108 protein-coding genes (1 of these 108 only partly in view) are annotated in these 114,660 nt (G+C 63.0%); 68 read left to right on the top strand and 40 right to left on the bottom strand.

The genetic code is table 11. The features are described from left to right. The 3 genes from DT068_RS18755 to DT068_RS18745 form a co-directional block, all read left to right on the top strand. Positions 1-242, top strand: partial view of a hypothetical protein gene (locus tag DT068_RS18755; RefSeq protein WP_119391412.1) — the 3' portion only. Its footprint begins 43 nt before the window's first position; the window shows 242 of its 285 coding nt (coding positions 44-285); its start codon lies beyond the left edge, outside the window; the stop codon is at positions 240-242. Positions 243-411: 169 nt separating this feature from the next. Next, the gene (gene rnd, locus DT068_RS18750; RefSeq protein ID WP_119391411.1) at positions 412-1,599 is read left to right on the top strand and encodes a ribonuclease D; all 1,188 of its coding nucleotides are present in this window, start codon (positions 412-414) and stop codon (positions 1,597-1,599) included. 70 nt (positions 1,600-1,669) lie between these two features. Further along, on the top strand, positions 1,670-1,963 hold the full coding sequence (locus DT068_RS18745; protein WP_119391410.1) for a GYD domain-containing protein: 294 nt from the start codon (positions 1,670-1,672) through the stop codon (positions 1,961-1,963). 12 nt (positions 1,964-1,975) lie between these two features. Here DT068_RS18745 and ppx read toward each other — a convergent pair whose 3' ends face one another. The 6 genes from ppx to DT068_RS18715 all read right to left on the bottom strand — a co-directional run bounded on the left by ppx (position 1,976) and on the right by DT068_RS18715 (position 9,257). Then, complete coding sequence (gene ppx / locus DT068_RS18740; protein WP_119391409.1) at positions 1,976-3,487, bottom strand: exopolyphosphatase; 1,512 nt, start codon at positions 3,485-3,487, stop codon at positions 1,976-1,978. After that, the gene (locus tag DT068_RS18735; RefSeq protein WP_119391408.1) at positions 3,484-5,667 is read right to left on the bottom strand and encodes an RNA degradosome polyphosphate kinase; all 2,184 of its coding nucleotides are present in this window, start codon (positions 5,665-5,667) and stop codon (positions 3,484-3,486) included. The genes ppx and DT068_RS18735 overlap by 4 nt, the downstream gene beginning before the upstream one ends. Before the next feature lie 73 nt (positions 5,668-5,740). Beyond that, complete coding sequence (locus DT068_RS18730; protein ID WP_368904822.1) at positions 5,741-6,439, bottom strand: P-loop NTPase family protein; 699 nt, start codon at positions 6,437-6,439, stop codon at positions 5,741-5,743. Continuing rightward, positions 6,440-7,549: an AI-2E family transporter gene (locus tag DT068_RS18725; protein WP_119391407.1), complete on the bottom strand. Its 1,110-nt coding sequence runs from the start codon at positions 7,547-7,549 to the stop codon at positions 6,440-6,442. Beyond that, positions 7,546-8,100, bottom strand: coding sequence for a CDP-alcohol phosphatidyltransferase family protein (locus tag DT068_RS18720; RefSeq protein ID WP_119391406.1), 555 nt, complete (start codon positions 8,098-8,100; stop codon positions 7,546-7,548). Before DT068_RS18720 ends, DT068_RS18725 begins: the two co-directional genes overlap by 4 nt. A gap of 32 nt (positions 8,101-8,132) precedes the next feature. Further along, positions 8,133-9,257, bottom strand: a complete 1,125-nt coding sequence (locus DT068_RS18715; protein WP_162914300.1) for a DUF2066 domain-containing protein — start codon at positions 9,255-9,257, stop codon at positions 8,133-8,135. A 124-nt stretch (positions 9,258-9,381) separates the two neighbouring features. Between DT068_RS18715 and purM the strand changes: the two genes are divergently transcribed. Then, positions 9,382-10,467 carry a phosphoribosylformylglycinamidine cyclo-ligase gene (gene purM, locus DT068_RS18710; RefSeq protein WP_119391404.1) on the top strand — a complete coding sequence of 362 codons (1,086 nt, stop codon included), beginning with the start codon at positions 9,382-9,384 and terminating at the stop codon, positions 10,465-10,467. Then, positions 10,464-11,114, top strand: a complete 651-nt coding sequence (gene purN, locus DT068_RS18705; RefSeq protein WP_119391403.1) for a phosphoribosylglycinamide formyltransferase — start codon at positions 10,464-10,466, stop codon at positions 11,112-11,114. The genes purM and purN overlap by 4 nt, the downstream gene beginning before the upstream one ends. 385 nt (positions 11,115-11,499) lie before the next feature. Here the strand turns inward: purN and DT068_RS18700 are convergent, their stop codons facing one another. The 3 genes from DT068_RS18700 to DT068_RS18690 all read right to left on the bottom strand — a co-directional run bounded on the left by DT068_RS18700 (position 11,500) and on the right by DT068_RS18690 (position 14,966). Continuing rightward, positions 11,500-12,213 (bottom strand): helix-turn-helix transcriptional regulator, encoded by a 714-nt coding sequence (locus DT068_RS18700; RefSeq protein ID WP_119391402.1) that lies wholly within the window; start codon positions 12,211-12,213, stop codon positions 11,500-11,502. A 263-nt stretch (positions 12,214-12,476) separates the two neighbouring features. Next, a complete protein-coding gene (locus DT068_RS18695; protein ID WP_162914299.1) occupies positions 12,477-12,695 on the bottom strand; it encodes a hypothetical protein in 219 nt (72 codons plus the stop codon). Positions 12,696-12,875: 180 nt separating this feature from the next. Beyond that, positions 12,876-14,966: a molybdopterin-containing oxidoreductase family protein gene (locus tag DT068_RS18690; RefSeq protein ID WP_119391400.1), complete on the bottom strand. Its 2,091-nt coding sequence runs from the start codon at positions 14,964-14,966 to the stop codon at positions 12,876-12,878. An 82-nt stretch (positions 14,967-15,048) separates the two neighbouring features. Here DT068_RS18690 and DT068_RS18685 point away from each other — a divergent pair, with 82 nt between their 5' ends. Further along, positions 15,049-15,807: a TrmH family RNA methyltransferase gene (locus tag DT068_RS18685; RefSeq protein ID WP_119391399.1), complete on the top strand. Its 759-nt coding sequence runs from the start codon at positions 15,049-15,051 to the stop codon at positions 15,805-15,807. A gap of 3 nt (positions 15,808-15,810) precedes the next feature. Here the strand turns inward: DT068_RS18685 and DT068_RS18680 are convergent, their stop codons facing one another. Further along, a complete protein-coding gene (locus tag DT068_RS18680; protein WP_119391398.1) occupies positions 15,811-16,128 on the bottom strand; it encodes an SH3 domain-containing protein in 318 nt (105 codons plus the stop codon). 210 nt (positions 16,129-16,338) lie between these two features. Here DT068_RS18680 and DT068_RS18675 point away from each other — a divergent pair, with 210 nt between their 5' ends. From DT068_RS18675 to DT068_RS18660, 4 genes are read left to right on the top strand one after another with little or no spacing between them, the layout of a single operon-like run. Then, the gene (locus DT068_RS18675) at positions 16,339-18,762 is read left to right on the top strand and encodes an FAD-dependent oxidoreductase (RefSeq protein ID WP_119391397.1); all 2,424 of its coding nucleotides are present in this window, start codon (positions 16,339-16,341) and stop codon (positions 18,760-18,762) included. Positions 18,763-18,765: 3 nt separating this feature from the next. Further along, positions 18,766-19,260 carry a YegJ family protein gene (locus DT068_RS18670; protein WP_119391396.1) on the top strand — a complete coding sequence of 165 codons (495 nt, stop codon included), beginning with the start codon at positions 18,766-18,768 and terminating at the stop codon, positions 19,258-19,260. 5 nt (positions 19,261-19,265) lie between these two features. Continuing rightward, positions 19,266-20,603 (top strand): caspase family protein, encoded by a 1,338-nt coding sequence (locus DT068_RS18665; protein WP_119391395.1) that lies wholly within the window; start codon positions 19,266-19,268, stop codon positions 20,601-20,603. Next, positions 20,600-21,376, top strand: coding sequence for a M15 family metallopeptidase (locus DT068_RS18660; RefSeq protein WP_119391394.1), 777 nt, complete (start codon positions 20,600-20,602; stop codon positions 21,374-21,376). The genes DT068_RS18665 and DT068_RS18660 overlap by 4 nt, the downstream gene beginning before the upstream one ends. A 28-nt stretch (positions 21,377-21,404) precedes the next feature. On the opposite strand, the gene DT068_RS18655 is transcribed toward DT068_RS18660, so the two are convergent. Further along, positions 21,405-22,091 (bottom strand): DUF1223 domain-containing protein, encoded by a 687-nt coding sequence (locus DT068_RS18655; protein WP_119391393.1) that lies wholly within the window; start codon positions 22,089-22,091, stop codon positions 21,405-21,407. A 588-nt stretch (positions 22,092-22,679) separates the two neighbouring features. On the opposite strand from DT068_RS18655, the gene DT068_RS18650 reads away from it, so the two are divergent. The 4 genes from DT068_RS18650 (at position 22,680) to DT068_RS18635 (ending at position 25,004) form a co-directional block, all read left to right on the top strand. Beyond that, entirely contained in the window at positions 22,680-23,240 is a 561-nt protein-coding gene (locus DT068_RS18650; protein ID WP_162914298.1) for a hypothetical protein, read from the top strand. A gap of 50 nt (positions 23,241-23,290) precedes the next feature. Then, the gene (locus DT068_RS18645; protein WP_119391391.1) at positions 23,291-23,542 is read left to right on the top strand and encodes a type II toxin-antitoxin system Phd/YefM family antitoxin; all 252 of its coding nucleotides are present in this window, start codon (positions 23,291-23,293) and stop codon (positions 23,540-23,542) included. Positions 23,543-23,544: 2 nt separating this feature from the next. Then, entirely contained in the window at positions 23,545-23,985 is a 441-nt protein-coding gene (locus tag DT068_RS18640; protein WP_119391390.1) for a type II toxin-antitoxin system VapC family toxin, read from the top strand. A gap of 143 nt (positions 23,986-24,128) precedes the next feature. Next, on the top strand, positions 24,129-25,004 hold the full coding sequence (locus DT068_RS18635) for a DMT family transporter (protein ID WP_162914297.1): 876 nt from the start codon (positions 24,129-24,131) through the stop codon (positions 25,002-25,004). 15 nt (positions 25,005-25,019) lie between these two features. Here the strand turns inward: DT068_RS18635 and DT068_RS18630 are convergent, their stop codons facing one another. The 3 genes from DT068_RS18630 to DT068_RS18620 all read right to left on the bottom strand — a co-directional run bounded on the left by DT068_RS18630 (position 25,020) and on the right by DT068_RS18620 (position 28,008). Next, positions 25,020-25,505, bottom strand: a complete 486-nt coding sequence (locus DT068_RS18630; RefSeq protein ID WP_119391388.1) for a VUT family protein — start codon at positions 25,503-25,505, stop codon at positions 25,020-25,022. Between the two features lie 5 nt (positions 25,506-25,510). Then, on the bottom strand, positions 25,511-25,933 hold the full coding sequence (gene ndk, locus DT068_RS18625; protein ID WP_119391387.1) for a nucleoside-diphosphate kinase: 423 nt from the start codon (positions 25,931-25,933) through the stop codon (positions 25,511-25,513). A gap of 89 nt (positions 25,934-26,022) precedes the next feature. Next, a complete protein-coding gene (locus DT068_RS18620) occupies positions 26,023-28,008 on the bottom strand; it encodes an OmpA family protein (protein ID WP_119391386.1) in 1,986 nt (661 codons plus the stop codon). 55 nt (positions 28,009-28,063) lie between these two features. Between DT068_RS18620 and DT068_RS18615 the strand changes: the two genes are divergently transcribed. From DT068_RS18615 to DT068_RS18595, 5 genes are all read left to right on the top strand, one after another. Beyond that, entirely contained in the window at positions 28,064-28,501 is a 438-nt protein-coding gene (locus DT068_RS18615) for a carboxymuconolactone decarboxylase family protein (RefSeq protein WP_119391385.1), read from the top strand. A gap of 395 nt (positions 28,502-28,896) precedes the next feature. Next, positions 28,897-30,372 carry an ABC transporter substrate-binding protein gene (locus DT068_RS18610; protein ID WP_119391384.1) on the top strand — a complete coding sequence of 492 codons (1,476 nt, stop codon included), beginning with the start codon at positions 28,897-28,899 and terminating at the stop codon, positions 30,370-30,372. A gap of 154 nt (positions 30,373-30,526) precedes the next feature. Beyond that, a complete protein-coding gene (locus DT068_RS18605; RefSeq protein WP_119391383.1) occupies positions 30,527-31,651 on the top strand; it encodes a carbohydrate ABC transporter permease in 1,125 nt (374 codons plus the stop codon). Continuing rightward, complete coding sequence (locus DT068_RS18600) at positions 31,648-32,832, top strand: carbohydrate ABC transporter permease (RefSeq protein WP_368904821.1); 1,185 nt, start codon at positions 31,648-31,650, stop codon at positions 32,830-32,832. Before DT068_RS18605 ends, DT068_RS18600 begins: the two co-directional genes overlap by 4 nt. Before the next feature lie 7 nt (positions 32,833-32,839). Continuing rightward, the gene (locus tag DT068_RS18595) at positions 32,840-33,907 is read left to right on the top strand and encodes an ABC transporter ATP-binding protein (protein WP_119391382.1); all 1,068 of its coding nucleotides are present in this window, start codon (positions 32,840-32,842) and stop codon (positions 33,905-33,907) included. A gap of 118 nt (positions 33,908-34,025) precedes the next feature. Here DT068_RS18595 and DT068_RS18590 read toward each other — a convergent pair whose 3' ends face one another. The 5 genes from DT068_RS18590 to DT068_RS18570 form a co-directional block, all read right to left on the bottom strand. Beyond that, positions 34,026-34,787, bottom strand: a complete 762-nt coding sequence (locus DT068_RS18590) for a formyl transferase (RefSeq protein ID WP_162914296.1) — start codon at positions 34,785-34,787, stop codon at positions 34,026-34,028. A 7-nt stretch (positions 34,788-34,794) separates the two neighbouring features. Beyond that, the gene (locus tag DT068_RS18585; RefSeq protein ID WP_119391380.1) at positions 34,795-35,538 is read right to left on the bottom strand and encodes an amino acid ABC transporter ATP-binding protein; all 744 of its coding nucleotides are present in this window, start codon (positions 35,536-35,538) and stop codon (positions 34,795-34,797) included. A 1-nt stretch (position 35,539) separates the two neighbouring features. Continuing rightward, a complete protein-coding gene (locus tag DT068_RS18580) occupies positions 35,540-36,679 on the bottom strand; it encodes an amino acid ABC transporter permease (RefSeq protein WP_368904820.1) in 1,140 nt (379 codons plus the stop codon). 51 nt (positions 36,680-36,730) lie between these two features. Further along, on the bottom strand, positions 36,731-37,588 hold the full coding sequence (locus DT068_RS18575) for an ABC transporter substrate-binding protein (protein ID WP_368904819.1): 858 nt from the start codon (positions 37,586-37,588) through the stop codon (positions 36,731-36,733). Between the two features lie 64 nt (positions 37,589-37,652). After that, positions 37,653-40,367, bottom strand: a complete 2,715-nt coding sequence (locus DT068_RS18570; RefSeq protein ID WP_119391379.1) for a phosphoenolpyruvate carboxylase — start codon at positions 40,365-40,367, stop codon at positions 37,653-37,655. A gap of 79 nt (positions 40,368-40,446) precedes the next feature. Here DT068_RS18570 and DT068_RS18565 point away from each other — a divergent pair, with 79 nt between their 5' ends. Next, positions 40,447-42,306 (top strand): ABC-F family ATP-binding cassette domain-containing protein, encoded by a 1,860-nt coding sequence (locus DT068_RS18565; RefSeq protein ID WP_119391378.1) that lies wholly within the window; start codon positions 40,447-40,449, stop codon positions 42,304-42,306. Here the strand turns inward: DT068_RS18565 and DT068_RS18560 are convergent, their stop codons facing one another. Beyond that, complete coding sequence (locus DT068_RS18560; protein WP_438816445.1) at positions 42,307-43,053, bottom strand: cyclase family protein; 747 nt, start codon at positions 43,051-43,053, stop codon at positions 42,307-42,309. A 197-nt stretch (positions 43,054-43,250) separates the two neighbouring features. On the opposite strand from DT068_RS18560, the gene DT068_RS18555 reads away from it, so the two are divergent. Continuing rightward, positions 43,251-43,931 (top strand): zinc metallopeptidase, encoded by a 681-nt coding sequence (locus DT068_RS18555; RefSeq protein WP_119391376.1) that lies wholly within the window; start codon positions 43,251-43,253, stop codon positions 43,929-43,931. Here the strand turns inward: DT068_RS18555 and DT068_RS18550 are convergent. Continuing rightward, positions 43,928-44,383, bottom strand: coding sequence for a DNA polymerase III subunit chi (locus tag DT068_RS18550; protein WP_119391375.1), 456 nt, complete (start codon positions 44,381-44,383; stop codon positions 43,928-43,930). The genes DT068_RS18555 and DT068_RS18550 overlap by 4 nt on opposite strands. Before the next feature lie 88 nt (positions 44,384-44,471). Between DT068_RS18550 and DT068_RS18545 the strand changes: the two genes are divergently transcribed. Genes DT068_RS18545 through DT068_RS18535 form a run of 3 tightly spaced genes read left to right on the top strand, consistent with a single transcriptional unit; the run spans position 44,472 to position 46,425 of the window. Further along, positions 44,472-44,963: a hypothetical protein gene (locus DT068_RS18545; protein ID WP_162914295.1), complete on the top strand. Its 492-nt coding sequence runs from the start codon at positions 44,472-44,474 to the stop codon at positions 44,961-44,963. Between the two features lie 53 nt (positions 44,964-45,016). Further along, a complete protein-coding gene (locus DT068_RS18540; protein ID WP_119391373.1) occupies positions 45,017-46,000 on the top strand; it encodes an ATP-grasp domain-containing protein in 984 nt (327 codons plus the stop codon). Positions 46,001-46,023: 23 nt separating this feature from the next. Next, positions 46,024-46,425: a YybH family protein gene (locus DT068_RS18535; protein ID WP_162914294.1), complete on the top strand. Its 402-nt coding sequence runs from the start codon at positions 46,024-46,026 to the stop codon at positions 46,423-46,425. A 6-nt stretch (positions 46,426-46,431) separates the two neighbouring features. Here DT068_RS18535 and DT068_RS18530 read toward each other — a convergent pair whose 3' ends face one another. The 3 genes from DT068_RS18530 to DT068_RS18520 form a co-directional block, all read right to left on the bottom strand. Then, positions 46,432-47,988 carry an ABC transporter substrate-binding protein gene (locus DT068_RS18530; RefSeq protein ID WP_119391371.1) on the bottom strand — a complete coding sequence of 519 codons (1,557 nt, stop codon included), beginning with the start codon at positions 47,986-47,988 and terminating at the stop codon, positions 46,432-46,434. Positions 47,989-48,002: 14 nt separating this feature from the next. Further along, the gene (locus DT068_RS18525; protein WP_119391370.1) at positions 48,003-48,965 is read right to left on the bottom strand and encodes an alpha/beta hydrolase; all 963 of its coding nucleotides are present in this window, start codon (positions 48,963-48,965) and stop codon (positions 48,003-48,005) included. 110 nt (positions 48,966-49,075) lie between these two features. After that, entirely contained in the window at positions 49,076-50,560 is a 1,485-nt protein-coding gene (locus DT068_RS18520; protein WP_119391369.1) for a leucyl aminopeptidase, read from the bottom strand. Positions 50,561-50,832: 272 nt separating this feature from the next. On the opposite strand from DT068_RS18520, the gene DT068_RS18515 reads away from it, so the two are divergent. Genes DT068_RS18515 through DT068_RS18490 form a run of 6 tightly spaced genes read left to right on the top strand, consistent with a single transcriptional unit; the run spans position 50,833 to position 57,344 of the window. Further along, positions 50,833-53,064, top strand: a complete 2,232-nt coding sequence (locus DT068_RS18515; protein WP_162914293.1) for an LPS-assembly protein LptD — start codon at positions 50,833-50,835, stop codon at positions 53,062-53,064. A 14-nt stretch (positions 53,065-53,078) separates the two neighbouring features. Further along, positions 53,079-54,068: a SurA N-terminal domain-containing protein gene (locus DT068_RS18510; protein ID WP_119391367.1), complete on the top strand. Its 990-nt coding sequence runs from the start codon at positions 53,079-53,081 to the stop codon at positions 54,066-54,068. Continuing rightward, positions 54,065-55,087 carry a 4-hydroxythreonine-4-phosphate dehydrogenase PdxA gene (gene pdxA / locus DT068_RS18505; RefSeq protein WP_119391366.1) on the top strand — a complete coding sequence of 341 codons (1,023 nt, stop codon included), beginning with the start codon at positions 54,065-54,067 and terminating at the stop codon, positions 55,085-55,087. The genes DT068_RS18510 and pdxA overlap by 4 nt, the downstream gene beginning before the upstream one ends. Then, positions 55,084-55,926, top strand: coding sequence for a 16S rRNA (adenine(1518)-N(6)/adenine(1519)-N(6))-dimethyltransferase RsmA (gene rsmA, locus DT068_RS18500; RefSeq protein WP_119391365.1), 843 nt, complete (start codon positions 55,084-55,086; stop codon positions 55,924-55,926). The genes pdxA and rsmA overlap by 4 nt, the downstream gene beginning before the upstream one ends. After that, positions 55,923-56,972 carry an alcohol dehydrogenase gene (locus DT068_RS18495; protein ID WP_119391364.1) on the top strand — a complete coding sequence of 350 codons (1,050 nt, stop codon included), beginning with the start codon at positions 55,923-55,925 and terminating at the stop codon, positions 56,970-56,972. Before rsmA ends, DT068_RS18495 begins: the two co-directional genes overlap by 4 nt. Positions 56,973-56,987: 15 nt before the next feature. Continuing rightward, positions 56,988-57,344, top strand: a complete 357-nt coding sequence (locus DT068_RS18490) for a hypothetical protein (RefSeq protein ID WP_119391363.1) — start codon at positions 56,988-56,990, stop codon at positions 57,342-57,344. 22 nt (positions 57,345-57,366) lie between these two features. Here the strand turns inward: DT068_RS18490 and gmk are convergent, their stop codons facing one another. The 7 genes from gmk to fabD form a co-directional block, all read right to left on the bottom strand. Next, the gene (gene gmk / locus DT068_RS18485) at positions 57,367-57,963 is read right to left on the bottom strand and encodes a guanylate kinase (protein ID WP_368904842.1); all 597 of its coding nucleotides are present in this window, start codon (positions 57,961-57,963) and stop codon (positions 57,367-57,369) included. Positions 57,964-58,003: 40 nt separating this feature from the next. Further along, positions 58,004-58,891 carry a YicC/YloC family endoribonuclease gene (locus tag DT068_RS18480; RefSeq protein WP_119391361.1) on the bottom strand — a complete coding sequence of 296 codons (888 nt, stop codon included), beginning with the start codon at positions 58,889-58,891 and terminating at the stop codon, positions 58,004-58,006. Between the two features lie 102 nt (positions 58,892-58,993). After that, positions 58,994-60,478, bottom strand: coding sequence for an endolytic transglycosylase MltG (mltG, locus tag DT068_RS18475; RefSeq protein WP_162914292.1), 1,485 nt, complete (start codon positions 60,476-60,478; stop codon positions 58,994-58,996). A gap of 49 nt (positions 60,479-60,527) precedes the next feature. Continuing rightward, a complete protein-coding gene (fabF, locus tag DT068_RS18470) occupies positions 60,528-61,787 on the bottom strand; it encodes a beta-ketoacyl-ACP synthase II (protein WP_119391359.1) in 1,260 nt (419 codons plus the stop codon). Positions 61,788-61,890: 103 nt separating this feature from the next. Beyond that, on the bottom strand, positions 61,891-62,127 hold the full coding sequence (locus tag DT068_RS18465; RefSeq protein WP_119269176.1) for an acyl carrier protein: 237 nt from the start codon (positions 62,125-62,127) through the stop codon (positions 61,891-61,893). Between the two features lie 216 nt (positions 62,128-62,343). Beyond that, complete coding sequence (gene fabG, locus DT068_RS18460) at positions 62,344-63,081, bottom strand: 3-oxoacyl-[acyl-carrier-protein] reductase (RefSeq protein WP_119391358.1); 738 nt, start codon at positions 63,079-63,081, stop codon at positions 62,344-62,346. Between the two features lie 5 nt (positions 63,082-63,086). Beyond that, a complete protein-coding gene (gene fabD, locus DT068_RS18455; protein ID WP_119391357.1) occupies positions 63,087-64,037 on the bottom strand; it encodes an ACP S-malonyltransferase in 951 nt (316 codons plus the stop codon). Between the two features lie 149 nt (positions 64,038-64,186). Between fabD and DT068_RS18450 the strand changes: the two genes are divergently transcribed. The 12 genes from DT068_RS18450 (at position 64,187) to DT068_RS18395 (ending at position 74,515) form a co-directional block, all read left to right on the top strand. Then, the gene (locus DT068_RS18450) at positions 64,187-65,152 is read left to right on the top strand and encodes a threonine dehydratase (protein WP_119391356.1); all 966 of its coding nucleotides are present in this window, start codon (positions 64,187-64,189) and stop codon (positions 65,150-65,152) included. Between the two features lie 33 nt (positions 65,153-65,185). Beyond that, positions 65,186-65,392, top strand: coding sequence for a type II toxin-antitoxin system HicA family toxin (locus tag DT068_RS18445; protein ID WP_119391355.1), 207 nt, complete (start codon positions 65,186-65,188; stop codon positions 65,390-65,392). A gap of 2 nt (positions 65,393-65,394) precedes the next feature. Further along, entirely contained in the window at positions 65,395-65,799 is a 405-nt protein-coding gene (locus tag DT068_RS18440; RefSeq protein ID WP_119391354.1) for a type II toxin-antitoxin system HicB family antitoxin, read from the top strand. After that, complete coding sequence (locus DT068_RS18435) at positions 65,780-66,268, top strand: GNAT family N-acetyltransferase (RefSeq protein WP_368904818.1); 489 nt, start codon at positions 65,780-65,782, stop codon at positions 66,266-66,268. Before DT068_RS18440 ends, DT068_RS18435 begins: the two co-directional genes overlap by 20 nt. 176 nt (positions 66,269-66,444) lie before the next feature. Continuing rightward, positions 66,445-67,185: a TylF/MycF/NovP-related O-methyltransferase gene (locus DT068_RS18430; protein WP_368904817.1), complete on the top strand. Its 741-nt coding sequence runs from the start codon at positions 66,445-66,447 to the stop codon at positions 67,183-67,185. A 218-nt stretch (positions 67,186-67,403) separates the two neighbouring features. Beyond that, positions 67,404-67,862, top strand: a complete 459-nt coding sequence (locus DT068_RS18425) for an HIT family protein (protein WP_119391352.1) — start codon at positions 67,404-67,406, stop codon at positions 67,860-67,862. Beyond that, on the top strand, positions 67,859-68,338 hold the full coding sequence (locus DT068_RS18420) for a GNAT family N-acetyltransferase (protein ID WP_119391351.1): 480 nt from the start codon (positions 67,859-67,861) through the stop codon (positions 68,336-68,338). Before DT068_RS18425 ends, DT068_RS18420 begins: the two co-directional genes overlap by 4 nt. 251 nt (positions 68,339-68,589) lie before the next feature. Beyond that, the gene (rpsF, locus tag DT068_RS18415; protein WP_119391350.1) at positions 68,590-69,009 is read left to right on the top strand and encodes a 30S ribosomal protein S6; all 420 of its coding nucleotides are present in this window, start codon (positions 68,590-68,592) and stop codon (positions 69,007-69,009) included. Then, complete coding sequence (gene rpsR, locus DT068_RS18410; protein ID WP_119391349.1) at positions 69,009-69,257, top strand: 30S ribosomal protein S18; 249 nt, start codon at positions 69,009-69,011, stop codon at positions 69,255-69,257. The genes rpsF and rpsR overlap by 1 nt, the downstream gene beginning before the upstream one ends. Positions 69,258-69,368: 111 nt before the next feature. Then, a complete protein-coding gene (rplI, locus tag DT068_RS18405; RefSeq protein ID WP_119391348.1) occupies positions 69,369-69,959 on the top strand; it encodes a 50S ribosomal protein L9 in 591 nt (196 codons plus the stop codon). A 199-nt stretch (positions 69,960-70,158) separates the two neighbouring features. Further along, the gene (locus tag DT068_RS18400; protein WP_119391347.1) at positions 70,159-71,415 is read left to right on the top strand and encodes a cyclopropane fatty acid synthase; all 1,257 of its coding nucleotides are present in this window, start codon (positions 70,159-70,161) and stop codon (positions 71,413-71,415) included. Positions 71,416-71,500: 85 nt separating this feature from the next. After that, complete coding sequence (locus DT068_RS18395) at positions 71,501-74,515, top strand: caspase family protein (protein ID WP_368904816.1); 3,015 nt, start codon at positions 71,501-71,503, stop codon at positions 74,513-74,515. 8 nt (positions 74,516-74,523) lie between these two features. Here the strand turns inward: DT068_RS18395 and DT068_RS18390 are convergent, their stop codons facing one another. The 6 genes from DT068_RS18390 to DT068_RS18365 are packed head-to-tail and all read right to left on the bottom strand — an operon-like array spanning position 74,524 to position 81,177. Further along, entirely contained in the window at positions 74,524-75,927 is a 1,404-nt protein-coding gene (locus DT068_RS18390) for an FAD-binding oxidoreductase (protein WP_119391346.1), read from the bottom strand. A gap of 3 nt (positions 75,928-75,930) precedes the next feature. Continuing rightward, complete coding sequence (locus DT068_RS18385; protein WP_119391345.1) at positions 75,931-76,743, bottom strand: HpcH/HpaI aldolase family protein; 813 nt, start codon at positions 76,741-76,743, stop codon at positions 75,931-75,933. Positions 76,744-76,764: 21 nt separating this feature from the next. Next, the gene (locus DT068_RS18380) at positions 76,765-77,715 is read right to left on the bottom strand and encodes an ABC transporter permease (RefSeq protein ID WP_119391344.1); all 951 of its coding nucleotides are present in this window, start codon (positions 77,713-77,715) and stop codon (positions 76,765-76,767) included. After that, positions 77,712-78,674 carry an ABC transporter permease gene (locus DT068_RS18375; RefSeq protein WP_438816444.1) on the bottom strand — a complete coding sequence of 321 codons (963 nt, stop codon included), beginning with the start codon at positions 78,672-78,674 and terminating at the stop codon, positions 77,712-77,714. The genes DT068_RS18380 and DT068_RS18375 overlap by 4 nt, the downstream gene beginning before the upstream one ends. After that, entirely contained in the window at positions 78,671-80,134 is a 1,464-nt protein-coding gene (locus tag DT068_RS18370; protein ID WP_119391343.1) for a sugar ABC transporter ATP-binding protein, read from the bottom strand. Before DT068_RS18370 ends, DT068_RS18375 begins: the two co-directional genes overlap by 4 nt. A gap of 20 nt (positions 80,135-80,154) precedes the next feature. Then, the gene (locus DT068_RS18365; RefSeq protein ID WP_119391342.1) at positions 80,155-81,177 is read right to left on the bottom strand and encodes an ABC transporter substrate-binding protein; all 1,023 of its coding nucleotides are present in this window, start codon (positions 81,175-81,177) and stop codon (positions 80,155-80,157) included. 178 nt (positions 81,178-81,355) lie between these two features. Here DT068_RS18365 and DT068_RS18360 point away from each other — a divergent pair, with 178 nt between their 5' ends. Next, entirely contained in the window at positions 81,356-82,270 is a 915-nt protein-coding gene (locus DT068_RS18360; RefSeq protein ID WP_119391341.1) for an SMP-30/gluconolactonase/LRE family protein, read from the top strand. Positions 82,271-82,273: 3 nt separating this feature from the next. Here the strand turns inward: DT068_RS18360 and DT068_RS18355 are convergent, their stop codons facing one another. Then, positions 82,274-82,990, bottom strand: a complete 717-nt coding sequence (locus tag DT068_RS18355) for a GntR family transcriptional regulator (protein WP_162914291.1) — start codon at positions 82,988-82,990, stop codon at positions 82,274-82,276. A gap of 149 nt (positions 82,991-83,139) precedes the next feature. On the opposite strand from DT068_RS18355, the gene DT068_RS18350 reads away from it, so the two are divergent. The 6 genes from DT068_RS18350 to DT068_RS18325 all read left to right on the top strand — a co-directional run bounded on the left by DT068_RS18350 (position 83,140) and on the right by DT068_RS18325 (position 94,013). After that, positions 83,140-84,240: a DUF4432 family protein gene (locus tag DT068_RS18350; RefSeq protein ID WP_119391339.1), complete on the top strand. Its 1,101-nt coding sequence runs from the start codon at positions 83,140-83,142 to the stop codon at positions 84,238-84,240. Beyond that, the gene (locus tag DT068_RS18345) at positions 84,237-85,193 is read left to right on the top strand and encodes a Gfo/Idh/MocA family protein (RefSeq protein ID WP_119391338.1); all 957 of its coding nucleotides are present in this window, start codon (positions 84,237-84,239) and stop codon (positions 85,191-85,193) included. Before DT068_RS18350 ends, DT068_RS18345 begins: the two co-directional genes overlap by 4 nt. Before the next feature lie 62 nt (positions 85,194-85,255). Then, positions 85,256-88,111, top strand: coding sequence for a caspase family protein (locus DT068_RS18340; RefSeq protein WP_119391337.1), 2,856 nt, complete (start codon positions 85,256-85,258; stop codon positions 88,109-88,111). Between the two features lie 131 nt (positions 88,112-88,242). Further along, positions 88,243-91,635, top strand: a complete 3,393-nt coding sequence (locus DT068_RS18335; protein ID WP_119391336.1) for a caspase family protein — start codon at positions 88,243-88,245, stop codon at positions 91,633-91,635. A 117-nt stretch (positions 91,636-91,752) separates the two neighbouring features. Continuing rightward, positions 91,753-93,252: a replicative DNA helicase gene (locus DT068_RS18330; RefSeq protein ID WP_119391335.1), complete on the top strand. Its 1,500-nt coding sequence runs from the start codon at positions 91,753-91,755 to the stop codon at positions 93,250-93,252. Between the two features lie 152 nt (positions 93,253-93,404). Beyond that, complete coding sequence (locus DT068_RS18325; protein WP_119391334.1) at positions 93,405-94,013, top strand: hypothetical protein; 609 nt, start codon at positions 93,405-93,407, stop codon at positions 94,011-94,013. Here the strand turns inward: DT068_RS18325 and DT068_RS18320 are convergent. Continuing rightward, positions 93,984-95,105 (bottom strand): DNA-methyltransferase, encoded by a 1,122-nt coding sequence (locus DT068_RS18320; protein ID WP_119391333.1) that lies wholly within the window; start codon positions 95,103-95,105, stop codon positions 93,984-93,986. The two genes, DT068_RS18325 and DT068_RS18320, sit on opposite strands and share 30 nt — an antisense overlap. Positions 95,106-95,518: 413 nt before the next feature. Here DT068_RS18320 and DT068_RS18315 point away from each other — a divergent pair, with 413 nt between their 5' ends. Continuing rightward, complete coding sequence (locus DT068_RS18315) at positions 95,519-96,697, top strand: MFS transporter (protein WP_119391594.1); 1,179 nt, start codon at positions 95,519-95,521, stop codon at positions 96,695-96,697. 69 nt (positions 96,698-96,766) lie between these two features. On the opposite strand, the gene DT068_RS18310 is transcribed toward DT068_RS18315, so the two are convergent. After that, a complete protein-coding gene (locus DT068_RS18310) occupies positions 96,767-97,834 on the bottom strand; it encodes an alpha/beta hydrolase (protein ID WP_368904815.1) in 1,068 nt (355 codons plus the stop codon). A 43-nt stretch (positions 97,835-97,877) separates the two neighbouring features. Here DT068_RS18310 and alr point away from each other — a divergent pair, with 43 nt between their 5' ends. From alr to DT068_RS18220, 18 genes are all read left to right on the top strand, one after another. After that, complete coding sequence (gene alr / locus DT068_RS18305; protein WP_119391593.1) at positions 97,878-99,053, top strand: alanine racemase; 1,176 nt, start codon at positions 97,878-97,880, stop codon at positions 99,051-99,053. Continuing rightward, positions 99,050-99,823: an MlaE family ABC transporter permease gene (locus DT068_RS18300; protein WP_119391331.1), complete on the top strand. Its 774-nt coding sequence runs from the start codon at positions 99,050-99,052 to the stop codon at positions 99,821-99,823. The genes alr and DT068_RS18300 overlap by 4 nt, the downstream gene beginning before the upstream one ends. Before the next feature lie 4 nt (positions 99,824-99,827). Continuing rightward, the gene (locus DT068_RS18295; protein ID WP_119391330.1) at positions 99,828-100,604 is read left to right on the top strand and encodes an ABC transporter ATP-binding protein; all 777 of its coding nucleotides are present in this window, start codon (positions 99,828-99,830) and stop codon (positions 100,602-100,604) included. Then, complete coding sequence (locus DT068_RS18290) at positions 100,601-101,374, top strand: N-acyl homoserine lactonase family protein (RefSeq protein WP_368904814.1); 774 nt, start codon at positions 100,601-100,603, stop codon at positions 101,372-101,374. The genes DT068_RS18295 and DT068_RS18290 overlap by 4 nt, the downstream gene beginning before the upstream one ends. Positions 101,375-101,545: 171 nt before the next feature. Continuing rightward, positions 101,546-101,956: an EF-hand domain-containing protein gene (locus DT068_RS18285; RefSeq protein ID WP_119391329.1), complete on the top strand. Its 411-nt coding sequence runs from the start codon at positions 101,546-101,548 to the stop codon at positions 101,954-101,956. 132 nt (positions 101,957-102,088) lie between these two features. Then, on the top strand, positions 102,089-102,337 hold the full coding sequence (locus tag DT068_RS18280) for an SHOCT domain-containing protein (protein WP_368904813.1): 249 nt from the start codon (positions 102,089-102,091) through the stop codon (positions 102,335-102,337). A gap of 7 nt (positions 102,338-102,344) precedes the next feature. Continuing rightward, the gene (locus DT068_RS18275) at positions 102,345-102,698 is read left to right on the top strand and encodes a DsrE/DsrF/TusD sulfur relay family protein (protein WP_119391327.1); all 354 of its coding nucleotides are present in this window, start codon (positions 102,345-102,347) and stop codon (positions 102,696-102,698) included. Positions 102,699-102,958: 260 nt separating this feature from the next. After that, entirely contained in the window at positions 102,959-104,623 is a 1,665-nt protein-coding gene (locus DT068_RS18270) for an amidohydrolase (protein ID WP_119391326.1), read from the top strand. A gap of 91 nt (positions 104,624-104,714) precedes the next feature. Continuing rightward, on the top strand, positions 104,715-105,419 hold the full coding sequence (msrA, locus tag DT068_RS18265) for a peptide-methionine (S)-S-oxide reductase MsrA (protein WP_119391325.1): 705 nt from the start codon (positions 104,715-104,717) through the stop codon (positions 105,417-105,419). A gap of 222 nt (positions 105,420-105,641) precedes the next feature. Continuing rightward, positions 105,642-107,033 (top strand): DNA repair protein RadA, encoded by a 1,392-nt coding sequence (gene radA / locus DT068_RS18260; RefSeq protein ID WP_119391324.1) that lies wholly within the window; start codon positions 105,642-105,644, stop codon positions 107,031-107,033. Positions 107,034-107,092: 59 nt separating this feature from the next. Beyond that, positions 107,093-107,827, top strand: a complete 735-nt coding sequence (locus DT068_RS18255) for a CvpA family protein (protein WP_119391323.1) — start codon at positions 107,093-107,095, stop codon at positions 107,825-107,827. Positions 107,828-107,838: 11 nt separating this feature from the next. Beyond that, a complete protein-coding gene (gene purF, locus DT068_RS18250; protein WP_119391322.1) occupies positions 107,839-109,314 on the top strand; it encodes an amidophosphoribosyltransferase in 1,476 nt (491 codons plus the stop codon). Between the two features lie 8 nt (positions 109,315-109,322). Next, complete coding sequence (locus tag DT068_RS18245; protein ID WP_368904812.1) at positions 109,323-110,057, top strand: SDR family NAD(P)-dependent oxidoreductase; 735 nt, start codon at positions 109,323-109,325, stop codon at positions 110,055-110,057. 250 nt (positions 110,058-110,307) lie between these two features. Then, complete coding sequence (locus DT068_RS18240; RefSeq protein WP_119391321.1) at positions 110,308-111,258, top strand: sugar-binding protein; 951 nt, start codon at positions 110,308-110,310, stop codon at positions 111,256-111,258. Positions 111,259-111,372: 114 nt separating this feature from the next. Then, positions 111,373-112,878 carry a sugar ABC transporter ATP-binding protein gene (locus tag DT068_RS18235; RefSeq protein ID WP_119391320.1) on the top strand — a complete coding sequence of 502 codons (1,506 nt, stop codon included), beginning with the start codon at positions 111,373-111,375 and terminating at the stop codon, positions 112,876-112,878. Positions 112,879-112,886: 8 nt separating this feature from the next. Continuing rightward, positions 112,887-113,888 (top strand): ABC transporter permease, encoded by a 1,002-nt coding sequence (locus tag DT068_RS18230; RefSeq protein WP_119391319.1) that lies wholly within the window; start codon positions 112,887-112,889, stop codon positions 113,886-113,888. Positions 113,889-113,978: 90 nt separating this feature from the next. Next, complete coding sequence (locus DT068_RS18225; protein WP_119391318.1) at positions 113,979-114,233, top strand: type II toxin-antitoxin system Phd/YefM family antitoxin; 255 nt, start codon at positions 113,979-113,981, stop codon at positions 114,231-114,233. Continuing rightward, the gene (locus DT068_RS18220) at positions 114,233-114,553 is read left to right on the top strand and encodes a PIN domain-containing protein (protein WP_119391317.1); all 321 of its coding nucleotides are present in this window, start codon (positions 114,233-114,235) and stop codon (positions 114,551-114,553) included. The genes DT068_RS18225 and DT068_RS18220 overlap by 1 nt, the downstream gene beginning before the upstream one ends. The last annotated feature ends 107 nt before the right edge of the window (positions 114,554-114,660 follow it).

The following is a 114,660-nucleotide window of genomic DNA, read 5'->3' as shown; positions in this document are numbered from 1 at the left end:
TCGACGACGACCATGTTCCCGAGTGGGGGCGCGGCGGCATCAAGACCTATTTCTACTGGAAAAAGGCCCACAAGGCGGTCTGGAAAGACGTCTCCCGGGACATCATGCTCTTCCGGCAGGAAAAGGCGGATGCGCTGGGGCTGACTTATGAGGAATACACGCTGGAACTGCTCGATCAGGGCCGCCATCTCCAGACGACCGACCGCGAGCGGATAGATGCGATCAAAGCCCAGCGGAAATAGGTGGACGCCGGGCTTGGCAAGGATAACTGTCGTGACGGCAGACCTATAATGACCGCACGGCCGCTGAAAACAGAGGCAAGTATTTGAAAATAAACATGAATATAGATTTTTTAGCGACAAGGGCGCAAATCATTTGACGCCCGCCCCGGACTCGCGCGACTTAGAGCCCATGGAGGTCATCACCACCACTGCCGCCCTCAAGGCGCTCGTCAAGGAACTTGCCCGCGAAGCCTATGTCACGGTCGACACTGAATTCATGCGCGAGCAGACCTTCTGGCCTGATCTATGCCTCATCCAGATCGCCGGCGGAACGCGTCAGGCGATCATCGATCCCAAGGCGCCGGACATCGATCTCAAGCCTTTCCATGCGCTGATGACCAATGAGAACGTGCTCAAGGTCTTCCATGCGGCACGCCAGGATATCGAAATCTTCGTGCATCTGTCGGGCCGGGTGCCGCATCCGGTCTTCGATACGCAGATCGCCGCCATGGTCTGCGGCTTCGGCGATCAGGTTTCCTATGAATCGATCGTGCGCCAGCTGGCGCGTGCCCAGATCGACAAATCCTCGCGCTTCACCGATTGGTCGCGCCGCCCGCTCACCGAGAAGCAGCTCAATTATGCGCTCTCCGATGTCACCCATCTGCGCACCGTCTATGAAAAGCTGAAGGAAGAGCTCGACAAGACCGGGCGGGAGCCGTGGCTGGCGCAGGAGTTGGCGGTGCTCACCTCGCCCAAGACCTACAATCTGGCGCCGGAAGACGCGTGGAAACGGCTCAAGACGCGGTTGCGCTCGAAGAAGCAGCTCGGCGTTCTCATCGCGCTTGCCGCCTGGCGTGAGCGCGAGGCGCAGGAAAAGAACGTGCCGCGCCAGCGCGTCATCAAGGACGATGCCTTGATCGAGGTCGCAACCCAGATGCCGCAGACGCGCGAAGCGCTCAACGCGTCGCGCGCCCTGCCGCGCGGCTTCGGCAATTCGCGCGCCGGCGAAGCCATCCTGGCCGCCGTCAAGGACGGGCTCGAGACCGACGCCAAGCTGCTCCCCGCTTTGCCCGGCGGCCATGAAAAGATGCCGGAAAGCACGCAGGCCGCCGCCGAAATCCTCAAGCTCGCGCTCAAAATCGTCGCCGAACGCGAAGGCCTGGCGCCGCGGCTTCTTGCAAGTGCGGCCGATATCGACGCGGTTGCCCAGGATGACGATGCCGAAGTGCCGTTGATGAAAGGCTGGCGCAGGGACATGTTCGGCAACCTTGCGATCGACCTCAAGCATGGGCGCGCCGTGATCGGCTTCCGCGATGGCCGTGCCGAGATCATGCCGAGTGCCGGAAGCTTCAAGCCGGCGGCCGCCGCGGCCGAATAGCCGCCCCTCCCTGCCGTTCCGCAGCCAAATGTGCTATTCCTGCCCGCCGGGGGCCCGCAGGGAGGAAACCATGCCAGCCTTCATCATCCTCGGCAGCTTCACCGATCAGGGCGTGCGCTCGGTCAAGGACACCACCAAACGCGCCGAGAAATTCAGGGAGATGGCCAAGCAGCACGGCGCATCGGTCAAGGATATCTACTGGACGCTCGGCCAATATGATGTCGTCTCCATCGTCGAGGCGCCCGATGTGACGAGCGTAACCGCGCTGGGCTTGAGCATGGGAATGGCCGGAAATGTCCGTACCCAGACGCTGCCCGCCTTCTCGGTCGACGACATGGCCAAGGTGCTGTCGAAAGTGAAGTAGCTTCGCGCTGAGCTAAACGATCTCGATCTTTGACGTTCTGCCCATCTGGCCGGCGAGCGCCGAGAGCCGCTTCTCGACGCGCTCGCCCATGAGGTCGGCGAATTTCTTCGGCACGCGCAGGGTCAGGCCCTTGGCGCCCTCCGCCTCGATGCCGATCTTGGGCAGCACGCCCGGCATGGCGGCGGTGATGATGTAGGCGAGACGGAATACATCGCTCAGGAGGCGCGCCCGCTCCAGCATCTTGTCGTCGACGAGGCGCGCGAGGTTGTTGGTCATGCTCTCTTCCTCGCCCTCATAGCGGTAATAGATGGTAAGCGCCATGAAGATGCGCCCGGCATGGTCGACATCGACGAAGGCGGCTTGCGAGATCATGCCGAGCGAGCGCTGAGCGCGATAATCGGGATGAGCGCGCCAGCCGATATCGGCGAGCAGGCAGGCGGCATGGCGCAGGCGGCGCTCGTCTCCGGTTTCCTCGAAGCTCTTGTGGGCGAAGAGCTTGTCGGTCCAGTCGCAAAGCTCGAGCTCATGCTCCGGCGAGCGCGCATAGCGGCAGCAGAATTCCCAGCAGGAGGACAGAAGCGCATCGGACTCGCGCTTGCGCTTGGGGAGCTTCGAATAGAGCAGCCCCTCGCGCACGCCATAGACCGACACCACCATCTGCTTCACCTTGGACTTGGCCAGCAGGCGCTCGAGCACGAGCGCGCCATAGGGCAAGGTGTCGATGCGGCTGCGCGACACCGATTTGATGTCCTTGAGCGAGGATGACGAGAGATGCGAGACGAGGTCGGCCACCGAGCGCGCCTGCTCGCGCCCGACCGTGTAGTTGTGGAGCACATGCAGCGGATAATGCGTCTGCGCCATGTGGATGCGGGCGATATTGCGCCAGGTGCCGCCGACCGCATAGAGGTTGCGGCCCTTGAGCCGCGTGAGCAGCGGCGATGAATCGAGATAGCGGTCGATGATGTCGCGCGCCTTGGCGGCGGAGCCGCCCGACATGTCCATGAGGCGCAGCGGGCCCAGGGGAAAAGTGATGCCGTCGCGGATGCGCCCTTCGCTCACATCGACAAGCTCGAGGCTGCCGCCGCCCAGATCGCCGATCAGGCCGTCGGCGCCGGTGACGCCCGCCATCACGCCCATGGCGGCGAGTCTCGCCTCCTCCTTGCCGGAAAGGACGTCGATATGGGCGCCCAAAGCCGCTTCCGCCATGTCGACGAATTGCGCGCCATTCTCGGCTTCGCGCGCCGCCGCGGTCGCCACCGCATAGACCGAGCGGGCGCCGATCTGGCGCGACATGGCCTTGAAGCGGCGCAGCGCCGCGAGCGCACGTTCCACCCCTTGCGGATGCAGCTGGTGCGTGGTGGCGACGCCGCGGCCGAGGCCGCACAGTATCTTCTCGTTGAAGACGGGCGTCGGCGCCCGCCTCAGCCCGTCATAGACGACAAGCCGCACCGAGTTCGATCCGATGTCGACGACCGATACCGGACGGTATTTCGTCGACCCGCTGCCTAACCTCTTACGCTTCACTTCCTGGCTCTGGACTTCCTTCCGACCCGCCCTGTGATCGGGGGCGGCAGACTACCTTTAAGCGATCTGCCGCGTCCAGAGAGAGATGGATTTTTCATGAAATAGGTGTGGGCATTGAAGGGCTCCTCGTCGGGCCCGGGCGCGATGCGGCGCGAGGATCCGTCCGACAGAAGCTCCCAGCTCTGCTCGTTGTCATGCATGTTGGCCATCATGATCTGGCCCATGACCTGCTCATGCACGGTCGGATTCTCGATCGGGATCAGCGTCTCGACGCGCCGATGCAGGTTGCGCGGCATCCAGTCGGCCGAGGCGATATAGACCCGGGCGCTCGGATGCGGCAAGCCGTGGCCTGAGCCGAAGCAGACGATCCGGCTGTGCTCGAGGAAACGGCCGATGATGCTCTTGACGCGGATATTCTCCGACAGACCCGGAACGCCGGGCCTCAGGCAGCAGATGCCGCGCACCACGAGATCGATCTGGACGCCGGCCTGGCTTGCCGCATAGAGCGCATCGATGATGCCGGGATCGACCAGCGAATTGAGCTTGGCCCAGATCTGGCCGGGCCGGCCTTCCTTCACATGCTCGATCTCGTCCTCGATATCCTCGAGGAGCTGCGCTTTCATGTCGATCGGCGACAGCGAGATCTTCTCCAGATCCTCGGGCTCGGCGTAGCCCGAAATATAGTTGAAGAGCCGCGCCGCATCGCGTCCCAGCGCCGGGTCGCAGGTGAAGAAGGAGAGATCGGTATAGATCTTGGCCGTCACCGGGTGATAGTTGCCGGTGCCGAAATGCACATAGGTGCGCATGCTGCCGCTCTCGCGGCGCACCACCATCGACACCTTGGCGTGGGTCTTGAGCTCGATGAAGCCGAAGACCACCTGGGCGCCGGCGCGCTCGAGATTGCGCGCCCACTGGATGTTGGCTTCCTCGTCGAAGCGGGCCTTGAGCTCGACCAGCGCCATCACGGATTTGCCGGCTTCCGCCGCCTTCACCAGAGCGGCGACGATCGGGCTGTCGTTGGAGGTGCGGTAGAGCGTCTGCTTGATGGCGACGACATCGGGATCCTGGGCCGCCTGGAGGACGAACTGCGCGACGACGTCGAAGGATTCATATGGATGGTGGACGATGATGTCCTTCTGGCGGATGGCGGCGAAGCAATCGCCGCCATGATCGCGGATGCGCTCGGGAAAGCGCGCCACGAAGGGCTTGAATTTGAGATCCGGGCGCTCGTCGAGGATGAGCTCGTTGGTGTCGGCATAACCGATGAGGCCGGCACAGGTGACCAGCGCATCGTTGGTCACGTCAAGCTCGTCGGCGATGAAGTCGCGCAGGTCCGACGGGCACGCCGCGTCGACCTCCATGCGGATCACCGAGCCGCGGCGGCGGCGCTTGAGGGCGCTTTCGAACACCCGCACCAGGTCTTCCGCTTCCTCCTCGATTTCGATGTCGCTGTCGCGGATGATGCGGATGAGCCCCTGCCCCAGCACGTCATAGCCCGGGAACAGGCGCGGCACGAACAGCGACAGCATGTTCTCGAGCGAGATGAAACGCGCGGAGCCTGCCGCCGCGCCGGGCAGCCGGATGAAGCGGTCGAGCTGCTGGGGAATGGGGAGCAGCGCGTTCATGCGTCCGCCATCGCGGCGGCGCTTGAGCTGCAGCGCGATGATGAAGCCGCGATTGGGGATGAAGGGGAAAGGATGAGCCGGATCGATGGCGATCGGCGTCACGACAGGCAGGATATGGCTGAGGAAGCGCTCGTCAAGCCAGGCGCGCTCCTCCTCGGTGAGCTCGGCGCCATCGACGATGCGGATACCGTTCTCGCTCAATTCGTCGCGCAGCTGCAGCCAGCGCGTATCCTGCTCGGTCATCAGCTCCTGGGCGAGCTTGCGCACCTGGTCGAGCTGCTCGGCCGGGGTGAGACCGTCCTGGCTCAATTCGACCAGCTTGGCGCGCATCTGGCCGACGAGGCCGGCGACGCGGACCATGAAGAATTCGTCGAGATTGTTGCCCGAGATCGACAGGAAGCGCAGCCGTTCCAGCAAGGGGTGGTTCTTGTTGCGCGCCTCTTCCAGCACCCGCATGTTGAAGACGAGCCAGGAGACTTCGCGGTTGATGAAGCGGCCGGGATCAGTCGATCCGGTGATCGACTTGGGTTCAATCGTGAGAGAGATTTCATTCATCGCGCCAATCCTGCCGGAAGCCCTGTTTTAGGCTCATAATCAGGCCATATGACCGAACGATGAACGAATGTCGTTAACCTTCATCCTCGGCAAATCCAGGGGTCGTTATACCGCCTAGAACCCTGGCGACAAAATTGCGGGTGACCTCGGCCCGCTCCTCCAGCGCCCGGCGGTCGATCTCGGCCACCAGGCTGCGGGCCGCCGCCAGCTCGCGCGGCATGCGGGCCAGGAGGTAACTGACTACCGTCTCGTCTATGGCGATCTGGCGGTCGGCGAAGAGCTTGACCAGGACGCCGCGCAACAGGTCGTCGTCGGGCGCCCCGAGCTGGGCAATGGGCGCCGCCTTGAGCCTGGACAGGAGGTCGGGAACGGCAATCCCCCAGGAAACCGGCGCCTGCCGGGCCGTGATCAGGACAAAGGCCTTCTGCTCGCGGGCCAGGTTGAGCAGGTGGAACAAGGCCGGCTCGTTCAGCCTGGCGCCCGGGGCGTCCTCGACGACAAGAGCCCCTTTCTCCAGAAGACGCGGGACGGCGGGCTCCTGGACCTCCGCAGGGCTCGCGAGGGCGGCGCCGGTCACTTCATGCCAGACGGCCGCGAGATGGGATTTGCCGCTGCCCGGCGGCCCCAGAAGGATCAGGCTGTTGGACGGCCAGTTCGGCCACAGATCGATCAGCGCCACCGCCTTGGCGTTGGACGGCGTGACCAGGAAATCATCGCGCCCGGAAGCGGGGCGGTGCGGCAGGTCGAATGCAAGCTGGCGGCCCTCCCCCATCTAGTGTTTCGCAGCACTTCGCCGCTTGGGCGCGGCCGGCTTTTCCTGAGTCGGAACACCGAGATAGAGCGGGCTTTTCAGATATTGCTGGAGGGCGAAGCGCACCAGCACGCCGACCGCCGCGGCCAGCGGCACGGCGAGCAGCAGGCCGACAAAGCCGAACAGATAGCCGAAGGCGAAGAGCGCGAACATCAGCCAGACCGGGTGCAGGCCGATGCGGTTGCCGACCAGATAGGGCGACAGGAAATTGCCCTCGATGAACTGCCCGGCGGCGAAGATGGCGATGATGACCAGCACCTGCACCCAGTCCGGCCAGAACTGGATCAGCGCCATGCCGATCGCCAGCACGCCGCCGATGATGGTGCCGACATAGGGAATGAAGCTCAGGAGGCCGGCGCCCAGCCCGATCAGCAGCCCGAAATTCAGGCCCGCTATGGAGAGTGCTACGGCATAGAAGATGCCGAGCGACAAGCACACCGTGCCCTGGCCGCGAATGAAGCCCGCCATGGCCTCGTCGATCTGGAGGGCAAGAGCGCGGACCGTATTGTGATGATCGCGCGGCAGCCAGCCATCGACCTTCGCCACCATATGATCCCAGTCGTTGAGCATGTAGAAGGCGACGATCGGGGTGACGACGAGAAGCGAGAGCACATTGACGAGCGCCAGGCTGCCGGACAGGATCGAGGTGAGGATCGCCGCGAGCCAGCCCGCCGCCTTGCCGGCGAGATCGGACAAAGAGGCCGGCAGATTGGTGCCTGAAGAGGCCAGCATGTCCTTCAGCCATTGCGGCGCCAGCTCGTTGAACAGCCCGACCAACGCCTGCATGTAGCCCGGCAGGTTGGTGGCGAAGCGTGCGATCTGGTCGCCCAGGACCGGCAACAGCAGGACGAGCAGCACGACGAAGGCGACGATGCTCGAAATGAGGATCAGGAGAGTCGCGGCAAGGCGCGGCAAGCCCAGTCGCTCGAGCGCATCGGCCACCGGATCGAGGAAATAGGCCAGCACCAGCCCGGCGATGAAGGGCAGCATGATGTCGCCCAGGAGCCACAGCGCCAGAATGACGACGGCGAGCGCCGTGGTCCAAAAGATCACCTGGCGCTGCAATGTCATGGCGTTTCCTTCGTACCGGTTCCATTGGCCATATGGCGGGCCCATTCGCGCATGTAAAGGGCGGCGGAAGAGATGGTGAGAGCCGCCACGACAGCGCTGCCGACATCGAGGAACCAGGTGGCGTCGGACATCCAGGCCAGCACAGCGAGCTGGCCGCCGGCAAAGGCGATCTGGGCGGCCGTATTGACCTTGCTGACCATGAGGGGCTGCATCTTGAGCGGCTTGCCCAGGATCCAGGACAGGATGACGGCGCCGACGATCAGCACGTCGCGCGAAGCGACGAGGATGACGAGCCAGGCCGGCATGTGCTGCAGGAATCCCAGCGAAACATAGATCGACACCAGGAGAAGCTTGTCGGCGAGCGGATCGAGATAGGCGCCGAGTTGCGTCTTCATGGCATAGCGCCGGGCGATATAGCCATCGATGCCGTCACCGATGCCGGCCGAGATGAAGACCAGGAAGGCAAAGCCGAACTCTCCGGCCACGATCAGCCAGATGGCGACAGGGACCAGGAGAATCCGGCCAAGCGTAATGATATTCGGCAGATTCATTCAGCGAGAGGAATTGGTTGCTTTGGGCGATCTTACAATGGTTGCAGCACCCATGTCCCGCGCGATTGAACCAGGCGCAAGCCGCTGCCGGAAAGCGCCGACTGGAGGTCCTGGATCGAATCGGCGAAAGCCAGCTGGATGACGGCGCCGTTCTCGGCAATGGTCGAGACGTCGACGCCGAGCACCCCGGGCGTCGCCAGAAGCCGCGCCCGGATGCCGTTCCACTGATAGATGCCGGAAAAGGGAACGGCGATGGCCATGGAACTGGCGGCCCGGCTCGCCTGCTGCTGGGCCGCCGCCCGGGCGCGCGCATCGGCGGCAACCTTGATCCTGACCGATCGCCACTTTTCCAGCATCACGTCATCGAAGCGCTTGGCTGCCGCCGCGGCCGCCCCTTCGAGCGTGCCGTCCTCGGCCGTATAGACCTTGTCGAAGTTGATGCGCCCCAGGGGCGAATCGCCCTGCATCACAGCGTGGATGCCACCCTGCGGATCGGGCTCGGCGACCGCCACCAAAATGGCCTTGGCCTCGTAGCGGATCATGAGAGATTCGAGCTTGATCGCATCACCCGCTTCAACCTCCATGGCAGAGATGGCGGAGGTATCCGCGAGGTCGCCCAAGGGAACGATGATCGGCACCAGGGATTGCTCGGCCTTGAGATCGAGCCAGGCTTTGCGCCACAGATTGTCCTCCCAGATCACCGGGCCATTGGGACCTTTCCATAGGGGAAGGACGACGATCGGCGGAGCCTGGTCCTCGACGACATCGATCCCGTAGCGGCCGAAGACCTCACGGATCTTGCCCGGCAGGAACCGCACGGTGAGCTTGCCGATATAGCGGCCGGGACCGGAGCGCTCCTCCTCGATCGAAAGCGAGCGCAGCATGCGGCCGATATCGCGGGCATCCATGCCCTGCAGGCGCTGAGTGGCCTCGGGTGAGCCCAGCCGCTCGGCCAGCATATAGAAGGCCTTGACCTGAGCCTCGATGATGGCGCGGGTCCGCGCCGTGGCGGCGTCCGTGTCGGTCACATCCACCTGGACGCCGGTGACCGAGAACAGCCCGGTCTCGACCGGACCGACGGCCGAGGCTTCGACGGGCGCAAGAAAGACCAGCAAGGCGAGGACGGCTGCAAGCAGCCCTCCGGAACGGCACGTCATATACAACTCCACCTGCCTGCCGCGCTCAACTGAACGCTTTATCTGCCGGGCCGTTCGGGCTATTCACCGCGGCACGCAGATCTGAGCCAGCAGAAATCCAAGATCATTGAGGCAAACTAGCGGCATGGGCCAGGGCAAACAAGACGGCCATAACGGCATCTCCTATGCCGATGCGGGGGTGGATATTTCGGCCGGAAACGCCCTTGTCGAGGCCATCAAGCCCCTGGCCAAGGCGACCGCGCGGCCGGGAACCGACTCGGCCCTTGGCGGCTTCGGCGGCCTGTTCGACCTCAAGGCCTGCGGCTACAAGGATCCGGTCCTGGTCGCCGCCAATGACGGGGTCGGCACCAAGCTGCGCATCGCCATCGATTCGGGCCTGCATGCGACGGTCGGCATCGATCTCGTCGCCATGTCGGTCAACGACCTCATCGTCCAGGGCGCGGAGCCCCTGTTCTTCCTCGACTATTTCGCCACCGGCAAGCTTCAGGTGAACGAGGCGCGCGATGTGATCGCCGGCATCGCCGAAGGCTGCCGGCAGGCGGGCTGCGCCCTTATCGGCGGCGAGACCGCCGAGATGCCCGGCATGTATCATGGCGGCGACTATGATCTTGCGGGCTTCGCGGTGGGCGCGGTCGAGCGCGGAAATATCCTGCCCCGGCCCGATGTCGGCCCGGGCGATGTCATATTGGGGCTCGCCTCGTCCGGCCCCCATTCCAACGGCTATTCGCTGATCCGCCGGCTCGTCGAGGTGAGCGGGCTTCGCTTCGGGGACAGGGCTCCCTTTGCGCCGGACGAGTCGCTCGGCGAGGCGCTCCTCACGCCCACCCGCATCTATGTGAAGCCGGTGCTCGCGGCGCTACGCGCCGGTGACGGCATCAAGGCGCTCGCCCATATCACCGGCGGCGGCTTCCTCGAGAACATCCCGCGCGTGCTGCCGCCCCACACGGTCGCCGAGATCGATCTCGCGCAAGTTCCCTGCCCGCCCGTCTTCGGCTGGCTGCACGGCGTGGGCAATGTCCAGGAGCGCGAGATGCTGCGCACCTTCAATTGCGGCATCGGCATGATCTGCGTGACGGAGCGCGACAGCGCAGCCGATGTGGCCCGTATCCTCCGCGAGCATGGCGAAGAGGTGGTGACGCTCGGATCGATCGCGGCCAGACACGGCAGCGAGGAGCAGGTGAAGCCTCGCGGAAGGCTCGCCCTGCGATGAGCCGGCGGCGCAAGGTCGGCATCCTCATTTCCGGGCGCGGCTCGAACATGCAGGCGCTCATCGAAGCCGCCAAGGACCCGAATTATCCGGCCGAGATCGCCGTCGTCATCTCCAACCGCCCGGACGCCAAAGGCATCGACTTCGCCAGGGCGCAGGGCATCGCGACCGAGATCATCGATCACAAATCATTCGAGTCGCGCGGCGCCTTCGACCGGGCGCTCGACGCCGCGCTCGAGCGCCATGATGTCGAGTTCGTCGCCTGCGCCGGCTTCATGCGGGTCATGACGGAAAGCTTCGTCGCCTCGTGGCGCGACCGGATGATCAATATCCACCCCTCGCTGCTGCCCGCCTATAAGGGCCTCCACACGCATGAGCGGGCCCTGAAGGACGGCGTCACACGCCATGGCTGCACGGTGCATGTGGTCAGGAGCGACGTCGATACCGGGCCGATCATCGCGCAAGCGCGCGTGCCGGTGCTGAAGAGCGACACGGCCGAAACACTGGCCGAGCGCGTGCTCGATGCCGAGCACAAGATCTATCCCCGCGCGCTGGCGCTGCTGGTGTCGGGCGCGTTCCGGATCGAGGGCGAGAAGCTCACGGCCACATCGCCCGATATCAAGCTTCCGGTCATCATCCCCGCGCATTGATCCATGCTCGAGAAATTCTTCATCCCGTGGCGTGAGACGCTCGCCTATCGCGGGAACGTGATTGCTGATTGACGCTCCTCAATAACCGTCATCCCGGCGAAAGCCGGGACCCCCTGACTAGAATCATCCGGGCGGCGCTTCCCGCGCTTCGCTGGGCCCGGCTTTCGCCGGGGTGACGGTTGACGGATAAGGTATAGACTCTGCATGCTTCGTGTACTTGGAGAGGGCCGATACAGAACTAGCTGTCAGACTATGAGACATTCCTGCTCCGCAAAGTCAGCATCGCGCGTACGTCAATGATCGCAGGAAGAGGCCGTTCGAACGAGGAGGTCCAGGCGGCTTTTGCAGCTCGGCGAGCCGCAGCAGTGAAACGAGACGATGCCGACTAGAGAAACACGTCGAGATCGGGCTTTTCCTGCTCGGCGCGCAATTCGTCCTGCCATTCCTTGAGCAGCGCCTTGCGGCGCTTGGGATAGCGGTCCTTCAATATGTCGAAATGCGAGATGCGGTCGGTGCGGAAATGGCGGAAGGCGGTGCGCAATTCGCACCAGGCGATGATGTTGCGCGTCGCCTCGTAATAAGCGATGCCGATCGGCCAGATGGTGCGCTCGCTCGGACGCTCGAGCTCGTCGCGGTACCGGATGGCGACCTTGCGGCTCTCGCGGATGGCGCTGCGCAGGGCGGCGACATCGACGGCATCCGCGGCGCGCTCCTCGCGCGGCGGCACCACGAGGCCGGCATCGAACAGGAAGGGTTTCAAGCCCTCGGGCAGGACGGCGCCGATCTTGGCGACGGAATCGCGCGCCGCGCGCGACAGCTGGCCGTCGCCGCGCCTTGTCACCCAGCGCAGGCCCAGCATCACCGCCTCGAGCTCATCGACGGTGAACATCAGAGGCGGCATGTCGAAGCCCTCGCCCAGCACATAGCCGATGCCGGCTTCGCCGCGGATCGGCACGCCCTGGGTGACGAGGGAATTGATGTCGCGATAGACGGTGCGCAGCGAGACTTCCAGCTCCTCGGCCATGGTTTCGCCGGTCACCGGCCGCCGGTGGCGGCGCATGATCTGAAGCACCTGGAGAAGTCTGTCTGCGCGTCTCATGAGCAGACCTTATTATAGGGCTGCTGACAGGTTATGTCAGGAGACTGGCAGGAGCGTGGCGGTAAGCTAGACCGGCACGGCGAGCATGGCCAAAGGCGCTGCGGTCGCGGCCATCAGAATAGCGGCCATGATCAGAAACCAGTGGGCTGGCAGAGTGGCGCGGCGGGTGTGCATGGCGGGAAATGTGTGCTGATTCTCAGTTTGGGAAAATGATTCTTTTCAAGGGTTTAGGCCACAAGCCTAAGTCCTTGATTCAATTGTCCTCAGCCGCCGGGATTTACCGGCTGCGGGTGCGGCAGCGACGGGACCAGGTTCTGATTCGGGTTCGGAGTTACCCGCTTGAGCTTCATCTTGACGATGTTCTCCTGGGTGATCTGCGCCGCGTCGCGGGTTTCCTTGGCAAGCTTCGGCTTGTCCTTGGCCAGAGCCGGCCCGGCCAGCATGGCTGTCAGCAGCAGGCCCCCCAAAATGAGGCGGTTCATGGTGAAATCCTCTCTCAGCCAATAGGCCACCTCTCGCGCGAGAGATGGATAAGTGCCCAACTTGCAGGCGACAGTGCCACAGCCTGGCTGAGCGCCGGCTGACCGCCCCGTTCATCTGGCGTTCATGTCGGGATTACGCGCCCTGCCAAAGTCTTCAACTTCGGCGGGATTTGCTCTGGCTCACGCCCCTTTGAGCCACACCCGATTGTCGTGGAAGGCGCCGCCCGCCGCCGGGGCCGGCTGGTCGCAGCCGGTCAGCGTGTTGATGCCCTTGCCGTCCTCGAAGGCCTCGTTCGGCCAGATCGATTCCGCGATGAGGACGCCGCGGCGCACCCCCTCCATCGCCTGGGCATGCAAGGTGACCACGCCCCGGGCGCTGCCGAGCCGCACCTTGTCGCCATCCTTGAGGCCGAGCCGTGCCAGATCGTCGGGATGGACGAAGACGGTGGGCCTGCCCTCGCGCTTCAGCGACGAGGGCGTCTCATTGAAGGTCGAATTGAGGAAGGTGCGCGCCGGGCTCGTCGCCAGGCGGAAGGGATAGGCCTCGTTAGCCTCCTCGATGACCTCCCAGTGATCGGGCATCGCAGGCATGTCGTCGACCGGGCCGAAGGGCCCTATCCCTGCCTTGAAGCGCGCCGCCTTCCAATCCGGCTTGAAGCGGAACTTCTTGTCCGGATGGCCGAAGCCATTGAGGAAATGAGCGCTCTCGAAATCCTGCTGCACATCGATCCAGGTATCGCGATCGAGCGCGGCGAGATCGGGCCGGTTCGAATTCTTCAGCGTCCAGTCGATGAGCTCGCGCGGGCTCATGGCGAAGCCCGGATGCTCGGCGCCGACGCGGCGGGCGAGATCGGCAATGACGTCGTGATTGTTGCGGCATTCGCCCGGCGGCTCGACCAGCTTGGCGCCCAGCATGATGTGCTGGTGGCCGCCGCCCTGATAGAGGTCGTCATGCTCGAGGAACATCGTCGCCGGCAGCACGATGTCGGCGAGCTGCGCCGTCTCGGTCATGAACTGCTCATGCACGCAGACGAACAGGTCCTCGCGCATCAGCCCCTGCCTGACCTTGGTCTGGTCGGGCGCCACCGAGGCCGGGTTGGTGTTCTGCACGATCATCGCGGTGACCGGCGGACCGCCGGCGAGGTCATAGGGGTTGTTCAGCAGAACCGGGCCGATGCGGCTCTGATCGAGCTGGCGGACGGACGGATCGCGGCGGTCGAGCCCCTCGATCATCGTCTTGTTCCACCTGTACATGCCGCTGTTCGAATGAAGGGCGCCGCCGCCTTCATACTGCCAGGAGCCCGTCACCGCGGCGATCGCCGTCACCGCATGCATGTTGACCGCGCCGTTGCGCGAGCGGGTGAAGCCATAGCCGATGCGCAGATAAGTGCGCTTCGTCTCACCGATGAGCTTCGCGAAAGCCTCGATCTCGGATGAAGGGCAGCCGCAAATGGCGGCCGCCCATGCGGGCGTGCGCGTCTTCAGATGCGCTTCGAATTCATGCGGCACGTCAGTGTATTTTTCGAGATAGGCGCGGTCGGCATAGCCGTCGCGGAAAAGCACATGCATGACGGCGCAGGCGAGTGCCCCATCGGTGCCCGGGCGGATGATCATCTTCACATCCGCCTGCTTCATCGTGCCCGTCTCATAGATATCGACGCAGGCGATCCTGGCGCCCCGCGATTTCCGGGCGATGGCGGCATGGGTCATCACATTGACCTGCGTGTTCACCGGATTGGTGCCCCAGATCACGATCAGGTCGGATTTCTGCATCTCGCGCGGGTCAGAGCCGGTCATGCGGCCGCAGCCGGCGAGGTAGCCGGGCCACGAGAGCGCCACGCAGAAGGTGTCATAGAGGCCGGAATATTTCTTGGCATGGCGCAGGCGATGGATGCCGTCGCGCATCACCAGCCCCATGGTGCCGGCATATTGATAGGGCCAGACCGCTTGCGCGCCGTGGCGCGCCTCGGCGTTCAGAAAGGCTTCCGCCACCTCGCCCATCGCATCGTCCCAGGACAGGCGCTGCCACTGCCCCTCGCCCTTGGCGCCCTTGCGCTTCAGCGGGTGAAGCAGGCGGTCGGGATGGTGGATGCGCTCGGCATAGCGCCCGACCTTCTCGCAAATGACGCCCAGCGTGTAGCTGTTGTCCTTGGCGCCGCGTACGCGCCCGATGGTATTGGCGTCGAGCAGTTCCACATCGAGCGCGCAGGCCGAGGGACAGTCATGCGGGCAGACCGACCGGCCGATCTTGATATTTGTCCTGATGTTCATGGCCCCAGTTTAGGCTAAACGATTCCAAATGTTTAGGGTGACAATCCAATGAGACAATCCCGACGCCCGGCCGGAACCGCCCATGGCGGTTGAGATCATCACCAGCGCCCAGAACCCGACGGTCAAGGCGGTTCGGGCGCTCGCGGAGAAAAAGCACCGCCAGGAAACGGGGCTGTTCGTCGCCGAGGGGGCGCGGGCGCTCGAGCGGGCGCGCCTCGCCGGCATCGCCCCCGATCAGGTTCTTTCGGTCTCGGGACCGCAGGATTGGGGCCAGGCGCGCGATATCCGCGTATCCGATGCCGTGATGGCGCGCCTCAGCCAGCAGAACAATCCCTCCGGCCTCATCGGGGTCTTCAGGCAGTCGGCTCTCCTCACGCCCTTCGCCAGGGACGCGCCGATCGTCCTGGCGCTCGAGGACATCCGCGATCCCGGCAATCTCGGCACCATCATCCGCACGGCCGATGCGGTGGGGGTGCGCCATATCGTGCTTCTCGGCGAAAGCTGCGATCCCTTCTCGCCCGAGGCCGTGCGCGCCACCATGGGCTCGCTTTTCGGCGTTGCCCTCACCCGCCTGCCGACCGCCAAGTTCCTAAGCGCGCTGGATGAATGGCCGGGCGAGATCGTCGCCACCGCCGCCGATGCCAGGGCCGATTTCCGCCGCCTCTATCCAAGGCCGACATTGCTGCTCATGGGCAGCGAAGGAAGCGGGCTGTCGCCGGCCCTTGCCGCGAAAGCGAATGTCTCGGTGCGCATCCCGATGCCGGGAGCGGCCGAATCCCTGAATGTCGCGACCGCCAGCGCGCTGATGCTCTACGAGATCAAACGCCCCGAACTCGCCTAGATCTTACGGACAATCGCTGTCGATGGTGAAGCGTCGCTTGATCCAGCCCTTGGTGACCTTGTCGCCATTGTAATGCGACACCTTGCACCAGCGCGAGGCGGGCTTCACCGATTTGGGCACGCAGGGACCATCGAGATGGATGATACCGTGATTGCCGGGCGGCAGCACATCGACCACCGGATGGGACGTGCCGGGGCCTGCGCGCATATTGAGCACGTCATTGGCGGCAACACCCGTGACGATCAGGCAGCCCGGCCCCGACGTCGCATGGGCCGGGCCCGCGACCAGCATCAATCCCGCCGCAATCAACAATCGTTTCATGCTTTCCTCCCCAGCCTGCGACCCTCAGTCTAGCCTCCTGGAAGGCACGAGGCGAGTTTTCCACGGGTGAGCCCTATTCACCGTATCCTGGCAAAATCGCCCTTGTTTTCAGGCCTGGGTCGGTGAACACCCTTCACCCGGATGAACGACCGGCCTTGCCCCGGCAAGGGCAGCAATATTAGGGTCGGCAGGCTTTCGAGGAGTGATCGGATGAAATCGCATGCGCGGGTGGTGATTGTCGGCGGCGGCATCATGGGGGTGGGCCTCCTCTATCACCTGGCGCTCGAGGGCTGGAGTGACATCGTCCTCATCGAGAAGGGCGAGCTCACCTCGGGCTCGACCTGGCATGCGGCCGGGCAATGCCCGCATTTCAACGGCTCGCTCAACATGACCAAGGTGCATGTCTATGGCACCGAGCTCTATCCCAAGCTCGAGGCGCTGACCGGCCAGGCCGTCTCCTGGCATGGCTGCGGCGGCCTCAGGCTTGCCCAGACCGAGGAGGAGCTGAACTGGCTCAAATATGTCGAGGGCATTTCCAAGCTTGGCGGCTACCAGGGTGAGATCATCGGCCCCGACGAGATCAAGAAATATCATCCCTATCTCGAGACCTTCGGCCTCAAGGCCGCCTTCCGCACCGTGACCGACGGCCATGTGGCGCCGGCGGATGTCACCAATGCCATGGCGGCCGGCGCCCGCAAGCTCGGTGCGGAAATCTACCGGCGCACCCTCGTCACCGACATCAAGCAGCTCCCGACGGGTGAATGGCAGGTCATCACCGACAAGGGCAACATCATTTGTGAGCATGTGGTGAATTCCGCCGGCTCCTATTGCGACGTGGTGGGGTCATGGACCGGGCACAATGTGCCGATCGCCAACATGCTGCACCACTACATGATCACCGAGCCCTTGCAGGAACTCATCGATCTCGAGATGGAGCTGCCGGTGGTGCGCGATCCCTATTCCCATGCCTATCTGCGCGAGGAGACGAACGGCATCCTCATCGGCCCCTATGAGACCGAGACGGCGCATGTGTGCTGGGACGGCAATCCGCCGGCCTGGGACTTCGAGAGCGAGCTCATCGCGCCGGAGCTCGACCGCCTGACGCCCTGGCTCGAGCGTGCCACCGAGCGGCTTCCCCTCTTCGCCAAGGCCGGTCTCAAATCGATCATCTCGGGCGCCATCACCCATACGCCGGACGGCGTCTATCTCTCAGGACCAGCCCCTGGCCCTAGGAACTACTGGATGCATTGCGGCGCCTCGATCGGCATCTGCCAGGGCGGCGGTGCCGGCAAATATCTGGCGCAGTGGATGGTGCATGGCCAGGCCGAGATCAATATGCGCGAATTCGATCCGCGCCGCTTCGGCAACTGGGCGAGCAAGGCCTACACTGAAGAAGTGTCGCTCGCCGACTATCACCACATGTATTACTGCTACAAGCCGGCCGAGCAGCATGAAGTCGGCCGCAACCTGCGCAAGTCCTCCCTGCATGACAAGCTCGCTTCGCAGGGCGCCCAGTTCGCGCAGATCTTCGGCTGGGAGCGGGCGCGCTGGTACGACACGACCGGAAAGGGCGAAGCCTTCTCCTATCGCCGCTCCAACTGGTGGGAAGCGGTCAAGGCGGAATCGCTCGCGGTGCGCGAGAAGGTCGGCCTCATGGATCTGTCGACCTTCGCCAAATTCGAGGTGTCGGGGTCTGACGCCCACAAGTTCCTCGAGCGCATCTGCGCCAACAGGATCCCGGCCAGGACCGGCGGCATCATCCTGGGCCATCTTCTCAACGACAATGGCTTCATCGAGTCCGAGATCACCGTCACGCGCCTCGCCGATGACAGGTTCTATGTGCTCTCGGCCGCCGCGGCCCAGCTCTATGACCTCGACCAGTTGCGCTGGCGGATCGCTCGGCAAGAGAAGGTCGAGGTGAAGGACGTCACCGACGAGTTCGGCGTGCTGGTGCTGGCCGGCCCGAAAGCGCGCGATGTGCTCACGCAATGCACCAGGGCCGATCTCTCCAACGCCGCCTTCCGCTGGCTGACCGCCCAGGAAATCGAGGTCGCCGGCGTCAAGGGGGTCAGGGCGCTGCGGGTCAATTATGTGGGCGAGCTCGGTTGGGAGCTGCACACGCCGATGGCGGAGATGCCCAAGGTCTTCGATGCCCTGATGAAGGCCGGCGCGTCCCATGGCATTCGCCTGTTCGGCACCTATGCGATGAATTCGCTGCGCATGGAGAAGGCCTATCGCGGCTGGGGGTCGGAGCTCACCAGCGAGATCGACATGTTCGAAGGCTCGATGGAGCGCTTCATCCGCCTCGACAAGGAGGATTTCATCGGCCGCGCCGCCAGCCTCAGCCGCAAGCAGCAGGGTGAGCGGATGAAGCTCACCTACATGACCGTCGAGGCGGGCGACAATGACTGCCGCGGCAACGAGCCGGTCTACCGGAATGGCAAGGTCGTCGGCCTCACCACCTCGGGCGCCTATGGTTTCGCGGTGGAGAAATCGCTGGCTTTCGCCTATGTCGATCCCAAGCTCGCCAGGCCCGGCGAGGTTTTCGAGATCCTCTTGCTCGGGGAACGGAAAAAGGCCCAAATTATAAGCGAACCAGCCTGGGACGGGGCGAATGCCCGACTGAAAGGATAAAGCTTGGACGGCATTTTCCGGCGCTACATCTACCTGCTGATCGTGGCGATCACGCTTGGCTGCGGCCTCCAGGGCGTCGCCGCCTTGGCCGAGGACGCGGTCATCAATGTCCCCAATGAGGACGAGGCGATGAATGCGGCCATCGCCAAGGCCAGGGCGGGATTGCCGGCCTTCTGGGCGGCGCTGGCCGACCCGCCGGCCGAGACGGAGGGCTATGCGCTCAAGGTCGCCATCACGGATGGCGACAATGTCGAGCATTTCTGGACGGCCGATGTCCGGCGCGACGGCGAGCACATCACTGCGGTGATCGCCAATGAGCCGCAGACCGTCAGCACGGTCACGCAAGGCCAGCGTGTCGATGTGCCGGATGCCGATATCTCCGACTGGATGTATCTGAGGAAGGGCAAGATCGTCGGCAATGAGACGCTGCGGGTGCTGCTCGGCTACATGCCCGAGGAAGAAGCGGCGCAGTGGAAGGCAATGCTCGAGGAGCCCTGAGCACCATGATCGGCGGACGGCATTTCAGGACGGCGTTCTTCGCATTCACCCTTCTCGCCACCCTGACGCCTTGCGCCGATGCGGCGCAGCGCATCGCCCTCGTCATCGGCAATTCCGCCTACCGGCCCGGATATGAATTGCGCAACCCGGTGGCCGATGCGCGCGCCATCGCCCGCAACCTGTCCGAGCTCGGCTTCACCGTCACCGTCGTCATGGACAGCGATCTGGCGACGGCGCAGAAGGCGCTCGATGAATTCGTGCCGGAAGGCATCGAAGCCGATGCCGCCCTGATCTATTATGCGGGCCACGGCGCCATGATCGACGGCCGCAGCTTCATGCTGCCGACCGACTTCTCGATGAGCAATTTCGACGAGATCGACAAGGAGGCGCTCGCCACCGATCGCATGCTGCAGACCCTGTCGAGCACGCATGCCACCGTGAAGATGCTGCTGTTCGACGCCTGCCGCAACAACCCGCTCGAAAGCCGCGGCGCCACGGTGATCGAAAAGCCCGAAGAGACGGAAGCGCGTACACAGGACATGCTGATCGCCTTCTCCACCGCGCAAGGAATGGTGGCGCTCGACGGCAGCGGCAATCACAGCCCGTTCGCGGAAGGGCTGCTCACCAATATGGGCAAGTCCGATGAGGATATCGCCGATATCATGCGGGCGGTGAGCCTGCATGTGCGCGAGAGGACCGAGGGGCGCCAGACGGTCTGGCTCGAAAACTCGCTGACCCAGAATTTCTATTTCGCGACCAAGGCCGCGGCGGCGGCGCTGGTCTCGCCGGGCAAGGTCATCGACCTCACCCCGCCCGAACCTGATGCCGATGTCGGGATCATCTTCCCGCAATCGAGCGAGGAGCTGCTGAGCCAGGCCGATCTCGACGGCAAGGATGCCGCCACCTTGCGCCTCGCCCGCAATGAGATCTTCGCGCGCAACGGCCGCATCTTCAACGATGCCGCCTTGCGCAGCCATTTCGAGAAATTCGACTGGTACCGGGCCACGACCTATGAGCCGGCGCTCAACGCGATCGAGAAGAAGAATGTGGCACTCATCCGCCGGTTCGAGCTGAGCCAGTCGGCGCCGCAGGCCGGCTTCCTGTTCGCCGATTCGGATCGCCGGCTGCTGACGCCCGAGGAACTCAGGCCCCTGAGCAAGACGGAGCTGCGCAATGCCCGCAACGAAATCTATGCCCGGCGTGGGCGCAAATTCGTGCGCAAGGAAGTCTCCAGCTATTTCAAGCAATTCGACTGGTACCGGCCGCAATTCGGCGAGGTGGAGCTGACCTTCATCGAAGCGAAGAATGTCGAACTGATCCAGAAATTCGAAAAAGCCAAGTGAAGCCGGCTCTCCTCGCCATTGTCCTGTGGATGACGGCCCTGCCTGTTTTGGCCGGCCAATATGGTGCAGCCCCCGCCGATCTCGAGGATCACCTGGCCCGGCTCAAGGCCGCCTATCCCGATGTCATCGCGGATTTCGACCTCAGCCGCCTCGTGCTCAAATCGGGCGAGACGATCGAGGTCTCCGATGGGCGCACCGACAAGAGCTTCGAAGAGCTTCTCGACGATCCCGATATCGACGACATGTTCGCCTATGACTATCCGCAAGGCGCCGAGCCCGAGGCGCCGGACGTCAATGTCGATCCCGGCCGCATCCGGGTGGAGAGCCTGTTCCGGGCGATCTATGGCGATTGCCGGAAGAACGAGGTGGCGCCCCTCATGCGCAAGGTCGCCTGGATCGGCGGCTCGGTCTCGATCACCACCCGCAATGGCGTCGACCGGGCGCTCGAGGCGGTGGCGCGTGATCTGGCAAAGCTGCCGCAATCAATGGTGAAGTATCTGACGCCGTCGGCCGGAACCTATAACTGCCGACCGATCGCGGGGACGGCGCGCATGTCCATGCATGCCTATGGCGCTTCGATCGACCTCAACACCAAATATGCCAATTACTGGCGCTGGCGGAAGCCCGGCAAGGACGGCAAGCTTGTCTGGACCAACCAGATGCCGAAGGCGATCATCGATGTCTTCGAGCGCCATGGCTTCATCTGGGGCGGCCGCTGGTACCACTATGACACGATGCATTTCGAGTACCGGCCCGAGCTTCTGGAGAACTAGACCTTCCGGCGCGGGCTCGATCTCGTGCTCAGTCCGTCCCGACCGACAGGATCGGACCGCCTTGCCGCCTCTGTACAAGGATCGCCGTCCGCAAGCCGGCGGCGGCCGCAGGGACTGCAAATGATGACGCATCACCGTTCCAGCTCCCCAGATGCTCGAGAGCATGCACGACATGCGTATGAGGCAAGGTGGTGCCGCTGTTCTCCCCACGCTCGACCGGCACCTGGATGAGGTTGGGATCATAGCGGACAAGCCAGACATCGGCGCCATCTGATGGTGCCTTGCCGGCGCTGATCCTGGCCTCGCCCCGATCGAGCTCGATCGCGGGTTCATCACCAGGTCGTGCGGCCGCGATCAGCTGCTCCACTTCGGGAAGGCTGAAGCCGACAGCGCTCGCTTTCCCATCGATGACCATCTGCGGCGTGAACGAGCCTCGCTCGCCCAGGGCCGGCTCATAGACAGCCTGGCGTTCGGTGAATTCGGGCTTTCCAAAAATGTCCTTCCAGCCGAGATAATCCCAGTAGGTCACCGAAAAACTCAAGGTGAGGACGTCGGGTCGCTTGCTGAGCTCGATGAGATTGGCGTTCGCCGGCGGGCAAGACGAGCACCCCTGGCTGGTGAACAATTCGACCACGACAGGGCGCGAGCCGGCCTCCGCCGAAGCCACGGAGAAGGCCGACATCAACATGGCGAATGTCACGATTGTCCGTTTCATGCCTGTGACCCCTCTCCGTTCTACGAGGCTGATTGCTATCGTCATTTTCGCAAGCACATGTGCGGCCGTTACGCCGAAGCCCCAACACAGCTTCGTGAAGCATCGCCTTTCGCGAGTCTTGGCGATTCAAGTCATCATTTATCATGCTGTTATTGCTAGGTTTGTCTTGTGGCCTTTGGGACGTGCCGAAAGGCCGGCCGCTCAGCGTCCGCCCGCTCTTGCAATGATGGGCAGAACCGTGGAATTGGGAAATATCAGGATCGCCAGCCACGCGCCGCGGGGGACGATGACATCGGCCCGTCCACCACTCCGAGAAAATTGCCGACGATCCTTAGGACTATAAAGCCGCTTCGAAAGATACCGGGGCAATTCCCTGCTCGGCGAGATTTGATGGCATCAAGCCATTGATTTTGCTGGGCCGGCTCTTCGATTCGAATATTTCCCTGTAATTCCCTGTAATTCCCTGTATCCGGCCCGAATTCGGCGCCGTTTATTGACCCCCGGCACAAGGCAATCATTCCTGCCCCTGTCCTTTATCACCTGATTTTTCACCGGTGAAACACCCGCTTTCTCTGAAGGAAGCTGCGGATGCACGATAGCGCCAGACCAACCGAGATGCGTGACCAGCTTGTCGAGCAGTGGTCGGCGAGGATCGCCAGGTCCTCAGGCACGACCGTCGAGGGCATCCTGATGCAAGGGGAAAATGTCCTCAACGCCTTGCGCGACTTGCGCCCCTATGGACCGCAGGCGCGGCGCATGCTCGAGCTCAGAGCGCGTCTGTCACGACCGACGATGTCCAAGCTCGAGGCCATCGGCCGGCATGCCGGCCTGCTCCGCTTGAGGGCAAACAGGTTGCCGGCCTCCATGAGCTCGCTCTATGTCCTGACACAAAGGCCATGGCGTCACTTCCTGAAGGCCATCGAAACCGATCTGCGCGGCATGAGCCGTGCCGAGATCAGTTGCCTTTTCACCGCCGGCCCGCCCAAAGCGGCGATGTGCCCCCTCATGACCATCGTCATCCCGCGAACGGCCGGCAAGGCAGCCAGACCTGCTCTGATCGCCGACATCAACGCCGCGCTCATGCAGATCGGCGAAAGGCACGCCATCGACCTCCAGGGCCGTGCCGCAAGGGTTTCTTCATTGCCTTGAGATCTTATTGGATATATGACTACCTGTGGTCATATAGAGGTACGGCACGAATGAAGGAAGTTCAGCTCAAGGATGCGAAGGCAACTCTCTCGGCAGCGGTTGACCGGGCTGTGGCAGGCGAGCCGACCGTCATTACCCGGCATGGTCGCAAGGAAGCTGTGCTCGTCTCGTTCGAGGAATGGACGCGCGTCTCCAGGGTGCCGAGTTTTGCCGACCTGCTGCTCGCCTTCCCCGGTGAACCGGACGACATTCCGGAGCGGCGGCGCAAGCCCGCGCGCGCCCTGCGCAAAGTCAGGTCCTGATCTTGTATCTGCTCGATACCAATATCGTGTCGGCGGACGCGCGCGCGAAGGGCAAAGTCGACCCCAAGGCATTGGCATCCTGGCTGCGCGCGCATGGCGACCAGCTCTTCATCTCGAGCGTGACTGTCGCGGAAATCGAGGCTGGCATCGCCCGCTCTGCCAGGATCGGTGCGACGGCCAAGGCGGTCCAGCTGCGCCGGTGGCTGTCCGCTGTCGAGCATTTATACGCGGGACGTATCCTGTCTTTCGGCATCGAAGAGGCCCGGCATGCCGGAGCAATCCTCGACCGAGCGCGTGCTCACGATCCCGGCTTCGAGGACATCGCCATCGCCGCTACGGCCGCCGTCCGCGGCTTCATTGTCCTTACCGCCAATGAGCGCCATTTCGTGCCGCTGGGCGTGCCTGTCATCAATCCTCTGAAGCAATTGCCTTCGGATCGATGATTTCAGCAAAGATGGGGCCTGCCCAATGGCAGGGCAGGATTGCAGCGGCGCGCATTGCCATGGAAAGGACTGCCCTGTAGACGGGCACGACAAGTTCGAGCGCAACCATCCTCATGCCCCCACCCTCCTCCAAGAATGCCCCATTGACCGGCATCGGCCTGATGCTGGCCGCCATGGCCATCCTGCCGTTTCTCGACGTGGCGGCCAAATTTCTCGGCCAGCAGAACATGCCGGTTCTGCAAAGCGTCTGGGCGCGGCTCTTCATCGGCATGTTCCTCATTCTGCCCTTCGTGCTGAAAGGCCGGCCGCTCAGCGTCCTGGTTCCGGATTATCCGCTCCTCCACACCGCGCGCGCCGTCCTCATCATCGGCTCGACCGCCTTCTTCTTCCTGGCGCTCGGCTATCTGCCGATCGCCGACACATTGTCGATCTATTTCGTGCAGCCGCTGATCGTCACCTTGCTGGCGCCGCTGCTCCTCAAGGAGCATGTGGGGCTGCGGCGCTGGATCGCGGTGGTCATCGGCTTCATCGGCACGCTGATCATCATCCGGCCGGGATTCCAGACCCTCAATCCCGGGGTCTTCCTGGCGCTTCTCGCCGGCACCACCGGCGCCCTCTATCTGATCGTCACCCGCAAGGTCTCGCACACCGCCGACCCGATCATCACGACATTCTACACCAACGCCATCGGCGCCCTGATCACGACGGTGGCGGTCGTCTTCGTCTGGGTGACGCCGACGCTCGAGCAATGGGGGCTTTTGCTGGTCCTCGCCGTCGTGGCCCTCATCGGCCACTATCTGGTGATCGCCGCCTATCGCTTCGCCGAAGCCTCGCTGCTGGCGCCTTTAGGCTATGCCGAGATGATCATGGCGGTGGTGTGCGGCTGGTGGTTCTTCGGTGACTTCCCGGACCGCTGGACGTTCCTCGGTGTCGGCATCCTCATCGCCTGCGCCATCTATATCTCCTATCGCGAAAGAGCGCGCGGCGTGCCCGCCGATCAGAGCCCGCCGCAGCCTTAGCTTAGAGGATTGGCGTCAATGCGCCGCCGCCGGCGTATTGTCACTGCGCAGCTTCAGCAGGTACCAGACGATGAACACGCCGAGCGCCTTGCTGAGCACTTCCGTCGTGAAGGCGGCGGGGGTCAGATAATTCGCCAGATACTGGAAGGCCAGCGTGTCGAGCGGCACCGCGACCAGGCTCGAAAGCAGGATGCGCTGCTGGAGCGGGCGCTTGGTGAAGGAATAGATCGCCCAGTCCGTCATCTCGGAGAGGATGAAGGCGGTGATGCTGGCAAGCGCAATCGCCTTGTCGACCATGAAGAAGGTGATGATGCCGGCGACCAGCGTCGCCAGCAGGATCCTGTGGCCGACCTGTCTCTGTCCGTAGTCGCGCAGGACGAAGACGAAGCCGACCACCAGATTGGCAAGATAGAGGTCGCCGAATACCGTCGGCCAGGGTGCCACGACCACGAAGAGCCAGTTCACCAGGACGATCGAAACGATATAAACGACGACCCACATCGGTATCAGCCCACGATCTCGGCGGCCTTGAAGCAGAGCTTGATCTCCTTCTTGGCGTTGTCGGCGCTGTCGGAACCATGGACCGAATTGGCCTCGATCGATTCCGCGAATTCCTTGCGGATAGTGCCGGGCGCGGCATTGGCCGGGTTGGTGGCGCCCATCACGTCGCGATAGCGGGTGACGGCATTGTCGGCCTCGAGCACCTGGATGACGACCGGGCCCGAGGTCATGAACTTGACGAGGTCCTTGTAGAAGGGACGCTCCTTGTGGACCTTGTAGAAGGTCTCGGCGTCCTTCTTCTTCCACTTCACGCGCTTCTGGGCGATGATCCTGAGACCGGCGCCCTCGATCTTGGCGTTGATGGCGCCCGTCAGATTGCGGCGGGTGGCGTCCGGTTTGATGATGGAGAGCGTGCGCTCCTTGGCCATAAAAGTCCCCTTGTTGAGCCATTAATTTAAACGTCGGGCCGCCTTATAGCGGCGGCCCGGACAGGCTTCAAGTAGGGGTAGAACCGGGCCTACTGGCCCAATTCGGCCTCGCCAACCAGCGGCGTCACCCGCTGCAGCGATACGCGGCGGTTCTCCTCTTCGGCCTCGGAAGTGGGTATCTTGAGATAGCGCTCGCCGTAGCCCGCCGTCACCAGGTTCCTGGCCGGAATGACATAATAGGCGGTCAGCGCCTTCTTGACCGCCTGGGCCCGCTCGCGCGACAGCTTCAGGTTATAGGCGTCCGAGCCTACCGCATCGGTGTGGCCGGCGATCATGAAGACCTCGCCTGGATGGGCGGCGAGGATCTTCTCGATCACCTCGGCGATGCGGTCGAGCTTGTCCACCTCTTCCTCGCGCACGAAGCTCTCGTTGAAGCCGAAGTGGATATTGTCGATCTCGATGGCGGGCATCGCGGTACGCAGTTCCGGTTCCTCCTCGATCTCCTCGACCGTGTAGCGGCGGGCAACCTTGCGGCGGGGAGCCGCCACCAGATAGTCTTCGAGCTCCTCATCATCGATCTCGTCCATGAAGGCGGCCTCGGGTGGCTCGCGGTCAGGCCCCAGATTGATGTTGATGTCGATATCGAGATCGTTCCTGTCGCGGCGGTCGCGCCAATAGCGCTCGCGATCACGACGGTCGGTGACCAGGCGCTCGCGCAGATAGAGGCGGTCGCGATCCATCATGCCACGCCAATAGGCCCGCTCCTCGGCGTCGTAGCGGTCGTCATTGATCACCACGCGATAGACATCGATGCGGCGGCGCAATTCGCCCTCTTCGAGCTGATCCGACCGGCGCCGGTCACGCAGCACATCGCGCTCGGCCCACTGGTCCCATTTGCGGTCATTGCGGCCGCGGCGGCGCTCACGGCTGCCCGGAATGGCATCGTCCTTCTGCTCCTCGACGACCACCTTCTTTGAAACCCGGTTGCGCAGGATGTCGCGCTCGGCCCTGAGCTTGCGGCGCAGCGCACGCTCGCTGTCGCGCGAGAGCTGGTTGCCGGCCATCAGCTCGCGCATGCCGTCGAGACGGTCGCGCAACTCATCGTCATTGAGCTGCTCGGCCGAACGCGCATCGTCGAGATAGGCCTTGGCCTTGGCTTCGGCTTCCGGGGCGGCCTTGTTGCCGTCGAGCTTCTGCACTTCCTGCTTGTCGGGATTGACCGGCGGCGGCTCAGCCGCCTGGTCTGTCGGCTGGGCGGGCTGGCCTTCGCCTTGCGCAGGCATCTGATCGCTCTTGCCGGTCGTCGTCTCACCGGCAGGCGGTTGCTCGGGCTTGGGCTGCTCCGTCGTCTGCTGGCCCTGCTTCGGCTGGCCGGTGGCCTTGGCTTGCTCGCGCGCCATCGCCTCGCTGCGCGCCTTCTTGAACTCGTTGGCGAGCTCCTGGCGAATATTGGCGGGGAGCCCCTTCGTCTTCACCAAATTGCGCCCGGCGCGCACGCGCTGGGTAAGCTCCGCGTCCGAGAGTTCCTTCGGCGAGCGCGTATCGGAGAGATATTGCGTCACTTCCGGCGGCACTCCCGCAGCTGTCGGTTGCTCAGGCTGCGGCTGCTGTGTGGTCTGCTCCGACGCCGGCGGCGGCTGGTCCTGCGGCTGCTCGGCCTGCTCCTTCTTTTTCTTCTTCACCGGCTGCTCGGGCCGCTCGGCCTGGGTCTCGACCGGCGGCTGAGTCTGGTCCTCAGGCTGCTCCGCCTGCTTCTTCTTGCGCTTCTTGACCGGCTGCTCGACCTGCTCTTCGACCGGCTGCTGAAGCTGCTCTTCCGGCTGCTCCGCCTGCTTCTTCTTGCGCTTCTTGACCGGCTGCTCGATCTGCTCCTCGGCGGGCTGCTGGGCCTGCTCGCCCTGCTGCTGCTCCTGCTGGCGCTTCTTTTTCTTTTTGATCAGCTGGTCGGGGTCGGACTCGCCTTGCTGGTCCTGTGCGAGAATCAGCCCCGCATTGGGGTTCTCTTCCTGGGCGAGCGCCTTCAAGGGCGCGCCGAGCGCCAGGGCCGCGGCCAGAGTGATGACGGTCTTCTTCATGCGTTGCCCTCCACCTTGACGCAACAGAACCATAGTCCCCAGCAATATGACGAAAATGAGAGATGGACGTGATAGTTTGAGGCGGAAACGGGCAAGGAAGGAACCAAACGTGCAGCCCATCTCTTATGAGACCGCCAGTCCCGAAGTGCGCGCTGTCTTCGACGATATCAAGGCGACGCGCAAGGTCGCCGATGTGAACAATTTCTGGAAATATCTCGCGCATGACCCGCGCATGCTGCGCCATGTCTGGGAGAGCCTGAAGGAGATGATGGGGCCGGGCGCGCTCGATCCCCTCACCAAGGAATTGATCTATGTCGCCGTCTCGGTGACGAATGGCTGTGACTATTGCATGGCGAGCCATACCGCGGGTGCGCGCCAGAAAGGGGCGAGCGAAGAGATGATCCGCGAGGTCTATGCGGTGACCGGTCTCGCCAACATGACCAACCGGCTTGCCAACGCCTATGGCGTGCCGGTCGACGAAGCTTTCAAGTGATCACCACCGGCTTGGGTTCCGGCCGGCAGGCAACTCGAACGCGGCGCAGAAAAGTTCGGAAAAGTTAAGGACGGACCATGAGCCGAGCTTTTCAAATGCTCCGGTTCTTAAAAGTGCTTTAGTCGCAGTGGATTGCAACATGTCAGTACATCAGGTTGCCGCTGCCCGAAGCGAGAGACCACCGTCTTTCCTGCCACAAGTGCCATATCCATGATGTTGTTGGCCATTTGCGCCCTTGCAAAAATGTGCAATGACTTACGTCCATAAAGACCTGCAGGACGCGGCGTTCCTCGCGATCGGCCGTCACTGCAGCACAAGAATTCGCATGCCGGATTTGCCGGGTAGGTCCGGATGGCTGGCAATGCGGATGGGCAAACCAACGGGAGGACTACAAAATGAAGAAGCTGATGATTGGCGCGTTGGCCGCCGGTACCGCCATGTGCGGTCTGGCCGCAACCGCCTCTGCGGGAGAATTTGACGGCGTCACTGTCAATATTCTCACGCGCCCTGGCTACGTGATTGCCGGACGTCTTGCAGAGCGCGGCAAGGAGTTTGAAGCAGCGACAGGCGGCAAGATCGTCGTCATCGAGGTGCCCTTCGCGGAGATATTCCCGAAGATCCAGAACGACTGGTCGACCGGCACGAACTCCATTGACGTCGGCGTGTTCGCCGCCGGTTGGGGCGTGGAACTCGATGCCGCCGGGCTTATCGAGGACATGGACCCCTATGTCGCCAAGGATACGAAGATCGATCTTGCCGACGTCGCACCCTATTTCCGCGAATTCGGCCAGAAAGTCGGTGGCAAGACCAAGCTGCTGATGGTCGATGGCGATTTCCAGATGGTCTATTATCGCACCGACGTGCTGCAAAAGGCCGGTCTCGCACCGCCCAAGACCTGGGATGAGTATATCGACGTTGCGTCCAAGATCCACGGCCAGGACATGAACGGCGATGGCCAGGCGGACTACGGTTCCTGCATCTTCAAGAAGCGCAACGCCCAGTCCTATTTCGCCATCCAGACCGTGGCGGCACCCTATGTGCAGACCATGGGTACTGCCCAGGGCTTCCATTTTGACGGCGCGACGATGAAGCCGGTCATCAACAACGAAGCCTGGAAGAAAGCCTTCGAAGTCTACAAGGAAACCGGCAAATATGGCCCGCCGGAAGAACTGAACATGGACATCGGCGACACCCGTGGCCTGTTCAAGGCCGGCCGCTGCGGCCTGCTCATTGAATGGGGCGATCCCGGCACGCTGCAGCTCGATCCCGATGCGGCCGGCGTCAAGGGCCTGATCTACGCCGTTGGCGCCGTTGGCTCCAAGGAAGTGCTGGACCGTGCCACTGGCAAGCTCGTGCCGGTGACCAAGGAAAATGCTCCGCACTCGGTCGATGGCATCAACTACGCGCCGTTCGCCGCCTTTGGCGGCTGGGCCGGCGCCATCAACGCCAAGGCCGACCAGAAGAAGAAGGACGCCGCCTATGCGTTCCTCTCCTACATGAACCAGGCGGCGCAATCGAATGTCGACGTGACGATCGGCGCCACGGGCTACAATCCCTATCGCAACTCGCAGCTTGCCTCGACCGACCTTTGGGTCAAGGCCGGCATGCCGCAGGAATTGGCCGCCAACTATCTGGGAGCCATCAACGGCGCCTTGAACAACCTCAACATGGCCTCCGACATGAAGATCCCCGGTGCGCAAAAGTATACCGGCGTCGTTCTTGACACCGAACTCGCCCGCTATCTTGCCGGTGAAATCACGGTCGATGAAGCCCTGAAGAACATTGAAACAGGTTGGGAAGAAGTCACGGAAGATTTCGGCCGTGATGCCCAGATCAAGGCGCAGGCCTTGGCTCTGGGGACAGGTAAATAGCCTTTCGGGATGAGCCTGGATTGAGCATGCATGCGCGAGGGCCGGACGTTCCGACGTCCGGCCCCTGCTTTCACAACAAAATTGGAGAGTTCGGTCACCTGCGGCCCACGCAAAAGCTTGCGGGGATCGGCGGGATCGTGAACACTGGGGCGCCATGACAGACCTGACGGTACCGGCTTCTGAATCGTGGGGGGAGTGGTTCGATCGCCATTCTCGTACGTTCTTTATCGCGCCCGCCGTCACGCTCATTCTCGTCTTCGCAATCTTTCCGACTTTCTACTCCATTCTTTTCGCGGTCAGCCGGGTCCGATTCACCCCCGAAGGCCTGAGCTTCCGCTTCGTCGGCCTGCAGAATTTCGCCAGACAGATTTTCGGCTCGGAACAGGATCACTTCCTCGGCAAGATCGGGGAGTTGGGTCTCTTGGAGATCGGCATCCTGACCATTGTCTCCGCATGCCTGTTGTTCTGGCTCTACAGGTCTCTGTCGATTACGTCATGGGTCGGCATGGTCGGACGTTTGATTTCCGCCCTGAGCGCCTGGTTTATCGCCTGGCTGTTGTGCGCGACCTTGCTGATTGGCAATCCGATCGGGACACTCCTGACGACGCTCTTCTACGTGATCATCGGTTGCTCGCTGCAATTCGTCATCGGAACCGGACTTGCCTTCCTCTGTTCGCAGCCCATTGCCGGCAAGAACTTCTTCCGTGTCGTCTTTTTCCTTCCGCTGATGATCACGCCTCTGGGCGTGGGCTACGCCATGAAGATGGTCGCAGATATCACCAAAGGTCCGTTCCAGCCCCTGTTCGGCGCGGCCTCGGTCGATACATGGGTGTGGTCCGCCAGTCCCTGGGCATCCCGCTTTGTCATGATGATCTGCGACAGCTGGCAGTGGATACCGTTCATCTTCATCTGCATGCTGGCGGCCCTGGAAAACGTGCCGAGGGATCATGTCGAGGCCGCGCAGGTCGATGGCGCGTCGAGTGTGCAGATATTCCGCGAAGTCACCTGGCCGCAGATCATTCCCGTCGCCGTGACGGTGCTCCTCATCCGCATGATCGAAGCATTCAAGCTCGTTGACCTTCCCAACATCATGACGGGTGGCGGTCCGGGTTCGTCGACCGAGTCCATGACGCTTCACTCGATGTATATCTGGCGCGCCAACGACATGGGCAACTCCGCGGCAATCGCCTACCTGCTTCTCATCGTGACCGTCATCGTGTGTGCGTCGTTCTTCAACTACGTCGTGATCGGTCAATTGCGGAAAGCCAGAGCGTCATGAGTGAAACCGGCTACAAGCTGGAGCGAACAAGCCGCGGCCTGATGGAGCGCCTCTTCGAACCGCCCGAAATCGGCAAGATGTCGCCGGCTGCCAGGGTCGTCGCCTATGCGTTGCTGGTCATCTGGACGCTCTTTGTCCTTTTTCCCATCTACTGGGTGCTGATCACGTCGTTCAAGGATGCCGGTGCGGTCAACAAGGGACCGTTCTACATTCCCTTTGTCGATTTCCAGCCGACGACGAGCGCCTGGATTGCCCAGTTCACCGAGGATTCCAATTGCGGGCTGGCGGCAATCGCGCGCCAGTTCGGGCTGCTGATCTATAACAGCATTGCGTGGCTTCTCTCGCCCATCGTCACATTGACTCCGATGGAGCCGGAGATCTGCAAGATCTACCGTGCCTTCACGAATTCGCTCGTGATCAGCGTCCTGTCGACGATCCTGTGCGTGGGTGTCGGCAGCATGGCGGCCTATGCGCTTGCCCGCATCCAATACCGCCCCAGATTCGGCAACATCGTCATCTTCGTGCTGCTGGCACTGGCCGTCATCCTGGTATCGCGATACTTTGGCGTCCACTGGTCAATCGCGTCGGCGGTGGGGCTCGCCTTGTTCTTTTTGCTGGCGCGGGCCTTCGGCAAGCACTTCACATCGAGGCTCGGCAACGGCGACATTCTGTTCTGGATCATTTCCCAACGCATTCTGCCCCCCATCGTTGTCATCATCCCGGTCTATATGATGTTCCAGGCAGTGGGCCTGCTCGACACCCATTTGGCGCTCATCATCGTCTATGCCGTTGCCAACCTTCCCATCGTCGTCTGGCTGATGCACGATTTCTTTGCCAGTTTGCCCATCGAACTCGAAGAATCAGCCCAACTCGACGGCGCCACGCGCTTCTATATTTTCCGGGAGGTCGTGCTGCCGCTCACCCGCCCCGGACTTGCTGCAACGACGCTGCTCACGCTCATCCTGAACTGGAACGAATATCTCTTCGCCGTGTTCCTGGCGACGGCGAAATCGCAAACCATGCCGATCACGGTCGCCGCCAAGAATGCAGGCGAGAAAGGCGTGCTGTGGTGGGAAATGTCGGCCATCATCGTGGTCATGATCATTCCCGTCATTCTGATGGCCATCGTGCTTCAGAAATTCATTCAACGCGGTGTCCTGATGGGCGCCGTCAAAGGATAGGACAAGTATGGCAGGCAATCCGCAGGTTCCAGTCAGATTCGACAGGGTGCAGAAGTCCTTCGGCCCCGTTAAGGTGCTGGAGGATTTCAATCTCGACATCAATCCTGGCGAGTTCCTGGTGCTGCTCGGCGCCTCCGGTTCCGGCAAGACCACGGCGCTGCGCATTCTCTCGGGCCTCGAAACGGCGAGCGGCGGGCGTGTGCTGATCGGCGACCGGGATGTGACCAACATCCTGCCAAAGTACCGCGACATTTCCATGGTCTTCCAGTCCTATGCGCTCTACCCGCACAAGACGGTAGCCGAGAACATCGGCTTTCCCCTCAAGGTGCGCAAGGTGAAAGCTGCCGAAATGGATGCGGCGATCCGCGAGGCAGCGGCCCAGGTGCAGCTTGACCAGTTGCTGCAACGCTACCCCCGTGAATTGTCCGGCGGCCAGCGCCAGCGCGTGGCACTGGCCCGCGCCATCATCCGCAGGCCCTCGGTGTTCCTCATGGACGAGCCCTTGTCCAATCTCGATGCCAAGCTGCGCGGCCACATGCGGGCCGAACTGAAGCACATGCAGGAGTCATTCGGCATTACCACGATCTATGTGACCCACGACCAGATCGAAGCCATGACGCTGGCCCACCGCGTCGCCATTCTCGAAAAGGGTGTGTTGCAGCAGCTGGCCACGCCTGCTGAAATCTACAACGATCCGGCCAATCTGTTTGTCGCGCAGTTCATCGGCTCGCCGCCCATGAACATCGTGCATGGTGCCCTGCAGGGTGAAACTTTCGTGGCCGAGGGCCATGAGGTCAAGGTGCCGGTGAAAGGCAGGCTCGACAAGGCCATTCTGGGCGTGCGGCCTGAGGATTGTTCCGTCACCACCCCGGCCAAGGGCGACGTCATGGGCGAGATCTTCACCAACGAGCTGATCGGCGACCATACGCTCATCACCGTGAAGACGGCGAAGGATATGATCACCGTCAAGGCGCCCAAGGATTACCGTGGCAAGACCGGCGACAAGATCGGCGTCGGGCTGGCGAAGAGCGGGCTTTACGTTTTCAATGGCGATGGCGGTGCGCGGATCCGCTGAACGGCTCCCGGCCCTTAGCCAAAGTTGAAGACATTGGCGACTGGGATTTGCTCCAGCATATTGATTTGGCGCGAATCTTTTTCGGCGAAGTGAAGCACTTCGCCGCGATGCGCGCTGATCACCACACGCCCTTCGTCCAGGCCGTCCATAGATAGAACCACAGCGTCGGGTGATAGAACTGCTGCGACGGCAGGTCGACCTTCAGCGGCTTCAACCTGCCGGCCAATGCGTCCTCGACCGCCTTCACCGCGAGCGGCCGGGCCACCGCCGCCTGGATGAAGAAATAAGTGAGGAAGTTGTCGGCCTTTGTCGCCTGGAAGCGCTCCTGATAGAGGACCGCGCCGGTATCGACACCTTCATCGACGAGATGGACGGTGACACCGGCATTGGCCGCATCGCCCATGGCAAGCGCCCAGTAGCCGCCGGCCTGGCCGCGGTATTTCGGATTGATGCCGGAATGGAAATTGACCACCGGGGCGGTGATGCCGTCGAGTGTCTTCCTGCCGATGATGCGCGTCCCGACGACGAGGACGACATCGGGCTTCAGCATGGCAAGGGCCGCACGGCAAGCCATGCTGTTCACCGACGTCACTGGCATGATCTCGCAGGCGAGGTTGGGATTGGGGTCGATGTCATACTGGGCGATGATCTCGTCAATGCGGCGCTGCGCGCGACGCCCGAGGAGCTTCTGGAACAGGACGAAGCCGATCTGTCCCATGACGGCGACCGGGCCTTGCCGGCGCATGCGCTTGCGGATGAGGTCGAGCTTCGCTTCGCGCTCCTCGGCCAGGATGGTGACCGGCCCGAAGCGCTGCACCAGCGCGTTGACGATGATCCAGGACTGCGGCGAGGGAACGGTCAGAACGACTATGCGTGCCATGCCGGTCTCAAAGGCGCCCGGCCTCGATGATGCGCTTGAGGAAGGCGCGGGTACGTTCCTCATCGGGACTGCCGAAGATCTTGTCCGGCGGCCCCTCCTCATGGACGACGCCGTCATAGAGGAAGCACACTTTCGAGGCCACTTCGCGGGCAAAGCCCATCTCATGGGTGGCGAGCAGCATGGTCATGCCCTGGGAAGCGAGATCGCGCACGATGTTGAGGACCTCGGAGACGAGCTCGGGGTCGAGGGCCGAAGTGATCTCATCGAGGAGCATCAGCTTGGGCTCCATGGCGAGCGCCCGCACGATGGCGACACGCTGCTGCTGGCCGCCCGAGAGACGATCGGGATATTCATTGGCCTTGGCCTCGAGCCCGATGCGCGACAGCAGGGCCATGGCCCGGTCGCGCGCTTCTCCCCGGCCGAAGCCCAGGACCTTCATCGGCGAGAGCGTGACATTCTCGATGACGCTCATATGCGGGAAGAGATTGAAGCTCTGGAAGACGATGCCGACTTCGCGGCGCAGGCGATTGACATCGACGCCCGGGCCCGAGACCCGGTCACCCTCGAGCTTGATCTCACCGCCCTGGATCGGCTCCAAGCCGTTGATGCAGCGCAGCAGCGTGGACTTGCCGCAGCCCGAAGGGCCGATCAGGCAGACGACCTGATGCTCATTGACGGACATGTCCACGCCGCGCAGCACGGCAAGCGGCCCGAAACGCTTGTGGACTTCGCGGATCTCGAGAAAGGCCATGTCAGCTCGCCGCCCGCATGCGCGCCTGGTCGCGCTCGACCAGCCGGTCGACGAAGCGGGCCTGCGGAATGGTGATGAGCACGAAGAGGATGGCGACGATCGTCACCGCCGACAGATTGAATGCGTTGGAGGCGATGATGCGTGACTGGTTGAAGCCATCGACGACGCCGATAACCTGCACCAGGGCGGTATCCTTCTGCAGGCCGATGAAGTCATTGAGCAGCGGCGCCATGATGCGGCGCACCGCTTGCGGCACGATCACATAGCGCAGCGTCTGCAGATAGGAGAGACCGAGCGAGCGCGATGCCGCCCACTGACTTGGATGGATGCTCTCGATGCCGGCGCGATAGACCTCGGCAACATAGGCGCCGTAGGTCAGGGTGAGCGCCAGGATGCAATACCAGGTGAGCGGAATGCGGGTATATTGCTTGATCTGGGCAGCCGTCATGCCGTCGAAATTGACGAACAGGCCGACGATCGGCGGAATGATGAGGTCGGGCAAACCCGAGAGCGGCAGGCCGAAGCCAACGAGATAGAGCGTCAGCACCGCCGGCAGGCCGCGAAAAACATCGCAATAGGCGATGGCCAGCAAGCGCACCGGCTGGCCCGCCGGTCCCGGCATGAGACGGGCAATTGCGACCACCAGTCCCCAGATGAGAACCAGGATCTCGGCGATGACGAATATCTTTATGTTGTTCCAGAAGGCCAGGACCACCAGGTCCCATTTTTCGGCGATGAGCGGCAGATAAAAGAAGGTTCTGCCGACGCCGGCATTGTTGGCCATGATGAAGCTGGCGAAGGCCAGCAGCACCAGCGCGGCGGCGCCCCAGCCAAAGGTGATGTAGGACCATTCGCGAGCCGCTGCGGCATCGATGCGCGCTTCGACGATATTGTTCTGGCTGAGCGCCTCGCGCGCCCGCCTGGAGAAGCTCCAGGACCGGAATGCCGGCAGGAACAGCGCCGCGGTCGCGGCGACCACCAGGAAGAAGAACGTGCTCCAGGCGGCATCTCGGGCGATCTGCAAATGATCGAGGGCGCCGGCAATGGTGCGCGTAGCGCCCCAGGCGCAGAGAACGCAGAAGCCGGCAAACAACAAGGCCGCAAGAGACAACCCGTCGGTGCGGCGCGGGAGAGTGGGCAACGTCCCCACTCTCCCCTTCGTTGCGATGTCAGTCACCGGCAGTCAGTCCGATCAGGGATTGAAATACGGAACCTTGGCCGGATCCTTGCCCCAGACGGCCGCCAGATATTTGTCGGCGAGTTTCGACACGGTGCCGTCATCGATCATCGCCTTGATGATCTTGTCGATCGTCGCATTGTTGGCGCCGCCCTTCGGATAGAGGGCGCCGTAGCTCTCACCCGTCTTGTATTGACCGACGACGACATGCTTGCCCGAGGTCTTCAGCTCCTCGGCGAGCACGATCGATGTGTCGGTGATGGCGGCATCGATCTGGCCGGCAGCAAGCGCCGTGAACATATCGCCCTGGTCGGGATAGACTTGCGTCTGGCCGGCGGGAATCTTCAGCCCATCGGCCACGAAGGCGGCACCGGTCGTTGCCTGCTGCACGCCGACGGTCTTCTCCTTGATCGTCTTCTCATCGACCGGCGTATCGGCGCGGGCAAGAACGCCGATATCGGAGCTGAAATAGGGAATGGAGAAATCCACCACCTTCTTGCGTTCGTCGGTGATCGATATCTCGGAAAGGGCGAGATCGAAATCGGCGGTCTGGCCGGTGACCAGCGGATCCCAGCCGACATTCACCACTTCCATCTTGTCGAAGCCCGCGCGCCAGGCGATCTCGGCGGCGAGACAATATTCCATGCCGTCCTTGATCGATTCAGGCGTGTCGCCGTTCCACCAGATGGGTGCCGGCAAGGAAACCTCGACGGTGAGTTGCCCGGCTTTGGCGGGGCTGGCGATCGGGATCGAGCCCTTCTCGCCCATCACTTCGCAGTTGCCGATCATGTTCGCGGCCTCAGCCGGCATCGAGAACTGGGCCAGCGCGGCGAGCGCCGCGGCGGCCAAAATATTCCGTTTGTTGAATTTCATCAGACTTCCTCCAGTGGCTTTATGTTTCTCGCAACTAGATCATGCCCGAAGCGATTGGGCAAGATCACCCGGTCCAGCCGAGACCGGCGGCAATGCAGTTCATGGTCATGAGCAGCGGCGTCAAGGCCTTGTCCTTCTGGCGCCCGGCGCGCGCATCCTTCAGGAAATCGACCTGCCAGCGATTGGCCTGGTCGATCATCGGGCGCACCCGGTCGAAGCGGCGGCGGAAGCCCGGGAACCTGGCGCAGAGGCCGCCGGCGCCCGAAAGCTCCAGCACCCTGTCGCGCGTCAAGGCATGTTCCCGCTGGACCTGGCCCAATATGCGCTTCGCGGCCTTGCGGTCGGGCACCAGCCCGGCATAAAGGGCGGCGATCTCCATATCGGCGAGATAGAGCGACTTCTCGACCTCATCGATGGCGAGCCGGAAGCCGCGCGAGCGCACGAACATGTCCTTGAGCAGCGCCAGGCCCTTGTCGCCCTGCTCGGCCACATACTGGTCGAGCGCCGAGCCCAGCCCGTACCAGCCGGTGAGCACATGGCGATTCTGGCTCCAGGCGAAAACCCAGGGGATGGCGCGCAGGTCTTCGACACCCTTGGCGCCGAAACGCCGCGCCGGGCGCGAGCCCATCTTGAGCAGCGACAATTCCTCGACCGGGCTCGCCGCCTGGAAATAGTCGATGAGACCCGGATCCTCGGCGAGGCCGCGATAGGTCTTGAAGGAGGCGGAGGCGATGGCCTCGACAGCGGCCTGGTGCTCCGGCACCAGCTTGAGCTCCCGCTCCTTCGGTGATTTGAGAGTATGCACCAGCACGCTCGATGCGAGTACCTCGAGCTGATAGAGGGCGGTGCCGCGATTGGCGAATTTGGACGACACCACTTCGCCCTGCTCCGTGACCCGGAGCCGCCCGCCGATCGTTCCTTCCGGCTGTGCCGCGATGGCGCGTCCGGTCGGCGCGCCGCCACGACTCACCGAGCCGCCACGGCCATGGAAGAAGCTGATCTCTATGCCGGCCGTGCGCGCCAGCCGGACGAGCCGGCGTTGCGCTTCATAAAGCTCGAAGCTGGCGCAGAAGAAACCGCCATCCTTGTTGGAGTCGGAATAGCCGAGCATGATTTCCTGGTGGCCGCCCAGTGCCTTCACGGTCCGGCGCACCATCGGGATCTTGAACAGCTCGTCCATGATGCCGGGCGCGCGGCGCAGGTCGTCGATGGTCTCGAACAGCGGCACGACGGCGAGACGGCAACTTTCGCGCGATGCCGCATCGGTGAAGAGCCCGCTATATTTGGCGAGGAGATAGAGCCCCAATATATCGGTGGCGCTGCGCGTCATCGACAGCACGAAGGCGCCGGTCGCCTTGGGATCGGCACCGTCGAGCGATGAGCGGATCAGGCCAAGGAGGTCGAGGGTCTCGCGCGCCTCATCCGACAATCCCTGGAACAGCGGCCGGAAGCCCATGGGCCGCTTGAGCTCGCCTGCGACCCATTTGGCCCATTCAGCCGAATCGGATTTCGGCGGCTCGCGTTTGGCGGTCGGGTTGAATTTCTGCCACAGCTCGGCCAGCACGCGGTTGATGACGGTGGTGTTCTGCCGCATGTCGAGGCTCATGGTGCGGAAACCGAAGATCTCGACCTCCCAGCGCACCGGGCGCACCGTGTGGGCTGCGATCGATGTCGCCTGCATCAACGCCAGAGCGCGCTCGGCATGGTGGATCGCCTCGGCCAGCTCTTCCGGCTCGGCAAAGGCCTTGCAATGGTGAGCGCCTCGCGGGTTGCGGGTCGCCGCGAGCCTCGCGCGCAGCGCCGAGAAATACTGGCGGAAGGGCTCGCCCGGATTGCGGGCGGAGAGGCTCATATCTCCCGCATTGGCGATTTCGCGCGCCACGCGGGTGCGGAATGCTTCCGGCACATCGGTGTCCGGGCCCGAAATGGAGATGGTCTGCGCCAGATATTCGAGCCGCTTGTCGAGGCGCTCGATCGCGGCGCGGGCATTCTCGCTCAAGGCCCAGCGGGTGGTCGCCACCGTCACATAGGGATTGCCGTCACGGTCGCCGCCGATCCAGGAATAGAACCTGACTGGCGGGCGCACCCTGATCGGCTGCTCGGGATAGTGGCGGGCCAACGCCCCTTCCAGCAATTCGCACAGCTGGGGCGTGCGCTCGAACAAGGTCTCGCGGAAGAAATGCAGGCCCCAGGCGACTTCCGCCTCGACCGTCGGCTTTTCGAGCCGGACTTCACCGGTGAGCCACAGGAGGTCGATGTCGTTGCGCAATTGCCGCATCAGGGCCTCGCGCTCGCGCGGTGTCCAGCGCGGGCTTTCGAGATCATAGAGGCGCAAATAGATGCGGCGGTGGATTTCGAGCACGGTCACACGCTTGGCTTCGGTCGGATGCGCCGTGATGGTGGGGCCGGCTTCCGCCGTCTCCAGCACCTTGGCTACCGCCTGGCCCGTGGCGCCGGCCGCGGCGATGGTGGCGAAGGCATTGGAGAACGAGCCCAGGATCTGGTCGTTGCCGCCCATCGTCTCGAGCCGCCGCCGGGATCGCATCGCGGCATTTTCTTCAGCAATATTAAGAAGTTGCAACCAAATCCCGATGACCTGCAAGGCGGGAGCGCGCAGCTCGGGCTTGATCGAGCGGGCATCTTCCGGATTGTCGATGATGGCCAGCACGCGCGGAGCCCGTTCGCGGATGACGCGCCGCAAGAGATCGCGCAGGAGGACGGTGATCTCGTCCACATAGCCGCCATCCACCGGCAAAATATAACGGGCCGTGTCTGCCATTCCCTCACCTGTCAGGCGTCCATTGTGCACCGCACCCAAGGAATGACAATGGCCCAGATTGCGGCTAAACAGCCCGCCCATGTTGCATGTGAACGGACTCACCTATCGCATTGCCGGGCGCCTTCTGCTCGAGGATGCCAGCGTTGCCATACCGGGCGGCCACAAGGTCGGCCTGGTCGGGCGTAATGGCGTCGGCAAATCGACGCTGCTGCATCTGATCCTCGGCGACCTGCAGTCGGAGTCCGGCAGCGTCGGCATGCCGCGCAATGCCCGCATCGGCACGGTGGCGCAGGAAGCGCCGGGCGGCGATGAATCGCTTCTGGACACAGTGCTGGCGGCCGATCTCGAGCGGGCGCGCCTGCTCATCGAATCCGAGACGGCGCACGACCCGCATCGCATCGCCGAGATCCAGCTGCGCCTTGCCGATATCAACGCCCATTCGGCGCCGGCGCGCGCGGCGACGATCCTGTCGGGCTTGGGCTTTTCGGAAGAGACCCAGAACGGCCCCTGCTCGGCATTGTCCGGCGGCTGGCGCATGCGCGTGGCGCTGGCGGCAGCTCTCTTCTCTTCGCCCGACGTGCTGCTGCTCGACGAGCCCACCAACTATCTCGATCTCGAAGGCACGATCTGGCTCAAGAGCTTCATCCGCGCCTATCCGCACACCATCCTGATGGTGAGCCATGACCGCGACCTCCTCAACGACGCGGTCGGCGCCATCCTGCATCTGGAGCGCGGCAAGCTCACCCTCTATCAGGGCAATTATGACTCCTTCGAACGGCAGCGGCGCGAGCAGCAGGCGCTGACGCTGAAGCTCAAGAAGAAGCAGGAAGACACGCGCAAGCACATGGAGGCCTTCGTCGAGCGCTTCCGCTACAAGGCTTCGAAAGCGCGCCAGGCGCAAAGCCGCCTCAAGGCGCTGGCCCGGCTCGAGCCGATTGCCGATGTGATCGAGGACCGCGTGGCGTCTTTCCATTTCCCCGATCCGCCGAAGCCGCTGGCGCCGCCTCTGGTGCGCTGGGACAATGCTTCCGTCGGCTATGCCGAAGGCAAGCCCATCCTGCGCAACATCACATTGCGCCTCGATCCCGATGACCGCATCGCGCTTCTCGGCTCCAACGGCAACGGCAAGTCGACCTTCGCCAAGCTGCTGTGCGGCAAGCTTCAGGCGATGAGCGGGGAGATGAAGCATCCGCCGCGCCTGACGGTCGGCTATTTCGCGCAGCACCAGCTCGACGAGTTGTCGGGCGAGCGCACGCCCTATGATTATTTCACCGACCTGATGCCCGAGCACACCCAGGCGCAACGGCGCGCCCGGCTCGGCGCCTATGGCTTCGGCGCGTCGCTTGCCGATTCAAAATGCAAGACGCTTTCAGGCGGCGAGAAGGCCCGCCTCCTCTTCGCGCTGGCCGCCTTCCATGCGCCCCATATCCTGGTGCTCGACGAGCCGACCAACCATCTCGACGTCGATTCGCGCGAAGCCCTCATCCACGCGATCAACGACTATGAAGGCGCCGTCATCCTGATCAGCCATGACCGCCATATCATCGAGACCTGCGCCGACCGCCTGTGGCTGGTCGCCAATGGCTCGGTGAAGCCCTTCGAGGGCGACATGGACGACTATACCGATTTCATCCTCGGCCGCACGCCGCAAAAACGCGAAGCTGCACCACCGCCGGCATCCGTCAAGGCTGCGCCGCAGCCGGCGAAGGTCAATCCCGCCGCGGTTAAGAAACAGATTCAGGAAATCAGCCTCAAGATGTCGAAACTACAGGAAAAAATCGACGTCCTGGACCGCGCCTTGCAGGACAACCAGCTCTATATCGCCGATCCCAGGAAGGCTTCCGATTTCGCCACCTTGCGGGCCAAGCTCGGGCGGGATCTGGAAGCCCAGGAAACCGCCTGGCTCGAAGCGCAGGAACAGCTCGAGCGGACGGCGTAGTCAGACCAGCGCAAAGACGCGGCTTGGACCTCCCGACGCGCCCTCGACCTTGGGGCCGCCGACCACGATCGTAGCCCCCTTCTCGGGCAGCTGGCCGAGATTGGCGGTCCCTTCGAGACCCCAGCGCCCGGCCGGCAGCCAGCGATAGTGGGTGGCGAAATCCTTCGAGGCGCCATAGTCGAGCGACAATGTGTCGACGACGATGCCGACGACCTTGCGTTCGAGGAGTGCGGCCGCGGCCTCGGGATGGAAGCCCGGAAAATGCATGACGCCCGCCGCATCGGCATTGCGGAACTTGTCGGTCCGCACATGCTGGTCCCAGCCGGAATTCATCGCGACCGCGGCACCGTCGGGCAGCGCACCGTTCTTGGCTTCCCACGCCTTGATGTCGTCCGGGGTGATCTGCGTGTCGGGTTCCTTCGCCGCACGCTCTGCTATATTGATGACGCAAAGCGGCGCCACCAGCGTGTCGACCGGGATGGCGGATGCATCAGGTCCGTCGGCCGAGAAATGATAGGGCGTGTCGAGATGCGTGCCCGTATGCTCGACCAGATGCCACTTCTTCATGTTGAATCCGTCCTTCTCGAAGACAGAGAGCACTTCGATCTCGAGCTGCTTCTTGCCGAAATAGGTCGGGAATTCCGCCCATAGTGGATGGGTGAGATCTACGACCTTGGAGAAGCTCACAGGCGCAGCCTCAGCGCCAAAGGCGCTGAAAGCCGAAGTGGCTCCGACAATGGCGGTCATCCCCGCACCCTTGAACAAACCGCGACGTGAGATCGTATGGGCAACCGTTTCCATGCAGCCTGGCAAGCACATTGTTCCCTCCTCTGCCTGTCACGATGATCTCATTGGTCATCAGCCGGATGACCTGTCAGGTAATGGTCATCCATGCTAGGCAGGTTGCCGGTCACCTGCCAAGAAGAAATAGTTCAGCCCCGCAAATGCTTTTCATCGCCCTCGGCATCGTCGCTCTGCTTGCGCTCATCTTCGGGCCGCAGATGTGGATCCGCCGCACCATAGCCCGCCATGCGCAGGAGCGCGCCGACTTTCCCGGCACCGGCGGCGAGCTGGCGCGCCACCTCCTCGATGAAGCGGGCCTGCAGTCGGTAAAGGTCGAGAGCATTGAGGCCGGCGACCATTACAGTCCGGTCGACAAGGCGGTGCGTCTGGCCAAGGCCAATTACGAAGGTAAATCGGTGACGGCGGTCGCGATCGCCGCGCATGAGGCGTCGCATGCGATGCAGGATGCCGAAGGCTATGGCCCCTTGCACCTGCGCCAGAAGCTCGTCGGCTATGCCATCGTCATCGAGAAGACCGGCAGCGTGCTCCTGCTGGCGACACCGGTGATCTTCGCGCTTACCCGCTCGCCTCTGGTGCTTGCCTTCGAGTTGGTTGCCGGCCTCGGCATCCTGGCCTCGACGGTCGTGCTTCATATCGTGACGCTTCCGACCGAATTCGATGCAAGCTTCAAGCGCGCTTTGCCCATCCTCACGCATTATGTGCGGCCGGAAGACATGAAGGGTGCGCGTCAGGTACTGCGCGCCGCTGCTTTCACCTATGTGGCCTCGGCGCTGGTCAGCCTGATCGATGTGGCGCGCTGGATCAGGATCCTGCGATTCTAAGTCTTGGCCCGGTTCTGCCAGCGCCCGCTCTCGTCCTGCTGCCAGTAGCTGACCTCATGACCCTGGCCGCGCGCGTCCTTCCAGATGCGGCGAGCCCGCTCGACGGCCTCCGGATCGGCGCCGTCGAACAGGAGGACAGCGCGCTCGAGGCCGTCATAGCCCGTGGGTTCGACACCGCCGATGAAGAATCGCACCGAGGCCTGATTGGGGTTGTCATTCGACGCGGTGACCCAGACCGGCTGATCCTCGGCATTGCCGTCCCTGGCGGTGCCATGGGGAAGGAACCCTTCTTCAGAATGGGTCCACAGCAAGGTCGAGAGCGCCTCGACCCGCTCGTCCGAATCGGTCTCGATGACGGCCCGCCAGCCGCGCTCCAGAGTACGCTCCAGCAGTTGCGGCAGCACCCTTTCGAGCGGCTGGCGCTCAAGATGGTAAAAGAGAATATCGGTCATGGACGCATCCAAGCGGGTCGGAGCGCCCCGGTCAACGCTCTTTGCGCCGGGGCGACTTTGCCGCTAAGGTCAAGCAAAGAGACTTTGAATGGGGTTGGGTATGGGGCGTCTCGTAGTACTGGCGGCTGCTTTGGCGGTAACAATCGGTTTGAGCCTGGTTGCCGCGGCCGGCAGGTCGGCCGCCATGGGTCTGTGCAATTGCTGCGAGACTTCCCTCACGCCCTCCTGCGGCAAGGTCTGCGCCGGCACCACGCTGACGCCGGGAATGTGCCCGGCCATCGTCGACTATGAAGGAACGGGAGCCGCAGCGAAGGGAAGCAACCCGCTCAATGGCATGTCGCTCAAGGATCTCTCGATCGGCACCCCCACCGCCTGGCAGCTCGAGCTGTTCCGGCGCTTCCTCGAAAAAGGACGGCGGCAGGCCGTCGCGACCTACAAGACGGCGCTCCGGCATCTGAGGCGCGGGAAAATTTCCGAGACGGAGCTCGCCAAGGCGAAGCCGCTGTATGATGAGGCCCTGGTGAACTACTATCATGGCATACGGGCATATCTGAACAGCGTAGGCACGAAATCGGACTAAGAGGCAAGGATATCCCCTGGTCGCTTGATCTGTCTGCCGATCTCAATTTTTGAATGGCCAAACGAAACCTGATCATCGTTCACAGAGGTCCCGAATATGAGAAGGACTTCAGGGAAATCGCCAAGAAGGTCGTGGCGATCGACAAGGATATCTCCGTCTACGCCGTTCCCAACCAATCGACCGTGCAATTGCCGAGCCTGGCCTGGATGTGGCCCACCCTGGTGGTCTCGCTGACATCCGAATATCGGCTTCAGATCAAGCGCGGCTCGGTGCTCAATAACCTCAAGATCGAGAAACTCGCCCAATACAAGGTGTTCCGCGAGGCGGATATCTCGACACCCGCGACACTTCCCTTCCAGTTCGGCACGATGCTCGATCCGTTGCTGTTCGGCGAGTTCGTCCTGATCAAGCCGATGGACCTTGGGATCACCTCGACGGGCCTGGGCGTTCAACTGTTCAGACGGCACCGGCTCGAGCGGATGCAGCCAAATGATTTCCCGCCGGATCATCCCATTCACCAGGCACGTGATGGATATCTAGTGCAGAGATTTGTCGATACCGGGCCTAATCCGTCATTCCACCGCATCCAGACCTTCTTCGGCAAGGTCATCTATTCCTGGCATTCGACGCTGCAGCAACCGCGCTGCCCGCTCGATGCGCCCGATGCGGAGATCGAACGCACTGTCATCGCCTCGCAAGGCGGCGAAAAGAACCGCAAGCTCGTCAAGGAACCGGATATCATCGCCCTTGCCGAGAAAGTCGGCGCGGCCTTCCCGACCATTCCCTTGCTCGCCATCGATGTCCTGCGCGAGGAAGGCAGCGGAAAGCTCTATGTCCTCGAATGCAATCCGGGCGGCAATACCTGGCACTTTTCCTCGAAGATCGGCGCCAAGCTCCGGCTGGGCTTCGGCAAAGCGGAAGTGAATGGCGCCGAGCGCGCTCATCAGATTGCCCGAAGAATGTTCATGGAACAATATGGCGCCTTTGATATTGTCGCGCGCACGCTCGTCGAAAAGACTCATCAACTGGCGTCGTGAGAAGGTGCATCCGGGGAAAAGCCGTGCAGAAAGAACCGCAACAGTGGCTGAGAGAATGGGAACGCCTGATCAACGCTCTGGACTTCGCCGGAGGGCGAGCCTTGTTCGCGGAAGATGTCGTCTCGTTCGGCACCTTTGCCGACATGCTCCACGGACTGGATGAGCTGGAGCACCGGCAATGGCGGAAGATCTGGCCGACCATCGCCGATTTCACTTTCGAGGAGCCCACCATTATTCGTTTCGACGACTCGCCGGGAACTATCGGCATCGTCGTCCTTTGGCATTCAAAAGGCCGAAAGAAAGAGGGTGGCTGGTATCCCCGGAAAGGACGGGCGACCCTGATCCTGAAGGATGGAAAGGACGGCCTGCGCTGCGTCCACTCCCATCTCTCCATGGAACCCGGAATTCCGCCCCTGGCGGACTAAGCCAGACTAGACCATCCACCAGCGCTCGATGCATTTCCAGCCGTCGAGCTCGAAATTCGAGCCCATTTGCGCGTCGTGTCCGATCTTCGTCGAGACAGCGTCGACGAAATTGGCATAGGCCGGAATGATGGCGCCGCCATCATCGCTCACCAATGCCTGCATCTCGCCATACATCTGAGCGCGCTTGCTTTCGTCGAGCTCGGCGCGCGCCGCCACCAGCAATTCATTGAAGCGCTGATTGTTCCAATGCGTGTCGTTCCAATCGGCGCCCGCCGCATAGACCTGGCTGAACATCCAATCCTCGGTCGGCCGGCCGGCCCAGAAGCACATCACGAAGGGCTTCTTGAGCCACACATTCGACCAGTAGCCGTCATCGGCCTCGCGCACCACATTGATGTCGATGCCGGCCTTGAGCGCCTGCTCGCGGTAGAGCAATGCCATGTCGACCGCGCCATTGAAGGCGGCATCGGCGGCCGAGAGATCGATCTTCAGCTCCGACAGGCCGGCCTGCCTCAGATGGAACTTCGCCTTGTCCGGATCGTAAGGCCGGGGCTTCAGGTCCGAAGCAAAATAGCGGTTGGCCGGGGTGATCGGGCTGTCGAGGCCGGGGCGGCCATGGCCCAGGAGGATCGTGTTGACCATGGCCTCGCGATCGATCGCATATTTCAGGGCGTGGCGCACATCCTTGTTGTCGAACGGCGCCACATCGGTGAACATCGGCATGGTGAAGTGCTGGGTGCCTGTTACCTCGTTGATCGCCACATCCGGATTTCGCTTCAGCATGGCGAGCGTCTTGATGTCGACGCGGGCGATGGCGTCGACCTCGCCGGTGATCAGGGCGTTCATGCGCGCCGCAACATCGGCGATGCCGAGGATCTTCACATCGTCGAAATGCGCCCTGCCCGCTTTCCAGTAATTGGAGTTGCGCTTCAGCGTCATGCTGATGCCGCGCTCATGCGCGACGAAGACATATCCACCGGTGCCGATGGCCGGCTCCCAATCTATCTTGCCGTTCACCGCCGGACCGATGACCAGGTGATAGTCGGTGCACATATAGGGAAAGTCGGCATTGCCCTGTGCCAGGGTGACGACGACCTTGTCGGCGCCATCGGCCTTGATGTCGGTAATCTGATCGACGATGCCCTTGGCGGCGGACTTCGAGTCCTTGCCGCGATGATGATTGATGGAGGCGACCACGTCGCCCGAGTCGAGCGCCTTGCCATTATGGAAGGTCACGCCCCGACGCAGCTTGAAGACCCAAGTCTTGGCGTCGGCCGACGGCTCGATGGTTTCGGCGAGCTCCGGAACAAGCTTCCCGTCGGGGCCGACTTCGGTCAGGTTGTTGTAGACCGCTCCCCACAGGCCGGTATTAATAAGGCCGGACGTGCCCCAGGTCGCCGGATCGTGGGAGTCGTTCGTGTTGGCGCCGACCATTCCCAGCCGGAAGGACCCGCCCTTTTTCGGTGAGGACGCCCGAGCGAGCGCCGGCAAGGTCAGGCCGGCGCCGAGAGCTGCCGCGCTCCCCAATACTGCCTGGCGGCGATTCAAGCGACCGAAAGACATAGGTCTCATCATGGTCATTCCCTCCCTGTGAAATCGCTGGTCAAGGTTCCATTGGCAAGGCGCGCCGCCGCCTCGCAAATCGCGGTGAAGCTGGCCGCGGCCCGTTGCGACATGACCCTGGCGCGCAAATAGCCATGCACCAGTTCGGGCTCGTTACGGTAAGCGGCGATGCCGCCCGATTGGCGGATCGCTTCGGCATAGTCGCGCGCATCGTCGCGCAGCGGGTCGATATCGGCGCTCACGATGAAGGCCGGCGGAAGGCCGGCAAAATCGCGCGCCTTGAGCGGCATGATATCGGGGTCGCTCACTTGCGAACGCTCGCGTCCGCCCGAGATGATCTTGAAATAGGACAAGGCTTCGTCGGTCCGGAGCAAGGGCGCCTCGGCATTCTCGATATAGGAACCGCGCGAGGGATCGCCGCCAAGGCCCGGATAGATGAGAACCTGGCCGATTGGTCGCGGCTCACCCGCCGCCTTGCGGCGCAGGCAGACTGCGGCGGTGAGATTGCCGCCGGCACTGTCGCCCGCCACGATCACACGCCTGCCGGAGCGTGCCAAATGCAGGAAGGCCGCCTCGGCATCATCGGTGAAGGCCGGGTGCGGATTTTCGGGCGCCAGGCGATAATCGGCCGCGACCACCTCCAGCCCGGTGCGTATGGACAGTTCGGCGCAGACATCATCATGGCTGTGCAGGCCGCCGACCACCATGCCGCCGCCATGCAGATAGAGGACGGCCACCTCGTCATGCGGGCCCGAATGCGCCGGCTTGTAGCGGCGCGCCGGGATCAGCCGGTCAGGTTTGGTCGCGGCAATGGTGAAATCGCCGACCACAAGCCCCGGCAGGCGTTCCTGGCGGAAGGCCGCGCAATAGCGGTCATAGACGGCGCGATTCTGTTCGACGGTATAGGTGAAGGCGTCCGCCGGATAGAAGTCCAGGGTGCGTTCGATGAACGCAACCACCTCGGGATCGCTCGGCATAGGGTGCGCCACTGGCCAGCCCCCTCTGTTGACGCAGACCTCCTCCTATAACGGAAATCCGCCGCTTACATGCGTGAAAGCGACGGACCTTGCCGAAATGCGAACTGAGCTCAGCCTTCGTAATGTTCGGCGACGAGCCGGTTGAGCAGGCGCACACCCCAGCCCGAACCCCAGCTCTGGTTGATGGCCGTGCGGTTCGAATCCATGGCCGTGCCGGCAACATCGAGATGCGCCCAGGGCACGTTGTTGACGAAACGCTGCAGGAACTGGGCGGCGGTGATGGCGCCGGCATTGCGGCCACCGATATTCTTCATGTCGGCGACCTCGAAATCGATCATCTTGTCATATTCGGGCGAGAGCGGCATGCGCCAGACCTTCTCACCCGTCGCCAGCCCCTGATCGTAAAGACGGGCCGACAATTCATCGTTGTTGGAGAAGAGCCCCGCATATTCCTTGCCGAGCGCCACCATGATGGCGCCCGTCAGCGTGGCGAGATCGACCATGAATTTGGGCTTGAAGCGGTCCTGCGTGTACCAGAGCGCGTCGGCGAGAACGAGACGGCCTTCCGCATCGGTGTTGAGGACGGCGATGGTCTTGCCGGCCATCGAAGTCACGATATCGCCCGGACGCTGCGCATTGCCGTCAGGCATATTCTCGACGAGACCGATGACGCCGACCACATTCACCTTGGCCTTGCGGCGGGCCAGCGCCAGCATCAGCCCGGCGACGCAGGCAGCTCCGCCCATGTCGCCCTTCATGTCCTCCATGCCAGGACCAGGCTTGATCGAGATACCGCCGGTGTCGAAGGTGACACCCTTGCCGACGAAGGCGACCGGCCTGTCGCCCTTCCTGCCACCTTGCCAGCGCATGACGACGAGGCGCGGCTCGTTCACCGAGCCTTGCGCGACACCCAGGAGCGCTCCCATGCCGAGCCTCTTCATCTGGGCCGGGGTGAGGATCTCGACATTGAGGCCCGCCTTGCCATTGGCCTTCACACGGGCGGCGAACTCCGCCGGGTTGAGCTTGTTGGCGGGCTCATTGACGAGGTCGCGGGCGAAGTGGACGCCCTCGGCGACGGCTTCGTAGCCGGCAAAAAGCTTCTTCGCCCTGGCGGCCTCGGTCGTCAGTATGGCGAGAGACGACAGTCCCTTGCCGTTTGCCGGTTTCTTGGATTTGTAGCGGTCGAAGCTGTAGATCCTGAGCTTGGCGCCGGAAGCCAGGAGAGCTGCGAATTCTTCCGCGGGATGGTCCTCGAGCGGCAGATCGGCCGCAATGGCCGCCCCTTCCACCCTTGCCGACTGCAGGTAGCCCGCTATCGCGCCCCCCAGCTGCTCGGCTTCACGGACCAGGATTTTCGCCGGATCACCCAGTCCCGCGACGATGATTCGCTGGAGGGACACCTTCTCCGGCGCGACAAGGTCGAGAATCTGCTCCCGCTTGGCCTCAAAACTGATCGCCTTGATGGCGCGTGAAAGATGCCCGCCGGTGCGCTTGTCGACCTCCGCGGCGAGCCCCTGCAATTTCTTGTCTTCCGGACAGAAAACGACCAGGACGCCGGATTTTGGCTGTCCGGGCGCAGCGAAAGTAACATTCATGAAGCGATCCTGCTGAGAATTCGGGAGGCTTTTCATTAGCGGCTCGGGCGCCGTGGTTCAACAGTCGTAATGGTTTGTTAAGTATGCAAATTTCCTGCCTTGGGAGCGCCACAGCAGCGGTTACATTCGGACATGGAAAAGCGCTTTGCCGACCCTATCAAACGGGTTAAGAAAGTGTAAAAGAAGGTTACTGGGTAAAGTTCGCAGGACTCATGACGACGGGGCGTCGAAGGGGAAAACGGGCGCACTCTGGGCATTTGCCCGGAGGCCTTTTGTTTGCCACCCTGTTCGCGGCATCCCTCAGCCTCGGCACCATGTTGAGCCCGGTGCCTTCCGCCTTGGCCGCCACCGGCGATGTCCGCGACGACAAGCTCAAGACGCCACCCAAAGGCACGCGCGTCAATGTCATCGCCAACAAGATCACCTATGACGCGCGCACCAAGATAGCTGTCGCCATCGGCAAGGTCGTCCTCACTTACGGCAAGTACGAGCTGGTTGCGACGCGGGTGTCCTACGACCAGCGCAACGACAAGATGACGGCGGTCGGCGAAGTCAGACTGACGGAGCCCGGCGGCAACATCCTGGAAGCCGAGCGCGCCCAGCTCATGAACAATTTCAAGGACGGGTTCGCCGAGCATCTGCGGCTGCTGCTGACAAATGACGCGACGATCACGGCCGACTATGCGGTGCGCCAGGACGGCTATCTCACCGTCTACGACAATGTCATCTACACCGCCTGCAAGGATTGCCGCATGTCCAACGGCAAGCCCTTGTGGCAGCTCAGATCACGCGAAGTGACGCATGACGAGAGAGAAGGCGTCATCTATCACCGCGACGCCACTTTCGAGTTCGGCGGCGCCGATATCATCACGCTGCCCTATTTCTCGCATGCTGATCCGACCGTGAAGCGCCGGACCGGCTTCCTCACGCCCAATTTCAGCTATGCCGGCGTCTATGGCGTCGGCGTCGAGATCCCCTATTTCTGGAACCTGGCGCCCAATTACGATCTCACCTTCAGGCCGGTGATCACGTCCGACCAGGGGCTCCTCGCCCAGGCGGAGTGGAGGCACCGGCTCGCCGATGGCCAATACAGCGTCGATGTCGCAGGCATCTACCAGCTCGATAAAAACCAGGATCCGCCAGGCGATACGCGTTGGCGGGGCTCCGCCCGCACGCAGGGCAAATTCGACCTGAATGACAACTGGAGCTGGGGATGGGACGGAACCCTCGTCAGCGACCGGGACTTCATGGACAAGTACAGGATCGACAATCGCGACGAGGCGATGGACAATGTCTATCTGACCGGCCTCTACGACCGCAACTACTTCTCCGCCCAGGTCATCCATTTCCAGTCGCTCGATCCGGAAGATCATGAAGAGTACTTCCCGACGGCGGTTCCCTATATCCAGCACAGCTACACGCTCGACCAGCCGGTATTCGGCGGCGAGTTCGGCTATAACTGGAGCTTCTACAGCCTGCACCGCAGCGACTCGGTTTACGCCAACGACCCCGACCTGCCGCTGACCAATGTCAATCTCGGCACCGACCAGACGCGCGCGGTCGCCAATCTCGCCTGGCAAAGGCAGATGATCAGCAGCTCCGGCCAGGTCGTAACGCCCTTCGCCAATCTGCGCGGCGACATCTATGTCACCGAGAACCTGCCCGACGACAACAACCTGACGGAAGACAACGAGACGACCACAAACTTCCAGCCGACCGCCGGTATCGACTGGCGCTGGCCATTCCTGTCCAATACCGATGGCGGCCAGCATATACTTACCCCGGTCGCGCAGGTCATCGCCTCGACCAACGAGGAAGACGAGGAGGATCGCGGCAACGAGGATTCGATCAATCTGAACTTCGATGCGACCAGCCTGTTCCTGCATGACCGCTTTACCGGGCTTGACCGCTATGAGGGCGGAACGCGCGTCAATGCCGGCCTGCTCTATACGTTCCTTTCCGCCAATGGCGGCTTCCTGCGCGCCAGCGTGGGCGAATCCTTCCATGTCGCCGGCGAGAACAGCTTTGCCGATGGAACCGGGCTCGAAGGCACCAGTTCCGACCTCGTCACCGCCATCGCCTGGCAGCCCTGGGACGCCATACGCCTGTCCTACCAGGCCCGGCTCGAGGAGGACCTGTCCGCCATCAATCTCCAAGAAGCGGGCTTGAGCCTCAATTTCGACAGGTTTTCCGGGTCTTTATTCTATGCGGATCTCAATGCGGATCCCAACTCGGGACGCCCGGATGACCAGCAGCAGGTCTGGGGCAGCGCGGGCTGGAACTTTTCCGGCGGGTGGAGCGTCTATGCCGGCGCGCGCTACGATCTCGATGAAAGCAAGTTGGTTCGCGATACGGTCGGTATCGGCTTCAACTGCGATTGCTTCAATTTCCGCCTCTTTTACGAGGAGGATCGCGCGGATGAGGATGAAGGGGTTGATCGCTCTGTTATGTTCTCCATTGATCTCAAGTCGCTCGGCGGCGACGATGTGCTGCCGCGCCCATAGAAACTGACCTCCCGATGAAGACCGGCGTTTTCCTCGCTGCGGCATTCGCCGCCTCCCTGCTCTCCCATGCGAGCATCGGCCATGCCGCCGGTGAAAGCGGCCAGGGCGTGCTCGTCACCGTCAACGACTATCCGATCACGAGCTTCGACGTCGATCAGCGCATGAAGCTCAATGCGGTGCTCGGGCGGGCGCAAGGCAGTGCCGCCGATCAGCGCAAGCGTGCGCTCCAGGCCCTGATCGACGATGTGGTCAAGGTGGTCGAGGCCAAGAAATACAAGGCCGACCCGAACGATAAGACGATCGATGCCCAGATCGAGAAGATGGCCAAGGGGTCGAAGACCGACACCAAGGGTCTTGCCGCACAGCTCAAATCCAAGGGTGTGTCGATGACCACCTTGCGCCGGCTGGTAACCGCGCAAATCTCCTTCAACCGCCTGCTCGCCGGCATGTACAAGCTGAAGGTCGAGGTAGATCCGGCGGAAGTCGACAAGAAGTACAACGAAATCGTCAATGATCCGCGGCTCAAGCCGGTCTCGGTCTATGAGATCCTGGAGATCGACATGCCGGTGGACAGCGCCACCAGCGATGCCATGGGCCAGCAGCTCTTCGTGGCACGCGCGGCCGACGCCGCGCAGTACCGGCAGAAGTTCAAGGGCTGCAACAGCGCCCGCCAGGCGGCGAGCGGCATCTACAATGTGCGGATCGGCAAGCGGCTGCAGGCCGATGGCGCCAAGATTCCCAAGCCCCTCAGGGCCGCTCTCGATCAGGCAGGCCCCGGCGGCATCGTCGGGCCGGCGCGCAGCAAGACCGGCATCCAGCTCATCGCCTTCTGCGGCAGAAAGAGCATTGCGCCGGAGAAGCCGACCCGCGACCAGATCGAGACGATGCTGACCAACAAGAAATACGACGTCTATGAGGAACGCTATATGCGCGAGCTGCGGCGCAACGCGTTCATCGAATACAAGGACGCCAAGGCGACCGAGGGCGCGAAGGCCACAGAGTGAGCGCGCTCTCCGGCGAGACCAGGCCGATCGCGGTGACGATCGGCGAACCTGGCGGCGTCGGCTCCGACATAACCCAAGGGGCGTGGCTCGCCTTGCGCGAGGAGAAGAAGCTCGCCTTCTTCGTTATCGGCGACTGCGCCTTCCTGAAAGAACGGTTTTCCCGATTGGGCCATGCCGTCCCGCTACGCCGCATCGCCCACCCCGCCGAAGTGGCCGGCATCTTTGCAGAAGCGTTGCCGGTCATCGACATGCCTTTCGATGAACGCCCCGAAACCGGGCGCTTCATCCCCGGAACTGCCGCCACCGTGATCCGCTCCATCGACAGCGCGGTGGAACTCGCTCTGGCGGGTGCGATCGCGGCGATGGTGACCAACCCGATCCAGAAGGAAGCCCTCTATGCGGCGGGCTTCACGCATCAGGGCCACACCGATTATCTGGCGCATCTGGCCCAGAGCCGGGGCCATGACGCGGAACCCGTGATGATGCTGTGCGCCGAAGACCTGCGCGCCATTCCCGTCACGGTTCACATCGCGCTCGCCGAGGTTCCACGCCAGCTTACATCCGGGCTCATCATCCGCCAGGCGCGCGTGGCAGCTCGTGATCTCAGACAGCGCTTCGGCATCGTCGAGCCGCGGCTGGCGATGACGGGACTCAATCCACATGCGGGTGAGAATGGCGCGATGGGCCAGGAGGAACAGACGATCCTGGCGCCGGCGCTCGCTGCGCTGCGCGCCGAGGGGCTTGCGGTCCAGGGACCACTTTCCGCCGATACTGCCTTCCATCCCGAGGCGCGCGCCCTCTATGATGCGATCCTGTGCATGTATCACGACCAGGCGCTGATCCCGGTGAAGACGCTCGATTTCCACGGCGGCGTCAATTGCACGCTGGGCCTGCCCTTCATCCGGACATCGCCCGATCATGGGACAGCGCTGAGCCTCGCGGGAACCGGCAAGGCGAACCCCAAGAGCCTGATCGCCGCGATCCGGCTCGCCTTTGAAATGTCCTGGCGCAGCGCATGAGCGACGATGGCCTGCCGCCGCTGCGCGAGGTCATCGCCCGTCACGGCCTCGATGCCCGCAAGAGCCTGGGGCAGAATTTCCTCTTCGATCTCAACCTCACACGGCGCATCGCGCGCAGCGCCGCGCCGCTTGCCGCTGCAACCGTTGTCGAGATCGGCCCGGGTCCTGGCGGGCTCACCCGCGCGCTTCTCCTCGAAGGCGCCAAACGGGTTGTCGCGGTCGAAAAGGATGCGCGGGCCTTGCCGGCGCTGGCGGAAATAGCCGCTCACTATCCGGGCCGGCTCACCGTCATAGAGGCCGATGCTCTCCGCTTCGACTGGCAGGTCCATATCGAGGGCGACGCCAAGATCGTCGCCAATCTTCCCTACAATATCGCGACCCCTCTTCTCACCGGATGGCTCACGAGCCCATGGCCACCCTGGTTCTCGTCCCTGACGCTGATGTTCCAGAAGGAAGTGGCCGAGCGCATCGTCGCAGCGCCCCGATCGGAGGCCTATGGGCGGCTTTCGATCATCAGCCAGTGGTGCGCCCATGCGAGAAAGCTGTTCGACATCGACCGGCGCGCTTTTTCGCCGCCGCCCAAGATAACCTCATCCGTCGTCCAGCTTACGCCGAAGCTGCTGCGCGAACCTTCCTGCGATATCGCCGTGCTTGAAAAAGTCACGGCCGCCGCCTTCGGCCAGCGCCGCAAGATGCTGCGCTCCAGCCTCAAAGGACTTCATCCCGACATGGCCAATCTGCTTGCAAAGCTCGGCATAGATGCCAATCTGCGGGCCGAGCAGCTGGCGGTCGGCGATTTCGCGCGTATCGCCCAGGCCCTGGGAGGCACCGCCGAATGAACCGCCAATCTTTGACATCCTATGGCGAGCCTCTGGCCGCGACCGAAATTCCGCTGCCCGGGCCCAAGGGCAGCGAGGTCCTGATCCGCGTGGCCTCCTGCGGCGTCTGCCACAGCGACCTTCATCTCCAGGATGGTTTCTTCGAGCTGGGCGAAGGCAAGCGTCTCGACATCAGGCTCGGCCGCAGATTGCCTTTCACGCTCGGCCACGAGATCGCCGGCCATGTGGAGCAAGCGGGACCCGATGCGGGTACGCTCGACCGCGATGCCTTTTATGCCGTCTACCCCTGGTGCGGCTGCGGCAAGTGCGAGAGATGCGGCAACGGCCAGGAGCATCTCTGCGACGCGCCGCGCCAGCTCGGCATCAATGTCGATGGCGGCTATGCGAGCCATGTGCTCGTGCCGCATCCGCGCTACCTGATCGATGCGCGGGGCATCAATGCCAAGCTCGCCGGCAGCTATATGTGCTCCGGCCTCACCGCCTTCAGCGCCATCCGCAAGGCGCAGAAATTCATGCCGGAGAACGGCTCGCTCATGATCGTCGGTCTCGGCGGCGTGGGCATGATGGGGCTCGAGATCGCGCGCGCCTTGGTGAAGGGCCGCATCCATGCCGCCGATGTCGTCGCAGCCAAGCGCGAAACGGCGCTGGCGCTCGGCGCCGCAGCCGCCTTCGATCCGGTGGCGCCCGATGCCCGCAAGAGCGTCGTCAAGCAGGCGGGCCAGATGGACGCGGCCATCGACTTCGTCGGCTCCGAGTCCTCGCTCAATTTCGCCCAGAGCGTCGTCGGCAAGGGCGGCGCCGTCATCATCGTCGGCCTGATGGGCGGCAAGTTCTCGCTTCCAGTGCCGATGTTCCCGCTGCGTGAGCTCACCCTCACCGGCTCCTATGTCGGCAGCCTCGCCGAAGCGCGCGAGCTCATGACGCTGGTGCGCGAAGGCCGCATCCGGCCGATCCCGGTCAGCGAGCGCCCGCTTGCCGATGCCAATGAAGTGTTCGCCGACCTGCGCGCTGGCGCCGTCACCGGCCGGGTAATTTTAAGACCATAACGTCGTTCTATCTCAATGAATGAATTTCCTTCAGCGATCGACGTTCAATTCCTGAAAGGGCTTCGTGTATCGTGCCTGATATTTCAGCCTTATGCTGTCGAAATAACTTTCGATGACGGTTCATCCCTGGTGAGCGAGCACTTGATCGAGTATTCGCCGGTCGCTGGTGAGGTTCAAGTCTTGGACATTCAAAAGGGCTTTGATCATGTATCAATTCACCGAATAGTCGATCGCCGAATAGCCGACATCAGGCGCGAGCCTTTCGACCTTTCGCTTCATTTTGAAGATGGTCAGACCCTAAAGGTGATCTCAAAGCCGGGCCCACTTGAGTCCGGCCATCTGTCTCATGGTGGAGTGACTATCGTTTTTTGAAAGTCAGCGACGGCACTGTCACTCACAGCGTCTTGTTCAGCTTGCGTACGAATTCGGTGAGGCCGGTGCGGCGCTTGCGGCGCAGTCGCTCGGCGGTCAAGATGGCAGTGATCTCGGCGCCTGCCGCCTCGACATCGTCATTGACGATGACATAGTCATATTCGGCCCAGTGGCTCATCTCGCGCGAAGCTTCCGCCATGCGCTTGGCGACGACGGAGGCGGAATCCTGGGCACGCTTGATCAGCCGGTCGCGCAGATCATCGGTCGAAGGCGGCAGGATGAAGATACGCACCAGGTCGTCCCCCATCGCCTGCTCGAGCTGCTGGGTGCCCTGCCAGTCGATGTCGAACAGCACGTCGCGCCCCTTGCTCAGCGCATCCTCGACCGGCAGCCGCGGCGTGCCATAGAGATTGCCGAAGACCTCCGCATATTCGAGAAGCTCACCCCCGTCGCGCATCTCGAAGAAGCGCTCCTTGGAGATGAAGAAATAATCCTTGCCGTCGAGCTCGCCGGGCCGCGGCGGCCTCGTCGTCACCGAGACCGACATGCGGATATGATGATCGGAAGCGAGGAGCGCGCGCGAGAGCGTGGTCTTGCCGGCGCCTGACGGCGAGGACATCACCAGCAGGAGACCGCGCCGGGCGATCACTGTTTTGGCGCTACTCAATGTTCTGCACCTGCTCGCGCATCTGGTCGATGACCGTCTTCAGTTCAAGCCCGATCGCGGTCAACGAGCGATCAGACGCCTTGGAACACAGCGTGTTGGCCTCGCGGTTGAATTCCTGCGACAGGAAATCGAGCTGGCGGCCGGCCGGCTCGCTCGACAGCAGCAGTTTGCGCGCTGCCTCGATATGGGCAAAGAGCCGGTCGATCTCCTCGGCGATATCGGCTCTTGTGGCCAAGAGAACCGCCTCCTGATGGAGGCGATCGCGGTCGAAGGACGCATTGGTCTCCATCAGACGCGCCACCTGCTCGGCGAGGCGGGCGCGGATGGCCTCCACCGTGCGGGCCGGATTGTCGCGCGCCGCGACGACGAGCTTCTCGATCCGGTCGAGATGCAGGCCGAGCACGGCGGCGAGCTTGGCGCCTTCGGCCTTGCGCGTCACGGCAAGCGCCTGGAATGCCTCTTCCGCGCTCTTGACCATCGCCTTGTCGCGGCGGGCGACCGCGGTCTCGTCCTCGAAGGGTGCGGCCACGTCCATGACGCCTCTGAGCGCCAGCAGGGTCTCGACCTGGGGCGGCGATCCACCAAGGCGCTCGCGCAGCCTTTCGGCCAGGACGACCACCTGCTCGAGCGCCGTCTCGTTGATGGCGAGCTTTTGCTCGGCGCCGCCGCGATCGCAGGTCAGGCCGATCTGGATATTGCCGCGTTTCAGGTTCTTCTGGGCCAGCTCACGCACTGGCAGATCGAGCGTCTCGAAACCGGGCGGCAAACGGCAGCGCACGTCGAGGCCCTTGCCATTGACGCTCTTGATCTCCCACTGCCAGTGCAGGCCTTCCAGCGCCGAAGACGCACGCGCGTAACCTGTCATGCTCGACAACGGCATCAGACCCCAATCCCCGAATCAAACTTCGCGCGACTTTACCGCCTCAGGCACAAGCGTGGATACGGCTTTTCCGCCCCTTCCCTCACTACAGTAAACACCGCTTCAGGGCGCCCGCGGCTTGGGAACAGGGATGGGAATGAGCCCCTTGGCGCCCTTGATCACACTGCCGGGCTTCACGTCCAGGGCCAGCGTGGCTTCCGGCTGGACGGCTGGCGCAGGCGTGTCGTCGGGCTGCATCGCTGCCACTTTGGCGGTCAGGTTGTCCGGTCGCGGCCTGGGCAACGGAACAGCGACCTGCGGCTCGGCGGATGAGCCGGCATCCTGGGTTCCGGCCTGCGGCGGCTCCGCAGCCGGGGTCTCAGCCTCGGCTTCAGGTTCGGGCGCAGTTGTGCCGTCCGCTGCCGGCTGGGTGGTGGTATCCTCCACCGCCGGCAAACCGGTTGCCGAGGCCTGCTGGCCGGAAGCGGTTGCCGAGCCTGCCTCGAGCGCGGGTTGTGCCGGCTGGGTGACGAGCGCATCACTGCCGGCAGCAGCGTCCGCCTCGTCCATGACCGGGGCTTCTTCGCCGCCCTGGTTGCGGTTTTTCTCGATCTCGCGCCATTTCTTTACATTCACGCGATGTTCCGCGAGCGTCGCGGCAAAGGCATGCCCGCCCGATCCGTCGGCAACGAAATACAGATCATTTGTCTTGGCCGGGGCCAGCGCCGCGGCGAGCGCGTCACGGCCGGGATTGGCGATCGGGCCCGGCGGCAGGCCATTGATGCGGTAGGTGTTGTAAGGCGTCGCTTGAGCGATATCGGCCTTGGTCAGCGGCCGGTCGAGCTTCGTCTTGCCCTCGGTGATCCCATATATGATGGTCGGATCGGACTGCAGGCGCATGCCCTGGCGCAAGCGGTTGGCGAAGACCGAAGCGACGCGCGGACGCTCCTGCGGAACGCCCGTCTCCTTTTCGATGATCGAGGCGAGGATGATGGCCTCAGCCGGCGTCTTCACGGGCGAATCCTCGGGCCGCTGCGGCCACAGATCATCCATCATCCGCTGGCTCGCCGTCATCATGCCCTTGACGACGTTGTTGCGCGTCTCGCCGCGTTGGAAGACATAGGTGTCGGGCATGATCTGCCCTTCTGCCGGGGTGAGCGTGATGTCACCGGTCAGAACCTCGTTCTCGCGCAGCCGGTCAAGCGCCTGCGCCGTCGTCCAGCCTTCCGGAATGGTGACCTTGTAGGTGATGAACTTGCCCGAGACGATGAGGTTCATCACGTCCTGCATGCTCATCGCCTGGCGGAATTGATACTCGCCAGGCTTCAGCCGTCCTGCGGTTCCCGTCACCTTCGCCGCGGCGGCGAAGATATTGGCGCTCGAAATGACATTCGCTTTCTCGAGCTCAGCCGCGATGCCGAGCAGCCCGCCGCCGCGTTCGACGGTGAAAACCTTGTCTTCCGCCAGGGGACCGGGGCCGGTGAACTTCACATAGCCGTACAGGCTGGTGCCGAACACCGTCAAAGCGGCACAGCCGGCGAGCAGGATCAGAGAGTAGACGACACGCCTGAGCGCCGAACGGCGGCGACGGCGGGGGGGCACCACCACGCTATGTCTCAGCCTACGCTGGTCGGGCACAATAGGCCTCCTTCGAGGCTCAGATTCGCCTCATGATCAAAGACGCGTTCGTCCCACCGAAACCAAATGAATTGGACAATACTGTGTTTATCTCTTTTTTCCGAGCTTTCAGCGGTACCAGATCGATCTCCGTCTCAACCGAAGGATGCTCCAGATTGAGGGTTGGCGGGCAGATATTATCCCTAAGGGAAAGCAGTGAGAAGATCGCTTCCACAGCGCCGGCCGCCCCCAGGAGATGGCCGGTCGACGACTTGGTCGAGGACATCGCCAGGCCATTGACCCGGTTGCCCATCAGCCGTTCGACCGCCTTCAGCTCGATCTCGTCGCCCAAAGGGGTCGAGGTGCCGTGGGCGTTGATATAATCGACCTCATGGGCTGAAATGCCGGCCCGCTTCAGCGCCGCCTGCATGCAGCGATAGGCGCCGTCGCCGTCCTCGGATGGTGCGGTGATGTGATGAGCATCGCCCGACATGCCGTAGCCGATGATCTCGGCATAGATCTTGGCACCCCGGGCCTTGGCGTGCTCGAACTCCTCGAGGACGAGGATGCCCGCCCCCTCGCCCATGACGAAGCCGTCGCGGTCCTTGTCATAGGGGCGCGAGCCCTTTTCAGGCGCATCGTTGAACTTGGTCGCCAGCGCCTTGCAGGCGATGAAGCCCGCTATACCCAGGCGCGAGATGGCGGCTTCGGCACCACCCGCCACCATGACATCGGCATCGCCCAGCGCGATCATTCGGCTGGCATCGCCGATCGCATGGGAGCCCGTGGCGCAGGCCGTGACCACCGCATGGTTGGGACCTTTGAAGCCGAATTCGATCGACACCACGCCGGAGGCGAGATTGATCAGCGAGCCCGGGATGAAGAACGGGCTGACGCGCCGCGGGCCCTTCTCGGCGAGAAGCAGCGTCGTCTCCTCGATCGAGGGAAGGCCGCCGATGCCGGAACCGATGAGGACGCCGGTGGCGTATTTCTCGTCCTCGGTCTTGGGCTCCCAGCCTGAATCCTTGACCGCCTGCTTGGCGGCGGCCAGTGCATAGATGATGAAGCTGTCGTAGCGGCGCTGGTCCTTGTGATCGACCCACTGGCCGGCATTGAAAGTACCGTCGGTGCCGTCACCGCGCGTCACTTCGCAGGCGATGCGGCAAGCCATGTCGGACGTATCGAATTTGGTGATCGGGCCGGCGCCACTCTGGCCAGCGGTCAACCGTGCCCAGGTTTCCTCGATGCCCGTCGCAAGCGGCGAAACGATACCCAGCCCCGTAACAACCACCCTGCGCATCAATTCTCCTCTCCTACACGAAAACGCGGCGGCCAAGACTTTCGGTCTCCTGCCTCCGCGCTGCAATCAATAGCCCTCCCGGCGGGGAGGCAATCCGCATCCGTCAAGCGGCGCTCTTCTCGATGAACTTGACCGCATCGCCGACGGTCTGGATGGTTTCGGCTGCATCATCGGGAATCTCGATGCCGAATTCCTCTTCGAAGGCCATGACGAGCTCGACCGTATCGAGGCTGTCGGCGCCGAGATCGTCGATAAAGCTGGCTTCCGGATTCACCTTCTCGGCGTCGACGCCAAGGTGCTCAACCACGATCTTCTTCACCCGCTCAGCAACATCACTCATGTTCAATCGTCCTCGTCTGTAGTTTCAGTTATTTTCCGTTTTACGATCGGACATACGTCCCCCTCGTGTTCCGGGCTTCCTAACACAGATTCCTCAGGCCATAAAAGGGGCAAGTCCACCCCCTTGATAAGGCCCGATAAAACCCATGCAGTCAGGTCTTTTGCGGGGGCATCGGGTCATCCGAAAACCGGTATCCACTTTTCGGCCCGATGCCCTTCAGATCATTGCCATGCCGCCATTCACATGCAGCGTCTGGCCGGTCATATAGGCGGCCTCGGCGCTGGCCAGATAGAGGGCTGCCGCCGCCACGTCATCGGAAGTTCCGAGGCGTCCGGCGGGCACCTTGGCGATGATGGCCTCTTTCTGCTTGTCATTGAGCGCATCGGTCATCGGCGTCGCGATGAAGCCGGGCGCGATGCAATTCACCGTCACATTGCGGCTCGCCAGCTCCTGCGCCAGCGCCTTGGTCATGCCGATCATGCCGGCCTTGGAGGCGGCGTAATTGGCCTGCCCGGCATTGCCGGTGACGCCCACCACCGAGGTGATGCCGATGATGCGGCCGAAGCGCCGCTTCATCATGCCGCGCATCGCCGCGCGCGACAGACGGAAGGCTGCCGTCAGATTGACGTCGAGAACCTGCGCCCAGTCCTCGTCCTTCATGCGCATGGCGAGCCCGTCGCGGGTGATGCCGGCATTGTTGACGAGGATATCGAGCGAGCCCATGGCGGCTTCGGCCGCGGGCACCAGTTTCTCCACTTCCTCGGATTTGCCGAGATTGCAGGCGAGCACATGCACCCGCTCGCCAAGCTCGGCTTTCAGCGCTTCGAGCACCTCCGCACGGGTGCCTGAGATGGCGACGCTGGCGCCCTGCCTGTGGAGCACGCGCGCGATCGCAGCACCTATGCCGCCGGTGGCGCCCGTCACCAAAGCGGTCTTTCCGGAAAGATCGAACATATCCCCTATCCCTGCTTGAGCTGCGAAACACCCTGGGCGATGTCGTCGGGCGTGCCCATGGCCAATCCCTGCGCCTCGGGCGCCGTCCTTTTCACGAGTCCCGACAGGACCTTACCCGCGCCCGATTCACAAAATACTTTAACACCCTTGCCGGCCATATAGCCCATGCCTTCGCGCCAGCGCACCGTCCCCGTCACCTGCGCCACCAGCGCCTTCCTGATCTCGGCCGGATCGCTCAACGGACCCGCCAGCACGTTGCTGATGACCGGCACGGTCGGCGGGCGCATCGGCGTATTGGCGAGAGCGGCCGCCATCGCCTCGGCGGCGGGCTGCATGAGCGCGCAATGGAAAGGCGCACTCACCTGGAGCATCACGGCGCGCTTGGCGCCTTTTTCCTTGGCAAGCGCCACCGCACGCTCGACCGCCGCCTTGTGGCCCGACACCACGACCTGTCCGGGCGCATTGTCGTTCGCTGCCTGGCAGATCTCGTTCTGGGCCGCCGCTTCGGCGACCGCCGCGGCGTCGGGAAAATCAAGCCCCAGCAATGCCGCCATGGCGCCGGTGCCCACCGGGGTTGCCATTTGCATGGCGCGGCCGCGGACTTTCAGCAGACGCGCCGCATCGGCGAGCGAGAAGGTGCCGGCGGCGGCAAGGGCCGAATATTCGCCGAGCGAATGGCCGGCGACGAATTTCGCCGTGTCCTGCAGTTTGATGCCATGCTCGGCCTCGAGCACGCGCATGACGGCAAGGCTCACCGCCATCAAGGCGGGCTGGGCGTTCTCGGTCAGAGTAAGATCGGCTTCCGGGCCTTCCCACATAAGTTTTGAGAGCGCCTGGCCCAGCGCTTCATCCGCTTCGGCGAAGACGGCGCGCGCCGCAGGCGATGCCTCGGCGAGCGCCTTGCCCATGCCGACGGCCTGGCTGCCTTGTCCGGGAAATATGAAAGCGAGGCTCATCGGGTTCTCTTTCAAGCGATTCAGGGCGCTGTCGGGGCGCACGAAGCATGCGAGACTCAGCGAGTCAAGCGTCCCGTATTCGGGCTTTCACCGGGATGGCACCAGCTGATAAAGCGTAATTCCTTCTTTCACCACTCCGGTTTGCTTCCATGTTCACACGCGCTGAGTTCGATCGGGCCCTCGACATCGTCTATTCGGCGATGCTGCCGACGCCGCAATATGCCTGGCCGCTGCTGGCCGAGGAGACCCAATGCGAATGCTGGGTCAAGCATGAGAACCATACGCCGATCGGCGCCTTCAAGGTCAGGGGCGGCCTTGTCCATATGCGCCTGCGCAAGGAACGCGGGCAGGCCAATGGCGTGATCACGGCCACGCGCGGCAATCACGGCCAGTCCATTCCCTATGCGGCGCGGCGCGAAGGCATCGCTTCGACCGTGGTCGTGCCCAGGGGAAATTCGACCGAGAAGAATGCGGCGATGCGGGCGCTGGGCTGCACGCTCATCGAAGGAGGAGCGGATTTCGACGAGGCCCGAGAGACGGCGATGAAGCTCGCCAAAGAGAAAGGCCTCGACATGGTGGCCTCCTTCCATCCCGAGCTGGTGCTGGGGGTGGCGAGCTATGCCTATGAATTGTTCACCGCGGCGGGCGGGCTCGATGCCGTCTATGTGCCGATCGGGCTCGGCTCCGGCATCTGCGGCGTCATCTCCATGCGCGATCTCCTGGGACGCAAGACCAAGGTCATCGGCGTCGTCTCCGACCTGGCCAATGCCTATGCCCTCTCCTTCGCGCAAAAGCGCGTCGTGCCGACCAATTCGGCCAATACCTTCGCCGATGGCGTTGCAGTGCGCACGCCCCATCCCGACGCGACCCAGATCATCAATCGCGGCGCAGACCATGTCGTCGAGGTGAGCGAGGACGAGATCGCCGAGGCGATGCGGCTCTATTTCCGCACCACCCACAATCTCGCCGAAGGCGCGGGCGCCGCGGCGCTTGCGGCACTCATGAAGGAACGCGCCCAGATGAAGGGCAAGCGCGTCGGCGTGATCCTGACCGGCGGCAATGTCGACGGCAACAAATTCGCCCAGGTGCTGCAAGGGCGGACACCATTGCCTTGAGTTCAGCAGTCTTGTGTATTATATTACACACCCATGAGATTTGAGCGGAACAGCCGAAAGCTCATCAAATTGCTGACGGGTGACGGCTGGTATCTTGTTGAGGTCAAGGGTTCGCACCATCAGTTCAAGCATCCGCAAAAATCGGGTCGTGTAACCGTTCCACATCCCAACCATGATCTGCCGAAGGGAACTGTCCATTCCATTTATCGGCAGGCCGGTTGGCTTGATATACAGGACTAGCCATGCGTTACGTTGCGCTTGTTCACAAAGATAAAGACAGTTCCTATGGGATCAGTTTTCCGGATTTTCCAGGCTGTATCTCAGCTGGCAATACTGTCGATGAAGCCGTTACAAATGCGGTCGAAGCCTTGGCCTTTCATGTACAGGGCCTTGAAGCCGATGGCATCACCGCTCCATCTCCACGCTCGATTGAGGCGATCCGAAATGACAAGTCTCTCCGCACGGTTCTGCCAGATGCGACTTTCGCTTACGTGCCGCTTGTTCAGGATCGTGGATCGGCACGGCGCATCAATGTCTCACTTGATCCAGGATTGATCGAAGCCATTGATGAGGCAGCCAAGGATCGTGGCATGACCCGGTCCGCATTCCTTTCAAGCGCAGCTCGCCGTGAACTTGCCGAAGGCTGACGATCTAGCGCGGCCGCGGCCAAGGATTCGCCGTGCAACCGCCGCCGATACGTCTCTGCTCACCAGTCTCATGCTGGCGTCATCGGCCTATCAGGGCGATTATGCGCGCATCCTGAAGAATTATCGCATCACGCCCGAACAGGTCAGCCGCGATCTGATCTATCTGGCGGAATCATCGGGCGCTGTGCTCGGCTTCTACAGCCTGACGCTCGGCGCGGAGCCGGAGCTCGACCTCATGTTCGTGAGCGATGCCGCGCAAGGCACGGGCATGGGCCGGCAGCTCTTCGAGCATATGCGCGATGAGGCGCGCCAACGCGGCATCCCGGCGGTCATGGTCATCTCACACCCACCTTCGGTCGGCTTCTATAGGCGTATGGGCGCCGAATTGATCGGGGTGAAGCCGCCATCGCCACCCCGAGTTACGTGGGAGCGGCCGATACTTACCTTGCGGACAGGGGTCGCCTGGTAGCAGGCGACATAAAAAGCGCCTTTGCCTTAACTTGAACACGCGACGCCGTCATAGGGGATGTGGGACGGCAGTGACCCGCATTCGGCGGAGATAATAGAGCTCGCGCAGTCACTCACGTGCAGTCACTCAACTGAAATCGCATTTCTTCGAGCAGTCCTATCAAGGGGGGAAAGCGTATGATCAGAACCGCCATCGGCCGCGCGGTGTGGCGGGCCAACAGCATGATCACCTTGGCACGGCTCAATTCCCTGACCCGAGAGGTCGTGCGGGAGAGATTGACCTATCTTTCCCCGCAGAAGCTGGCGCGGCTGGAAGCATCGGCCTCAGCCGTCGTTGAAGACCAGGTTCAGGGCGACATGCTCGAATTCGGCGTCGCCCTCGGCGGCAGTGCCATCATTCTCGCCGATTCCGCGAAACAGGCAGGACGGCGGTTTCACGGTTTCGACGTGTTCGGCATGATCCCGCCGCCCTCCTCCGACAAGGATGAGGCCGACGCCAAGTCACGCTATGAGACGATCGCCAGCGGCGCATCGGCCGGCATTGGCGGCGATGGGTATTACGGCTATCGCGACGACCTCCATGGCGATGTCTGCCGCGCGATGGCCGCGCATGGCGTCCCTGTAGATGGCAGGAGCGTGACCCTGCACAAGGGATTGTTCGAAGAGACGGTGCCCGTGGCGCCGGTGCAGCAGGTCGCCCTCGCCCATGTGGATTGCGACTGGTATGATCCGGTGAAATTCTGCCTGCAGTTTCTCGGGGCGAAGCTCTCGCCCGGCGGAATGATCATCATCGACGACTATCATGACTTTTCCGGATGCCATGCGGCCACCGACGAGTTCATGGAGCGTCACCCCGACTTCACGATGGATGACGGCGCCAATGTGATCCTGCGGCGACATGCCGGGTCGTGGAACTGACGCGCTTGCGGAAGACCAAATGCCGGTGCATAACACCCGCATGACCGCTGCACATGGCCAGCTTCGAATGCGCGCCCCCTTGCCGGGTACCACCGGCGGAGGCGATTGAGCGCGCGCATTTTCTGAACAGAGATCGCGTTCCCTCGAACCCTCCCGCCAGCCGGTTGAGGGTTTTTCATTTCCTTAGGACCGATCCACTTCCTTCAGAGAGACGCGCCATGATCGTTCATTCCTCCCCTTGCCTGTTCTGCCGCATCGCGCGGCGCGAGATCCCGGCCCATATCATCTATGAAGACGACCATCTGGTCGCCTTCCTCGACACCGGGCCGATCCGGCCCGGTCATGTGCAGATCATCCCGCGCGATCACTATCCGACTTTCGATGATCTCACCGCCGAGCTTGCGTCGCGCATCATCGTGCTCGGACAGAGGCTGGCGCGCATCCTGAAGGAGCGCAACCAGGTGAGCCGCGCCGCCTTCCTGTTCACCGGCAGCGACATCGCCCATGCGCATGCCCATGTGCTGCCGATGATCGCGCCCACCGATATCACATCCCGGCGCTATATCGCCGAGGAACGGATAACGTTCCAGCCGATCGCGCGACCGAGCGATGAAGAACTGGGGCTGGTGGCGCTCGGCCTGCGCCGGGCTCTTGATGCGCGGGAGGTCTCGCCATGATAGTCCGGCGGGCGGTCGCAGATGATGCCGGGCCGGCGAGCCACGTACTCAGGCGGTCGATCAGCGAACTGTGCGCGCGTGATCATGGAAATGACCCGGAACTCCTGAAGAGCTGGCTTGCCAACAAGACGCCGGAGCAGTTCCGGAACTGGGTCGCGGCCGAGGACAGCCCGTGCTTCGTGGCGGAGGGCGATGACGGCGCCATATTGGACGTCGGGCTCGTCTCGAAGACCGGCGAGATCAGGCTCAATTACGTGTCGCCCGATGCCCGGTTCCAGGGCGTCAGCATCGCCCTCATCGACACCATGGAACAGGAGGCCCGGAAACTCGGGTTGACGCGGACGACGCTCAACAGCACCGCGACCGCCCACCGCTTCTACAAGGCACGGGGCTACAGAGATGACGGGGCGCCCCGAGCCGGCCGCCTCAAGGACAATATTTACCCAATGGCAAAGGACTTGGCCGGGCTAAAATAGGAAATAAGACACAAGACCCGCCAGTGCTTGCAATTTCCCGGCTTTTCCGCCATAGACCGCCCGCCAGTTGGCTTCCGGTTGGGGGCTGAACGGAAGGTCTATGGCCCTGTGGGCCGCAGATAGGGGCTTGCCCCGGCTTCCCGTGTCTCCGCTCTTTCGAGAAACCGGTCTTTCGAGCCTTTCACATGAGGGCTCGGAAGAGGCTCTGCATCGGAACCGACTGCCGAACGAAACTTTGAAAGGCTTGAAACATGCCACTTTACGAGCATGTGTTCCTGACCCGTCAGGACGCATCGAATGCACAGGTTGATCAGCTGACTGATCAATTCAAGACCGTCATCACTTCGGGTGGCGGCAAGATCGGCAAGTCCGAATATTGGGGCCTCAAGTCCCTCACCTTCCGCATCAAGAAGAACCGTAAGGCGCACTACACCTATCTCGACATCGACGCCCCGCCGGCGGCGATCGCCGAAATGGAGCGCCAGATGTCGATCAACGAAGACGTCATCCGCTTCATGACAGTGCGCGTCGAGAAGCACGAGGACGGTCCCACCGCCATGATGAAGGCGGGCAGCCGGCGCGACGAGCGCGGCGGCGGACGCGGCTTCGGCGGGCGCGGCGGACGCGGCTTCGACGACATGGATTTCTCTTTGGACAGGGAGGCTAACTGATGGCTCAGGGTCAAGGCGGGCCGGCACGGCGCCCCTTCTTCCGTCGGCGCAAGAGCTGCCCGTTCTCGGGCGATAACGCACCGGCGATCGACTACAAGGACGTGAAGCTGCTGCAGCGCTTCATCTCCGAGCGCGGCAAGATCGTGCCGTCGCGCATCACGGCGGTTTCGGCCAAGAAGCAGCGCGAGCTCGCCCAGGCGATCAAGCGCGCACGTTTCCTGGGCCTTCTGCCCTACGTGCTCAAGTAATAATCGCTCATTGGGAGCGTCCCCAGCGGGGAACGCTGCCACGGTTGGGGCGGATACCCGATCCGCCTCTAACCCATCCTCCAGGATCGGGGACAGCAAAGGACCAATTCAATGGACGTCATTCTTCTCGAGCGCATCGGCAAGCTCGGCAATATGGGCGAGGTCGTCAAGGTCAAGGACGGCTATGCCCGCAACTTCCTCTTCCCGCAGCACAAGGCGCTGCGCGCCACCGAGGCCAACCGCGCCAAGTTCGAGCGCGACCGCGCCGTTCTCGAAGCCAAGAGCGAGGAGCGCCGCAAGGCCGCCATGGGCGACAGCGGCAAGCTCGAAGGCAAGAGCTTCGTGATCCTGCGCCAGGCCGGTGAATCGGGCCAGCTCTATGGCTCGGTCTCGACCCGCGATATCGCGGAAGCCGCCTCGACCGCCGGAATCCCGGTCTCGCGCAACCATGTGCTGCTCGATACGCCGATCAAGACCATCGGCCTCTACACCGTGCAGATCGCGCTGCATCCCGAGCTCTCCGTTCCGGTGACGCTCAATGTCGCGCGCTCGCAGGACGAGGCCGACGCGCAGGCGCGCGGTGAAGTCCTCACCGGCCCCGTCTCCGAGCGGGCCGAGGCCCTGGCTGCCGCCGAGGAATTGTTCGAATCCGAAGCCCAGGCCGAGGCCGAGGCTGCCGTCACGGAGCAGGAAGAGAAGTAATTTCCACGCCGCAAGGGTGGCAATACCGAAGGGCCCTGCCGCAGCGCGGGGCCTTTTTCGTTGGCGGTCAACCGCTCCGCTATGCGTTAAGGCTATGAGGCCCCGCCATGCCGGGGGCCTTCACTTATTTGTCAAACTGCGTTTACTATGGCGGCAAAGCCGTTCCGGCCGGGGGGCCGGAAGAGCGGGAGATGCATATATGTTCGCAGTTTTAAACCAGGCACTCAAAAAGCTGGTTCAGACCGGCCATCTGACCGTAACCGACGCCAATGGCCGCGCACATGTCTATGGCGATGGATCGGGAAAGCCGGCAGGCTTCAAAATCGTCGACCGCAAGGCGCCGCTCAGGATTGTCCTCGATCCCGACCGGTTCTTCGGTGAAGCCTATATGGATGGCGGCATCGTCCTCACCGAGGGCACGATCTATGACGTGCTCGAATTGCTGCTGAAGAACATCGAGCACCGGCCTTCGCCCGGCGGCACCAAGTTCTTCAACAATATCCGCATCGCGATGAAGCGGCTGGACCAGTATAATCCGATCGGCAAGGCGCAGGCCAATGTCGCGCATCACTATGACCTGTCGGGCGCCCTCTATGATCTCTTCCTCGATCGCGACCGGCAATATTCCTGCGCCTATTTCGAAACGCCCGACGCCTCGCTCGAGGATGCACAGCTTGCCAAGAAGCGTCATCTCGCCGCCAAGCTCAATATCAAGCCCGGCATGAAGGTGCTCGATATCGGCTCGGGCTGGGGCGGCCTTGGCCTCTATCTGGCCGAGACCTGCGGCGCCAAGGTGACCGGCGTCACGCTCTCGGAAGAGCAGCACAAGATGTCGATCGAGCGGGCGCGCCAGCGCAGCGTCTCCAACACGGTCGACTTCCGCCTGCTCGACTACCGGCTGCTCGACGAGCAGTTCGACCGCATCGTGTCGGTCGGCATGTTCGAGCATGTCGGCGTCGGCCATTACAAGGAGTTCTTCCGCAAATGCCGTGCGCTCCTCAAGGACGACGGCATCGCCGTGCTGCATTCGATCAATCGCTCCGACGGCCCCGGCGCCACAAGCGCCTGGACGAAGAAGTACATTTTCCCCGGCGGCTATATCCCGGCCTTGTCCGAGGTCCTTCCACATATCGAGAAGAGCGGGCTCTATGTCACCGACATCGAGATCCTGCGCCTGCATTATGCCGAGACCCTGCGCGAATGGGGCAAGCGCTTCGCCGCCAACCGGCATCGCGCCAAGGTGATCTATGACGAGCGTTTCTGCCGCATGTGGGAGTTCTATCTGGCGGGTGCGGAAACCGCCTTCCGCTATTCGGGCATGAACAACTTCCAGATCCAGTTCGCGCGCAACCAGCATGCGCTGCCGATGACGCGCAACTATATGATCGCCGAGGAAGAGCGGCTGCGGGCCATCGACAGTAAGAGCCCAAGGCTCAAGTCGGTTCCGGCTGAATAGTCCGGGGCGCGGCTCACTTCGGCCTTGATCGCGCCGCAACGGCAAGCCTAAACAGCCGCAACGGCGGAAGATCGAGGACGGCTGCATGATTTCGAGATCCCTTGCCTGGCATCCCCTGCGCCATCTCGCGGCCATTGCCGGCTTTGCGTTTTTTCTGTGCCTCGCTTTGGCGGCCAGGGCCGAGGAAGCCAAGACGCTGAAGGGCGTGGCGCTGGTGATCGGGCAGTCGAAATACGCCCATATCACGCCCCTGACCAACCCCGCCAATGACGCGCGCGAGATGGTGAAGCTCCTCACCGACATGGGCTTCGACGCGCGCAGCGTCACCGACCGCGACGCCGCGAAGCTCACGCGCGATCTCGAGCGCTTTGCCGAGGATGCCGAAGGTGCCGATGTCGCCTTCCTCTATTATTCGGGCCATGGCATCGAAGCGGGCGGCGAGAATTATCTCGTCCCCGTCAATGCCGATGAGAGCTCGCTCGCCAATGCCGGCGAAGCGCTGGTGCCGCTTTCCCGGGTGATCGACAAGCTCAAGGCGACGGTGCCGGTGGCAATCGTGCTGCTCGATGCCTGCCGCACCAGTCCCTTTCCGGCCGGCGCCCAGATCAAGGCAACGCCGGCAAGCGCCGGACAGCCCATCACCGCCGGCGGCCTCGGCGCGCCGCGCGGCGCCAGCGTGGTCGAGACCACCCAGGGCAATGCCGACAATCTCGGCACGGTGATCGGCTTCGCCGCCGAGCCCGGACGGCCGGCGCTCGATGGTGCTGAAGGCGGCAACAGCCCCTATGCGGCGGCCCTGCTGCGCCATCTCTCGGCAATGCAGGGAGCCGAGCTTTCCTCCGTCATGCGCATGGTGACGGAAGAAGTCTATCTCTCGACCGAGACGCGCCAGCGCCCGTGGGTGAATGAAAGCCTGCGCCGCCTGCTCTATCTCGGCGTCGCGCCCGACGAACCGCAGGGCGAGGAAGGCCTCATCACCGGAGAGCGCCGCCAGCTTCTCCTCACCATCGCCGATCTGCCGAGCCTCGACCGCCAACGGGTCGAGACCATCGCCAAGGCCGATGGCGTGCCGCTCGATGCGCTCTTCGGCATCCTGCGCGCGCTCGGCGCCAAGGACATGCCGGAAGACCCGGTGGCGCTGGAAAAGCTCCTCAAGACGCAAGCCGACAAGCTCAAGAAGATGATGGAAGAGCGCGACGCGCTCAAATCAGATGATCCCGAAATCAAGCGGATGATCGAGGCTGCCGACCGGGCGATCCGGCAAGGGGCCATCGCAACAGCCCGACAGTTCCTCGACGATGCGGTAAAACGCGTCGAAGCCACCGTCGGCGCCGTCGATGCGGCAGAGGAAGCGGTGAAGCAGAAGCGCCTCGCCGATGCCGCCGTCTATGCGCGCCGGGCCGAGGCCGCCAGCCTTGCCTTCGATCATCAGGCGGCCGCCAAGGACTATGCGATGGCCTTTTCTCTCGCCGAGAAGTGGGACGAGAAGCTCAAATGGAACTACAAGAACCTCGAAGCCGAAGCCCTCAATGCCTATGGCTATGAAAAGGGCGACAATGCCTCACTGGACAAGTCGGTTGCGGCCTATGAGCAGCTTCTGACCTTCATTCCGAATGGCGAGAAAAATGATGAGTGGGCCATTACCCGCAACAATATGGGTGTCGTCTATCAGAGCCTTGGCGAACGCGACTGCGACACGAAACGCTTGAAGCAGGCGGCCCAGATCTTCCGGGAATCGCTCGAGATCCTCACGCTCGAACATGATCCGGTCAACTGGGCGGCGGCGCAGAATAATCTCGGTAATTCGCTCCTGGCCATTGGCCAGAGGGAAAGCAACACTCAATCGCTGGAAGATGCCGTTGCGGCTTTCCGCGCGGTGCTCGCGGTGCGCAACCGCGAGAAGACGCCGGCCGACTGGTCAGACTCGCAGAACAATCTCGGCATTGCCCTCTACTCGCTCGCCGAGCGGGAAAATAACGACGCGCGGCTGCTTGAAGCATTGGCCGCCTACCGCGCCGGCCTCGAGGCCATCAGCCGTGACGAGCAACCCTTGCGGTGGGGCACGCTCACCAACAATCTCGGCAATACGCTCAACACGCAAGGGGCGCGCAAGAACGACATAGCCATCCTCAAGCAGGCCGCCGACACATTCCGCGCGGCGCTGGAAGTGCGCACCCGTGAGCGGGTTCCCCTGCAGTGGGCCAGCAGCAAGCTCAACCTTGCCAATGCGCTGCAGAATATCGGGCTGCGGAACACCGGTACAGTCGAGCTCGAGGAAGCGGCGCAAGCCTATCGCGACGCGGCTCTCGAGCTGACGCGCGAGCGCTCGGAGCTCGGCTGGGCCTCGGCCCAGAACAATCTCGGTGGCGTCCTGCAGCAGATCAGCACGCGCACCATGAACAGCGACAAGATCGAGGAAGCGATCACTGCCCTTCGCGGCGCCCTCGGGGTCTACAAGCGGGACTGTTCAGCCATGGACTGGGCAATGACGCAGCTCAATCTCGGCAATGCCCTGCAGACGGCGGGCAAGCTCAGCAACGACATGGCGAGGCTCTATGAGGCGGTAACCGCCTATCAGGCGGCACTGGGTGAATACACCTTCGAACGCACGCCGATGCAGTGGGCGACGGCGCAAAGCATGCTGGGCACGGCGCTCGAGGCCATCGGATTCGCCGGCGGCGGCCCTGAGAAACTCAAGGAAGCGGTCGCGGCGAAACGCGCCGCCCTCACCATTCTCACCAAGGCGAATGGCGAGCTCGAATGGGCGCAGGCGCAGTTCAATATCGGCAATTCGCTCAATATGGTCGGCAATTTCGAGAAAGGCACCGAGAGCTTCGAAACGGCGCTTACCGCGTTCAACGCCGCCCTCGAAGTCTACACGCTGGAAAAAATGCCGCTGCAATGGGCGATGGCGCAGAACGGCATCGGCGATTCCTATTGGGGCATCGGCACAAGGAAGGGCGACAAGAAAGTGCTGGAGAACTCGCTGGCCCAGTTCGAGAAGGCCAAGGAAGGCTTCACCAAGGGCGGCATGATCCCCATGGCGGCGCTGGTCGACAAGAAGATCGCCATCATCCAGCAGGCCCTGGCGGGCAAGTGAGCCGACCCTTACAGATCGACGTCGATCACCTTCCCGGGATTGAGACTGCCGCGTGGGTCGAGCGCCTGCTTGATCAGGCGCATCAACCGGATCTCCTCACCGCCGCGCGTCAGGCCAAGATAGGGCTTCTTGGTGAGGCCGATGCCATGCTCGGCCGAGATCGTGCCTGCATGCTTTCCGGTCAGACGATAGACGCAGGAATTGATCTCCTCGGCAGGCTGTATCTCGGCCCCCGGCACATGCGCGATGATATGCATGTTGCCGTCCGCGATATGGCCGTAAAAGTAAGAACGGCAGCCCAGCTCGGCGAGCAGCGCCTGCCGGCATTCCGCGGCGAAGTCGTCCATGGCGGAGACCGGAAGGCCGATATCGAAGGAGAGATGCGGGCCCAGGACCTGCTTGAACTCAGCCGCGGCATCGCGCGTTCCCCAGAAGGCCTTAACATCCGCAAGTGATTGCGCCACAGCGGCATCGGCGATCAGGCCCTGCTCGACGGCCTGCTCCAATACGCGGCCGAAGCGCGCCGGATCGCTCTCGGCATCGCTTCCCTGAGCCTCGACCAGGACGATGAAGGGATAGACACCCACAATCGGGTTGCGCACGCCCGCCACCTGCTCGGTCGCGACCTGCCAATAATCGCCCCACATCACTTCGAAGGCCGACAGCAGCGGACCAAGCCCGGCGCGAATTTCAGCGAGGAATTTCAGGACATCGCCATAGCTCCTGAGCGCGCAGAGCGCCGCCATGGTGCTCAGGGGCTTGGGATAGAGCCTGAGCACGATGCGGGTCACGATGCCGAGCGTCCCCTCGCTGCCGATGAAGAGCTGCTTGAGGTCGTAGCCGGCATTGTTCTTGAGCATCTTGTTCAGGCTCGTCATCACGGTGCCGTCGGGCAGCACCACTTCGATGCCCAGAACCATGTCGCGCATCATGCCATAGCGGATGACCCGATTGCCGCCGGCATTGGTGGAGAGATTGCCGCCCACCGTGCAGGAGCCGCGCGAGCCGAGATCGAGCGCGAAATAGAGGCCGGCCTCATCGGCGGCGCGCTGCACCGTCTCGAGCGGCGTGCCGGCGCGCACCGTCATGGTCGATGTATCGGGGTCGATCTCCTCGATGCCGGTGAAATGCTCGAGCGAGATGGCGACCGCGCCGGCAATGGGCAGGGCCCCGCCGGCAAGCCCGGTCAGCCCACCCTGCGGCACGATCGGCACGCCGCGGCCATGGCAGATGCGCATCGCCTGCGCGATCCCTGCCGTGCTCCGCGGCCGCACCACGGCCAAAGGCCGAACCGGCGGAAGCGGGCTCCAGTCCTGCTCGTTGCGCGGGGGGATATCCGCGCGCGCCAGCACGGCATCACCCAAGGCGGATCGAAGCGCTTCGAGGGTCTCTGCGGCGCGAAGCTCATCCATGCGTCAGTAACCGCCCTTGCGTGCCGGTTGCGCCGTTTGGCCGCCGTCGCGATACCGGCGCTGCTCACGCACTGAGGCGAAGGCCGCATCGCGCAGAAGCCCGGTGTCGCTCGCGACCGGCACGAATTGATAGCCCGCATCGAACAGCTCCTGCCAGGAAGCCCCGGCGCTCGGAACGGTGCCGAGCCAGCGCCCCGAGGCCTGTATGGCGGTTTCCGCCTGCTTCACCAGCGCCCGGACATCCGGATGGTCGAGCTGCTCCAGGCGCCCGATCGATCCGGCCAGGTCATTGACGCCGATGAAGACGATGTCGACGCCGTCGACGGCTGAGATCGTACGCGCCTGCGCGACGGCGCCGGCGGATTCGATCTGCAGGATGATCAGGAGATTGTCGGCTGCCCTGTGGATATAATCGCTGACCGCACCGAAGGTCGAGGCGCGCACGAGCGGCGCCGCATAGCCGCGGCTGCCGAGCGGGGGATAGCGGCAGGCGCGCACCGCCGCCTTCGCCTCATCTTCATTCTCGATCATGGGAATCATGACGCTGTCGACGCCCGCATCCAGCACGCGCTTGAGCGTCACCGGATCATTCCACGGCACGCGCACGACACAGGGCGTGCCGGTGGTCTCGGCGGCGCGCAGCATGGCGATGAGATCGGAAATCTCCCCCTGCCCGTGCTCGAGATCTATGAGGAGATAGTCGAAGCCTGAATGTCCCAGGATCTCGACATTGGTGGCGTTGCCGGTCGCGATCCAGCTGCCGAAGAGCTTTTCGCCCCGGCCGAGGCGTTGCTTGAGGAGATTTGGTCTGAACACGAAAACGATTCCTTCCTACGGTCAGCGCAGCTGCCGGCGTCCGCCGGCTGCCGTGATGACGGCAATGATGACGAGCCCCGTGGTGACGAGGCGGACACTGGCGTCCGCGCCGAAAGTATTGAGCATGATCTGCAACAGCACCAGGAAAAGTGCCGCACCCCACAAGCCCGGCACATTGGCGCGCCCGCCGGCCACCGAGGTGCCGCCGATCACCACGACGGCGATGGAGGCCAGGAGATATTCATTGCCGATATCGACCGAGGAGCCGCGGAAATAGGCGGCCAACAGGGCCCCGTTGAGGCCGCCCAGGAGGCCGCAGAGCCCGTAGGTGAAGCAGCGGATGCGTTCGACCTTGACACCCGCCAGCCAAGCAGCCCGCATATTCTGCCCGATGGCGAGAACCGAGCGCCCGTACAAGGTGCGGTCGAGGGCGATAGCGGCAACCACCGTTATCGCGATGACCAGCAGCACGAAGACCGGAATGCCGAGGAGACGCCAGTCGGTGAAATCGGCGAAGGCCGGCGGCGGCTTGACCTGCAGGCCGCGCCCATAGGCGATGTCGATCGACTGCACGATGAAGCTCATCGACAAAGTGGCGATGATGGGCGGAATGCGCAGCGCCCGGATCAGCCAGTAATTGGCGAGACCGATCGCAAGCCCGCCGGCGCAGGCGGCCAAGATCCCCGCCAGTATCCAGGCATCGGAGCCGCCCATGATTTTCATGGCGACGGCGCTGGCCAGGCCGATATTGGCCGGAAGCGACAGATCGACATTGCCGGGTCCGAGCGAGATCACGAACATTTGGCCCAACCCGACGACCACCGCGAAGGCGGCGAGCGACAGGGCAGCCACGGCCATGCCGCCGGCGCCGGCGCCGCCGGTGAAAGCAAGGCTGACCATGAAAACGAGGACGGCCCCCATGAAGGACCAGATCCACGGCTTGGCGAAAAATTCGCGGCGAAGCGCCGTCATGGACGCCTCCCGATGGCGGCGCGGACGGCCAGAACGATGACGAGGATCAGGCCGTTGGCGCCGATCTGCCAATCGGGCGGGATGCGCATGAAGGAAAGGAGCGAAGCCGAAGCCAAGGTCAGTGTCACCGCGCCCGCGACCGCGCCGGGCGCCGAAACGCGGCCGCCGGTGAATTCGCCGCCGCCCAGAATAACGCCGGCAATGGCGAGCAATGTGTAGCCCGCCCCGATATTGGCGTCGGCGGCGGTGGACAGGCCGACCAGCGACAGCGCGGAGAGGACGCCGAAAACCCCTGCCGCCGTGAAGGCGAGGATCCTGGCACTGAGCACCGACCAGCCGGCGCGCGCGACAGCCGCCGAATTGCCGCCAACACCGCGCAGCACGGCGCCATAAGGCGTCCGCATCAGGATGATGTGGCCGACCAGCCCGATGAGGATCACCGCGACGATCGGGAACGGCACGAAGGGAATGCGAATCCCCATGAGTCCCTGCAGCCATTCGGGCGCCTTGCCGCCCGGCTGCGGCAGCACCATCAGAGCGAATCCCTGCCAGACAAAACTCATGCCGAGCGTGACGACGATGGACGGAAGGTCGCGCAGATGGATCAGAGCCCCGATCGCGGCATAGATGGCGATGGAGCCGATGATCGCCAGGCCGCCGAGAAAGGGATGGTCGCCCAGCGTGGTGACGGCGATGCAGGCGATGAAGCTGATGAAATAGCCGGCCGACAGATCGAGATCGTTGACGGTGATGACGAAGAGCTGGGCGATCGTCGCCAGCGCCACCGGCACCGCCAGATTGAGCATGAGATTGAAGCCCAGATAACTGATGGCGCGCGGGTTGAGCCAGCCGATCGCCAGCAGCATGAGGGCGAGCGAGACGAAAGGCAGGGCGGCGCGCAACCGCGCCGGCGAAAGCCGCAGGGACGCCAAGGGCCTCGTGGCCACGATCTCGCTCACGCGGCTTCTCCGAAGGAGGCGTGAATGACGTTGCCCTCGCTCATTTCATCGCGGACGAACTCGGCCACGATGCATCCATTGCGCAGCACATAGACATGGTCGCAATTCTGCAGCTCGTCGATCTCGGTCGTGTACCAGATGAAGGTCCGCCCTTTCGCGGCCTCGGCGCGGATGATGTCATAGACCTCTAGCTTGGTGGCGATATCGACGCCGCGCATCGGATCATCCATGAGGATGATCGTCGCATCGGAGGCGAGAGCGCGCGCGAAGAGCGCCTTCTGCTGGTTGCCGCCGGAGAGCGAGAGAATGGGATTGGCCATATCTGGCGTCCTGATGCTGAGCCTTTCGCGCCAGGTTTCGGCAAGCGCCCGCTGCTGGCCGACCGAGATCAGGAAGTTCCGGCTCAGGCCGGCGAGCGAACGGATGGAGATATTCTCCATGATCGACCAGAGAGGGAAAATGCCGTCGGTCTGGCGATCACCCGCCACGACGGCCACCGACCCAACGGTCTCGATGCCGGCGAGGCGTTGCGATGCGCCCTGGAAAATCCGCACCAGCAGCTCGGTCTGGCCGTGCGCGGCGAGGCCCGACAGCCCCACCACCTCGCCTTCATGGGCAACGAGATCCATGCGGTTTTCGGCACTTGCCGGCCGCGCTTTCACCCTCACATTGGCGCCGCTGCGGCGGGCCGAGGCGCCCGCCGGCCCGGGCCTGGCGTGGCCGCCCATCGCCAGCATCAGCCTGTCGCGGTTGAATTCGGATATCCCCCCTGAATCGGAAACCGTACCGTCGCGCATCACCACGATCCGATCGCTCACCTTGAGGATTTCATCGAGGAGATGGGAAATGAAGATGGCGCTGACCCCTTCGCCGCACACGCGGCGCACAAAGGCCAGCAGTTGCGCCGAGGCATGGGCATCGAGCGACGATGTCGGCTCGTCCAGAATGACCAGGCGTACCGGATCGCTGCTCGCGGTGAAGGCGCGCGCGATCTCGACCATCTGGCGCCGCGCAATGGAAAGCTCACCCAAGTGATCGCCGGCATGAATGCCATGACCGGGAAATATCTCATCGAGCTTGTTCCGGATCAACTCGCTCGCATGGGCAAGCGAGCCAAATCCGGTGAGCGTCTTGTGGACGATGCGCGCATTCTCCGCCACCGTCAGATTGGGGCACAGAGACAATTCCTGGAACACGCAGCGCACGCCCAGCCGCCTGGCGAGCGCCACCGAGTAGTCGGGCACCATGTTGCCGGCGATCTCGCGCTTTCCGGCATCCGGATGCAAAGTGCCGCCGACCACATGCATGAGCGTCGATTTGCCGGCTCCGTTATGGCCGACAAGGCCGACACACTCACCGACATCGACATGGAAGTCGACGCCGGTGAGCGCCTTCACAGTGCCGAACGACTTCGAAATCGCCGACAGCGAGACGGCAGCCGGTTTGCATCCGTCATGCATGTGGTCGCGCCTGCCTGCTGTTACTTCTTCACTGCGGCGATGGCCTTGACCACATCGTCCTGGGAATATTCGACATTGGCAACCCCGCCATCGGGTGTGGCGGCGATCTGCGCATCGAGCGTCTCCTTGTCGACATAAAGGATGCCCATCGGAACTTCCTTCGGCACGTCCTTGCCGTCGAGGATCTGCTGCGCCACCCAGAAGGCGAAGGTGCCCATGCCGGGCGCTTCGGAGGCCGACCAGGTGTCGTAGTCGCCCTTCTCCTTGATCTGCTGCTTCCACCAGACGAGCTCGTCCTTGCGGTTGCCCAGCATGATGACCGGCAAGGGCCGGCCGGCGCTGCGGAAGGCTTCCGCCGTGCCATAGCCGTCACCGCCCTGGTCGATGATGCCGTCGATCTGCGGCAAGGACGGCAGCACGCCGGTGACCGCCTTCTGCGCCGTCGTCTGGTCCCAATCGCCATGCACCGTGCTGACGATCTTCATATTGGGAAACTTCTCGATCTCGCGCAGCACGCCCTTGGTGATCTCGTCATCGATGCTGGTGCCGGCGACGCCGCGTATATAAAGGATGTTGCCGCCCTTCGGCAGGCGCTTGGCCATCTGGCGCACCTGCTCGGCACCATAGGTCTCGGCGAGATCGACGGTGACCTTGTAGGCGCAGGGCTCGGTGACGAGCCCATCGAAGGCGACCACGACAATACCGGCATCGCAAGCCTGCTTGACCGCGCCATTGAGCGCGTCGGGCGACAAGGCATTGACGACGATCGCGTCATAGCCCTGCAGGATGAGATTCTGGATCTGGGCCGCCTGCTGCGGAGCCTCGCGCGCGGCGGTGGTGAAGGCATCGGCCGCGGCCACGACCTTGTCGGCGATCGCCTGGTTGCCGATCCTGGCCCAGCTCTGCAGCATGCTCTGGCGCCAGGAATTGCCGGCATAGCCGTTCGAAAGCGCGATTTTCTTGCCCGATGTGTCGGCCATGGCCGGAACAGCGAGCGTGGCCGCCAGAAGCGTTGCGGCCATGAGCGTTAGCGGTGACTTCATCGATTTCCTCCCAAGCACCCGTTTTCCTTGAACCTTCGGCATGTCCCCATGCCTGCCCTGCCGCGGTGCGCCAACGGCATTGAGCCTAAGGTACAGTATACAGTATTGCGCCACAAGATCGTTTGTGGCATCTGCGCCCGGAAATTTCGCGCAAGTTGACCAAGTGGAGATTCTCGGGATGAGTATGTCGTGCTTCGAAGTCCTGGATCCGTGCTTCTCGCGCCTGTTCGTATCCACGGCCCGGCTGGACTTGCTCTATACGGGGTGCCGCTGGGCCGAGGGCCCGGCTTATTTCCCGGCCGGGCGCTATCTCGTCTGGTCGGACATCCCCAATGACCGCATGCTGCGCTATGATGAATGCAGCGGCATGGTGAGCGTCTTCCGTCATCCTTGCGGCCATTCAAACGGTAATACCGTCGATCGCGCCGGGCGGCTCGTGACCTGCGAGCATGGCGGGCGGCGCGTGTCGCGCACCGAGGTGGACGGAACGGTGGTGTCGCTTGTCGATTCATTCAACGGCCGGCGCCTCAACAGCCCCAATGACATCGTCGAGAGATCCGATGGCAGCCTGTGGTTCACCGATCCCGTCTATGGGGTCGAGTCCGACTATATGGGCGTCAAGGGCGAGATCGAGCAGCCCGGCAATTTCGTCTATCGGATCGATCCCCGCGATGGCCGCCTGAAAGTCGTCGCCGATGATTTCGTGCAGCCCAACGGCCTCGCCTTCTCACCGGATGAAAGCCTGCTCTATATCGTCGACACCGGCCGCAGCCATCGCGTCGACGGTCCCCAGCATATCCGCAAGTTCCGCGTCGGTGATGATGGCCGCCTCAAATTTCTCGGTCTCTTCGCCACATCGACTGCCGGATTTTTTGACGGATTGCGCGTCGATGATGCAGGCCGCATCTGGACCAGTGCCGGCGACGGCGTGCACTGCTATGACACAGACGGCACGCTCCTCGGCAAAATCAAAGTGCCGGAAGTCGTGGCCAATGTGTGCTTCGGCGGCCCCAGGCGCAATTATCTCTATATATGCGGCACGACTTCGCTTTATGGAATCCGGCTGCCGGTCCAGGGCGTCAAGACCTTCTGAAGATCAGCCCTTGAGCGAAAGCCCGCTCGCGGCGCGGCCCGGATCCTTGATGATGCCGCGCTTCAGCGCCTCGATATAGGAGTGGCGGGTCGCCGATATGTGCTCGGTGAGGATCGTCTCGATGGCAGATACATCGCCACGTGCAAAAGCACCGGTTATCTCCTTGTGGTGAGCATAGGAGCGCTCCTGGACGCCGGCGAGCGGTGCGGACAGATGATTGCGCAAGGTCGAAATCTGCCCCGAGACCTGCTCATAGCCCTCCATCAGATAGCGATTGCCGCAATTGCCGATGAAGGCTTCGTGAAAATGCGTGTCGGCGCGCGAATAAGCCACGGCATCGCCGGCAGCCCGCGCCTGCTCCATGGCCGAGAGCGCCTGGTTCAGCTGCGCCAAGGTCGCGTCGCGCTGCCGCTCGATCGACAGCCGCATGGCACGGCATTCCAGCAGGATGCGGTATTCGCACAGATCGATGAGATCCTGCTCGGTCGGAAAGAACACATAGCTTCCGCGCTGGGGGATGATGTTGACCATCCCTTGCTGCTGCAGAAGGGTGAGCGCTTCACGAACCGGCGTGCGGCTCACGCCCAGCTTGCCGGCAAGCCCCGCTTCCGACAGCTCGCTGCCCAATGCGAGCTCGGCATCGATGATGGCCTGCCGCAGCCGGTCGGCCACGGTCGCGGCCAAGGATTTCGGCCGGGAAATAGTGAATTCCAGGGACATGACGCTCGCTTTCCGGTCTTCGCCGCGTTGCATATGAGGTACCATATGGCAGAGTCAGGCACAATCGCGGTCCACTTTCTTTCTCTGCAGCCTTGCGGCGGGAGGGAAAGACGGCATGATCCGCTTCCCTCCCCAACTGCGATCAACCGATGAGCATCGAACCCATTACCATCCACTTGCGGCCCGAGCATTTCACGTCTGCACCCACCGTGCTCGCAAGCTGCGGCGGCATGACCGCCACCTGCTTCCGCTATGCGAGCGGTGTCGCCGGCCTCACCATCGCCAATGAAGCGGGTCTCATCGAGCTCCTGCCGTTCCAGGGCCAGCAGATCTGGGATGCCGTGTTCTTCGGCCGCCGCCTCACCATGGGCTCGATGTTCGACGAACCCATCCCCACCCAGGACTATCTCTCGACCTATGGCGCCTTCTTCATCCATTGCGGCGTCACCGCCATGGGCAATCCCGGGCCGGAGGACAAGCATCCGCTGCATGGCGAGCTTCCCAATGCGATCTACCAGGAGGCCAGGCTCATCATCGGCGAAGATGAAGACGGCCCCTTCATGGCTCTGACCGGCACCTATCGCCACCGGGTCGCCTTCACCCATAACTATGTGGCCCAGCCCGTGGTCAAGCTCGATGCGAAGACCGGCCGCATCCGCCTCTCGCTCAGCGTGCGCAATCTGAAGCACGCGCCGCTCGAGCTCATGTATCTGGCGCATATCAATTTCCGCCCCGTCGACAATGCCCGTATCATCGACACCGTGCCGGACGATCCGCGCAATATGCGCATACGCACCCGGCTGCCGGCGAATTATGTCCCCTCGCCGCAGTACCGCCAGTTCCTCGATGAGATGCTGGCCGATCCGCGCCGGCACCGCGAGATCGTGGCCGGCCGGGCGATCGATCCGGAACTGGTGCTCTCGCTTGATTGCGGAGCCGATGGCGATGGCTGGGCGCACAGCGCGCAGATGCTGCCCGACGGCACGGCCGATTTCGTCAGCCATCGCCCGGGCGAGCTCGATCGCGGCGTGCGCTGGATGAGCCGCTTCGGCGATCAGGATGCGCTGGGCCTCATGCTGCCGGCGACCGCCGATCCCAATGGCTATGTGGCCGAGAAGGCGCAAGGCCGGCTGCGCATCATTCCGCCCGCCGGCGAGTTCCGCTGCAATCTCGCATTCGGCGCTCTCGAGGAGAGCGACGCCGCCGGGCTCAAGCAGAAGATCGATGGCATCAGGCAAGAGGCAAAATGAGACTGGCACTTGCCGGGGCGGGACTGTTCGGTGAGGAGCATCTGCGCGCGCTGGCCCGCATCGAGGGCGTCGAGGTCGCGGCCATCGCCGATATCAACGGCAAGGCCGCGCAGGGTGCTGCCGAACGCCACGGCGTGAAAGACTGGGGCACCGACATCATCCCGCTGATCGACCGCCACAGGCCGGATGGGCTGATCATCGCCACGCCAGGACACACGCATGTGCCGCTGGCAAAGGCGGCTCTCGCACGCGGCATTCCGGTTCTGGTCGAGAAGCCGGTCGCGATGACCGCCGCCGATGCGGCGCTACTGGCCGAGGCCGATGCCAAGGGGCCCGCCTTCGTGCTGCCGGGCCATGTCCTCAGATTTTCCGAGCCGCATCGAATGATTTTCGACGTCATCGCATCGGGCGCGATCGGGCGGGTCCTGTCCTTCGCGTCGCGGCGCTACCGCGATGACAGCCATGCGCTGCGCTACACCGATATCGACCCCATCATGATGACGATGATCCACGATATCGATCTCGCTCTGTGGATGACGGGTGCTTTCGTCTCGGAGGTTCTGGCCCGGCGCAGCCCCGCCGACCGGCAGCACCGCTCGCACACGCTGATGACGGCAGGCGGCCGGAACGGCGCCTCATGGTCCCTCACCACGGCCTGGACCTTTCCGGGTGAGGCGCTGCCGCCCGACCGCATCGAGATCGTCGGCGAGCAAGGCGGCATCGATTTCGAAACGGCTACCTATATCCGCCAATATGGCACCTCGCCCCGGAGCATCGACCTCGCCGGGCAGGAGGATGTCTCGCTCATTGCCGAGGATTCCTGTTTCGTCGACTGTATCCGGAAAGGCAAAAGACCCGGCATCGTGACATCCGGCGATGCCTATGCCGGTCTTCAGATCGCCGAGGCGGCGATGGCCTCGCTGCGGGAAGGCGGCATTGTCCGGCTGCCTTAACCAAACCCGGTTTGGCGCAATTTTGCCATCGTCATGCCGCGAGCTTCCGTTAGGATAGGACGATGCGGAATCCGGCGAGCAATGCGGTGAAGACCGTAATTGTGGCGGTGAGTGTTTTGTTGCTCGCCTTGCTTTCTCCTACCCTGGCGCAGGATGGCAAGCCTCTCAAAGGTGTCGCCCTCATCATCGGCCAGTCGCATTATGCCCATGTCACCCCTCTCGCCAATCCGTCCCAGGATGCGCGCGCCGTCGACGGCCTCCTGACCAACCTCGGCTTCGATACGCGCAGTGTCACCGACCGCGACGCCGACAAGCTCAAGCGCGATCTCGACCGCTTCATCGAGGATGCCGAGGGCGCCGATGTCGCCCTCCTCTATTATTCCGGTCATGGCATCGAGGCGGGCGGCGAGAACTATCTCATCCCAATAGACGCCGACCCCGCTTCACTCGCCGATGCCGGTGAAAGGCTGATGCCGCTTTCCCAGGTCATGGAGCGGCTCAAGCGCAATGTGCCGGTCGTCATCCTGCTGCTCGATGCCTGCCGCACCAACCCGTTTCCGCCCGGCGCGACGATCATGGTCGCCGGACAGGCTGAACCGCAGCCCGTTGCCGCCATCGGGCTTGGCGCGCCGCGCGGCATGAGCGTGGCGGAAGAGCAGGCCCAGAGCGACAATCTCGGCATGGTGATCGGCCTCGCGGCCGAGCCCGGCCGGGCGGCGCTCGACGGCGAGCCCGGCCAGAACAGCCCCTATGCCGCAGCCCTGCTGCGCCACTTCTCCGCCCTCAAGGGCGAGGAATTCGGCACGGTGATGCGCATGGTGACCGAGGAAGTCTATCTCGCGACCAAGACGCGTCAGAGGCCCTGGATCAATGAGAGCCTGAGGCGGCTTCTCTATTTCGGCGGCACGGCGCCCGAGGCGACGGGCGACAGCGGCCTGATCACCAGGGAACGCCGCCAGCTGCTGCTCACCATCGCCCGCCTGCCGACCGCCGAACGCAAGCAGGTCGAGACGATCGCTGACAAGGATGGTGTGTCGCTCGATGCGCTCTATGGCATTGCGCGCGCGATGGGCGCTACCGACATCCCGAAGGATCCGGTGGTGCTGGAGAAGTTCCTCCGCGCCCAGGCCGCGACGCTCAAGAAGATGGTCACGGAGCGCGATGCGCTCAAGCCCTACAATCCCGAAATCGCACGGCTCGCGGGCGCCGCCGATGCGGCGATCCGGCAAGGCGCCATCGCGACCGCCCGCTCCTTCCTCGACCAGGCCGTCGCCATTGTCGAGAAGGACCGCGCCTCCGTCGATGCGATCGAGGAGCGTGTGAAGGAACGGCGCATCGCCGATGCGGCGGTCTATGCCAAACGTGCGGAAGCGGCGAGCCTTGCCTTCGACTTTCTTGCTGCGGCCCGCGACTACGACAGGGCCTATGATCTGGTCGCCAAATGGGATGATGCGCTCGCCTGGCTCTACAAATTCGAGGCCGGCAACATGCTCGCCGAGCAAGGCGAAAGCGCCGGCAGCAAGCCAAGCTTCGAAGGCGCGGTCAGCGCATATCAGAGGGCGCTTCAGCTGGTGAGTATCCAGAGCGACCCAAAAAACTGGGGTAAAACCCAGAACAATCTCGGCAATGTGCTCCATGCCCTGGGCGACCGCGAGGCCAGTTCAAAAAGATTGACCGAGGCTGCGACCGCCCTTCAGGCAGCTATCGAGGCCTTGCCACGCGAACGCGATGCCGCCGGCTGGGGCATGGCGCAAAACAATCTCGGTAACGTCCTCTTCACGCTCGGCGAGCGCGAGAGCGATACAGCCAAGCTGCGCGAAGCCGCGGTGGCGTTCAGCGCGGCTCTGGAAGCCATGCCGCGCGACAGCGCGCCCTTCGATTGGTCCCGCGCCCAGAATAATCTGGGCAATGCCCTGCGACTGCTTGGCGAACGGGAAGGCGATATGGCGCGCCTTCGAGAAGCCGCCACAGCATACCGCACAGCGCTCGAAGAGCAGCCCCGCGCATCAGTGCCGTTGATGTGGGCGGTTACCCAAAGCAATCTCGGCACCGCCTTGCGCAGCATCGGCGAAAGAGAGACCGGGACCGAGACTCTGCTTGAGTCAGCCTCCACCTATCGCCTGGCGCTTGAAGTGCTGGCACCCGAGCTCGCGCCGGTCGATTGGTCGATGGTGCAGAACAATCTCGGCAATGTCCTCACCACGATCGGCCAGCGCGAAGGCGATATCGGACGCATCAAGGAAGCGGTCATGGCCTTCCAGTCCGCCTTGCGAGAGCGCAAGCGCGAAGACAGTCCGGCCTTGTGGGCAGAGACGCAGAACAATCTCGGTTCCGCCCTCGCTTTGATCGGCCAGACGGAAAATGATGCCGCCGCTCTCGAGGGAGCGGCGGAGGCCCTGCGGGCGGTCCTCGCGGTGCGCACCAAAGAGAGCATGCCCTATCAATGGGGAATCACACAGAGCAATCTCGGCGCCGTGCTGCAGATGCTGGGTGCGCAGAGAGGCGACCGTCGCGTCCTGGCGGAAGCGATCGCCGCCCATCGCTCGTCACTTCTGGTGTTCACCCGTGAGCAGGCGCCGCAGCAATGGTCCAAGGCGCAGAACAATCTCGGCAACGCGCTGCGCAGCCTTGGCGAGCTGGAAACCGGAACCGCAACCCTGAAGCAGGCGCTCACCGCGCTCAAGGCATCGCTCGAGGAAAGAAGCCGGAAGCAGTCGCCCCATCAATGGGCCAATACGCAAGTTCTCGTCGGCCTGACGTCGCTTGAGCTTGTCCGCAGGGGCGGAGGCCGCAGGGCGGCGGATCAGGCGATCCAGGCCTTCGAAGCCGCCCTCGGTGTCTACCGGGAAGCCAATGCCTCCCAGAATATCGCAAAGGTCGAGAGTTTTCTCGCCGAAGCCCGGGCGTTGAAACGGTGATCCGCCAGGCCACAGGGAACCTGCCTCGCCAAAATGGAACAGTGTCGATGCCCATGATGAAACTCGAGTTTGGCAGCCCGGCGAATGCAAAACCGTATCCACTTTTCACAGCCACGCGCTAGAATGGACTCATGCCCCCACTGACAAGCTTTGTCGCAAAGACCGTCACGGCAGCGATCTGCGCCCTCCTGGTCATCGTGCTCGCAACCGGTTCCGGCTCCGCCCAGGACGCCAAGCCGCTCAAAGGCGTGGCCCTGGCGATCGGCGAACAGGCCTATGAGTCGCTGCCGCCGCTTCCAACCTCCGAGCGCGATGCCCGCGCCATCGGGGAACTTCTGACCAGGCTTGGCCTCGCGACCGATATCGCCGCCAACGGCAAGGCGCAGGCGCTGCGCCGCTCGGTCGACAGCTTCATCGACAAAGCGGGCAGCGCCGATGTGGCGCTCCTTTATTATTCGGGCCATGCGATCGAGGCCGGTGGCGTCACCTACCTGCTCCCCACCGACACCGACCTCAATTCACTCGAGGCGGCCGACCAGAACCTCATCTCCCTGCAAAGCGTGCTCGACAGGCTGCGGCAGAAGACCAAGACGATCATCCTGCTTGTCGATGCCAACCGGTCCACCTCCTTCCCGAAATATGCCGTGGTCAGGCGGGATGCGAATTCCGCCAGCGAACCGATCTCGTCTTCGGGCCTCGGCGCGCCTGTCGTCGAGACCTCGGCAACGCCAGACGCCACCGGCCAGGTGATCAGCTTTGCCGCCGATCCGCGGCAAGCGGCGCTCGAAGCTCCCTCCGGCGACAGCAGCCCCTATGCCGCAGCCCTGCTCAAGCATCTGGGCGCCAGCCGCGAGCTGGATTTCAGCCAGGTCATGGCGATGGTCACCGAGGAAGTCTATCTCGCCACCGAGACCCGGCAGCGGCCCTGGACAAGCGGCGGCCTGAAGCGTGTCCTCAATTTCGGCGGCCCTGCCGATGCAGCAGCCGAGACCGGTGACGAGGCCGCCCTGACGCAAGCGCGCCGCGACCTCCTGCTCTCCATCACCGCAACGCCGCCCGATATCAGGCGCGCGGTCGAGAATCTCGCCCGCGACCAGTCCCTGCCGCTTGATCCCCTCTATGGCATGCTGAAGGAGCTCAATGTCGACATGTCGGTGGGCATCGACAAGATCGACGACCAGTTGCGCGCCAGCGCCGAGACGCTCAAGAAGATCCTCTCGGAACGCGTCGTCTCCCAGCGCAAGGACCCGCAACTCGCCGAGCTCGCCGGCCTTGCCGACCAGGCGCAGGCGCAAGGCGCCATTGCGCTCGCCATGAGAAATCGCGCCAAAGCGGGCGGGCGCGCCGATGATCTCGTCCGGGTCGTCGACCAGCGGCCCAACGCAACGACCGCCGACCGCGTCGAGCTGGCCTCGATCTTCGGCGACTATGGCGATACCGCGGTCCTCGCCCTCGATTTCCTGAGAGCCGCCGAGCAATATCGCAAGGCGCTCGGACAGGTCGAAGGGCGCAGTGCCGTGTGGGCGATCGTCTATCGCATGAACGAGGCCGACGCGCTTGCCAATTACGGCCGCTACAAGCCCGATGACGGGGCGACGAAGGCCGCGATCTCCCTCTATCAGTCGGTCGTGAATGACAGCGCCAAAGGCAAGAATCCGGTCGCCTGGGCCGCGGCCCAGAACAATCTGGGCAATGCCCTGCAGCTCCTCGCGGAACGCACCGGCAACCAGCAATTGGCGACCGATGCCGTTGCCGCCTTTGAGGCGACGCTCACCCAGTGGACGCATGAGCGGTTCCCGGTCGAGTGGGCGACGACGCAAAACAGCCTGGGCGGCGCCTTGCGCAGTCTGGGCGAGGCCGAGAGCGGCGTCGACAAGCTGACCAAGGCGGTTGCCGCCTATGAAGCCGCGCTCACTGAGCTGAAGCGCGAGCAGCTCCCGCGCGAATGGGCCAAGGCGCAATATGGCCTCGGCATCGCGCTCAGGCTCATTGGCGAGCGCCAGAACGATCAAGCCAAGCTCGAACAATCGCTCTCGACGCTCGAGACGGCACTTGGCGTGACGAAGCGCGAGCGCGACCCGCTGGGCTGGGGCACCCTGCAATATAACCGGGCCAATGCCCTGCAGAGCCTGGGGCGGCTCGGCAAGGCGCCGCAGAAGATGCAGGAGGCGATCGCGACCTATGAGACGGCGCTGACCGAGCTCACCCGCGAGCGTGTTCCCCAGCAATGGGCGCTGATCCAGAACAGCCTGGGCGCGGCGCTGCAGGCGTCGGGCGAGGCCGAGAACGATACCGAGCTGCTCAAGAAGGCGGCCGCGGCCTATGAGCTCGCTCTCACCGTGTCGACGCGCCAGCGGGTGCCGCTTGAATGGGCGGCGATCCAGAACAATCTCGGCGGCCTGCTGCAGACCATCGGCGAGCGCGAGAACAGCCCCGAAACCCTGCTCAAGGCCGTCTCCGCCTACGGGGCGGCGCTCAGCGAGCGCACCCGCAGCCGGGTGCCGCGCGAATGGGCGGCGACCCAGGCCAAGCTCGGCATCCTGTTCCAGGTGCTGGGCCAGCGGACGAAAAATACGGGCTATTTCGCCAGCGCGGTCGCCGCTTACGAATCGGCTCTCATCGAATGGACGCGCGACAAGGCACCGCTCGACTGGGCCACGGCGCAGAACGGCATCGGCTCGGCGCTGGCGGCTCTGGCCGGTCAGGAGACCGACACCGGCAACCTGACCCGGGCCATCTCGGCCTACCGGGCCGCCTTGCAGGTGCGGACCCGAGATCGGTCTCCGCAGGGCTGGGCCGAAACGCAGAACGGTCTCGGCGATGCCTTCCTGGCCATGGGCACGCGTGAGCCCGGCACCAGGCCGCTCAACAATGCGATCAATGCCTATGAAGCGGCTCTTTCCGTGTGGAAAAAAGAGGACATGCCGCAGCAATGGGCCACGACCCAGCACAATCTCGGCCTCGCGCTGCAAAAGGTTGCCGACCGCAAGAAGGGCAACGACCCTCTGCTTCGGGCCGTCAATGCCTATCAGAAAGCGCTCGCGGTCAGGACGCGTGAGAGCAGCCCGGTGGAATGGGCAATGACGCAGAGCAATCTCGGCGCCGTGCTGCGCCTCCTCGCCGAACGCGAACGCAGCAATTCACGCATGACGAAGGCCGCCGCCGCGCTTGAGGCAGCTCTCACCGTGCTGACCCGCGAGCAGCAGCCGACGGACTGGGCCACCACCCAGCTTAATCTCGGCGTCGCGCAATACAGCATCGGCAAGCGCAAGGGCGACACCGCCATTCTCGAAAGCGGCAAGCGCGCCGTCCAGGCGGCCTGGGATGTCTACAGGTCGACAGGCACCACCCAGTATGACGAGTCCTTCACCAAGAGCCTGAAGGGCTTCGATGATGCGCTCGCAGCACTCGCGCCGAAGGTTCCCGAGCCGCCGGCGCAGGAAAATCCGTCGACTCCTCCGCAAGAGGGTGTTGAGGGTCCGCCTGAAGCACTCCCGGCAGAACAGATTCCCCAGCCGCAATAGAGAGATAGGCTCGATCACCTGTTCGTGAGAATACTGCTGACGCCATCAGGCTGTGGATAGCGCGCATAATATCGAAACGAATCGCCGCCTGACGCGGCCAGTCGCTATCACAGTCCCATGAACGCAACCAACACCGCCCGGGTGCTCGAGCCCGAACCAGAATCCGACTCCTATCGCTCGCCGCCGCATAATATCGAGGCGGAACAGGCGCTTCTGGGCGCGATCCTGGTCAACAACGAAGCCTGCGACCGGGTCTCGTCCTTCCTCGACCCGTCGCATTTCTTCGAGGCGGTGCATGCGCGCATCTATGAAGCGGCGGCCACCCTCATCCGCGCCGGCAAGCTTGCCTCGCCGGTGACGCTCAAGACCTATTTCGAACGCGACGAGACGCTGAAGGACATTGGCGGTGCTGCCTATCTGGCAAGGCTCGCGGCCGCAGCAACCACCATCATCAATGCCGAGGAGTATGGCCGCGCCATCTATGAGCTGGCACAGCGGCGCAAGCTCATCGATATCGGCACCGACATCGTCAACACCTCCTTCGACACGCCGGTCGACATGACCGCACGCGACCTGATCGAGACGGCCGAACAGAGCCTCTACCAGATCGCCGAGACCGGCAAATACGGCCAGGGCTTCCAGGTCTTCGGCCGGGCGCTGACCGAGGCTGTCGACATGGCCGCCAATGCCTATCAGCGCGACGGCGGCCTCTCCGGCATCTCGGCGGGCCTGCGCGATCTCGACGAGAAGATGGGCGGGCTGCAGGCATCCGACCTCATCATCCTCGCGGCGCGTCCCGCCATGGGCAAGACGTCGCTCGCCACCAATGTCGCCTATCACGTGGCGAAGAACTACAAGGCCGACCATCAGCCCGACGGGTCGGTGCGCATCCTCGATGGCGGCGTCGTCGGCTTCTTCTCGCTGGAAATGTCGCAGGAGCAATTGGCGACGCGCATCATCGCCGAGCAATCCGGCATTTCGTCCGAGCGCATCAGGCGCGGCAAGATCACCGAGGACGAGTTCCACCGCATCGTCGAGGTGTCGCGCGAGCTGCAGGCCCTGCCGCTCTATATCGACGCCACCGGCGGCCTCACCATTGCGCAGGTCGCGGCCCGCGCCAGAAGGCTCAAGCGCCAGCGCGGCCTTGGCCTCCTCATCGTGGACTATCTGCAGCTTCTCGCCGGCTCGGCCAAACGCGCCTCCGAGGGCCGCGTCCAGGAAGTGACCGAGATCACGGTCGGCCTCAAGGCGCTTGCCAAGGAGCTCAAGGTGCCGATCATCGCGCTGTCGCAGCTCTCGCGCCAGGTCGAGAACCGCGACGACAAGCGCCCGCAGCTTGCCGACTTGCGTGAATCAGGCTCGATCGAGCAGGACGCCGACGTGGTGCTGTTCATCTATCGCGAGGAATACTATCTCGCGCGCACCGAGCCTCGCCCCAACACGCCGGAGCATTTCGAGTGGCAGGAGAAGATGAACCGGGTGACCGGCATCGCCGAGGTCATCATCGGCAAGCAGCGCCACGGCCCCACCGGCATCGTCGAATTGCAGTTCGACGCCTCGCTGACGAAGTTCCAGGACCTGGTCAAGGCGGATCATCTGCCGGAGCAGTTCCAGTAAGCCCGTTTCAAGTTTCAAGGTCGCCACTAAACTATATAGGACTACGCTCCGAAGGGTCGTGGAGACTCAAAGGCCGCAGTGCGATATTCTACATGGACTGGACGAAACCCTGTTTCGTCTCATAACAATATTTGGGAAAAACCGGAGCAACAATGACTGTGGATCGCGAAACGGTAAACGCCGGAAAGTTCAACCCAAAAGTGTCCTTGCCTTATCAGTTGCGGCTCAAAGATTTTGAGATTGCAATGCAGGATGTTTATGATTTCTTCTATGACGTAAACAACTTGTTGTTGGGTCGAGGACTTCATCGGCTTGACGATATGCTTCGCCCTGCAGCGATGTCGGGCATGATTTCGGACATGCTGACAGCATCAATGGCAAGACACGCTCGATCTCTTGTTGAGAACAAGCATTTCAACGGCCACCCCGATCTAGTAGTGCAGGGTATATATCCCAACAACTCAGTGCGGAGCGGAACTGACGGCGTTGAAATTAAGAGCACTCGCAAACCAGGTGGAGCTGTAGATACACATGGAGCACGCGAGCAGTACATGTGTGTGTTTGTGTATCAAACAGATCACGCCACTGAGCCAGCAGTAAGAAGAGCTCCCATGAAGTTTATGGAAGTTTACATAGCTCATGTCACCGAGAACGATTTCCGTAGAAACGCCAGAAGTGAATTGGGTACACGAACAGCCACACTAGATCGTGCGGGGATCCAGAAATTGCGTTCAAATTGGGTCTACATGTTGGATCGATAAGGCAGCAAGCTGAGGAATGGCTTTGCGTGCCATCTTCACGAAACTGGCATCCTTTTCAATACCAATACTCGCATACCCTATTGCGTTAGCCGCCGCGAGTGTCGAGCCAGAGCCTGCGAAGGGATCCAAAACAACTCCTTCCCCCAGTGGCAGCACCGAGCGCACCAGATGCCTCAGAAACAGCTGAGGCTTTAAAGAAGGATGCGGCGCAATCTTTCTTTCTCTTGGTGACGTCGGACTGGATTTTATAACATCACCAAACGGTTTGGTGTCTGAGATCCGTTGAAAGCCTCCCGTCTTCCACCTCCGAAGATTGTCTTGTACCCGCCCCTCCAATGGGTGACGCAGAATGACCCAAGGTTCGAACATTGATCGAGGCATAACGCTAACGTTTGGAAACTCATTATGCGCATTCTTGGGTCTGTCACCGCCGCGCATTGTCATGACTAGCCGCACGATGTTACCCCGCAGCTCAAGCCCTGCTTGACTCATTGCATTGGCAACTAAGTGCACAAGCAAGGGATTGCTTGCTACAATGACATTTGCACCGGGAACGGTAACACGCAGTACAAGTTTACCAAACTCAAAGAAGAAATCCTGTAGGGCAGCGCGTTCTCCGTCATTTAGCACCGTGAATCGTGGGAGCGGTGATCGCTTATGTCCATCGTACGAAGGAGGCACACGCCATATCCCCCCTCCGCGCGCTTCGCGCAGTTTAGCCTGTTCACCATCGGTATACTCCACGAGACCGTACGGAGGATCTGTAACGACCGCCTGCACCGACCGGGGCTCACATGAGCGGAGCCATTCGAAACATTCCGCCTGCAGCAAGGTTGCTCGATCTATCTTGAAGCTCTGCTCAGCTGCTTCGTTCGGACTTTGATCACACCCGTTTTTGAGGCGGTAGTGTCCACGCGCGGTTCGTTCGAACAGGTGCGGGGTATTCAGATTCAAATATGATCTCACAGAGGATGTTGGAACACCGCCAATCCGTAGTGAAAGAGCTTCCTGAATTTCAGCCAAGGAGGCACTTTCCGCCGCTGATAAATATCCGATAATGGAATCTCTAACGATTCCCGGTGCTCGGCGCATAAACTGATTCTCCAGACAATGGCCTCTGATTACACCCTCTGACGTCTGGACGTCAAAGGTACATTATACAACTTTAGCGAGACTCTTTCTTAAACTTAATCTATCGTTGCACACAGGCGCAAACGGACGCTACTAAGCCAGGGTTGCGTTCACACGATTTGAGGGATTAAGCGCTTTAAATTCTCTGTCGTGGCAAGATCAGCACTCGCCACCAAAAAAACCCTGAGACTACGGCCAGTGGCCCGCGGTGTCGGATTGCGAATGGACCGGGAGTTATCAAGGAGGTCCTGCCTGCGGGTGTTGGGAGACACTTGCCCAGTTCCCGAACTGGTCTCGACTGCTCGGATGAAAGTGGTCGTACCGAGCCGATAGCTTTTGTGCGCAATGTCGAGCCGTCTGATTTCGGGCTCATCATGCGCGCATCGCACGCCTATTTTCTTTTCATCGGCACCTTGCTGACCGCTGCCGGCTATGGCGCGACTTTCCTGCTGACCGAGCATTTCCGCGCCCTGGGCGGCAGCGAGATCGACACCAGCACGACATCGGGCGGCGCCATGATCGGAACGCTGATCGGCGTGCCGCTGGTCGGCTGGTATGCGAAACGACTCAAGGCGGCGCGCATGGCGGCCATGGGCGCCGTCTCGGTGGCGGCGGGCTATGGTTTCCTGACCCTCCTCACCACCCTGACGCCACTCATTGCGGTGGCCGACTTCTTCATCGGGCTGGGCTGGGGCATCTTCTATCTCGCCGGCCCCATGGCGCTGTCGGAGCGCGTCAGCGACCAGGACCGCGGTTTCTGGTTCACCCGTTTCGGCGCCTTCCAGATGGCCGGCATCGGCTTCAGCCCGATCATCGCCTCGGCGCTGGTCACTCATATCGATCTCACGACCGCCGGCGCCTTCGGCGTGATCGCCACCGCTACCCTTCTCGCGGCGCTTCTGCTTCTCACTTTCGAGATTCTGTCGCCGCAAGCGCGCCAGGGCCAGGCGCAAAGCGGCAACTGGGTGCAGTCGCTGCCCGCGCTCTTCGCCTCGCGCGCCCGCTACCCTATCCTGATGGTGGGGCTTGGCGCCTGCGTGTTCAGCGGCATGCTCACCTTCCAGTCGTCGCTGGTGCGCGGCAGCGGCCTTGAGGCCGGCACCTATTTCGCCGCCTACGCCGTCACCGTCGTGGTGGCGCGCTTCATCCTGGCGCCGATCATCAGCCGCGCCGATGGCGACCGGGCGTCGATCATCCTGCTGGTCCTCATGAGCCTCGGCGTCGCCGCCGCCTTCGCCCTGGCGCTTGGACTTCCCGTCCAGATCACCAGCGCCGTCCTGCTCGGCCTCGGCTATGGGCTGGTCTATACCGTCATCCAGACGCAGGCCGTCAATGACGCGCCACCCGAGCAGCGCAGCGCGGCCCTTACCTGGTTCGTCATTGCCTATTTCCTCGGCATATTCGGCTTCCCGGTGCTCGGCGGCTGGATGATCGTGACTGTCGGTATTCCGGGCTTCCTTGCCGTCGTGCTGGCCTTCGCCCTTGCCGAGCTGGCGCTCGCCTTGCTGCGCGCCCGTGCGACCGAACGTAAGCCCGCCGACGCGCTCAGCTGATATCTCCTCGCATCCCTGGCTGGTGCGCAGGCCCACCTGTCCGCACCCATGTCGGCGGCCGCAAGCCGTTCAGTTCGCATGCGCCTTCAGGAATGCGGCCGAACGATCGAATGCAAGGCGGCCTGCGTCGGTGGTGAGCAGCATCTGATATTCATGATCGAGCGGCGGGACATGATCGGCGGGGTAGAAAAGCGCATCGACCTCGACGCCATGCGCACGCAACGCATCAGCGAGGCCCGTCGACTGCGGCGCCAGAGGATCGGCATTGCCGACAGAAATGAAGACGGGGGGATAAGCGGAGGTCACATGCGGCGCCACCGCCATCCGGGCGACGCGTGCGTCGCGCGGATCGGGCGTGCCAAGATATGACCAGATCACCGTGCGCATGAAACCGGCGAACGGGCCATCAAAATTCATCGTGGCCGGATCGTAAGGGCCGCAATAGAGCACAAGGCCGCGCAGAGAGTCGCGCGAAATGCCTGGCTCTATTCCCAGGCCGCGCGCATAACCCGCATCGGAGATAATGAGCGCCGTTTGCGCGGCAATTTGCGCGCCGGCTGAATCACCCGCGATGAATATCCGTTGCGGGTCGATGTCGAAACGACCGGCATTGGCGAGGACATGCGCCAGCGCGGCATTGACCTGCCGCAAGGGCGTGGGAAACTGCGCCCCGGGGGCAAGCGAATAATCGACGGCAACCGTCACGAAGCCTTGCGCGGCGAGGATCTGCAGATAGCCCGAGAGCTCGGCGCGTGATCCCCCGATGAATCCACCGCCATGCACCCAAATGACCGCTGGCAACGGCCCTTGCGCGTCGGGTGGCGCAAAGACGTCAAACAGGGCATCGCCGTCGTCCGGCGCGTAGCTCAGACCACGTTGGGCAACAATGCCTTGCGGCACAAGCGGCGCAATCGAGGCGGCAACCTCAGCACCGTTATTGGCGAAGGCATGGCGGATCAGCAGAACCGACGGCCAAGGGCTAAGCTGGAAGGCGGCGTACACGCCTACGGCAAGGGTGACGACCGTGCCGATGGCCAAAAGCACTGCCTTTCTCAGCAACACGGGTCCTCCCTGCAAGGCGCTGTATCCTAGCACCAGCGTCCGATCCCCGGAAGCAGGTTGCCGCCGGAAGCGCAAAGAGGGTTGCATCCCCGGCCGTTTGACGCTTTATGCGCAGGCCATGAGCTCCAACAATGCCCATATCAGCGGCCCGCCCACCGACCTGGCCGGCGCCATATTGACCGTCGATCTCGAGGCCATCCGGGAGAACTGGAAGCGACTCGCCGCCAAGGCGGCGCCGGCCGAATGCGGGGCCGCGGTCAAGGGTAATGCTTATGGGCTCGGCGTCGCGCAGGTCGCCAGGGCCTTGTGGACGGCGGGCTGCCGCACCTTCTTCGTGGCGCGGCCAATGGAGGGCGGCGAGTTGCGCAGCCTCCTGCCGCGCGAGGCCGTCATCTATGTGCTCGATGGGCTGTTTCCCGGCCAGGCCGAATTTTACGCGCGCGAAGACCTGCGCCCTGCCCTCATCACCATCGATGAGGCGCGCGAATGGGCGGCCTTCGGCACCCAATATGGCCGCAACCTGCCCTGCGCCATCCATGTCGATACCGGCATCAACCGGCTGGGCTTCTCAGGTCCCGCCTTCGAGGCCCTGATCTCCAACAATGAGATCATGGCGCGCCTCAACCTCACCTTGCTGATGAGCCATCTCGCCTGCGCCGATGAGCCGAACCATCCGCTCAATGGCCGGCAGAAGAGCGCCTTCGATGCCTTGCGCCGGCGCCTGCCCGGCATTCCGGCAAGCCTCGCCAATTCGAGCGGCATCTTCCTGGGCAGCGAATACCGCCATGACCTGGTCAGGCCCGGCATCGCGCTCTATGGCGGCAATCCGGTGGCGCCGGCGGCCAATCCGATGCTGCCCGTCGCCCATCTCGAAGGCACCGTGCTGCAGCTGCGCGAGATCGCGGCCGGCGAGAGCGTGGGTTATGGCGCCACCTGGCGGGCGACGCGCCAGACGCGCATCGCGGTGCTGGGGGCGGGCTATAAGGACGGCGTGCCGCGTTCCCTGAGCTCGCGCGCCACCAACGGACCCGCCCAGGTCTTCATCGGCGGCCGGCGCTGCCCGGTGATCGGGCGCGTGTCGATGGACATGATGGCCGTCGATGTCACGGGCGTGCCGATCGACAGCTGCCGGCGCGGAACAAGAGCGGAACTCATCGGCCGCAATATTGCCATCGATGAAACGGCAGAATGGGCGGGAACCATCTCCTATGAACTCCTCACCCGTTTAGGCCAGCGCTTCACCCGTCTATATTCGGGGGGCGAATCGCAAACCCCCAAGGCTCCCATCCCGTGAATTTCCTCGCCAATCTGGGCCGCGTCGTCCTGGCCCTCCTCGCCGAGATCGGGCGCATCGTCATCTTCCTCAAGGATGCGTTGCTGCAGGGCCTCACGCCCACCATCTATGTGCGCCAGATCCTCGAGCAGATGCTGCGCATCGGCTACAATTCGCTGCCCGTCGTCGGCCTCACCGCCTTCTTCACCGGCGGCGCGCTGGCCTTGCAGATCTATCTCGGCGGCTCGCGCTTCAATGCCGAAAGCCTCGTCTCCACCATCGTGGCGCTCGGCATCACGCGCGAGCTCGGCCCCGTGCTTGCCGGCCTCATGGTGGCGGGCCGGGTCGGCGCGTCCATCGCGGCCGAGCTCGGCACCATGCGCGTCACCGAGCAGATCGACGCCTTGACCACGCTTGCCACCAATCCGTTCAAATATCTCGTGGGCCCGCGCATCGTCGCCGGCGTCATCACGCTGCCCATCCTGGTCGGCATCGCCGATACGATCGGCATCATGGGCGGCTATATTGTCGGCACGCGCTCGCTCGGCTTCAATTCCTTCGCCTATATCAAGAACACCGTCGACTTCCTGCATCTCGATGACGTGACCTCGGGCCTCATCAAGGCCGCCGTCTTCGGCTTCATCATCACGCTGATGGGCTGCTATCACGGCTTCAATTCGAAAGGCGGCGCGCAGGGCGTCGGCCGCGCCACCACCAACGCCGTGGTGAGCTCGGCGATCCTCATCCTCGCCGCCAATTTCGCCCTCACCTCATTGCTGTTCTCGGAGTGACCTGATGGAGGAGAATGGCCACATCGTGCTCAAGGACGTGCGCAAGGCCTTCGGCCCCAAGCATGTGCTGAACGGCATCAATATCTCGGTGCCCAAGGGCCGCTCGCTGGTCGTCATCGGCGGATCCGGCACCGGCAAGTCGGTGATGATCAAGACCATCCTCGGCATCATCCGTCCCGATTCGGGATCGATCACCATTGGCGGCGAGGAAGTGACGAAGCTCAGCGGCAAGGAGCGCGACCAGTTCCTGCTGCGTTTCGGCATGCTGTTCCAGGGGGCTGCCCTCTTCGACTCGCTTCCCGTCTGGGAGAATGTCGCCTTCGGCCTCATCCAGGGCCGCAACACGCCGCGCATTGAAGCGCGCGACATCGCCATAGAGAAGCTCAGGCAGGTAGGGCTTGGACCCGAAGTGGGCGCGCTCTATCCGGCCGAGCTTTCGGGCGGCATGCAGAAGCGTGTCGGCCTCGCCCGCGCGGTGGCGGCAGACCCCGAGATCATCTTCTTCGACGAGCCGACCACCGGCCTCGACCCGATCATGGCGGATGTCATCAACAATCTCATCGTCGACTGCGTGAAGCGGCTCGGCGCCACGACCATCTCGATCACCCATGACATGGCCTCGGCGCGCAAGATCGCCGACCGCATCGCCATGATCCACAAGGGCGAGATCGTCTGGCAGGGTCCGGCGCGCGCTGTCGACTCCAGCGGCAACCCTTATGTCGACCAGTTCATCCATGGCCGTGCCGAAGGGCCTATCCAGATGGAAGTGCTGAAGGCGTGACGCCGGTCGAGCGCATCTATGCTCTTGATGGCGGCATTGCCGAAGTTGCCGATGCTTCGATGTATACGCCGGGCATCGATGTCGGCAAGCCGGTGATCTTGCCCTGCAACGCCTACCTCATCCGCCGCAGCGGTGAATGGATCCTGTGGGACACCGGCTCGGATGACGAATTGGCCAAAGTTCCGGGCGGCAAAATCATCGCCCATGGCATCCGCGGCGTGGTGAAACGGACACTCAAGTCGCAGCTCGACGAAATCGGCGTCGATCCCGCCGATGTGACGACACTGATCCTGTCGCACGCCCATTTCGATCATATCGGCAATGTCCGCCTGTTCCCGAAAGCGAAATGGATCGTGCACCGGAAAGAATATGACGCGATGTTCGGCCCTGACCATGATGAACATGGTTATGACCCCGGTCTCTATAAAACCCTGCGCAACAATCCGACCGAGATCATCGATGGTGACCATGACGTGTTTGGCGACGGCTCGATCCGTCTCATCGCGACACCCGGCCATACGCCGGGTCATTGCTCACTGGCAGTCCGCTTGCCGAAATCGGGCACCGTCATATTGAGCGGCGATGTCGCGCATTTCGAGAAAAGCTTCGTCCACCGGCGTGTGCCGAGCTTCAACTTCGATGCCGAACAGACAAAAGCCTCGATGGACAAGATCGACCGGATCATCAAGTCGAAGAAGGCGCAGCTGTGGATCAATCACGATGCCGAGCAGTGCGCCACCATCCCGCACGCACCGCAATGGGTCGAATAGATTGTCCATTCCCCGCTCGAAGCTGATTTCCTGGAATTGATCCAGCGCAAATGCATCACGCCAGCTGAGGCCTATATTGGCATTTGAACATGGCCGGCAGTTTGCCGGTCCTCCGCAGTGAACTCGTGCGGCCGGACTGCCGGAACCCTATGAGGCAAGGAGAATGCCGAGATGCTGATTACATTGCCACGCGCGGCTGTGTTTGCCGCGGCCGTCGCCGCAGCCATGACCGCTGGAGCCTTCGGCCAAACAACCACTCCTGAGGAGCATCATCCCGCTGAGCCGGAAAATATGGCTGGGCAAGGACAGGGTGGCATGATGGGCCAGATGGGGCCGGGAATGATGGGAGGCATGGGTTCCGGCATGATGGGGGGCATGATGCAGCCGGGCATGATGGGCGCAATGATGCCCATGCGCGGGCACATGATGAAGATCATGTTCGCGATTGCCGATACCAACGGTGATGGCGGGCTCTCGTTCGAGGAGGTTACGGCCCTGCACAAGCGAATCTTCGATAAGGTCGACGCCGACAAGGATGGCAAAGTGACACCGGAAGAGCTTCAGACCTTCATGCGGGAGTAGCAATGGAGTTTTCCGATGCACGAACGTCTTGCTCCGATCGCGGGTGGGATAGGCGCCGTCCTGTTCCTCACACCCGGCTTAGCATGGGCTCAAGCGCCGTCAGACGCCGAGCATTATGCATGGGGGCCGCGCATGATGTGGTGGGGTGAAGGGTGGCACGCGATGATGTTCGGCCCGTTGTTTATGATCCTCGTCCTCGCGATCGCAATTGCTGTCGTGGTCCTTCTCGTCCGCCGGCTGGGCGGACCATGGCAGGAGACGACGACCACACGCTACCCTGTGTCCGACCGCACGCCGCTCGACATTCTCAAGCAGCGTTTCGCGCGCGGCGAGATCGACAAGCAGGAGTTCGAGGAGCGCCGCCGCGTGCTCGGCGACTAGGCCATCGATGCGGATCCTGCTCATCCTGAATGATCCACCTTACGGCACCGAGCGTTGCTACAACGGCCTGCGCCTCGCCCTCGCCCTCACCAAGGGCGAGCCAGCGGCCGTCGTTACGGTGTTTCTGATGGCCGATGCCGTGGCGGCTGCGAAGACCGGCCAGAAGACACCCGACGGTTACTACAATATCGAGCGCATGCTGAAGGGGCTCGTCGCCACCAAGGGACAAGTCCTGCTGTGCGGCACCTGCATGGATGCGCGCGGCCTGACCGAAGCCGACATCACGGCCGGCGCGCGGCGCAGCACCATGATCGAGCTCGCGGAGATGACAGCTGCCGCAGACAAGGTGCTGGTATTCTGATCCGGCGAGAGCTGGGAACAAAGAAGGGCCGCACGAGGCGGCCCTTCCCGTGAGATGCGTTGATCAGCATCCCGAATAACGAATCAATCAGATAAGGCCAGGAGCCTCCGCTGCGATCCGCTCGAGCCTGATAAACGCAGTGAACTCACTCGACATCGGATCACCTCCTTTCGATTGTTGAAACCGTCCCTAGTGTGGGGGCTTGCCGAATAAAATTCAAGCGGGCAATTTCAGGCCCCCTTTCCCGCCAGGATCCCATCATGCCCGCAGCCGACATCATCATCACCAATGCCCGCATCCTGACCATAGATGGCGCCAGGCCCCGCGCCGAAGCGCTGGCGATCAGCGGAAGCCGGCTTCTCGCCGTCGGCGCACGGGATGATATGGCAGGCCTCAGGGCCAGCCATACGCGGGTGATCGACGCCAAAGGCAAGACCGTGCTGCCCGGCATCATCGAGAGCCATATGCATATTTTCCCGGGATCGGTCGAGCTCGACAGCCTGATGGTGACAGGGCTCGAAGGCATCGAGCCCCTGACCAGCGCGGTGCGGAGCTATTCGGCGGCGCGGCCCGAGGACAAGCTCGTCGTCGCCAATGGCGCCAATTACATGGCGATCCGGTCCAGCGGCGTGATCACAAGACAGGATCTCGACCATATCCTGCCGGACCGTCCCTTCATCCTGTGCTGCTTCGACCATCACACGGTATGGGCAAACACGGCGGCCCTGAGGGCGGCCGGGCTGCTTTCCGGCCGGGAGCTGCCACCCGGCAACGAGATCGTGATGGGGCCGGACGGACTCGCCACCGGCGAGCTCAAGGAAATGGCGGCCTTTGCGCCGGTCTTCGCGCTGACGCCGACCCAGGGGCGCGAATCACTCGGCCTGACGACAGGCGAGGATCCGGTGCCGCCGGCAACCGCGGCGCAGCGTCAGATCGACATGGCGGCGCTCAGGCGCGGACTCGCCTATTGCGCCTCGCTCGGCATCACCTCCATCCACAATATGGACGGCAATTTCTACCAGCTCGAATTGCTCGATCGGTTGCGCAAGGACGGCGACCTCACCTGCCGGGTACAGGTGCCGTGGCACCAGAAGAACTACTTCGCTCCCGAGCGCGTCGACGAAGCGATCGAGATGCGCTGGCGCTACAATGACGACATGCTCTATTCGGGGCGCGTCAAGATCTTCATGGATGGCGTGCTCGAATCCATGACGGCGCTGATGCTCGATGACTATCCCAACCATCCGGGCGAGCGCGGCCAGCCGCTCTTCACCGCCGAACAGTTCAATGACGTGGCGACGCGTGCCGACAAGCACGGCTTGCAGATCTCCGTGCATGCGATCGGCGATGGCGCGGTCAGGCGCACGCTCGACGGCTATGAGGCGGCACGCAAGGCCAATGGCAAACGCGACTCGCGCCACCGCATCGAGCATATCGAAGTCATCGCCCCTGCCGATATCCCACGCTTCAAGGAACTGGGCGTCACGGCCTCGATGCAGCCGATCGTGGGCTTGGGCGTCCCGGGCGGGCTGATCGAGCCCTGCCGCGAGCGGATCGGCCGAAAGCTTCCCTTCGCCTATGCCTGGCAGACGATGCGCGAGGCGGGCGCCCATATGAGCTTCTCTTCCGACTGGCCGGTCTCGCCGCTCGATCCTTTCCTCGGCATGCAGTCGGCGATGACGCAGGTGCCGCTTGCGCCCGACTGCCCGCCGCAAGCCCAGGGCCTGATGGAGGCGATCGCCGCCTTCACCTCGGATGGTGCCTATGCCGAATTCGCGGAAGGCAAGAAGGGCCGGCTGAAGACAGGCCTGCTCGCCGACGTGGTGGTGCTCGACGGCGATATCAAGGTGACGCCTCCTTCCGAGCTCTCGTCGATCAAGCCGGCGGTCACCATCTGCGACGGCAGGATCACCTTCACGGCCTGACCTGCATTCCATTCAACACCCCGTGATCGGCGTAACAGCGAGGCCCCGTATCGCGTATTGATCGGCATCGGTATCTCGAAAGGGAACGTCCATGCTTTCATCGCGCCCGATCCACCTTCTGGCACTGCTCGCCACGCTCCTTGCCGGCGGTGCCGGCCTGGCGACTGCCAAGGAAGGAATCGAGATTCCACCGCCCGCCATGGACGGGGCCGCCGCCATGGCCCAGACGGAGACAGCCATCCTGGCCGGCGGCTGCTTCTGGGGTGTGCAGGGTGTTTTTCAGCATGTGAAGGGCGTCACCAATGCGGTGTCCGGCTATGCCGGCGGCGAGGCGGGCACGGCGAATTACGGGATGGTCGGCAGCGACACGACCGGGCATGCGGAATCGGTCAAGATCACCTTCGATCCGGCCCAGATCAGCTATGGCCGCATCCTGCAGATCTACTTCTCCGTCGCGCATGACCCGACGCAACTGAACCGCCAGGGACCGGACAAGGGAACCCAATATCGCTCGGCAATATTCCCCGTGAGCAACGAGCAGGCGAAAGTCGCCAAGGCCTATATTGCTCAGCTCGACCAGACGAAGCTGTTCGAAAAGCCGATCGTCACAACGATCGAGCCAGACCGCGCCTTCTATCCGGCCGAGGACTATCACCAGGATTACCTGACGCTCAATCCGACATCCCTCTACATCATCTATAACGACCTGCCCAAGGTGGAGAACCTGAAGCAGCTGTTTCCAGCTCTCTACCGCGACGATCCGGTGCTGGTCTCGGAAGCGGGCATGTCGAACTGATCGCCACCCCTTGAAAAGGCGCCTGGCCGTCCCTATTTCAGGGCACCCCAGCCCCATTGGCTTCAATCCCGAGGCGACGTCATGCCTCCAGGTTGATGTGAGAGGATCAGGACGGATGTACTCCGGTCCTCTCTTCCCGCTGGCCGCTTGACGTCGGCCAGCCACCGGGCTGCGGGATCCAACTCTTGCGCTGACTCAGAGCGGGCCCTATCTCCCTTATCCATGGCTAAAGCCTCCTCGCAATTCGTCTGCCAGTCTTGCGGCGCGGTCTCGTCCAAATGGGCGGGACGCTGCGACAATTGCGGCGAATGGAACACGATCATCGAGGAGGCCGCCCCCACGCCGTTGTCGGGCGCCAAAGGTGCGAGCCTGCCCAAGGGCCGGGTCTCGCGCCTTGTCGGCCTGAAGGGTGAAACGGCAGCCCCTGCCCGCATCGAAACCGGCATCGCCGAACTCGACCGGGTGGCGGGCGGCGGCTTCGTGCCGGGCTCGGGCGTGCTCATCGGCGGCGACCCCGGCATCGGCAAATCCACTCTCCTGCTTCAGGCCATGGCGGCGCTCGCCAATCGCGGCCGCCGCGTGATCTATGTCTCGGGCGAAGAAGCGATCGCCCAGGTCCGGCTCAGGGCGGAGCGGCTCGGCATCGCCGATACCGCCGTTCTGCTCGCCGCGGAGACCAATGCCTCCGACATCGTAGCCACCCTGGCGGAAGGCGATCCGCCGGCCATTGCCGTCATCGATTCCATCCAGACCGTGTGGTCGCCGGTCATTGACGCAGCCCCCGGCACCGTCTCGCAGCTCAAGGCGGGATCGGAAGCGCTCATCCGCTTCGCCAAGCAGAAAGGCACGACCATCCTGCTCGTCGGCCATGTCACCAAGGACGGCCAGATCGCCGGCCCCAAGGTCATCGAGCACATGGTCGACACGGTCCTTTATTTCGAAGGCGATCGCGGCCACCAGTTCCGCATCCTGCGCGCCGTCAAGAACCGCTTCGGCCCGACGGACGAGATCGGCGTGTTCGAAATGTCGGATGGCGGGCTCAAGGAGGTCGCCAACCCGTCGCGCCTCTTCATGGGATCGGGCGAGCACCCGACTCCGGGCTCGGCCGTCTTTGCCGGCGTGGAAGGCACCCGACCGCTCCTCATCGAGGTCCAGGCCCTGGTCTCGCCTTCGCCCTTCGGCAATCCGCGGCGCACCGTGGTGGGCTGGGACGCCAACCGGCTGGCCATGGTGCTGGCCGTGCTCGAGGCGCGCGCCGGGGTCCAGATCGGCAATCACGATGTCTACCTCAATGTCGCGGGCGGGCTCAAAGTGAAGGAAACCGCTGCCGACCTGGCCGTGGCGGCAGCCCTTCTCTCCTCCCTCACCGGCACGATCGTTCCCCATGGCACAACGCTTTTCGGCGAAATCGCTCTCTCGGGCGCCATCCGTCCCGTGAGCCTTGCGGAGGCGCGTGTCAAAGAGGCACAGAAGCTTGGTCTTAAAGAAGCTGTGACCGCCGCGCGGCCCGAGCTTTCTAGCCCAAAAGGCTTTAAAATCAAGCCTTTGGAGACAATCGCAGACCTTGTCGCCTGGGCCGCGGCGCAACCAAGGGGCCTCGCCCGAATCGCCTAGCCCATGCCACAAAAGCTGCCTATAAGATCGCGATCAACTCCATCCGGACGGTCTGGCTAATGCCATTTCAACTGCTCGATCTCATTCTTGCCGGCATCATGCTCATTTCGGGATTGCTCGCGCTGATGCGCGGCTTCACCCGCGAGGTGCTCTCGCTCATCGCCTGGGGTGCCGCGGCGGTGGCGGCCTATTTCGCCATCCATTCGAAGGAGGCGATCGCCTTTGCCGGCCAGTATCTGCAGCCCGAGATCGTCGCCAAGATCGCGGTCGGCGGCAGCGCATTCCTCATTATACTGATCATCGTGTCGCTGATCAGCGTGAAGCTCTCGGACGTGGTGGTCGATTCCGCCGCCGGCGCCTTCGATCGCACGCTCGGCTTCTTCTATGGCCTGGGGCGCGGCCTGGTGCTGGTGGTCATTGCCTATCTCTTCTATGGCTGGTTCATTCCCGCCGACCGCCAGGAGGAGTGGGTGAAGAACGCGCGCTCGCTGCCGGTCATCCAGTCGGTGGGCGAAGTGATCCTCTCGCTGGTGCCACCCGACATCGCCGAGACGCTGACCAATTCATCGATCCTCGGCAACCAGCCGACGACAACGACGCAGCAGACGCCGGCGGCGCAGACCGGTACCGGCGATACGACGACGGCGGCGCCGGACGAGGAAGGCTACAAGAAGAACGAGTCGCAAGGCCTCGACCAGCTCATCCAGGGAACGCAAGGGCAGCAACAGCAGAGTTCGCCGCCTCCCGACAATCAGGAGCAGCCGGATTTCGGCGGCCAGAGCAACCCCAACTGAGGACAGATGTGATGGCGGCGCCCGGTGGCAATCCCGAATTCAATTTCGATTTGGACGGCGATACGCTGCGCGAGGAATGCGGTGTCTTCGGAATCTTCGGGCATGACGACGCGGCGGCGCTGACCGCCCTCGGCCTGCATGCCTTGCAGCATCGCGGCCAGGAAGCCGCCGGCATCGTCGCCTTCAACGGCGAGCGCTTCCATTCGGAACGCCGTCTCGGCCTGGTTGGCGATCATTTCTCCAGCGAGAACACCATCAAGCGCCTGCAAGGGCGCGTGGCGCTCGGCCATGTGCGCTACTCGACGACCGGCGAGACCATCCTGCGCAATGTGCAGCCGCTGTTCGCCGAGCTTTCGGCCGGCGGCCTTGCGGTCGCCCACAACGGCAATCTGACCAACGGCCTCACCTTGCGGCGCGAGCTCGTGGCGCAGGGGGCCATCTGCCAGTCGACCTCCGACACGGAAGTGATCCTTCATCTCGTGGCCCGCTCGCAGAAGCCGCGCATCGTCGAGCGCTATATCGATGCGCTGCGGGCCCTCGAAGGTGCCTATTCGCTGGTCGCCATGACCAACAAGAAGCTCATCGGCGCGCGCGACCCCTTGGGGATAAGGCCGCTGATCCTCGGCGAGCTCAACGGCGCCTATATATTGTGCTCGGAAACCTGCGCACTTGACATCATCGGCGCGCGGTTCGTGCGCGAGGTGGAGAATGGCGAAGTGATCGTCATCTCGGAAGACGGCGTGGAATCGCTCAGGCCGTTCCCGCGCATGCATCCGCGCCCTTGCGTCTTCGAATATGTCTATTTCTCGCGTCCCGACAGCATCCTCGGCGGCCGCTCGGTCTATGAAGTGCGCAAGCAGTTCGGCCGCCAGCTGGCCCAGGAATCGCCCGCAGATGTCGATGTCATCATCCCGGTGCCGGATTCGGGCGTGCCGGCGGCGCTCGGCTTCTCGCAAGAGGCCGGAATTCCCTTCGAGCTCGGCATCATCCGCAACCACTATGTGGGCCGCACCTTCATCGAGCCGACCCAGACCATCCGGGCGCTCGGCGTCAAGCTCAAGCACAATGCCAACCGCGCCGTGATCAGCGGCAAGCGCGTGCTGCTCGTCGATGACTCGATCGTGCGCGGCACCACCTCGGTCAAGATCGTGCGCATGATGTATGAGGCGGGTGCCCGTGAAGTTCATATGCGCATCGCCTGCCCGCCGATCCGGCATCCCGATTTCTACGGCATCGATACGCCGGAGCAGAAGTCGCTGCTTGCGGCGACGCACACGCTGGAAGAGATGCGCGATTATATCGGCGTCACCTCGCTCGCCTTCCTCTCGGTCGACGGCCTCTATCGCGCGGTCGGCCATGACGGGCGCGACCCGGTCCGGCCGCAATTCACCGATCATTGCTTCACCGGCGACTATCCGACCCATCTCACCGACATCATCGGCGAATCCGCCAAGCAGCAGCTGTCGCTCCTCGCCGAGGCCGGCTGAAAGACATCATGGCCAGAGAACTCGAGAACCGCATCGCGGTCGTCACCGGTGCGTCGCGCGGCATTGGCAAATCGGCCGCCCTCGCCCTTGCCAGGAAAGGCGCCCATGTCATCGCTCTTGCCCGCACGCAAGGCGGGCTCGAAGAGCTTGATGACGAGATCAAGGCGCTGGGCGGCTCGGCCACATTGGTGCCGGCCGATATCAAGGATTTCCCGGCCCTCGACCGGCTGGGGGCCGCCATCCATGAGCGCTGGGGCAGGCTCGACATCCTGGTGGGCAATGCCGGCATTCTCGGCAAGCTGTCGCCCTTGGGTCATATCGAGCCCAAGAGCTGGGATGAGGTGATGGCGGTGAATGTGACCGCCAACTGGCGGCTCATCCGCTCGCTCGATCCGCTGCTCAAGCGCTCGGATGGCGGGCGCGCCGTGTTCCTGACGTCGGGCGCCGCCCATAAGACCTTCGCCTATTGGGGCACCTATTCCATCTCCAAGGCCGCGCTCGAGGCGCTGGTCAAGACCTATTCCGCCGAGGTCGCCACCACCACGGTGACCGCCAACATGTTCAGTCCCGGGCCTACCCGCACGCGCATGCGGGCATTGGCGATGCCGGGCGAGGATCCTCTGACCTTGCCGTCGGCCGATGAGGTCGCAGCCCAACTCGTGGAAATGTGCCTGCCGTCTTTCAGGGACAATGGGGCGATCTACAAATACGCCCCCACGGGACTGTTCAAGTTCGAACACTAGACCACGATCAAAGTCGACCCCTATTGCAACTACCTGATGGAATGCGGTGACGGGCTGATTGAATCTCATCACCTTGCGACAGTCACGTCTTGCGCAAATCAAAGGCAAGCCGATCACGCTGGCAGATTCAGCTTAACGAACCGGCATGTTGACGGCTTGCGCGTAATCGCCTAGCTTTTGTCATACAAATAAGACTAATAGTGGCATTGCCGCCAGCGGCCAACGCGGCGGCTATCAAGGGAGGACTGCAATGAAACGCATGCTCATGGCCGGTGCAGCTTTCGCCATCGCTCTGTCGATGACGATGAGCGCCGGCGCCCAGGACAAGAAGACGCTCGCTTTCGTGGTGAACGGTGCGTCCGACTTCTGGAAGATCGCCGAGGCGGGCGTCAAGAAGGCCCAGGAAGAACTGCCGAACTACAATCTCGAGCTCAAATATCCCGAACAGGCTGCCGCCGCGATCCAGCAGCGCCTGATGGACGACCTGGTCGCCGCCGGTGTTTCCGCCATCATGGTGAGCGCCATCGATCCCAAGACCTCGACCGAGGCGCTCGACCGGGTCGGCGGCCAGGTACCGCTGTTCACCACCGACAGCGACGCGCCGCAAAGCAAGCGCCTCGCCTATATCGGCAGCTCCAATGTCGAGCTCGGCAAGGATGCCGGCAAGCTCGTCCTCAAGGCCCTGCCCGAAGGCGGCAAATGCGTGGGCTTCGTGGGCCTGCCCGGCGCCGACAATGCGCGCGAGCGCATCGAAGGGGTCAAGGACGTCATCAAAGGCTCGAAGGTCGAGCTCGTCGACGTGCGCGGCGACGACATCGACCAGACGCGCGCCAAGCGCAATGTCGAGGACACGCTCTCCGCGATGTCCGACGTCAACTGCATGATCGGCTTCTATTCGTACAACACGCCGCGCATCTATGAAGTGCTGAAGGAATCGGGCAAGCTCGGCCAGATCAAGGTCATCGGCTTCGATGAAGACCCGATCACGCTGGGCGGCGTGCGCGAAGGCACGATCGAGGGTACCGTCGTCCAGAATCCTTATGAATGGGGCTATCAGGGCATGAAGCTGATGGCGAAGGTTCTAGAGGGTGACAAATCCGGTATTCCGGCGGACGGCCTCATCATCGTGCCCGGGCAGGTCATCGAGAAAGGCAATGTCGATGCCTTTGAAGCGGAACTGAAGGCCCGGGTCGGCAAATAGCCCCGGGTTTCGCGGCCGGCGCTTCGGGGCGCCGGCCGCTTGCATCCCAAGCAAAATCGTCCGAGATTTCAGCCCTGCATGACACAGAGCGCTGCTGAGACTCCCACCCGCGCAATGGCCGAGCCGTTCCTGGATCTCAGCGACATCAGCAAGGCCTATCCCGGGGTCCAGGCCCTGGACGGCATCAGCTTCAGTGTCGCTTCCGGCGAAGTCATCGGGCTGGTCGGCGAGAATGGCGCCGGCAAGTCGACCCTCATGAAGATCCTGGGGGGTGTGGTCACGCCGGACAAGGGCGTGATCCGCATTGCCGGAGCGCCCTGCCCGGCCCTTACGGTCAACGAGGCGTCACGCGCCGGCATCGCCTTCGTGCATCAGGAACTCAACCTCTTCGAAAATCTCGATGTGGCGGCGAATGTGTTCATTGGCCGCGAACCCTCGACCGGAGGGCCGTTCCGGCTGGTCGACAACCGCACCATGCATGCCGAGACCGGAAAGCTCCTCCATCTGCTGGGCGTGGATTTCTCGCCGGCTACGCCGGTGGCCCAGCTGTCGCTGGCGCAGCAACAGCTGGTCGAGATCACCAAGGCCTTGTCCCTCGATGCGCGGCTCGTGATCATGGATGAGCCGACGTCGAGCCTCACGGTCAGCGAAACCAACCGGCTTCTCAAGGTCATCGCCGATCTCAAAACGCGTGGCGTCAGCGTCATCTTCATCTCGCACCGCCTGCATGAGGTTGAAAGATGCGCCGACCGGGTCATTGTGCTGCGCGACGGACGCAAGGTCGGCGAGCTCGGCCAAGGCGAGATCCGCCATGACGCCATGATCCGGCTGATGATCGGGCGCAGCCTGAAATCGCTCTATCTTGCCCCCGCTGCGCCACCGCGGGCAGAAGCGATGGCTCTCGATCAGGTCCGAACCAGCACCTTCCCCGAGCAGAATGTAAGCCTGAGCCTGCGGCAGGGCGAGATACTGGGGCTTGCCGGGCTGGTCGGCTCGGGCCGCACCGAGCTTGCCCGCGCGCTGTTCGGCATCGACCACAAGCTTGGCGGCGACGTGAAGCTCGCCGGCAGGCCGGTTGCCATCACCTCGCCGCGCGAAGCCATCGACAATGGGCTCTTCCTGGTGCCGGAGGACCGCAAGCGTTCGGGCCTGCTGCTCGACGTCTCGATCTCGGAGAACATATCGCTGCCAGATCTCGTGAGTTACACGAAAAGCTTCCTGATGCAGCCTGCGCCCGAGGCCGAGAATGCCGAGCGCCAGCGCAAGCGGCTCAATATCAAGACCCGCTCCGTCATGGCGGCGGCCGGTACCCTGTCGGGCGGCAACCAGCAGAAGGTCGTGCTCGCCAAATGGCTTTCCATGCGGCCCAAAGTCATCATCTTCGATGAGCCGACCCGCGGCGTCGATGTCGGCGCCAAGCAGGAGATCTACGAGCTGATGCGGGACTTGAGCGACCAGGGGGTCGCGATCCTGATGATCTCGAGCGACATGGAGGAGGTCATCGGGGTGAGCGACCGGATGGCGGTCATGCATGAGGGCCGGATCAGCGGTTTCCTCGAGCGCGACAGGTTCAGCGAAGACAATGTCCTCAAACTGGCGGTCGGCCAAAGTCTGCAATAGGATAGGCAATGCTCAAGAAAGACCTCGGCCTGTTAATCCTGATCCTGGTGGTCGGCGCCGTCGTCGCCTTCATCAATCCGCGCTTCCTGTCGCCGATCAATCTCTCCAACACGATGAATCTCATCGGACTCTACGGCCTGTTCTCGATCGGCGTCGGCTTCGTCATCATCACCGGCGGCATCGAGTTGTCGGTCGGTTCGATGTTCGCGCTCCTCGGCGTCATCTTCATCGACCTCCTGTCGACCTATGATGTGAGCTGGATGCTGGCCTTCCTGCTCATCGTGCTGGCAGGACTGTTGCTGGGCTCATTGCATGGCTTCCTGGTCACGCGGATGAACATGCAGCCTTTCATCGTCACCTTATGCGGTCTCCTGATCTATCGCGGCATCGCGCGCTTCTATACCGAGGATGCGACCGCGGGCTTCGCCTTCGGCACCAGCTTCCCCATGCTCGAATGGCTGGTGGCGGGACGCACTTTCGGCATACCGCACAGCTTCATCGCCTTCATCATCATCGCCGTCATCATGGGCATCGTGCTGCACCGCTCGATCTTCGGGCGCTATCTTTTCGCGGTCGGCAAGAACGAGGAAGCGGCCCGCTATTCCGGCATCCGCACCGGGCGGGTGATTGCCGCGGCCTATATCATCTGCGGCGGGCTTGCCGGCCTCGCCGCGATCTTCCTCGCCATGTATACGCGCTCGATCTCGCCCGCCTCGCATGGCAATTTCTACGAGCTCTATGCCATCGCCGCGGCGGTGCTCGGCGGCTGTTCCTTGCGCGGCGGCGAAGGTTCGGTGCTCGGCATCGTGCTCGGCACCATCCTGCTGCAGGTGCTGCAGAACCTCGTCAATCTCCTGGGAATTCCGAGCTCGCTCAATTTCGCCGTGATCGGCACCGTCATCCTGATCGGCGTCCTGGCCGACCAGCAGATCATGCGGCGCGGCGGCTTCGGACAGATCTTCGGGCGGACGAAAACCGTGGCTCAGCCGGCTGCCGAAAGACAAACCTAACTCTTTGTAATTGTTTCCCTTATCTGCGAAGGCTTGCAAATCGAAGAATATGTAGTATATTTTCTTATGAATGTACTACATGAAGCTCCGATGCGCGTCACTTATATGACCAGCGCTTCCTTCAACCAGAATCCGAGCAAGGCGAAGAAGGAAGCCGATGAGCGCCCCCTGGTCATAACCGACCATGGCGAAGCCGCCTATGTGCTCATGCGCTATGCCGAGTTTGAGGCCAATTGGAAGAAGCCCAAGAGCCTCTTTGATGCCCTGCGCGATCCCAAGGCAACCGCCGAAGGAGATTTCGCGCCAGAGCGCCTGACCTTCGATGACCGCGATGCCAGCTTCTGATGCGTTATCTTCTGGATACCAATGTCGTATCGGCCGCTAGGCGGCCGGAGAGGCAGGATAAGGCGTTCCAGAAGTTTCTGCGCGACTTCGACATGCGCGACGCGTTCATCTCTTCCATAGCGATCATGGAAATTAAGTTCGGGATTGAGCGAGAGCGAAGCAGAAACCCCGCGTTCGTTGCTGACCTCGAAAGGTGGTTGCAGGATATTGTGCTCGCCGAATTCACCGACCGCATCATCGGGTTCGACCTCGCGATAGCCTTGCGTGCAGGCGTGCTGCCGACGTCAGACCGGCGGCCGACAGTAGATGGTCGCCCGTGAAGAAGCTGATTTCAAGCTGGGATAAGCCGGGGCCGGGGATTGTGGAGCGTGTCAGTCTCCCCATCAGCTTGGGCAAAGCCGATCAGCCGGGCGAGGCATAGGCACCA

This window comes from Taklimakanibacter lacteus (assembly GCA_003576695.1).
GTDB classification, from domain to species: Bacteria; Pseudomonadota; Alphaproteobacteria; order Rhizobiales; family Aestuariivirgaceae; genus Taklimakanibacter; species Taklimakanibacter lacteus.
This window is presented reverse-complemented; position numbering and strand designations above follow the sequence as displayed.

Excerpts from the sequence above, each read along its gene's own strand:
- DT068_RS18335 (WP_119391336.1), top strand. The coding sequence starts at position 88,243 with ATGCCCCCACTGACAAGCTTTGTCGCAAAGACCGTCACGGCAGCGATC.
- DT068_RS18380 (WP_119391344.1), bottom strand. The coding sequence starts at position 77,715 with ATGACGGCGCTTCGCCGCGAATTTTTCGCCAAGCCGTGGATCTGGTCC.
- DT068_RS18395 (WP_368904816.1), top strand. The coding sequence starts at position 71,501 with ATGATTTCGAGATCCCTTGCCTGGCATCCCCTGCGCCATCTCGCGGCC.
- DT068_RS18685 (WP_119391399.1), top strand. The coding sequence starts at position 15,049 with ATGGCGGTTGAGATCATCACCAGCGCCCAGAACCCGACGGTCAAGGCG.
- DT068_RS18550 (WP_119391375.1), bottom strand. The coding sequence starts at position 44,383 with ATGACCGATATTCTCTTTTACCATCTTGAGCGCCAGCCGCTCGAAAGG.
- DT068_RS18325 (WP_119391334.1), top strand. The coding sequence starts at position 93,405 with ATGACTGTGGATCGCGAAACGGTAAACGCCGGAAAGTTCAACCCAAAA.
- DT068_RS18590 (WP_162914296.1), bottom strand. The coding sequence starts at position 34,787 with ATGGCACGCATAGTCGTTCTGACCGTTCCCTCGCCGCAGTCCTGGATC.
- DT068_RS18745 (WP_119391410.1), top strand. The coding sequence starts at position 1,670 with ATGCCAGCCTTCATCATCCTCGGCAGCTTCACCGATCAGGGCGTGCGC.
- DT068_RS18690 (WP_119391400.1), bottom strand. The coding sequence starts at position 14,966 with ATGAACATCAGGACAAATATCAAGATCGGCCGGTCGGTCTGCCCGCAT.
- gmk (WP_368904842.1), bottom strand. The coding sequence starts at position 57,963 with ATGTCCTCGCCGTCAGGCGCCGGCAAGACCACGCTCTCGCGCGCGCTC.
- DT068_RS18430 (WP_368904817.1), top strand. The coding sequence starts at position 66,445 with ATGATCAGAACCGCCATCGGCCGCGCGGTGTGGCGGGCCAACAGCATG.
- rplI (WP_119391348.1), top strand. The coding sequence starts at position 69,369 with ATGGACGTCATTCTTCTCGAGCGCATCGGCAAGCTCGGCAATATGGGC.
- alr (WP_119391593.1), top strand. The coding sequence starts at position 97,878 with ATGAGCTCCAACAATGCCCATATCAGCGGCCCGCCCACCGACCTGGCC.
- DT068_RS18315 (WP_119391594.1), top strand. The coding sequence starts at position 95,519 with ATGCGCGCATCGCACGCCTATTTTCTTTTCATCGGCACCTTGCTGACC.
- msrA (WP_119391325.1), top strand. The coding sequence starts at position 104,715 with ATGCTTTCATCGCGCCCGATCCACCTTCTGGCACTGCTCGCCACGCTC.
- DT068_RS18495 (WP_119391364.1), top strand. The coding sequence starts at position 55,923 with ATGAACCGCCAATCTTTGACATCCTATGGCGAGCCTCTGGCCGCGACC.
- DT068_RS18255 (WP_119391323.1), top strand. The coding sequence starts at position 107,093 with ATGCCATTTCAACTGCTCGATCTCATTCTTGCCGGCATCATGCTCATT.
- DT068_RS18370 (WP_119391343.1), bottom strand. The coding sequence starts at position 80,134 with ATGCATGACGGATGCAAACCGGCTGCCGTCTCGCTGTCGGCGATTTCG.
- DT068_RS18585 (WP_119391380.1), bottom strand. The coding sequence starts at position 35,538 with ATGGCCTTTCTCGAGATCCGCGAAGTCCACAAGCGTTTCGGGCCGCTT.
- DT068_RS18360 (WP_119391341.1), top strand. The coding sequence starts at position 81,356 with ATGAGTATGTCGTGCTTCGAAGTCCTGGATCCGTGCTTCTCGCGCCTG.
- fabF (WP_119391359.1), bottom strand. The coding sequence starts at position 61,787 with ATGCGCAGGGTGGTTGTTACGGGGCTGGGTATCGTTTCGCCGCTTGCG.
- DT068_RS18350 (WP_119391339.1), top strand. The coding sequence starts at position 83,140 with ATGAGCATCGAACCCATTACCATCCACTTGCGGCCCGAGCATTTCACG.
- rnd (WP_119391411.1), top strand. The coding sequence starts at position 412 with ATGGAGGTCATCACCACCACTGCCGCCCTCAAGGCGCTCGTCAAGGAA.
- DT068_RS18610 (WP_119391384.1), top strand. The coding sequence starts at position 28,897 with ATGAAGAAGCTGATGATTGGCGCGTTGGCCGCCGGTACCGCCATGTGC.
- DT068_RS18575 (WP_368904819.1), bottom strand. The coding sequence starts at position 37,588 with ATGAAATTCAACAAACGGAATATTTTGGCCGCCGCGGCGCTCGCCGCG.
- DT068_RS18425 (WP_119391352.1), top strand. The coding sequence starts at position 67,404 with ATGATCGTTCATTCCTCCCCTTGCCTGTTCTGCCGCATCGCGCGGCGC.
- DT068_RS18555 (WP_119391376.1), top strand. The coding sequence starts at position 43,251 with ATGCTTTTCATCGCCCTCGGCATCGTCGCTCTGCTTGCGCTCATCTTC.
- DT068_RS18345 (WP_119391338.1), top strand. The coding sequence starts at position 84,237 with ATGAGACTGGCACTTGCCGGGGCGGGACTGTTCGGTGAGGAGCATCTG.
- DT068_RS18295 (WP_119391330.1), top strand. The coding sequence starts at position 99,828 with ATGGAGGAGAATGGCCACATCGTGCTCAAGGACGTGCGCAAGGCCTTC.
- DT068_RS18665 (WP_119391395.1), top strand. The coding sequence starts at position 19,266 with ATGATCGGCGGACGGCATTTCAGGACGGCGTTCTTCGCATTCACCCTT.
- DT068_RS18730 (WP_368904822.1), bottom strand. The coding sequence starts at position 6,439 with ATGGGGGAGGGCCGCCAGCTTGCATTCGACCTGCCGCACCGCCCCGCT.
- DT068_RS18330 (WP_119391335.1), top strand. The coding sequence starts at position 91,753 with ATGAACGCAACCAACACCGCCCGGGTGCTCGAGCCCGAACCAGAATCC.
- DT068_RS18245 (WP_368904812.1), top strand. The coding sequence starts at position 109,323 with ATGGCCAGAGAACTCGAGAACCGCATCGCGGTCGTCACCGGTGCGTCG.
- DT068_RS18650 (WP_162914298.1), top strand. The coding sequence starts at position 22,680 with ATGCACGATAGCGCCAGACCAACCGAGATGCGTGACCAGCTTGTCGAG.
- DT068_RS18530 (WP_119391371.1), bottom strand. The coding sequence starts at position 47,988 with ATGTCTTTCGGTCGCTTGAATCGCCGCCAGGCAGTATTGGGGAGCGCG.
- DT068_RS18445 (WP_119391355.1), top strand. The coding sequence starts at position 65,186 with ATGAGATTTGAGCGGAACAGCCGAAAGCTCATCAAATTGCTGACGGGT.
- rpsF (WP_119391350.1), top strand. The coding sequence starts at position 68,590 with ATGCCACTTTACGAGCATGTGTTCCTGACCCGTCAGGACGCATCGAAT.
- DT068_RS18655 (WP_119391393.1), bottom strand. The coding sequence starts at position 22,091 with ATGAAACGGACAATCGTGACATTCGCCATGTTGATGTCGGCCTTCTCC.
- DT068_RS18510 (WP_119391367.1), top strand. The coding sequence starts at position 53,079 with ATGAAGACCGGCGTTTTCCTCGCTGCGGCATTCGCCGCCTCCCTGCTC.
- DT068_RS18695 (WP_162914299.1), bottom strand. The coding sequence starts at position 12,695 with ATGAACCGCCTCATTTTGGGGGGCCTGCTGCTGACAGCCATGCTGGCC.
- DT068_RS18400 (WP_119391347.1), top strand. The coding sequence starts at position 70,159 with ATGTTCGCAGTTTTAAACCAGGCACTCAAAAAGCTGGTTCAGACCGGC.
- DT068_RS18605 (WP_119391383.1), top strand. The coding sequence starts at position 30,527 with ATGACAGACCTGACGGTACCGGCTTCTGAATCGTGGGGGGAGTGGTTC.
- DT068_RS18490 (WP_119391363.1), top strand. The coding sequence starts at position 56,988 with ATGAATGAATTTCCTTCAGCGATCGACGTTCAATTCCTGAAAGGGCTT.
- DT068_RS18365 (WP_119391342.1), bottom strand. The coding sequence starts at position 81,177 with ATGAAGTCACCGCTAACGCTCATGGCCGCAACGCTTCTGGCGGCCACG.
- DT068_RS18525 (WP_119391370.1), bottom strand. The coding sequence starts at position 48,965 with ATGCCGAGCGATCCCGAGGTGGTTGCGTTCATCGAACGCACCCTGGAC.
- DT068_RS18440 (WP_119391354.1), top strand. The coding sequence starts at position 65,395 with ATGCGTTACGTTGCGCTTGTTCACAAAGATAAAGACAGTTCCTATGGG.
- DT068_RS18715 (WP_162914300.1), bottom strand. The coding sequence starts at position 9,257 with ATGACGTGCCGTTCCGGAGGGCTGCTTGCAGCCGTCCTCGCCTTGCTG.
- DT068_RS18720 (WP_119391406.1), bottom strand. The coding sequence starts at position 8,100 with ATGAATCTGCCGAATATCATTACGCTTGGCCGGATTCTCCTGGTCCCT.
- DT068_RS18230 (WP_119391319.1), top strand. The coding sequence starts at position 112,887 with ATGCTCAAGAAAGACCTCGGCCTGTTAATCCTGATCCTGGTGGTCGGC.
- DT068_RS18565 (WP_119391378.1), top strand. The coding sequence starts at position 40,447 with ATGTTGCATGTGAACGGACTCACCTATCGCATTGCCGGGCGCCTTCTG.
- DT068_RS18220 (WP_119391317.1), top strand. The coding sequence starts at position 114,233 with ATGCGTTATCTTCTGGATACCAATGTCGTATCGGCCGCTAGGCGGCCG.
- DT068_RS18615 (WP_119391385.1), top strand. The coding sequence starts at position 28,064 with ATGAGAGATGGACGTGATAGTTTGAGGCGGAAACGGGCAAGGAAGGAA.
- DT068_RS18225 (WP_119391318.1), top strand. The coding sequence starts at position 113,979 with ATGCGCGTCACTTATATGACCAGCGCTTCCTTCAACCAGAATCCGAGC.
- radA (WP_119391324.1), top strand. The coding sequence starts at position 105,642 with ATGGCTAAAGCCTCCTCGCAATTCGTCTGCCAGTCTTGCGGCGCGGTC.
- DT068_RS18285 (WP_119391329.1), top strand. The coding sequence starts at position 101,546 with ATGCTGATTACATTGCCACGCGCGGCTGTGTTTGCCGCGGCCGTCGCC.
- DT068_RS18465 (WP_119269176.1), bottom strand. The coding sequence starts at position 62,127 with ATGAGTGATGTTGCTGAGCGGGTGAAGAAGATCGTGGTTGAGCACCTT.
- fabG (WP_119391358.1), bottom strand. The coding sequence starts at position 63,081 with ATGTTCGATCTTTCCGGAAAGACCGCTTTGGTGACGGGCGCCACCGGC.
- DT068_RS18600 (WP_368904821.1), top strand. The coding sequence starts at position 31,648 with ATGAGTGAAACCGGCTACAAGCTGGAGCGAACAAGCCGCGGCCTGATG.
- DT068_RS18420 (WP_119391351.1), top strand. The coding sequence starts at position 67,859 with ATGATAGTCCGGCGGGCGGTCGCAGATGATGCCGGGCCGGCGAGCCAC.
- DT068_RS18680 (WP_119391398.1), bottom strand. The coding sequence starts at position 16,128 with ATGAAACGATTGTTGATTGCGGCGGGATTGATGCTGGTCGCGGGCCCG.
- DT068_RS18570 (WP_119391379.1), bottom strand. The coding sequence starts at position 40,367 with ATGGCAGACACGGCCCGTTATATTTTGCCGGTGGATGGCGGCTATGTG.
- rsmA (WP_119391365.1), top strand. The coding sequence starts at position 55,084 with ATGAGCGACGATGGCCTGCCGCCGCTGCGCGAGGTCATCGCCCGTCAC.
- DT068_RS18595 (WP_119391382.1), top strand. The coding sequence starts at position 32,840 with ATGGCAGGCAATCCGCAGGTTCCAGTCAGATTCGACAGGGTGCAGAAG.
- DT068_RS18320 (WP_119391333.1), bottom strand. The coding sequence starts at position 95,105 with ATGCGCCGAGCACCGGGAATCGTTAGAGATTCCATTATCGGATATTTA.
- fabD (WP_119391357.1), bottom strand. The coding sequence starts at position 64,037 with ATGAGCCTCGCTTTCATATTTCCCGGACAAGGCAGCCAGGCCGTCGGC.
- ndk (WP_119391387.1), bottom strand. The coding sequence starts at position 25,933 with ATGGCCAAGGAGCGCACGCTCTCCATCATCAAACCGGACGCCACCCGC.
- DT068_RS18620 (WP_119391386.1), bottom strand. The coding sequence starts at position 28,008 with ATGAAGAAGACCGTCATCACTCTGGCCGCGGCCCTGGCGCTCGGCGCG.
- DT068_RS18735 (WP_119391408.1), bottom strand. The coding sequence starts at position 5,667 with ATGAATGAAATCTCTCTCACGATTGAACCCAAGTCGATCACCGGATCG.
- DT068_RS18390 (WP_119391346.1), bottom strand. The coding sequence starts at position 75,927 with ATGGATGAGCTTCGCGCCGCAGAGACCCTCGAAGCGCTTCGATCCGCC.
- DT068_RS18480 (WP_119391361.1), bottom strand. The coding sequence starts at position 58,891 with ATGCCGTTGTCGAGCATGACAGGTTACGCGCGTGCGTCTTCGGCGCTG.
- DT068_RS18545 (WP_162914295.1), top strand. The coding sequence starts at position 44,472 with ATGGGGTTGGGTATGGGGCGTCTCGTAGTACTGGCGGCTGCTTTGGCG.
- DT068_RS18270 (WP_119391326.1), top strand. The coding sequence starts at position 102,959 with ATGCCCGCAGCCGACATCATCATCACCAATGCCCGCATCCTGACCATA.
- DT068_RS18240 (WP_119391321.1), top strand. The coding sequence starts at position 110,308 with ATGAAACGCATGCTCATGGCCGGTGCAGCTTTCGCCATCGCTCTGTCG.
- DT068_RS18520 (WP_119391369.1), bottom strand. The coding sequence starts at position 50,560 with ATGAATGTTACTTTCGCTGCGCCCGGACAGCCAAAATCCGGCGTCCTG.
- DT068_RS18340 (WP_119391337.1), top strand. The coding sequence starts at position 85,256 with ATGCGGAATCCGGCGAGCAATGCGGTGAAGACCGTAATTGTGGCGGTG.
- DT068_RS18540 (WP_119391373.1), top strand. The coding sequence starts at position 45,017 with ATGGCCAAACGAAACCTGATCATCGTTCACAGAGGTCCCGAATATGAG.
- purF (WP_119391322.1), top strand. The coding sequence starts at position 107,839 with ATGGCGGCGCCCGGTGGCAATCCCGAATTCAATTTCGATTTGGACGGC.
- DT068_RS18630 (WP_119391388.1), bottom strand. The coding sequence starts at position 25,505 with ATGTGGGTCGTCGTTTATATCGTTTCGATCGTCCTGGTGAACTGGCTC.
- rpsR (WP_119391349.1), top strand. The coding sequence starts at position 69,009 with ATGGCTCAGGGTCAAGGCGGGCCGGCACGGCGCCCCTTCTTCCGTCGG.
- purN (WP_119391403.1), top strand. The coding sequence starts at position 10,464 with ATGAGCCGGCGGCGCAAGGTCGGCATCCTCATTTCCGGGCGCGGCTCG.
- DT068_RS18725 (WP_119391407.1), bottom strand. The coding sequence starts at position 7,549 with ATGACATTGCAGCGCCAGGTGATCTTTTGGACCACGGCGCTCGCCGTC.
- DT068_RS18235 (WP_119391320.1), top strand. The coding sequence starts at position 111,373 with ATGGCCGAGCCGTTCCTGGATCTCAGCGACATCAGCAAGGCCTATCCC.
- DT068_RS18280 (WP_368904813.1), top strand. The coding sequence starts at position 102,089 with ATGATGTGGTGGGGTGAAGGGTGGCACGCGATGATGTTCGGCCCGTTG.
- DT068_RS18675 (WP_119391397.1), top strand. The coding sequence starts at position 16,339 with ATGAAATCGCATGCGCGGGTGGTGATTGTCGGCGGCGGCATCATGGGG.
- DT068_RS18560 (WP_438816445.1), bottom strand. The coding sequence starts at position 43,053 with ATGACCGCCATTGTCGGAGCCACTTCGGCTTTCAGCGCCTTTGGCGCT.
- DT068_RS18275 (WP_119391327.1), top strand. The coding sequence starts at position 102,345 with ATGCGGATCCTGCTCATCCTGAATGATCCACCTTACGGCACCGAGCGT.
- DT068_RS18355 (WP_162914291.1), bottom strand. The coding sequence starts at position 82,990 with ATGTCCCTGGAATTCACTATTTCCCGGCCGAAATCCTTGGCCGCGACC.
- DT068_RS18700 (WP_119391402.1), bottom strand. The coding sequence starts at position 12,213 with ATGAGACGCGCAGACAGACTTCTCCAGGTGCTTCAGATCATGCGCCGC.
- DT068_RS18645 (WP_119391391.1), top strand. The coding sequence starts at position 23,291 with ATGAAGGAAGTTCAGCTCAAGGATGCGAAGGCAACTCTCTCGGCAGCG.
- purM (WP_119391404.1), top strand. The coding sequence starts at position 9,382 with ATGGGCCAGGGCAAACAAGACGGCCATAACGGCATCTCCTATGCCGAT.
- DT068_RS18450 (WP_119391356.1), top strand. The coding sequence starts at position 64,187 with ATGTTCACACGCGCTGAGTTCGATCGGGCCCTCGACATCGTCTATTCG.